The organism is Halorubrum rutilum (genome assembly GCF_024494565.1).
Map to the genome: position 1 here is coordinate 1 of NZ_JANHDN010000003.1, position 111,119 is coordinate 111,119.

117 protein-coding genes, 1 other RNA gene and 4 pseudogenes (1 of these 122 running past the window's edge) are annotated in these 111,119 nt (G+C 65.9%); 66 read left to right on the forward strand and 56 right to left on the reverse strand.

The window, feature by feature from the left end; all coding sequences use genetic code 11:
• The 3 genes and pseudogenes from NO900_RS06585 to NO900_RS06595 all read left to right on the forward strand — a co-directional run.
• Positions 1-95: pseudogene (locus NO900_RS06585) on the forward strand (IS5/IS1182 family transposase); the annotation flags it as partial.
• A gap of 127 nt (positions 96-222) precedes the next feature.
• Positions 223-1,062, forward strand: a complete 840-nt coding sequence (locus NO900_RS06590; RefSeq protein WP_256408426.1) for a class I SAM-dependent methyltransferase — start codon at positions 223-225, stop codon at positions 1,060-1,062.
• 75 nt (positions 1,063-1,137) lie between these two features.
• The gene (locus NO900_RS06595; protein ID WP_256408427.1) at positions 1,138-2,583 is read left to right on the forward strand and encodes an oligosaccharide flippase family protein; all 1,446 of its coding nucleotides are present in this window, start codon (positions 1,138-1,140) and stop codon (positions 2,581-2,583) included.
• Positions 2,584-2,588: 5 nt separating this feature from the next.
• Here NO900_RS06595 and NO900_RS06600 read toward each other — a convergent pair whose 3' ends face one another.
• Genes NO900_RS06600 through NO900_RS06610 form a run of 3 tightly spaced genes read right to left on the reverse strand, consistent with a single transcriptional unit; the run spans position 2,589 to position 6,600 of the window.
• Positions 2,589-4,049: a sulfatase gene (locus NO900_RS06600; RefSeq protein WP_256408428.1), complete on the reverse strand. Its 1,461-nt coding sequence runs from the start codon at positions 4,047-4,049 to the stop codon at positions 2,589-2,591.
• A complete protein-coding gene (locus NO900_RS06605; RefSeq protein ID WP_256408429.1) occupies positions 3,952-5,541 on the reverse strand; it encodes an alkaline phosphatase family protein in 1,590 nt (529 codons plus the stop codon). The genes NO900_RS06600 and NO900_RS06605 overlap by 98 nt, the downstream gene beginning before the upstream one ends.
• 24 nt (positions 5,542-5,565) lie before the next feature.
• Positions 5,566-6,600, reverse strand: coding sequence for a glycosyltransferase family 4 protein (locus NO900_RS06610; RefSeq protein ID WP_256408430.1), 1,035 nt, complete (start codon positions 6,598-6,600; stop codon positions 5,566-5,568).
• 305 nt (positions 6,601-6,905) lie between these two features.
• On the opposite strand from NO900_RS06610, the gene NO900_RS06615 reads away from it, so the two are divergent.
• The 3 genes from NO900_RS06615 to NO900_RS06625 all read left to right on the forward strand — a co-directional run bounded on the left by NO900_RS06615 (position 6,906) and on the right by NO900_RS06625 (position 11,859).
• Complete coding sequence (locus NO900_RS06615; RefSeq protein ID WP_256408431.1) at positions 6,906-8,507, forward strand: alkaline phosphatase family protein; 1,602 nt, start codon at positions 6,906-6,908, stop codon at positions 8,505-8,507.
• A 104-nt stretch (positions 8,508-8,611) separates the two neighbouring features.
• Positions 8,612-10,144: an alkaline phosphatase family protein gene (locus NO900_RS06620; RefSeq protein ID WP_256408432.1), complete on the forward strand. Its 1,533-nt coding sequence runs from the start codon at positions 8,612-8,614 to the stop codon at positions 10,142-10,144.
• Positions 10,145-10,299: 155 nt separating this feature from the next.
• The gene (locus tag NO900_RS06625) at positions 10,300-11,859 is read left to right on the forward strand and encodes an alkaline phosphatase family protein (protein WP_256408433.1); all 1,560 of its coding nucleotides are present in this window, start codon (positions 10,300-10,302) and stop codon (positions 11,857-11,859) included.
• Between the two features lie 1,089 nt (positions 11,860-12,948).
• Here NO900_RS06625 and NO900_RS06635 read toward each other — a convergent pair.
• From NO900_RS06635 to NO900_RS06660, 6 genes are read right to left on the reverse strand one after another with little or no spacing between them, the layout of a single operon-like run.
• The gene (locus NO900_RS06635; RefSeq protein WP_256408434.1) at positions 12,949-14,976 is read right to left on the reverse strand and encodes a VirB4 family type IV secretion system protein; all 2,028 of its coding nucleotides are present in this window, start codon (positions 14,974-14,976) and stop codon (positions 12,949-12,951) included.
• Positions 14,969-16,060, reverse strand: a complete 1,092-nt coding sequence (locus NO900_RS06640) for a TraC-like domain-containing protein (RefSeq protein ID WP_256408435.1) — start codon at positions 16,058-16,060, stop codon at positions 14,969-14,971. Before NO900_RS06640 ends, NO900_RS06635 begins: the two co-directional genes overlap by 8 nt.
• A complete protein-coding gene (locus NO900_RS06645) occupies positions 16,057-17,181 on the reverse strand; it encodes a TrbL/VirB6 family protein (RefSeq protein ID WP_256408436.1) in 1,125 nt (374 codons plus the stop codon). Before NO900_RS06645 ends, NO900_RS06640 begins: the two co-directional genes overlap by 4 nt.
• Positions 17,178-17,954 (reverse strand): hypothetical protein, encoded by a 777-nt coding sequence (locus NO900_RS06650; protein ID WP_256408437.1) that lies wholly within the window; start codon positions 17,952-17,954, stop codon positions 17,178-17,180. Before NO900_RS06650 ends, NO900_RS06645 begins: the two co-directional genes overlap by 4 nt.
• 32 nt (positions 17,955-17,986) lie before the next feature.
• Positions 17,987-19,666 (reverse strand): DUF8186 domain-containing protein, encoded by a 1,680-nt coding sequence (locus NO900_RS06655; protein ID WP_256408438.1) that lies wholly within the window; start codon positions 19,664-19,666, stop codon positions 17,987-17,989.
• Positions 19,660-20,025, reverse strand: a complete 366-nt coding sequence (locus NO900_RS06660) for a DUF7985 family protein (RefSeq protein ID WP_379791705.1) — start codon at positions 20,023-20,025, stop codon at positions 19,660-19,662. The genes NO900_RS06655 and NO900_RS06660 overlap by 7 nt, the downstream gene beginning before the upstream one ends.
• A gap of 1,469 nt (positions 20,026-21,494) precedes the next feature.
• Between NO900_RS06660 and NO900_RS06665 the strand changes: the two genes are divergently transcribed.
• A complete protein-coding gene (locus tag NO900_RS06665) occupies positions 21,495-22,811 on the forward strand; it encodes a phage NrS-1 polymerase family protein (RefSeq protein WP_256408440.1) in 1,317 nt (438 codons plus the stop codon).
• Between the two features lie 101 nt (positions 22,812-22,912).
• Here NO900_RS06665 and NO900_RS06670 read toward each other — a convergent pair whose 3' ends face one another.
• Positions 22,913-23,257, reverse strand: coding sequence for a DUF7718 family protein (locus tag NO900_RS06670; RefSeq protein WP_256408441.1), 345 nt, complete (start codon positions 23,255-23,257; stop codon positions 22,913-22,915).
• A 26-nt stretch (positions 23,258-23,283) separates the two neighbouring features.
• Complete coding sequence (locus NO900_RS06675) at positions 23,284-26,958, reverse strand: type IV secretory system conjugative DNA transfer family protein (protein ID WP_256408442.1); 3,675 nt, start codon at positions 26,956-26,958, stop codon at positions 23,284-23,286.
• Positions 26,959-27,144: 186 nt separating this feature from the next.
• Between NO900_RS06675 and NO900_RS06680 the strand changes: the two genes are divergently transcribed.
• From NO900_RS06680 to NO900_RS06690, 3 genes are all read left to right on the forward strand, one after another.
• Complete coding sequence (locus NO900_RS06680; protein ID WP_256408443.1) at positions 27,145-28,080, forward strand: ArdC-like ssDNA-binding domain-containing protein; 936 nt, start codon at positions 27,145-27,147, stop codon at positions 28,078-28,080.
• A gap of 587 nt (positions 28,081-28,667) precedes the next feature.
• Positions 28,668-29,270: a hypothetical protein gene (locus tag NO900_RS06685; protein WP_256408444.1), complete on the forward strand. Its 603-nt coding sequence runs from the start codon at positions 28,668-28,670 to the stop codon at positions 29,268-29,270.
• Complete coding sequence (locus tag NO900_RS06690; RefSeq protein ID WP_256408445.1) at positions 29,248-29,526, forward strand: DUF8150 family protein; 279 nt, start codon at positions 29,248-29,250, stop codon at positions 29,524-29,526. The genes NO900_RS06685 and NO900_RS06690 overlap by 23 nt, the downstream gene beginning before the upstream one ends.
• On the opposite strand, the gene NO900_RS06695 is transcribed toward NO900_RS06690, so the two are convergent.
• Both NO900_RS06695 and NO900_RS06700 read right to left on the reverse strand, forming a co-directional pair.
• Positions 29,523-29,918 (reverse strand): PIN domain-containing protein, encoded by a 396-nt coding sequence (locus NO900_RS06695; protein WP_256408446.1) that lies wholly within the window; start codon positions 29,916-29,918, stop codon positions 29,523-29,525. The two genes, NO900_RS06690 and NO900_RS06695, sit on opposite strands and share 4 nt — an antisense overlap.
• A complete protein-coding gene (locus NO900_RS06700; protein ID WP_256408447.1) occupies positions 29,915-30,163 on the reverse strand; it encodes a hypothetical protein in 249 nt (82 codons plus the stop codon). Before NO900_RS06700 ends, NO900_RS06695 begins: the two co-directional genes overlap by 4 nt.
• Before the next feature lie 251 nt (positions 30,164-30,414).
• On the opposite strand from NO900_RS06700, the gene NO900_RS06705 reads away from it, so the two are divergent.
• The 3 genes from NO900_RS06705 (at position 30,415) to NO900_RS06715 (ending at position 33,230) form a co-directional block, all read left to right on the forward strand.
• Complete coding sequence (locus NO900_RS06705; protein WP_379791715.1) at positions 30,415-32,019, forward strand: ATP-binding protein; 1,605 nt, start codon at positions 30,415-30,417, stop codon at positions 32,017-32,019.
• A gap of 395 nt (positions 32,020-32,414) precedes the next feature.
• On the forward strand, positions 32,415-32,717 hold the full coding sequence (locus NO900_RS06710) for a hypothetical protein (RefSeq protein ID WP_256408449.1): 303 nt from the start codon (positions 32,415-32,417) through the stop codon (positions 32,715-32,717).
• On the forward strand, positions 32,718-33,230 hold the full coding sequence (locus tag NO900_RS06715) for a PIN domain-containing protein (protein WP_256408450.1): 513 nt from the start codon (positions 32,718-32,720) through the stop codon (positions 33,228-33,230).
• 75 nt (positions 33,231-33,305) lie between these two features.
• Here the strand turns inward: NO900_RS06715 and NO900_RS06720 are convergent, their stop codons facing one another.
• Together NO900_RS06720 and NO900_RS06725 are read right to left on the reverse strand one after the other, a co-directional pair.
• Positions 33,306-34,535 (reverse strand): RNA-guided endonuclease InsQ/TnpB family protein, encoded by a 1,230-nt coding sequence (locus NO900_RS06720; protein ID WP_256408451.1) that lies wholly within the window; start codon positions 34,533-34,535, stop codon positions 33,306-33,308.
• 3 nt (positions 34,536-34,538) lie between these two features.
• The gene (locus NO900_RS06725) at positions 34,539-34,685 is read right to left on the reverse strand and encodes a DUF2080 family transposase-associated protein (protein ID WP_379791700.1); all 147 of its coding nucleotides are present in this window, start codon (positions 34,683-34,685) and stop codon (positions 34,539-34,541) included.
• 281 nt (positions 34,686-34,966) lie between these two features.
• Between NO900_RS06725 and NO900_RS06730 the strand changes: the two genes are divergently transcribed.
• Together NO900_RS06730 and NO900_RS06735 are read left to right on the forward strand one after the other, a co-directional pair.
• A complete protein-coding gene (locus NO900_RS06730) occupies positions 34,967-35,539 on the forward strand; it encodes a hypothetical protein (protein WP_256408453.1) in 573 nt (190 codons plus the stop codon).
• A gap of 186 nt (positions 35,540-35,725) precedes the next feature.
• Positions 35,726-35,899, forward strand: coding sequence for an AbrB/MazE/SpoVT family DNA-binding domain-containing protein (locus NO900_RS06735; RefSeq protein ID WP_256408454.1), 174 nt, complete (start codon positions 35,726-35,728; stop codon positions 35,897-35,899).
• Between the two features lie 90 nt (positions 35,900-35,989).
• On the opposite strand, the gene NO900_RS06740 is transcribed toward NO900_RS06735, so the two are convergent.
• Positions 35,990-36,223: a winged helix-turn-helix transcriptional regulator gene (locus tag NO900_RS06740; protein WP_256408455.1), complete on the reverse strand. Its 234-nt coding sequence runs from the start codon at positions 36,221-36,223 to the stop codon at positions 35,990-35,992.
• A gap of 91 nt (positions 36,224-36,314) precedes the next feature.
• On the opposite strand from NO900_RS06740, the gene NO900_RS06745 reads away from it, so the two are divergent.
• The 3 genes from NO900_RS06745 to NO900_RS06755 all read left to right on the forward strand — a co-directional run bounded on the left by NO900_RS06745 (position 36,315) and on the right by NO900_RS06755 (position 39,832).
• The gene (locus NO900_RS06745) at positions 36,315-37,736 is read left to right on the forward strand and encodes a transposase (protein ID WP_256408456.1); all 1,422 of its coding nucleotides are present in this window, start codon (positions 36,315-36,317) and stop codon (positions 37,734-37,736) included.
• Between the two features lie 54 nt (positions 37,737-37,790).
• The gene (locus NO900_RS06750) at positions 37,791-38,084 is read left to right on the forward strand and encodes a type II toxin-antitoxin system VapC family toxin (protein WP_256408901.1); all 294 of its coding nucleotides are present in this window, start codon (positions 37,791-37,793) and stop codon (positions 38,082-38,084) included.
• An 869-nt stretch (positions 38,085-38,953) separates the two neighbouring features.
• On the forward strand, positions 38,954-39,832 hold the full coding sequence (locus NO900_RS06755) for a DNA-binding protein (RefSeq protein WP_256408457.1): 879 nt from the start codon (positions 38,954-38,956) through the stop codon (positions 39,830-39,832).
• A gap of 409 nt (positions 39,833-40,241) precedes the next feature.
• Here NO900_RS06755 and NO900_RS06760 read toward each other — a convergent pair whose 3' ends face one another.
• Genes NO900_RS06760 through NO900_RS06770 form a run of 3 tightly spaced genes read right to left on the reverse strand, consistent with a single transcriptional unit; the run spans position 40,242 to position 41,715 of the window.
• Positions 40,242-40,703 carry a GDP-mannose mannosyl hydrolase gene (locus NO900_RS06760; protein ID WP_256408458.1) on the reverse strand — a complete coding sequence of 154 codons (462 nt, stop codon included), beginning with the start codon at positions 40,701-40,703 and terminating at the stop codon, positions 40,242-40,244.
• 50 nt (positions 40,704-40,753) lie between these two features.
• Positions 40,754-41,179: a toxin-antitoxin system TumE family protein gene (locus NO900_RS06765; protein WP_256408459.1), complete on the reverse strand. Its 426-nt coding sequence runs from the start codon at positions 41,177-41,179 to the stop codon at positions 40,754-40,756.
• 2 nt (positions 41,180-41,181) lie between these two features.
• A complete protein-coding gene (locus NO900_RS06770) occupies positions 41,182-41,715 on the reverse strand; it encodes a DUF7342 family protein (RefSeq protein ID WP_256408460.1) in 534 nt (177 codons plus the stop codon).
• A gap of 204 nt (positions 41,716-41,919) precedes the next feature.
• Between NO900_RS06770 and NO900_RS06775 the strand changes: the two genes are divergently transcribed.
• Entirely contained in the window at positions 41,920-42,510 is a 591-nt protein-coding gene (locus NO900_RS06775) for a hypothetical protein (RefSeq protein ID WP_256408461.1), read from the forward strand.
• Positions 42,511-42,591: 81 nt separating this feature from the next.
• The gene (locus NO900_RS06780; protein WP_256408462.1) at positions 42,592-42,888 is read left to right on the forward strand and encodes a hypothetical protein; all 297 of its coding nucleotides are present in this window, start codon (positions 42,592-42,594) and stop codon (positions 42,886-42,888) included.
• Between the two features lie 27 nt (positions 42,889-42,915).
• Here the strand turns inward: NO900_RS06780 and NO900_RS06785 are convergent, their stop codons facing one another.
• Both NO900_RS06785 and NO900_RS06790 read right to left on the reverse strand, forming a co-directional pair.
• The gene (locus NO900_RS06785) at positions 42,916-43,362 is read right to left on the reverse strand and encodes a type II toxin-antitoxin system VapC family toxin (protein ID WP_256408463.1); all 447 of its coding nucleotides are present in this window, start codon (positions 43,360-43,362) and stop codon (positions 42,916-42,918) included.
• Entirely contained in the window at positions 43,363-43,635 is a 273-nt protein-coding gene (locus tag NO900_RS06790) for an AbrB/MazE/SpoVT family DNA-binding domain-containing protein (protein WP_256408464.1), read from the reverse strand. It abuts the gene before it with no gap.
• A 160-nt stretch (positions 43,636-43,795) separates the two neighbouring features.
• Between NO900_RS06790 and NO900_RS06795 the strand changes: the two genes are divergently transcribed.
• Entirely contained in the window at positions 43,796-44,707 is a 912-nt protein-coding gene (locus NO900_RS06795) for an NAD-dependent epimerase/dehydratase family protein (RefSeq protein ID WP_256408465.1), read from the forward strand.
• 1 nt (position 44,708) lies between these two features.
• Here NO900_RS06795 and NO900_RS06800 read toward each other — a convergent pair whose 3' ends face one another.
• The 7 genes from NO900_RS06800 to NO900_RS06830 all read right to left on the reverse strand — a co-directional run bounded on the left by NO900_RS06800 (position 44,709) and on the right by NO900_RS06830 (position 48,387).
• Entirely contained in the window at positions 44,709-45,035 is a 327-nt protein-coding gene (locus NO900_RS06800; protein WP_256408466.1) for a DUF5615 family PIN-like protein, read from the reverse strand.
• Positions 45,035-45,310, reverse strand: coding sequence for a DUF433 domain-containing protein (locus NO900_RS06805; protein ID WP_256408467.1), 276 nt, complete (start codon positions 45,308-45,310; stop codon positions 45,035-45,037). The genes NO900_RS06800 and NO900_RS06805 overlap by 1 nt, the downstream gene beginning before the upstream one ends.
• Before the next feature lie 244 nt (positions 45,311-45,554).
• The gene (locus tag NO900_RS06810) at positions 45,555-46,790 is read right to left on the reverse strand and encodes an RNA-guided endonuclease InsQ/TnpB family protein (protein WP_256408468.1); all 1,236 of its coding nucleotides are present in this window, start codon (positions 46,788-46,790) and stop codon (positions 45,555-45,557) included.
• A 320-nt stretch (positions 46,791-47,110) separates the two neighbouring features.
• Positions 47,111-47,479 carry a plasmid pRiA4b ORF-3 family protein gene (locus tag NO900_RS06815; RefSeq protein ID WP_256408469.1) on the reverse strand — a complete coding sequence of 123 codons (369 nt, stop codon included), beginning with the start codon at positions 47,477-47,479 and terminating at the stop codon, positions 47,111-47,113.
• A gap of 51 nt (positions 47,480-47,530) precedes the next feature.
• Positions 47,531-47,740, reverse strand: coding sequence for a hypothetical protein (locus NO900_RS06820; protein ID WP_256408470.1), 210 nt, complete (start codon positions 47,738-47,740; stop codon positions 47,531-47,533).
• Positions 47,733-47,996: a hypothetical protein gene (locus NO900_RS06825; protein WP_256408471.1), complete on the reverse strand. Its 264-nt coding sequence runs from the start codon at positions 47,994-47,996 to the stop codon at positions 47,733-47,735. Before NO900_RS06825 ends, NO900_RS06820 begins: the two co-directional genes overlap by 8 nt.
• Before the next feature lie 91 nt (positions 47,997-48,087).
• Positions 48,088-48,387, reverse strand: coding sequence for an amphi-Trp domain-containing protein (locus NO900_RS06830; protein WP_256408472.1), 300 nt, complete (start codon positions 48,385-48,387; stop codon positions 48,088-48,090).
• A 298-nt stretch (positions 48,388-48,685) separates the two neighbouring features.
• Between NO900_RS06830 and tnpA the strand changes: the two genes are divergently transcribed.
• Positions 48,686-49,075: an IS200/IS605 family transposase gene (gene tnpA / locus NO900_RS06835; RefSeq protein WP_256408473.1), complete on the forward strand. Its 390-nt coding sequence runs from the start codon at positions 48,686-48,688 to the stop codon at positions 49,073-49,075.
• 2 nt (positions 49,076-49,077) lie between these two features.
• The gene (locus NO900_RS06840; protein WP_256408474.1) at positions 49,078-50,247 is read left to right on the forward strand and encodes a transposase; all 1,170 of its coding nucleotides are present in this window, start codon (positions 49,078-49,080) and stop codon (positions 50,245-50,247) included.
• Between the two features lie 12 nt (positions 50,248-50,259).
• Here NO900_RS06840 and NO900_RS06845 read toward each other — a convergent pair whose 3' ends face one another.
• Positions 50,260-51,231, reverse strand: a complete 972-nt coding sequence (locus NO900_RS06845; RefSeq protein ID WP_256408475.1) for a phosphoadenosine phosphosulfate reductase family protein — start codon at positions 51,229-51,231, stop codon at positions 50,260-50,262.
• Positions 51,232-51,356: 125 nt separating this feature from the next.
• Here NO900_RS06845 and NO900_RS06850 point away from each other — a divergent pair, with 125 nt between their 5' ends.
• Positions 51,357-52,703 (forward strand): alkaline phosphatase family protein, encoded by a 1,347-nt coding sequence (locus NO900_RS06850; protein ID WP_256408476.1) that lies wholly within the window; start codon positions 51,357-51,359, stop codon positions 52,701-52,703.
• A gap of 15 nt (positions 52,704-52,718) precedes the next feature.
• Here NO900_RS06850 and NO900_RS06855 read toward each other — a convergent pair whose 3' ends face one another.
• Entirely contained in the window at positions 52,719-53,486 is a 768-nt protein-coding gene (locus NO900_RS06855; protein WP_256408477.1) for a hypothetical protein, read from the reverse strand.
• Between the two features lie 129 nt (positions 53,487-53,615).
• On the opposite strand from NO900_RS06855, the gene NO900_RS06860 reads away from it, so the two are divergent.
• Both NO900_RS06860 and NO900_RS06865 read left to right on the forward strand, forming a co-directional pair.
• Positions 53,616-54,185 (forward strand): TIGR04206 family protein, encoded by a 570-nt coding sequence (locus tag NO900_RS06860; RefSeq protein WP_256408478.1) that lies wholly within the window; start codon positions 53,616-53,618, stop codon positions 54,183-54,185.
• 96 nt (positions 54,186-54,281) lie between these two features.
• Complete coding sequence (locus NO900_RS06865; RefSeq protein WP_256408479.1) at positions 54,282-55,205, forward strand: ZIP family metal transporter; 924 nt, start codon at positions 54,282-54,284, stop codon at positions 55,203-55,205.
• Between the two features lie 203 nt (positions 55,206-55,408).
• On the opposite strand, the pseudogene NO900_RS06870 reads toward NO900_RS06865, so the two are convergent.
• A pseudogene (locus NO900_RS06870) lies at positions 55,409-55,990 on the reverse strand (zinc ribbon domain-containing protein); the annotation flags it as partial.
• Here NO900_RS06870 and NO900_RS06875 point away from each other — a divergent pair.
• The gene (locus NO900_RS06875; protein ID WP_256408480.1) at positions 55,985-56,206 is read left to right on the forward strand and encodes a hypothetical protein; all 222 of its coding nucleotides are present in this window, start codon (positions 55,985-55,987) and stop codon (positions 56,204-56,206) included. The pseudogene NO900_RS06870 and the gene NO900_RS06875 overlap by 6 nt on opposite strands.
• Here NO900_RS06875 and NO900_RS06880 read toward each other — a convergent pair.
• Both NO900_RS06880 and NO900_RS06885 read right to left on the reverse strand, forming a co-directional pair.
• Positions 56,185-57,465, reverse strand: coding sequence for an RNA-guided endonuclease InsQ/TnpB family protein (locus NO900_RS06880; protein WP_256408481.1), 1,281 nt, complete (start codon positions 57,463-57,465; stop codon positions 56,185-56,187). The two genes, NO900_RS06875 and NO900_RS06880, sit on opposite strands and share 22 nt — an antisense overlap.
• 434 nt (positions 57,466-57,899) lie before the next feature.
• Positions 57,900-58,046 carry a hypothetical protein gene (locus tag NO900_RS06885; RefSeq protein ID WP_256408482.1) on the reverse strand — a complete coding sequence of 49 codons (147 nt, stop codon included), beginning with the start codon at positions 58,044-58,046 and terminating at the stop codon, positions 57,900-57,902.
• A 405-nt stretch (positions 58,047-58,451) separates the two neighbouring features.
• Between NO900_RS06885 and NO900_RS06890 the strand changes: the two genes are divergently transcribed.
• From NO900_RS06890 to NO900_RS06900, 3 genes are all read left to right on the forward strand, one after another.
• Entirely contained in the window at positions 58,452-58,967 is a 516-nt protein-coding gene (locus NO900_RS06890) for a transposase (protein ID WP_256408483.1), read from the forward strand.
• A 387-nt stretch (positions 58,968-59,354) separates the two neighbouring features.
• Complete coding sequence (locus NO900_RS06895) at positions 59,355-59,606, forward strand: hypothetical protein (protein WP_256408484.1); 252 nt, start codon at positions 59,355-59,357, stop codon at positions 59,604-59,606.
• A complete protein-coding gene (locus tag NO900_RS06900) occupies positions 59,603-59,833 on the forward strand; it encodes a PIN domain-containing protein (RefSeq protein WP_256408485.1) in 231 nt (76 codons plus the stop codon). Before NO900_RS06895 ends, NO900_RS06900 begins: the two co-directional genes overlap by 4 nt.
• Before the next feature lie 44 nt (positions 59,834-59,877).
• Here NO900_RS06900 and NO900_RS06905 read toward each other — a convergent pair whose 3' ends face one another.
• Positions 59,878-61,122, reverse strand: coding sequence for an RNA-guided endonuclease InsQ/TnpB family protein (locus NO900_RS06905; protein WP_256408486.1), 1,245 nt, complete (start codon positions 61,120-61,122; stop codon positions 59,878-59,880).
• A 295-nt stretch (positions 61,123-61,417) separates the two neighbouring features.
• Here NO900_RS06905 and NO900_RS17685 point away from each other — a divergent pair.
• Positions 61,418-61,618 (forward strand): annotated as a pseudogene (locus tag NO900_RS17685) (nucleic acid-binding protein); the annotation flags it as partial.
• A gap of 47 nt (positions 61,619-61,665) precedes the next feature.
• Here the strand turns inward: NO900_RS17685 and aroC are convergent.
• Together aroC and NO900_RS06915 are read right to left on the reverse strand one after the other, a co-directional pair.
• Positions 61,666-62,853 (reverse strand): chorismate synthase, encoded by a 1,188-nt coding sequence (aroC, locus tag NO900_RS06910; RefSeq protein ID WP_256408487.1) that lies wholly within the window; start codon positions 62,851-62,853, stop codon positions 61,666-61,668.
• A 105-nt stretch (positions 62,854-62,958) separates the two neighbouring features.
• On the reverse strand, positions 62,959-64,092 hold the full coding sequence (locus NO900_RS06915) for a S1C family serine protease (protein ID WP_256408488.1): 1,134 nt from the start codon (positions 64,090-64,092) through the stop codon (positions 62,959-62,961).
• A gap of 81 nt (positions 64,093-64,173) precedes the next feature.
• Here NO900_RS06915 and NO900_RS06920 point away from each other — a divergent pair, with 81 nt between their 5' ends.
• The 5 genes from NO900_RS06920 (at position 64,174) to NO900_RS17690 (ending at position 68,300) form a co-directional block, all read left to right on the forward strand.
• Complete coding sequence (locus tag NO900_RS06920) at positions 64,174-64,395, forward strand: hypothetical protein (protein ID WP_256408489.1); 222 nt, start codon at positions 64,174-64,176, stop codon at positions 64,393-64,395.
• A gap of 77 nt (positions 64,396-64,472) precedes the next feature.
• The gene (locus tag NO900_RS06925) at positions 64,473-65,249 is read left to right on the forward strand and encodes an enoyl-CoA hydratase/isomerase family protein (protein WP_256408490.1); all 777 of its coding nucleotides are present in this window, start codon (positions 64,473-64,475) and stop codon (positions 65,247-65,249) included.
• A 508-nt stretch (positions 65,250-65,757) separates the two neighbouring features.
• Positions 65,758-66,327 (forward strand): hypoxanthine/guanine phosphoribosyltransferase, encoded by a 570-nt coding sequence (hpt, locus tag NO900_RS06930; protein ID WP_256408491.1) that lies wholly within the window; start codon positions 65,758-65,760, stop codon positions 66,325-66,327.
• Positions 66,328-66,738: 411 nt separating this feature from the next.
• Positions 66,739-67,416: a type 1 glutamine amidotransferase domain-containing protein gene (locus NO900_RS06935; RefSeq protein ID WP_256408492.1), complete on the forward strand. Its 678-nt coding sequence runs from the start codon at positions 66,739-66,741 to the stop codon at positions 67,414-67,416.
• Between the two features lie 50 nt (positions 67,417-67,466).
• A complete protein-coding gene (locus tag NO900_RS17690; RefSeq protein ID WP_379791690.1) occupies positions 67,467-68,300 on the forward strand; it encodes an SRA domain-containing endonuclease in 834 nt (277 codons plus the stop codon).
• Positions 68,301-68,305: 5 nt separating this feature from the next.
• Here NO900_RS17690 and NO900_RS06945 read toward each other — a convergent pair whose 3' ends face one another.
• The 4 genes and pseudogenes from NO900_RS06945 to NO900_RS06960 all read right to left on the reverse strand — a co-directional run bounded on the left by NO900_RS06945 (position 68,306) and on the right by NO900_RS06960 (position 70,413).
• A complete protein-coding gene (locus tag NO900_RS06945; RefSeq protein WP_256408493.1) occupies positions 68,306-68,605 on the reverse strand; it encodes a transcriptional regulator in 300 nt (99 codons plus the stop codon).
• A gap of 57 nt (positions 68,606-68,662) precedes the next feature.
• Positions 68,663-68,971 (reverse strand): annotated as a pseudogene (locus NO900_RS06950) (cupin domain-containing protein); the annotation flags it as partial.
• 117 nt (positions 68,972-69,088) lie between these two features.
• Positions 69,089-69,976 carry a VOC family protein gene (locus tag NO900_RS06955; RefSeq protein ID WP_256408495.1) on the reverse strand — a complete coding sequence of 296 codons (888 nt, stop codon included), beginning with the start codon at positions 69,974-69,976 and terminating at the stop codon, positions 69,089-69,091.
• Positions 69,977-70,050: 74 nt separating this feature from the next.
• Positions 70,051-70,413: a DUF5658 family protein gene (locus tag NO900_RS06960; protein WP_256408496.1), complete on the reverse strand. Its 363-nt coding sequence runs from the start codon at positions 70,411-70,413 to the stop codon at positions 70,051-70,053.
• 101 nt (positions 70,414-70,514) lie between these two features.
• On the opposite strand from NO900_RS06960, the gene nth reads away from it, so the two are divergent.
• The 6 genes from nth (at position 70,515) to NO900_RS06990 (ending at position 75,438) form a co-directional block, all read left to right on the forward strand.
• A complete protein-coding gene (gene nth, locus NO900_RS06965) occupies positions 70,515-71,198 on the forward strand; it encodes an endonuclease III (protein WP_256408497.1) in 684 nt (227 codons plus the stop codon).
• 171 nt (positions 71,199-71,369) lie between these two features.
• Positions 71,370-71,921: a DoxX family protein gene (locus NO900_RS06970; RefSeq protein WP_256408498.1), complete on the forward strand. Its 552-nt coding sequence runs from the start codon at positions 71,370-71,372 to the stop codon at positions 71,919-71,921.
• Positions 71,922-72,461: 540 nt separating this feature from the next.
• Positions 72,462-73,541: a glutamate--cysteine ligase gene (locus NO900_RS06975; protein ID WP_256408499.1), complete on the forward strand. Its 1,080-nt coding sequence runs from the start codon at positions 72,462-72,464 to the stop codon at positions 73,539-73,541.
• 106 nt (positions 73,542-73,647) lie between these two features.
• The gene (locus NO900_RS06980) at positions 73,648-74,301 is read left to right on the forward strand and encodes a winged helix-turn-helix domain-containing protein (RefSeq protein ID WP_256408500.1); all 654 of its coding nucleotides are present in this window, start codon (positions 73,648-73,650) and stop codon (positions 74,299-74,301) included.
• A gap of 94 nt (positions 74,302-74,395) precedes the next feature.
• Positions 74,396-74,890 carry a phosphopantetheine adenylyltransferase gene (locus NO900_RS06985; RefSeq protein WP_256408501.1) on the forward strand — a complete coding sequence of 165 codons (495 nt, stop codon included), beginning with the start codon at positions 74,396-74,398 and terminating at the stop codon, positions 74,888-74,890.
• Positions 74,887-75,438, forward strand: a complete 552-nt coding sequence (locus NO900_RS06990) for a hypothetical protein (protein ID WP_256408502.1) — start codon at positions 74,887-74,889, stop codon at positions 75,436-75,438. Before NO900_RS06985 ends, NO900_RS06990 begins: the two co-directional genes overlap by 4 nt.
• A gap of 9 nt (positions 75,439-75,447) precedes the next feature.
• Here NO900_RS06990 and NO900_RS06995 read toward each other — a convergent pair whose 3' ends face one another.
• The 5 genes from NO900_RS06995 to NO900_RS07015 form a co-directional block, all read right to left on the reverse strand.
• Positions 75,448-76,899, reverse strand: coding sequence for an FAD-dependent oxidoreductase (locus tag NO900_RS06995; protein ID WP_256408503.1), 1,452 nt, complete (start codon positions 76,897-76,899; stop codon positions 75,448-75,450).
• A 76-nt stretch (positions 76,900-76,975) separates the two neighbouring features.
• Positions 76,976-77,422: an RNA-binding protein gene (locus NO900_RS07000; RefSeq protein ID WP_256408504.1), complete on the reverse strand. Its 447-nt coding sequence runs from the start codon at positions 77,420-77,422 to the stop codon at positions 76,976-76,978.
• A gap of 22 nt (positions 77,423-77,444) precedes the next feature.
• Complete coding sequence (locus tag NO900_RS07005) at positions 77,445-77,633, reverse strand: DUF1918 domain-containing protein (protein WP_256408505.1); 189 nt, start codon at positions 77,631-77,633, stop codon at positions 77,445-77,447.
• An 86-nt stretch (positions 77,634-77,719) separates the two neighbouring features.
• On the reverse strand, positions 77,720-78,301 hold the full coding sequence (locus tag NO900_RS07010) for a DUF7524 family protein (RefSeq protein WP_256408506.1): 582 nt from the start codon (positions 78,299-78,301) through the stop codon (positions 77,720-77,722).
• A gap of 48 nt (positions 78,302-78,349) precedes the next feature.
• Positions 78,350-78,544 (reverse strand): methytransferase partner Trm112, encoded by a 195-nt coding sequence (locus tag NO900_RS07015; RefSeq protein ID WP_256408507.1) that lies wholly within the window; start codon positions 78,542-78,544, stop codon positions 78,350-78,352.
• A 151-nt stretch (positions 78,545-78,695) separates the two neighbouring features.
• Between NO900_RS07015 and NO900_RS07020 the strand changes: the two genes are divergently transcribed.
• Both NO900_RS07020 and NO900_RS07025 read left to right on the forward strand, forming a co-directional pair.
• The gene (locus tag NO900_RS07020; RefSeq protein WP_256408508.1) at positions 78,696-78,974 is read left to right on the forward strand and encodes a ribonuclease P protein component 4; all 279 of its coding nucleotides are present in this window, start codon (positions 78,696-78,698) and stop codon (positions 78,972-78,974) included.
• 95 nt (positions 78,975-79,069) lie between these two features.
• Complete coding sequence (locus NO900_RS07025; protein ID WP_256408509.1) at positions 79,070-80,095, forward strand: aldo/keto reductase; 1,026 nt, start codon at positions 79,070-79,072, stop codon at positions 80,093-80,095.
• Between the two features lie 24 nt (positions 80,096-80,119).
• Here NO900_RS07025 and NO900_RS07030 read toward each other — a convergent pair whose 3' ends face one another.
• Complete coding sequence (locus tag NO900_RS07030; RefSeq protein WP_256408510.1) at positions 80,120-80,578, reverse strand: DUF7992 family protein; 459 nt, start codon at positions 80,576-80,578, stop codon at positions 80,120-80,122.
• 170 nt (positions 80,579-80,748) lie between these two features.
• Between NO900_RS07030 and NO900_RS07035 the strand changes: the two genes are divergently transcribed.
• Complete coding sequence (locus tag NO900_RS07035; RefSeq protein WP_256408511.1) at positions 80,749-81,162, forward strand: DUF7548 family protein; 414 nt, start codon at positions 80,749-80,751, stop codon at positions 81,160-81,162.
• Positions 81,163-81,211: 49 nt separating this feature from the next.
• Positions 81,212-81,523: signal recognition particle sRNA (ffs, locus tag NO900_RS07040), an RNA gene on the forward strand.
• A 400-nt stretch (positions 81,524-81,923) separates the two neighbouring features.
• Here ffs and NO900_RS07045 read toward each other — a convergent pair.
• Positions 81,924-83,492 (reverse strand): glutamate-cysteine ligase family protein, encoded by a 1,569-nt coding sequence (locus NO900_RS07045; protein ID WP_256408512.1) that lies wholly within the window; start codon positions 83,490-83,492, stop codon positions 81,924-81,926.
• A gap of 155 nt (positions 83,493-83,647) precedes the next feature.
• Here NO900_RS07045 and NO900_RS07050 point away from each other — a divergent pair, with 155 nt between their 5' ends.
• The 3 genes from NO900_RS07050 (at position 83,648) to NO900_RS07060 (ending at position 87,306) form a co-directional block, all read left to right on the forward strand.
• Entirely contained in the window at positions 83,648-85,564 is a 1,917-nt protein-coding gene (locus NO900_RS07050) for an ATP-dependent DNA ligase (RefSeq protein WP_256408513.1), read from the forward strand.
• A gap of 81 nt (positions 85,565-85,645) precedes the next feature.
• Positions 85,646-86,536, forward strand: coding sequence for a hypothetical protein (locus NO900_RS07055; protein ID WP_256408514.1), 891 nt, complete (start codon positions 85,646-85,648; stop codon positions 86,534-86,536).
• Positions 86,537-86,571: 35 nt separating this feature from the next.
• Positions 86,572-87,306 carry an MBL fold metallo-hydrolase gene (locus NO900_RS07060; protein ID WP_256408515.1) on the forward strand — a complete coding sequence of 245 codons (735 nt, stop codon included), beginning with the start codon at positions 86,572-86,574 and terminating at the stop codon, positions 87,304-87,306.
• Positions 87,307-87,328: 22 nt separating this feature from the next.
• Here the strand turns inward: NO900_RS07060 and NO900_RS07065 are convergent, their stop codons facing one another.
• On the reverse strand, positions 87,329-88,501 hold the full coding sequence (locus tag NO900_RS07065) for a PGF-CTERM-anchored ABC transporter substrate-binding protein (RefSeq protein WP_256408516.1): 1,173 nt from the start codon (positions 88,499-88,501) through the stop codon (positions 87,329-87,331).
• A 62-nt stretch (positions 88,502-88,563) separates the two neighbouring features.
• Here NO900_RS07065 and btuC point away from each other — a divergent pair, with 62 nt between their 5' ends.
• From btuC to NO900_RS07135, 14 genes are all read left to right on the forward strand, one after another.
• On the forward strand, positions 88,564-89,706 hold the full coding sequence (btuC, locus tag NO900_RS07070) for a vitamin B12 ABC transporter permease BtuC (RefSeq protein ID WP_256408518.1): 1,143 nt from the start codon (positions 88,564-88,566) through the stop codon (positions 89,704-89,706).
• Positions 89,703-91,010, forward strand: a complete 1,308-nt coding sequence (locus NO900_RS07075) for an ATP-binding cassette domain-containing protein (protein WP_256408520.1) — start codon at positions 89,703-89,705, stop codon at positions 91,008-91,010. Before btuC ends, NO900_RS07075 begins: the two co-directional genes overlap by 4 nt.
• Before the next feature lie 222 nt (positions 91,011-91,232).
• Positions 91,233-92,228: a substrate-binding domain-containing protein gene (locus NO900_RS07080; RefSeq protein ID WP_256408521.1), complete on the forward strand. Its 996-nt coding sequence runs from the start codon at positions 91,233-91,235 to the stop codon at positions 92,226-92,228.
• A gap of 1 nt (position 92,229) precedes the next feature.
• Positions 92,230-93,036: an ABC transporter permease gene (locus NO900_RS07085; RefSeq protein WP_256408522.1), complete on the forward strand. Its 807-nt coding sequence runs from the start codon at positions 92,230-92,232 to the stop codon at positions 93,034-93,036.
• 55 nt (positions 93,037-93,091) lie between these two features.
• On the forward strand, positions 93,092-93,871 hold the full coding sequence (locus NO900_RS07090) for an ABC transporter ATP-binding protein (protein WP_256408903.1): 780 nt from the start codon (positions 93,092-93,094) through the stop codon (positions 93,869-93,871).
• A gap of 317 nt (positions 93,872-94,188) precedes the next feature.
• Positions 94,189-95,370 carry a LeuA family protein gene (locus tag NO900_RS07095; RefSeq protein ID WP_425492666.1) on the forward strand — a complete coding sequence of 394 codons (1,182 nt, stop codon included), beginning with the start codon at positions 94,189-94,191 and terminating at the stop codon, positions 95,368-95,370.
• A 391-nt stretch (positions 95,371-95,761) separates the two neighbouring features.
• A complete protein-coding gene (gene ilvB / locus NO900_RS07100) occupies positions 95,762-97,576 on the forward strand; it encodes a biosynthetic-type acetolactate synthase large subunit (protein WP_256408523.1) in 1,815 nt (604 codons plus the stop codon).
• On the forward strand, positions 97,573-98,292 hold the full coding sequence (gene ilvN / locus NO900_RS07105; protein WP_256408524.1) for an acetolactate synthase small subunit: 720 nt from the start codon (positions 97,573-97,575) through the stop codon (positions 98,290-98,292). The genes ilvB and ilvN overlap by 4 nt, the downstream gene beginning before the upstream one ends.
• Before the next feature lie 22 nt (positions 98,293-98,314).
• Positions 98,315-99,367, forward strand: a complete 1,053-nt coding sequence (gene ilvC, locus NO900_RS07110; protein ID WP_256408525.1) for a ketol-acid reductoisomerase — start codon at positions 98,315-98,317, stop codon at positions 99,365-99,367.
• The gene (gene leuC, locus NO900_RS07115) at positions 99,367-100,827 is read left to right on the forward strand and encodes a 3-isopropylmalate dehydratase large subunit (RefSeq protein ID WP_256408526.1); all 1,461 of its coding nucleotides are present in this window, start codon (positions 99,367-99,369) and stop codon (positions 100,825-100,827) included. Before ilvC ends, leuC begins: the two co-directional genes overlap by 1 nt.
• The gene (gene leuD, locus NO900_RS07120; RefSeq protein ID WP_256408527.1) at positions 100,827-101,453 is read left to right on the forward strand and encodes a 3-isopropylmalate dehydratase small subunit; all 627 of its coding nucleotides are present in this window, start codon (positions 100,827-100,829) and stop codon (positions 101,451-101,453) included. Before leuC ends, leuD begins: the two co-directional genes overlap by 1 nt.
• Entirely contained in the window at positions 101,454-102,452 is a 999-nt protein-coding gene (locus NO900_RS07125) for an isocitrate/isopropylmalate family dehydrogenase (protein ID WP_256408528.1), read from the forward strand.
• Positions 102,453-102,549: 97 nt separating this feature from the next.
• Positions 102,550-102,924 carry a DUF555 domain-containing protein gene (locus tag NO900_RS07130; protein ID WP_256408529.1) on the forward strand — a complete coding sequence of 125 codons (375 nt, stop codon included), beginning with the start codon at positions 102,550-102,552 and terminating at the stop codon, positions 102,922-102,924.
• A gap of 115 nt (positions 102,925-103,039) precedes the next feature.
• The gene (locus tag NO900_RS07135) at positions 103,040-103,579 is read left to right on the forward strand and encodes a CBS domain-containing protein (protein ID WP_094525959.1); all 540 of its coding nucleotides are present in this window, start codon (positions 103,040-103,042) and stop codon (positions 103,577-103,579) included.
• Between the two features lie 4 nt (positions 103,580-103,583).
• Here NO900_RS07135 and NO900_RS07140 read toward each other — a convergent pair whose 3' ends face one another.
• The 4 genes from NO900_RS07140 to NO900_RS07155 form a co-directional block, all read right to left on the reverse strand.
• Positions 103,584-103,775 (reverse strand): hypothetical protein, encoded by a 192-nt coding sequence (locus NO900_RS07140; RefSeq protein WP_256408530.1) that lies wholly within the window; start codon positions 103,773-103,775, stop codon positions 103,584-103,586.
• Between the two features lie 103 nt (positions 103,776-103,878).
• The gene (purM, locus tag NO900_RS07145) at positions 103,879-104,949 is read right to left on the reverse strand and encodes a phosphoribosylformylglycinamidine cyclo-ligase (protein ID WP_256408531.1); all 1,071 of its coding nucleotides are present in this window, start codon (positions 104,947-104,949) and stop codon (positions 103,879-103,881) included.
• An 83-nt stretch (positions 104,950-105,032) separates the two neighbouring features.
• Entirely contained in the window at positions 105,033-105,701 is a 669-nt protein-coding gene (locus NO900_RS07150) for a zinc metalloprotease (RefSeq protein ID WP_256408532.1), read from the reverse strand.
• Between the two features lie 25 nt (positions 105,702-105,726).
• A complete protein-coding gene (locus tag NO900_RS07155) occupies positions 105,727-107,529 on the reverse strand; it encodes a TraB/GumN family protein (protein ID WP_256408533.1) in 1,803 nt (600 codons plus the stop codon).
• 109 nt (positions 107,530-107,638) lie between these two features.
• Between NO900_RS07155 and NO900_RS07160 the strand changes: the two genes are divergently transcribed.
• The 3 genes from NO900_RS07160 to NO900_RS07170 all read left to right on the forward strand — a co-directional run bounded on the left by NO900_RS07160 (position 107,639) and on the right by NO900_RS07170 (position 109,515).
• Positions 107,639-108,334, forward strand: coding sequence for an ArsR/SmtB family transcription factor (locus NO900_RS07160; RefSeq protein WP_256408534.1), 696 nt, complete (start codon positions 107,639-107,641; stop codon positions 108,332-108,334).
• Positions 108,335-108,474: 140 nt separating this feature from the next.
• Positions 108,475-108,927 carry a bifunctional nuclease family protein gene (locus NO900_RS07165; protein ID WP_256408535.1) on the forward strand — a complete coding sequence of 151 codons (453 nt, stop codon included), beginning with the start codon at positions 108,475-108,477 and terminating at the stop codon, positions 108,925-108,927.
• Positions 108,928-109,032: 105 nt separating this feature from the next.
• Positions 109,033-109,515 (forward strand): acyl-CoA thioesterase, encoded by a 483-nt coding sequence (locus NO900_RS07170; RefSeq protein ID WP_256408536.1) that lies wholly within the window; start codon positions 109,033-109,035, stop codon positions 109,513-109,515.
• A gap of 19 nt (positions 109,516-109,534) precedes the next feature.
• Here NO900_RS07170 and NO900_RS07175 read toward each other — a convergent pair whose 3' ends face one another.
• From NO900_RS07175 to NO900_RS07190, 4 genes are all read right to left on the reverse strand, one after another.
• Complete coding sequence (locus NO900_RS07175; RefSeq protein WP_256408537.1) at positions 109,535-110,101, reverse strand: GIY-YIG nuclease family protein; 567 nt, start codon at positions 110,099-110,101, stop codon at positions 109,535-109,537.
• Complete coding sequence (locus NO900_RS07180; protein WP_092562467.1) at positions 110,098-110,532, reverse strand: thiol-disulfide oxidoreductase DCC family protein; 435 nt, start codon at positions 110,530-110,532, stop codon at positions 110,098-110,100. The genes NO900_RS07175 and NO900_RS07180 overlap by 4 nt, the downstream gene beginning before the upstream one ends.
• A gap of 76 nt (positions 110,533-110,608) precedes the next feature.
• Entirely contained in the window at positions 110,609-110,893 is a 285-nt protein-coding gene (locus NO900_RS07185) for a DUF7545 family protein (protein WP_256408538.1), read from the reverse strand.
• A 99-nt stretch (positions 110,894-110,992) separates the two neighbouring features.
• Positions 110,993-111,119 carry the 3' end of a metal ABC transporter permease gene (locus NO900_RS07190; protein ID WP_256408539.1) on the reverse strand. The gene runs 950 nt beyond the window's last position, so the window shows 127 of its 1,077 coding nt (coding positions 951-1,077); the start codon falls outside the window, past its right edge — the gene reads right to left on this strand; the stop codon is at positions 110,993-110,995.

Genomic DNA, 111,119 nt, shown 5'->3' on the forward strand with positions numbered 1-111,119 from the left:
GCTTCGCCGTGCGAGCGCGGTCATGGTTCCGTGAGTTCCGCGAAATCGCGCTGATGTGTGTCGTCTATAACATCAAACGCCTCGTCAAACAGTGAATTCCAACGCCTTACAGCGATTCAACACGGCCAATAAACCCGAATAGACAGCAGATACTAATTAACACAATGTTATCAACGACAGACTACAATACTCAAGTAGGGGGAGTTTATATATCCCCGTTAAATGAGGACCGAACCAGCGATACACGATCATATCCCTGACAGCATATATAAAGGTATAAGATCGGTTTATCATCGAATTGCTGCCTTTTTTAACACGGGATATAAAATCGCACATCCAAAAAGGAGAACAAATAAGCAATTACATAACGGATTTGTAGAGACAACATTTGATTCTCAGTCGGAGTATCAAAAGTATGTAAGGGAGTTTGAGGAAGGCCCAGTTGCCAAAATTCGAGATGAGGCGTTGGACAAGTACCAGCTGCTTACTGGAGGTGATTCTAGTATGGGAGGAATCAGTTTAGATACTGCTCGGGATTACTATTGTATAACAAGAAAAATACAGCCAGAGACTGTGATTGAAACAGGTGTTTGTAACGGTCTATCGACTCTTTCTGTATTATTAGCCATCAACAAAAACGAATACGGACAATTACATTCAATTGATTACCCGTACAGGGCCGATGAGTCGTTAGAAGAATTCAGAGACGACACTTTTGAGAGCTATGGAGGAGCAGCGATACCAAGTGATAAAGAACCTAGTTGGATTATTCCCGGGGAACTGAGAGATCATTGGGAACTAATCATCGGGAAGAGTCAGAAAGAGCTTCCTAAATTGGTAACTAGAGTTGATAATTTTGACGTTTTCATACATGATTCCGAACATTCACACCCGTGTATGATGTTCGAATATGAATTAGCTTGTGAATGGTTGAATCAAGAAGGCATAGTACTCTCGGATGATATTACTTGGAATGAAGCCTTTGACATATTCACTCACGTCAGAAATGTTGATCGTGGGAAATTATCAGAAAACGTTGGTTACATGCGGAAGATCGATTAATCACTATTCTGTATAAGAGTTGTATTCTCTGACGGAAAAGCCAAGAACCAAGCGTATCATCAATTAGACTGTGTTATGGGTGATGAGGCCGCGAACATCAACCTCGGGTGGGAGTCGTTCAAGGGGTCGATCGGAAAGTTTCTCCAAGCGGTGGTTGGCTTCCTCGGCACGGTCGTCTTCGCCCGGGTACTCGGACCGACATCGTTCGGCGGCTTCTACTTTTTGTTGTCCATTTTGTACCTAGTTGATCGACCGCTTCACGGGGTCAGCGACGCGCTCAACAAGCGGTTTTCTGAGTCCGACGCGCCCCGTGGCGAACTGTTCGGTGCGACGCTGCTGGTCAACGCAGCCGCCGTCGTACTGATCGCGGCAGTCATGACACTGCTGAGGGGATGGTTCGAGTCGTTCACGAACGTGCCGAACGCCGCTTTCGTGTTCTTCGTGTTGTTCGCGTCGTCGGCCCTGTTCGTCCCGAATCAGCGCCTGATTGCCGCCATCGGCATGCCCTCCAGACAGACGTGGAACGACACGCTGCGGTCGCTCCTGACGTTTCCCCTTCAGATCGGGTTCGTGCTGGCCGGCTTCGGCGCCGCCGGTATGGGATACGGACTCGCCGCCGCGACCCTCCTGACCGGGGCCACCGCGTGGCTGTTCGTCGGCGTGGTTCCGGCTTTCCCGTCAACAAAGACACTACGGTCGCTGTGGCAGTTCGCGAAGTACAGTATCCCGTCGGGCTTCTTCGGAAAGGCGTATAACGAGTTCGACAGTCTGCTCCTCGGTGCCGTACTTACTACTGCCGTCGTCGGCGAATATCAGGCGGCATTCAAGCTGACGGTACCTGCGTTGTTCATCGGTACCGTGGTTGTCTCGGGGCTGCTTCCGAAGGTCTCGAACCTCTCCTCGCGGGGAGAGGAGGTGTCAGAAGACGTCCAGAACGTCATCGCCTACAGCAGTCTTCTGGCGATTCCCATCTTCTTTGGCTCGTTGGCGATCCCCGAACAGTTGATCGTCACCGCATTCGGTGGGGAGTATCGAGACGGCGGGATCCTGCTGGTTGGGATCGCTCTCTATCGTCTCTTCGAGACGCAGCGGCTCATCTTCAGCGGGACGCTCAAGGGTATCGATCGCCCGAGCGTCGTAATGAAGATAGACGCGTTCGCGCTTGTATTTAACGTCGTCCTCGGGTTTGCGCTCGTGTACGAAATCGGACCGATCGGCGTGGTGCTCGCGACGGTATTGGCGGAGGTGAGTCGCTACGTCCTCTTGGCGTATCTCGTTAACAAACAGTTTGGGGACGTGAGGCTCGTTCCTCGACCCCTGATGGAACAGTTCGCGGCCGGGGCGGTAATGTTCCTCGTCGTCGAATCGAGTTCTCGGTTCGTGACGGGGGCATCCTGGTTCAACACAGCACTGCTCGTCGGGGTCGGCGGCGCCGTCTACATGGGCATACTGTTCGCTATCAGTGCAAACTTCAGGGTCACGATCTGGTCGCTGTATCGCGACTCAGGTCTCGGCTCGTAACGAATCTACTCCAGATACCCCAGTTCTTCCAACCGGTCGCGGGTGTCTCCATCGAGGTCCATCTGACCCGCTCCTTCGACCCCCGTTCCGAAGGACGCGAGCACGTCCTCTAGATCACGGGGAACGGCGTTGAGTGGTTCTTCCTCCAGGTACGTATCAAGTTTGAACGCCAGCGTGTCATCGGTCTCCGGTACGGTGATCGCTTTCTGGCCATCTAGCCACGCCGCTCGCTGGTTGTATCCGTAAGCGATCTCCTCGCACAGGAGCGTCCGACCGTTCGACGGTTCAGACAAGGGACGTCCGGCGATAGCTTCGGGAGGGTCTATCCCAAGCGCTGAGAACACCGTTGGTGCGACATCAACCAACGAAACGGGAAGATCAGACGCTGTACGATCAACGTTGGGAGCGCGTATCCAAAGAGGAACTCGCGCGAGTTCTTCGAATACGCTGTGACCGTGGTCGGTCGCGTAGTAGCCGCGGGGGTCGTCGTTCAATCGCCGTTCGAGCTGCGGATGGTCCCAGAAGGCCTCGCCGTGATCGCCACAGATTGCGACCACGGTGTCGTCGTCAAGGGTGGCGAGCAGTTCGCGCAAGGCGTCGTCGGTGCCCCTGACAGCGGCGTCGTACGCGCGGAGCTTGGCGTCGCGGTACGCGTCGAACCCCTCACCGTCGGTCGTCTCTCTGAACCGCCAGTCGTCGATACCGTCTATCTCCGGCACGTCGAACGTCGTGCGGTGTTCGTCCGGGATGTCCAAGGGAACGTGCGGGTCCCCGAGGTGAAGATAGCAGAACCACCGGTCCCTGTCCGCAATCCATTCACGGGCGGCCGCGACCCGCTCGGTTGCGGGGGTGTACCGAACTGACACGTCTTCGAACCGGTCGCCGACGGCCTTTTCGGCCATCGGAATCGCCGTCAGCATGCCGGTGTCGTAGCCGACAGCCCCCAACAGGTCCGGTACTGTAGCGACATCGCGACGCATGCGTTGCGGGAACTCTTCCGCAGAGAGGTTTCGTGGATCCGAATCGAACCGCGCACCGTGCTGGTGCGGGTATCGTCCCGAGAGCAGCGACGACACCGAGGGGAACGTCCACGTGCTCGCCGCCTTCGCGTTCGAGAACGCGCCGGCGTCGAAACCGTCGAGGGTCGGTGTGGTCGCTCGATCGTGGCCGAATCCGCTCACGTGATCGGCGCGCAGGCAGTCCACGACGACCACGAGCACGTTTCGAGGGTCTGTCGCGGTCGCCTCGAATTCGACCGCCCGATCGCGGCGCCGAAGCCGGTGTCCGACTCGGTGTTTGAGGTCCACCCAGGCGTTGTTTACGCGAGGGAAACGCTTCAGCGGATTCATCGCAGTAACCCCCACGATATTACTCCATGTACCCCAGTTCCCGCAGCGTCTCCTCCACTTCGCGACCGGCACCGCGTCCGCCCGTTCCCACGGCCGTCGGCGCTCCTCTTTCGACATCTCGTTGAGCGGGCTCGCCGACGAGCACGTCGAATCGCACGTCGCCGTCGACATCTTCGGGAACCGGCGCGCCCAAGTAATGTAACAGCGTCGGCGCGAGGTCGTAGAGGTCGAGGTCCGCGTCCCCGTCCGCGATACCTCGGCCGACGGCCGCGAACACGCCCGTTCGACGGTGGGTCGCGAGCCACTCGGTCGTCTCGCCGAGCACGGTGCCACCGATTGACTCAGGAGCGTCGACGCCAGGTGCGTACTCGACGAGCAGGTCGGGAGCATGCTGACGCTCGCCCGTGTAAAATTTGGCGGGGTCGTGGACCGCTGTGACGACAGGGTCTCCGACAGGCGTCTCCGCGGTTCGCAGGTCGTCGGCCAACTCCGCGGCGTAGCGGTCCCCCACCTCATCGTCTCCGAAGGCCTCGTAATTGATGTATATCGGGCCCCTACCGAGCGAGACGGCCTTCGTTCGCGTCCAGTCAATCTCGGCGTTCTGAACAGCTACCCGCCCGCTCTCACTCGGAAATGCTCGCTGAATCGATTCCGGCACGATCGACTGCGCGAGGTTCGCGAGTCCGAGCGTATCGACGAGCCGTTTGAGTCGCTCCTCCGTGAGCCCGACAGACGCCAGTAGGTCTCGCGTCTCTGACGCTTCGATCGCGAGGTCACCCCGTTCGATCAGCCACTGATTGACGAGAAACACCTCGTCGATCTCACGGAATCCGTGATCGCTCATCAGGATGACGGCTTCGGTGTTCTCGCGGTCGAGCAACTCCCCGAGCAGTTCGTCGATCCGCTCGTAAGCCGACAGCAACGCCTCCGGTTGGTCCCAGAGACGATGCTGGAGCGTGTCCGTCGCAAACAGAGTCGTGTGTACGAGATCGCAGTCCTTCTCCTCGGCGAGCCAAGTCGCGGCGTCGAAGCGTTGTTCGAACAGCGTCGTCGCCTCCGCTACCAGTTCGTCAGCTGTCGCTTCGTCCAACACTAGGTCTGGTTTGACTCGATACCCCGGGACGGCGCTCAGGAGATCGCTCTTGAGCGACTCTGGACTCGTGAAACGTTTCCGCTCGTTTGCCGGACTCCCCGCGACGACGAACACCTCGCCGTCGTCGCTCGAATTCCGTGTGTTTTCGATCTCGTCACCCCCGGCGCGGGCATCGGCCGGGTGTGTCGTGGGCATGTTGATCACCCCGACGCGGTCTCCGCGGTCAGCCAGCACGTCCCAGTACTCCCGTGAACGGAAGTCACTGGCATCGTTAGCCGAGATTTCGTTCGTCTGCCGATCGTACGCGTACCACTCGTAGACCCCAAGTTTTCCCGGCGTCTTTCCGGTCGAGTAGCATTTCCAAGCGGGAAACGTAACGGGGGGAAGAGTACTTTCGAGGTCCCCCGCGATGCCTTCGTCGAGTACGCGAGCGAACGCGGGGAGATTTCCCCCTTCGATCCACGGCCGCAGGAGAGACCAGTCGGCCCCGTCGAGGCCGACAACGTAAACTGTCATGGATAGCCTATCGATACCCCTCGGCTAAAGTGCTTTGAGTATCTCGCGAAACGCCTCCCGAAAGGCCGCCGTTCGGGTGTCGGGATCGAATTTGGCACCTCGTTTGCGCGCTCTCCCCGCGAGTTGCTCGCGTTCGGTTATGTCCCGGGCCAAGTACGTCTGAACCCCGTGAGCTAGCCCCTGTGGACTCGGGTTCACGACGAGCGTCTCGTCGATGGCACCGGCCTCCGATCGGGTTCCAGCCCTGTCCGTGACCAGTGGTGGGACACCGGCGCGCATTGCTTCGAGCGTGCTCACGGGGAACGCGTCGACCCGAGAGGGTTGAACGAACAGCGACGCGGGTGCGAACGCGTCGGCGAGATCCTCGATGTATCCCTCGACGCGGACTCCCGGCGTGTCTTCGTACGCATCGGGGTGTCCCCTCCCGACGACACGCAACTCCGCCTCGGGATACTCAGACCTGACGGCCGGCCACGCATCGACCAGCATATCGACGCCCTTGTACTCCCACGGACGAGCGATGGTGACGACGACATCCGACCCGATATCCGGATCCACCGCTCCTAACGACTCGTACGTGTCGGGTTGGACGAACGGATGGGCGATCCGGATCGGCGTTCCCGGACCGACGAACGGACGGGTGAAGTCCGCGACGAACTCCGAGACGGCGATCACGCCGTCGATTCCTCGCCGACCGACCGTTCTGACGGCCGGGCGGCCGAATCGGCCGATAAGCGACTTGGTTCCCGATCCTCCCTCGAAGTCTTGGCTGCCGAGTTCGTATAGCCCGTGGTCAGCTGCTAGGTAAATCACTTTTCCGCCGCGTGTAAATCGCCGCGCGAGGGCGGCGTACAGCGGCCGGGATCCCTCGACGAGGTACACGTCGTAATCTGGATAGGACAGGCCGTTAAGCGCGTCCTCGGCGATGGTTCCACCGAGCGGACCGACGTTCAGGCGGTGGTAATCAACAAGTTCTGCGCCGACCGCCTCTGCGAACCCCCGGTGGGCGGGATGGGGGTCTTGGTGGAGCATCGCCACGCGAGCGGCGTCGGGATCCATACGCGAACTGCCGACGGCCGGATGGTTAAATGAGATGGAATGTCATCTCCGTGCCGGAAACGTAAGGCCGGTCCCACAAGACAAACCGGCCGGCGACGATTGCTGATCGCGTCGGCTTCCGACTCGATGACGGCTTCTTGCCGTCTCGTCAGGGCCTCGGACACGTGATAACGTAGCGGCTTCAATTCTCAAATTCGATCCGGCGAATCGAGCGACGGCCGGTCCGCATTCGCGACATCGCCGCGCGTCGGGCGGACGAATCGACGAAAATCAACTTTAAGAGACGTGGTCCGCTCGGTAGACGCATGCAGACTCTCTTGCTTGGACTCGATGCGGCCTGCTTCCCCGTCCTTCGACCGATGTTCGAGGAGGATGAGCTCCCGAATCTCCGATCGGTGTTTGAGGACGGGACGGCGGGGCCGCTGGAGTCTCAGATTCCGCCTTGGACGGCGAGTGCGTGGCCGTCACTGTACACGGGTGTCAACCCCGGTAAACACGGCGTCTTCGATTTCCTGCGATTCGACGGGTACGATTGGGACATCGTAAACGCGACCGACGTCCGACAGCGGACGCTCTGGGAGTACGTCGATGAGGCGGGCCTCACGAGTGTCGTAGTGAACGCTCCGGTGACGGGTCCGCCCTCGGATATCGACGGTGCAATTGTTCCGGGGTACCTATCCTCGGAAGATCCGGAATGTCATCCTGAGGGCGTTCTCGACGACGTTCGGGACGTGGTCGGGGATTATCGCGTATACGCACGCAGGGAAACCGACGAGCACGGAGGAGAGGAGCGGTTCGAAGACTACCTCGAACTCACGCGGATGCGCGGAGAGGCGTTCCGATACCTGTCGGACCGGTTCGATCCGGAGTTCGGTTTCGTACAGTTCCAGAAGACCGATGCGGTGTTCCACGACTACCCCGGAGATCAAGAGAAAGTCCGACAGATATACCGCGCGGTCGACGAGCAAGTCGGCGAGATTCTCGGGCGCTGTGACCCCCGAACGGTCGTCGTCGCGAGCGATCACGGGATGGGTGAGTACGACGGCTATGAGGTTCGCGTGAATCAGTTCCTTCACGAACACGGTGCGGTCGAGACGACGACTGACGGTCAGGGGGTTCCGTCGTGGTTCCAGATCAAAGATGAACGGCTGACTCGGGACGAGACGGAAACGACCGGACGTCCGTCATTGGAGCGACTCGCTGCGCTCGCCGCCGAGTTCGGACTGACGTATCAACGGGGAAAAGCGGTCCTCGAACGGCTCGGGCTCGCGGATTTCATCGGCAGACACGTCCCAGTCGGTGCCGTGTTCGCGGCGAGCGATTCGGTCGATTTCCCGTCGTCGCACGCGTACGTCCGGTCTCCATCGGAGCTCGGTGTCCGGTTGAACGTCAAGGGACGTGACCCCGAAGGGGTCGTACCGCCAGACGAATACGACGCCGTTCGCGACGAACTCATCGAATTGCTGTCTGGCGTGACGACACCGGAGGGCGATCCGGTGTTTGAGGAGGTCGTCCCTCGTGAAAAGCACATTCATGGCCCTCATGCGGACGAAGCCGTCGACGTGGTGGTCGTTCCTTCCGACTTCCAGCACGAACTGTCCGCACTCGTCGGGAAGCGGTTCGATGAACCCGAACCTTGGAATCACAAACGCTACGGTATCGTGGCGCTCGCGGGTGACAATATCGATCCCGAAGCGGATCTAAACGCCGCCCACCTGTTTGACGTAGCGCCTACGGTCCTTGCGACGCTCAACGTCGCACCTGCGACGCTGATGGACGGAGAGGCACTCCCACCGGTGAACGCTCCCGAAGTCCAAACCTATCCCAAATACAAGTCGGAACCGCACACAGCCACCGAAGACGAGGATGTGGCCGATCGTCTGGCGGATTTGGGGTATCTCGAGTAATCCGACCCGAACCGGGAGCACTTAGGAGGCGGAGATCACCAGTCCACCGATCAGGTAACTACAGTATCGACAAATTGATTGTGTATATTCGACGACTACCGATAATGGAACTCCTGGTTATCGGTCTCGACGGTCTCTCGACGAACATGTTGGATCGGTTCGATATTGAGCCGGAGTATATTAACCGTGTACTTGAAAACGGCGCCTCAGGAGATCTTATGAGTGTCGACACCCCGACAACGCTCCCTGCGTGGACCTCTTTTGCTACCGGAAAAGACCCCGGATCACACGGGCTTACGAATATGATACAGCAGGCGTCGGACTACGAAACGAGTCCGCTACGAACGAACACGACCGATGCCGCCGCGTACGATCTGATAGACGACGCGCTGTTCGTTAACCTCCCAGCGTCTGCCGGTCGAGTTCCTGCGGCGGAAGACACACACCTCGTTTCCGCGATGCTCGCCGAAGACGAGGAGGACGCAGTCCCGAGTCACCTTCAGCAGCTGGACGCATTCGAGGACTATATCCTCGATCATGACAAGTCTCTAAAAAAGAATCCGCAGACGTACTTCGACCACGTCTGTGATATCACTCGTGCGCGTCGGGACTTTGCGGCAGAGGCGTTTGATGAATACGACCCGCGTCTCGGATTCGTGCTGTTCTCAACACCGGACTGGGCGGGCCACCTCTTATCGAATTTCTCCGACGATGAGACCAGGGGCCGGTACTACCGACAACTGTTATCGGTCGTCGATACTTGTGCGCAAGACCTCGCGGAGCGGGCCGATAACGTGGTACTCATGAGCGATCACGGGTTCGAACGAAAGCACACGAACATACACATTAACGACTTCCTGCATCAACGGGGGTATCTCCGAGAGAGCGAAAGCTCTGTGTCGGCCGCAAACATCGCGGTTCAGACCGCGAAGGCCATCGGGAAGCGGTCGTCCGTACTGTACGAAAAAATCCGTCAGCTGTACAACTATATCATCGCAACCGACGTTGGACAGACGCTTCAGGAAGCGGCGGAACCGAACATCGATTACCGCAATTCGAAAGCGTGGCAACTCCGATACGGTTGCGTGTTCATCAACGACAAGCGGTTCGACCATCCGGCCGTAGACGACCCGGACGCCCTCCGTCGCCAGTTACAAACGGAACTAGCCGATCTCACGGATGACGACGGAAGCCCGCTCTTCCGAGATGTCCTTCTCGCGGAGGAAGCGTACAGCGATCCAGATAAACGGGCACCAGACGTCATCGCACGCCCCGCCCCGGGATGTTATCCAACGCTGTTGAAGTCCCCAACGGGAGGATACGCCAGTCACACCAATAACTTCAACCATCGATATAACGGTCTTTTCGCCGCGATGGGGCCGCTATTCGCCGAGAAAACGACTGTCGAAACGCCATCGATCGTCGACGTGTTGCCTACGATAATGGCTGTCTTGGGGATGCCACTTTCTCCTGAGTTCGACGGAAAGGTAATCGAAGCGGCAACTGCCGACGAATACTCTGTGGAATATCGCGACTCGGATACGATCCCACATCCCCAAATCCGGACCGATTCCGATCAAGGGGCGCGGGACGAGGCCGTTCAGGAACGGCTTGAGGACCTAGGATATCTCGAATAGACAGACCCTGTTCCGGTAAACGCGATCCGGAAAGCGGGTCATTAACGAAATCGCTACGACTCAGAGCGTGCGGTCACAGTTCCGCGTCGAAATCGTCTGATTCCCGCTGTTGTGGGATCAAATAGCTTTTGTCCGGTCTTCGCGTGAGTTGAGCTATGATTGTCCTCGGACTCGACGGAGCGACATTTTCGCTCATAAGACCGTGGGCGGAAGCTGGGCACCTTCCCAACTTCACGCGTCTCTTCGACGACAGCACGAACGATGAACTGGAGAGTACCGTACCCGAGGTCACGGTCCCAGCATGGCCGACCTTCGCCACGGGTCGAGACCCACCCGACTTGGATATGTACGGATTTACGCATTTCAACCGGGACACACGCAAAAACGACCTGAGTCACGACGAGTTCGTTCCCGGGAAGATGTGGGATATTGTCGACGATCAGGGAGGGAGATCAGTGGTGTTCAACATTCCCGGGTCGTATCCGTGGCGAGAGATTGACGGGTCGATCATCGCCGCAGCCCCCGAGTACAAGGACGAATACGCACACCCTCCGGAGCGCTGGGAAGAACTCCAAGACCTCGTCGGCGATTACAAACTTCGAAACGATGAGGAGCCCGGATCTCGCGAGTATGTGGAACTTAGTCTCGATCTGATAAACAAGCGCTTCGACGCGTTCGAGCACCTGATCGAGCGGGAAAATCCAGACCTTGCGGTCGGACTGATCCGCGCGACCGACAGGGTCGCTCACCACTACTGGGGTCCCGATAGCCTCCCCTCCAAAGACAGTGAGATATTCGAGGTATACGAGGAAGTCGACCACCGTCTTGGGGAATTCCTCGACGCCCACGACGGTGAGAACATTCTGGTGATGAGCGACCATGGCTTCGAAAAAGTAAGGACGAAATTCGCACCGAATTACGTGCTTGAACGCGAGGGGCTGGTCTCGTTAATGGACTCCGGAAACACGACGAAGGCAACGATAGGGTCGGTGCGCGACTCTGCGAGCGACGCACTCACAAGAATCGGGTTTCTAACGTTGGCTCGGAGAGTCGTTCCCGAGAGATTACTGACAAATATCCCTACCGGAGACAGTCTTGGGTTGGACAACGCAATTAGTCTCGAACGGATCGACTGGGACCAGACATCTGCGATTGCCGATGTGGGACAAAAAACGACGATGATCTATGTTCTCTCAAACGACCCATCCGATATCAGACAGATAGTGGACCGGGTCGAGAAGACTCTGCAGACTGCTGTCGATAACTCCGGCTTGACAGTCCGATTCGAGCGGTTGGAACGCGGTGGGCCTCACACGCCAGATTTAACCATGGTTATTGAAACACCCGAAGTTCACGCTTCATCGCGTTTCGACGTGAGCAAACCACTGTTCGATGTAGATACGAGCGGTCACGCACGGGAGGGAATATTATTCGCAAGAGGGCCAGTATTCCAGAAGACTGGAGTCAAGGTTGAAGCGAACATTGTCGATATCGCTCCCACGGTGCTTCATGCTCTCGGGTACAGATTACCAGAATCGATGAGCGGAAGTGTACTCGACCTATTCCAAAGTGGGACAGATCCGGCGGAGCGTGACCCAGAAACATACAACTTCGTCCAGAGAGGCGAAACGCCAAATGCCAGTAGTGTTACAGATAACGGCGAGCAGGAGGACGAGGTAAAGGACCGACTTCGGGAATTGGGCTATCTTGAATAACGGGAATCCTGAGCATAAACGATAACAGGCGAGACAGCACTTGACAGTGGGTACCGGGCAGAACCCACAGTCTGTTTTCTTTGAAAATAGTTGAGGTTTATCGGACGTAATTAAACCAACTACTGAATCTCCGTCTACTGACAAACAAGCAATAATGTCTATAAATAAGCTCTGTGGCCACTGTCCTAGAAAGTTCCGTGACTATCTATTTGGTATACAATACCTGATGATTGATCAACAGCCTGTATAAATACCGGATCTGTCAAAGGCACGTCTGTGATTGGCTCATTGATGTCGAGCGTTCCGCCCGTTTGCCACTCGCTCTACATATGATCAGGCTATCAACTTGTTAGTTCTATGGCCTAGATTAAACATATTGTTCAGATGAGTTAGCTTCATGCGAAGGCGAACAATTTCAATCATTCATTAGCGGTTTCTGCTTTGGCGTTGCTGAGACAGTTTGAGTAATCAGTCATTCTGCGTTTTACCTCACGAAAGACACCTTTGGTGCTGTTCCGGTGTCCGTGTCACTCGTATCTGAGATCGAGATTATGTTTTCCACAAGCTCGGTGAAATGGAATTGTAGTATCAATAAGAACAATCGCGTTGCCCACATCGTGTTTTCTGCGAACCTCCGCGAAAACTGCTCCGTGATCACGTTCGTTCTTTTCGATTCAAGCTTTGTATGGTGTGGATCGCTTGAGCCAAGGCCGAAGATAGCGTACGTTTAATATTGTCATTCTATCAATTGAATCTTAATTTTGTAAACCGCAACATGATCCAAGTTTCAGCCGGTCTCCAGCTGTAGACGGATTTGTAGATTAGTTATGAACGGTAGATCAAACTCGATCACCGCCGATAATTTAAAGAACAAAACAGTATTCGGAATCAATAACCAGACAAAATAAATCTGAATACCGAGCTCAATTTACGGCCGTGGTATCCTTCTCGCTCAACAGGCTCTAATTTGGTCTTGTCATAGCAGCGATTGAGACAATTATTTTCAGATATATGTCACTCTAAAAACTCACTGTCTTATTTTTAATCCATATTTGAGCACTGGCAACTAGGGACAATGACTCTTCTTTGTTAGATATTGTCTTTCTGATTATTTCCTTCTATCACTCTAGTTTCGGCTTCCAACGCCCGCACCTCGATCCCGCGCCACTCCCCATCCACTCCCACGAGTGCTTCCGAATACCCAAGTTCCTCGTTGCCCGGCACTGCCTCTTGGACGAACCGCTTTTCAGCGTGATTCAATCCGAACTCTTCGGCCCACTCATCGTCCATCCCGTCCAATCGATGAAACTGCTTAATCGCACACTGATCGAGGATCATCTCGGCTTCCGGCCGCTCGAAGAACTCGTCGATTGTCTGGGTGACCAGCTGAATCGACAGATCGTGGTGGCGGTGGTGCCGGAAGATTGTCTCCAGGAAGGCGAGGTTCTCAGCATCACGCAACACGTATCGCGCCTCGTCGATCACAAACACGACCTCCTTGGCGGTTTGTTTCGCGCGCTCGTACACCAGCGAGATGAGCAGCTGCATCACCAGGCTGGTTCGGCCACCCACGCGCCCCTCCTGTTGCGCGAGGTCGAGATAGATGAGATCCGTCTCCTGAAAGTCGACCTCACTTGCGCGTCCCAAATGTGCGAACTGTCCATCTGGGCCGAATGGTCGGAGCTGATCGATGAGCCACGTGGCGTCGGCCTGCAGTTTCTCGGCTTCCGCCTCAGTCCGTAGCGTATACCCCTCAGGCTCGTCAGCGATCGCCTCTAACACATCGATTACATCACGGAGCGTTGGACTTGCCCGGTCGTGGGTCGTGATATCCTCCGTAATTCCGGCATTCTGGTACGCCGTCTCGACGGCGACCTCTAAGGTGGTTCGTCGGTCACCGAGCGTGATCCCGCGGTGCGCAAAGAAGTTCGCGAGAAAGCTCAACACCCGCTCTTTCTTTTCGGTGAACGGGCTCGCGTCGGCGCCCAGCTGCTCGCGGACGTGGGCAGGCATCGGCGTGATCTCTAAGGGATTGATTCCGAGAGTGCCACCAACCGTGATCCGCTGGGCATCCAGCGCCTTGGCCACGCCAGCCCAATCGTTGAGCGGTTCCAAGATGACGCCGATCCGGTCGTCGTGGTGCGCCACCGACCGGATGAACCGCTGTTTGGCGCTGAAACTCTTCCCCGACCCCGGATCCCCAACCGTGAACGTGGCGTACCCGTTTTCACGAGCGAAAGGGTCGACCACGACTGGGGTATCAGTATGCCTGTGGACCCCCAGCTCGACGCCATCCGGCTCCAACAGGGTGGGCCGGTGTGGCGACGCCAGCAACGCGCCTACGGCGCCGCTGATGCAGGTCGTCGTGCGGTCGAGGGCCGTCCCACCAAGCGGTGCGGCCTCACGCAGCGCTCGATCCTGGGCACAGATTGCGGATTTCGGCGCGAGTTCGGCCGGCTGCTCGCGAAGCGTCTGCTTCACGCGGCGCACGTCTGAGTCTAGCGTGTCACGATCGTCGGCCCGGACGGTCACGAGCAGCGCCTGTGAGAACACACGGGCGCCCGCCTCGACGGCGCGATACATCGCAGCCGCCTCGTTCGCACGGTCCTGAAGATACGTGCTTCGAACGCTCGACTCAAGATCGGCATCCACCTTCAGGTCGTCGGCGGCCGCCTGCAGCTGGTCGAGCGCCCGCTCCTGATCGCGGGGTCTGAGGTGGGCGGTGACGTGAAACCGGACATCGGTCAGCGTGAACAGCTCGCTGAGATAGCCGTCACTCGGATAATCCGGCCAGTCAGCGATATAGAGGGTACACACCCACTCGTCATCGATCCGGGCACATCGGTTCTTCCACGTGACCGCGGCCGGGGCGACCGCGTCTTGCTGGCGCTCGCGCGGTGTGGCCACTTCCGGCTGCGACTGCGGTGCCGACTCCGGGGGCTCGACGTACGCAGACAGGTCCACCTCTGGATCGCGGTCGGGCTGCTGGGACTGCAACCAGATGCCGAGCAGCAGCCCGATCACGAGGATCCCACTACCCGCCATGAGCCCCATAACGAGCTTCGCCGGCGTCACCGACTCAAGGCCCCCACCTAACGAGAGCAGCGCGTCACTCATCCGTCTCACCTCGTGCTTGCCGATCGACGCCCGCCCGGTCGGCTACGGGCGGCTCCTGGACGTCGGTCCCGGTCCAAAACTGCGTCGCCAGGCCCACGATTTCGGCCGTCGAGAGCCGGCGGGCCGTCCAGTCACTGTTTTTGCCGACGAACTCCGTCTCGACGGTCCGGAGCCGCTCGCGGAGCTTCGTGAGTTGTGCGCCGCGCAGCTCCGCGTCGGTGAGCCGATCCCGGCGCGTTACGAACGGCGTCGCCAACACCCCGACGACCGGCAGCGTCGTGAGCCGCTCAGCCGGCGTCCGCTCCTCGGGGTGGCGCTCATACACCTCAAATGGGGCCACCGCGACACGCAAAAAGTAGCGCACCTGTTGGGTTTCGTCGAGCTCAGCCGGTCGCTGGTCGCGGTAGGCAGCGATGAGCGCACGCAGCGACTCAGTAGTGGTCACCTGCGGATCGGCGAGCCGTTCATCGAGTTGGTCAACGAGCGTTGCGGCCGGATACGGGTCGGTCGTCGTATACAGCGTCAGTCGAAAGGTGAGCTCTTGATCGGCGAACGCCTCGCCCACCGCCTGGTGTGTGGCCCAGTCGTCAGCCATCGCGAAATCCATGTTGCCCGGGGTGACCTCAACGAACGCCTCCATCGTTCCGTCCGTCCGCTCGATTGCGCCATGCCCGGGCCACGCTCGTTTGAGCGCGGTCAGCTCCTGGGTGTGCTCATCAACGACAAACGGCCGCGGCACCGTGGTGTCAGCTTCCGGATCAGGCGTTGACGCCGCCGCCACCGCGTCGTGGAGGGTCACCCGCGGGCGGCGTAAGTAGAACCGGCCGAGATCACGCAGCCACGTGCTCGCCGGGAGCTGGCGCGGTGCCGCGTACACGACGGCCACCCCGACTGCCAGCCCGACACACACCAGCGGGAACACGAGCGGCTCTACGCCGACTGCCGCCCCGCCTACCAGTCCCGCAATGGGAAAGCTCAGCAGTACGTATAGGTCGCGTTCGTACACTCCGATGATCGGGAGTCGGCGATCGGCGTCAAGCGACTGCATCACACGCCGGGTCGCGGGGTTCTCGGGGTCACTCATGGGCGGGGTTCGTTTTCGGTGCGGCGGTACGACGGCATCCCGCCCTCGTGGCTACGCACCGTGGGGGTGGGTGTCGTGTCCGTTGGAGTTGATTCGGGACTCGACTCAGTATTGGCGTCATCCCGACCGAGTCGATGCGCGACCGTCTGGCCGATAGCTGCTGTCGGACCCCACCGGGCGGCCGTCGCGCCAGCCCAGGGCCCGGCAACCGCCGCGGCGCCAGCCACGGCGCCCGCTGTCACTGTGAGACCGGTCGCTCTCCGGACGGTCCGGACCAGTCGCGGCGTCGTATACGCGAACAGCTTCCAGATGATCCAGACGCTGAGCACCGGCAGCGAGACAGCGACGAGATACCCGAAGAAGGCGTTGTTCGTCGTGACTGGTATTGACCCGCCGCCGAAAAGCAGATCATAGCCACGGAACAGCAGCGCCACGGGAAGCGGCATTACCGCGAGCGGGATGAATTTGACCGCAATTCGCATCGCAGCCCCAGAAATGACGGGGAGTCCACCGTATCCAACAGCGAGTGCGATTGGCATCGCGTACACGAAGACGTACAACAGCAACTCTCGCAGGAACAAGAGAGCTTGTAGCGTCCACATCGCTAGGGCGCCGACAAACGTGAGCAATAACCCAAGCAGGGGGTTCGAGAGTGTGGTATCAAGGAAATCGATCATTGGCTCAACCACAACACCGATATCCGGCACTAGAGCGATTGCGAAGCCGTCCACGAGGTACAGCGTGGTTACGGCGATCCAGTACCAAGTCGCAATCAAAATCCCGCCAGTCCATGCAGACCGACGCACCTGTCTTGCACGGATCGGATCGCTAAGATTGAAAATTTGCAGTGTGTTTCGTGCTTGTATACATAAGACGAGAATCAAAAATGCGACAAGCGTTACCTCTCCTGCGACGAGTGCCTCGTGGAGACGCGTCCATGGTACATTTTGCGGAGCTCCTAATGGGAGACTATTGGTGGATTCTGGGACTGGTGTACCAAACAGTGCCTCGGTTAGATCACGGTACCCGTTTGTGGTGCCCTCAATGAACCATTCAGTGATCTGTTCAGTAATCTCAATGAACCACTGATAGCCGACATCTGTGAGCGAAATACCGCTCATGTCCCTACCCTCTCCACCGTAATTTGGCAGTTGGAGAGGTTTTCTCCTCGATATGACGCAGTGTACTCTTGTTCGACCACCTCTTCAGCTATATCACCACTGAGTGCGACGGTAAATTGTCCACTGGTTCCTTCCGGAGTACATTCCACTGTATCACTATTTGGTGAAAACGGGAAACTTCTCGAATAGAGTGTACGTACTTCTCTGGGACCAATAACAGGATTTGCATACCTAACAGGACGATTTATTGCCATAATCCCACTACCAGCCATCTCCTCTGGGGTCGGGCGAGGTACCTCCCCCTCGAATCGGAGTTTGGTGAGCTCCTCAGGGCCGGTCCCAAGATTCTCGACTGTGACAATTACTTCAGTCGCGATTGTGAAATTCCCAGCCCCGTCGAACATCTCCTCTGGATGGTTCCGTGCCAGCTGCAACTCTCGAATCACAATCTCCGGGCGCAGCTCCTGTTCGACGGTAGCCGTGACGCGGTCGTCATCAACAAGCTGGACGGTGTACGTGCCCGGAGAGTACGCAGTTCCGATCGGGACGGTCTCGCGGCTGGCGCCCGGAGTAAGTGCGCGTTCGGCAAACGGCTCACCCGACGGCCCAATCACCGCGAGCTGGGTGGCGTCCGTACCGGGCTCATACTCAACGACTAGCTCGGTTCCTTCAACGGTGACCGTCGAGAGCGCGCCCGATCTGGGCTCATCCGTTCGACTGTTAGCACAGCCGGCGGTCGTGAGGACGCTGCCGGTTGCGATCGCTGTCAGCACAGTGCGTCGAGTCGATGGTGGAGGGGTGTGGCTCATGTACGTGACTCACCGGAAATGAGGTGTGCAATCTGCCGGCCAGCGATCCAGGCGACAGCGATCGGAACGCCGACCCAGAACGCCGTCTCAAGCAGCTGGACCCAGCCAGCGAGGGTACCGAGCGGGTGCCAGCGAACGGTATCGCTGGCGGCGGTGTATGCAGGCGATGTCGTACGCCATGATGCCGGCTCGAAGCGGACCGTGTACAGCCCCGGCTCGGAAACGGTTCGTGTAGCGGTGCCGTCCGGACCGAGCGTGACGGGCTCGCCGTTGATCGACAGAGTTCCGTCCGGCCCGTCGGCGACGATCGGCTTGGGTGCCGCTGATTCGGTCACACGGAGGGGTGCGCCCGTCTGCGAATCCCGGACGGTAATACGAAGTGTCGCCGCCGAACCCGAGGAGTCGATCAGACGGACCGACAGATTCGGTTCCCGGATCGGACGTGCAGTTCGGGTGACCTCACTGAGCGGCGCCGAGACACCGCGAACGATACCATGCACCTGAACGTGCTCAGGATCGAGCGTCTCGTTTCGTACGGCCAGCCCGTACGACCGGGTGTACTCGTCGGTGACCACCCCGACAGAGACGTTCGGTGGGAGCCGGGTCGCCGGCGACCGGGTGGTGACGCCCCACACGGCAGTGACGGTGGGACCGTCACGGACGGGCACGGCGCGCGGGCCAATCTGAGCGGGGAACGCCGCCACCCGTAACGGCCGTACTGCCGACGGTCGCGTCGTAGTCGTGGTGGCCCGGCTAAATATTAGGTGGTCCCATCGCGGATCGCGAGCCGTGTAATAGCGCCAGACGCCACGGACGCGATCGGTGGCGTCGCCCGACAGCGTGAGGCTATGCCATGGGTTTCCCTGATAGACGGCGAGGCCACCCTGGCCATCAGGGTACTGGACGGTGTACGCCTCCGGGGTGAGTCGATACACCCACACGGACCGTGTGTCGCTGACGGTGACCGTCTGTGTGAACGTGGTTGTACGGGAGCCGGTCACGGTGATCGACACCGCGATCTCGGCGGTGACGGTGAGCGGCTGTTCGCCAGTCTGGGTCGTGTTGTACGACAGCGTCGGCGTCTGTGTCCCGGTCGTTGACGCCACCTGCTCGGTGCCGATATCGAGCGTGACAGTTCGCACCCTGTGGCTGCGCACCGACCGGTTCGGACCGAGATTGTCTCGGACGCGGTAATCGACGAGCGCCCGCACCGTCCCGGTGGGCGCAATATACTGCCGGGTGGTCGTTGGGTCGAGATGCACCCGCGTCGCGGGATAGACCGCAAACACAGTGGCGTGTGCGTCGGCAATCGCGCCCGCAGACACAGGGTCGGCGTGCGGTGGATAGACGCTAGTATCGGCGCTACCGGGCTCTAACGCCGGAAACGCCGCAGTCGTCATGCGGGCAGCATGGGCGGGCGGCGCGGCGTACGTCAGGTCGGTACACGTCGCGAGCTGTTGGGTCGGAGTCGGGGACTGGCCGTACGTGGCGTTGTACGCGGCCGGCGTCAGACACGGATCCGTGTCGCGGGCGTCAACCGTCCGGGTTGCGTTGGCCGGTGGTGGATCTGCGGCTGTCGATCCCGCGGTGACCGCCAGCACTGCCGTCAGCGCCACCACCCCGATCGCAAGCCGGTGGCCCCGGTTGACTGTAACCCGCATCGTCTGGGCTACCACGGGATTAGGTCAACACACTCCGCGAGCGGGAGGTTCATTACGCTGCCGGCGACGGTGTACAGCGGCCCCAATATGACCAAAATCACGGTTGAGCGCAAGGCCGTCCGCTTGTGGCGCTTGAGCCCCTCACGCTGTTCGGGTCGGAGCGTAAACAGCTCGATCAACGAGTCGGCCTGCCAGACGACGACGAGGCCCAACAGACCGATCGCGGTCGTAAGCTGAAAGAATCCGGAGATCATGCCGGGAAGCCGGTCAACCTCACAGACAGCACTCTCTTGAGCAGCCGCTGGCTCAACCGCGACGAGGGTGATGAACAGACAGCCTACTGCAACGCGGCGACAGGCCGCGCGGACCGGCACACGAACAGGAAGTCCTGAAGAGGTACCAGCAAGCATTGGCGGGGAGCGTGTGTGATGCTTGGTATCACTGCACATGGTAACAATTCAGACACACAGTAATAAATTTTGTCCAGCGTCAGCTGGTGAATAGCCGTCTTAACCAACAACAGTGTGAATTCCACGGGTTTTGTTGGTTAATATAGGGCGGCTAGAGATGTCGTCGTCCAACAGAGCACCGCGGAGAGGATATTAAGAGCCGGCACAGGAGTTAACTCGTCGATTTGACCTCCTCCCACGGCTTCTGCCGTGGGATTCCACACGCGGTGGGCATCCCGGTGATGCCGTACCCGGTGGCAAATTTTCCCTCGTGGGTACTCCGGTTTGCGGGACTCTGGTTTGGCCCCATACGGGGTCTGACGTGTTCGCCCTCACAGGCCGTATCGACTCCCAGCGACCGTAGTCTCTCGGTTCGCCCGAGACCGCGGGCCAGGCCATCGACCCGACGCACCGCCACGCGGCGTGGCGGAGCGTCCCCAGTCGGCGCAGGGTTGCTTTTTGACTGCCCTTGCGGGCCACGGAGACGCCCTCGCGGGAACGGTGTGGTAGCCTTTCGTCCGGCGGGCAGACCCCAACCCAACTGCCAGTTTTTCGCCGTCTTGTCTCTTCTTCGTACGGTTCCTGGTAGATTAAGCGTTGGGGATGCAGACAGCCATCGGCAGTGGACTGGCGGGCCGTGCTGTCGCTCGGACCCACCCGTGAACGGGTGGGCTTCCGCTCGCTACGTGTCACTTCGGACGAGGTTGCTGTCGAGTTTCACGGATGCTCCCCGCCGCAGTAGAATGCCGATTAGACGCGTGAAAGCGAGTGTACCGGGCGGTCGACAGACCCGCGAATCAGATCGCCGTCGGTAACGCATCACACGCACAGGCGGCGTGGATACGCGAACGAAGGCCGACACCGCCCGATGAGCCTATCACCCACTTGGGCTCTCTGTGTTGGCCCCACCTGTACACAGTATGTTTGGACGTTGATACCCGATCGTCGTACTGCCGGATCACCCCGGACACCATGGGGGTGGTACCGAGGATCTCATATATCGACATCAAAAGATGTCCGACGCGAAGGCGGATGTGGTCGCTCACCACGGGCGCGCCAGCAGCCCAGTTGACCCGTTGCCGTCCGGCGATTTGGCGAGCCGCCGAGCGGGTGAACGCGACAGCACCCGTCGGCATCTCCACGCTGCAGGGAGTTGATGCATTCCGTGGACGTGTTTCACCCGTTTTCACGGGGGATAGTGCGGCGGGGGCGCCTGTCTGTCGATCGGCCGATTTCCCCAATTTCTGGCGATCTCGCGGGGGAAATTCTTGACGGCTACGCTGTGGGTTGTGCTGCTACTCAAAACGGGCGGGAACGGTCCGTGCGACCCGACTGGTCGCCCGAGCAGCACAGACTATTTGGATGTTGCGTGTGATCAGTACACATGATCTGCGATGGGAGTTCCACCCACGGCCGACACGCTCCCCGACGCGCTCGTTGACCGTGACCAGTGGGTCTGCTGGCGCTCACATGAGCGCGATGGCAAACCAACCAAGGCACCGATCATCCCCGGGACGACACAGTTTGCGTCGACGACCGATTCTGACTCCTGGCGGAGCTTCGCGACGGCGCGAGAGGCTGTGACCACCACCAGTGTGGCGGGGCTCGGCTTCGTGTTCACCGCTGACGATCCGCTCATCGGGATCGATCTCGACGACTGCCGGGATCCAGCGACAGGTGAGCCCACGGCGTGGGCCAACCGAATCATTGGTGCGCTCGACTCGTATACCGAAGTGAGTCCTTCCGAGACGGGGTATCACATTCTCGTATCTGGGACGCTCCCTGCGGGGCGGAACCGTGCCGGCGATCTCGAGTTGTACGACCGGTCGCGGTTTTTTACCGTCACTGGCGATCACGTCAGCGGGACACCCACAACAATTACACAGCGCACAGCTGCCGTCGAGACGCTCCACACCACAGAAATAGCAGACACGGCTGAGGATGCAGCAACCACCTCAGAGGAGAGACGTACAGAGCAGACAGCTGCGAACGCATCATCGGATGCAGATGCTGCTGCGACCGGAGTGGCTGCGCTTTCAGATGAGGAACTGCTGTCACGTGCCACCAGCGCCGCCAACGGCGAGAAGTTCACGCGGCTCTGGAACGGCACTACAAGCGGCTACGAGAGCCACTCGGAGGCCGACATGGCGCTGTGTCGGCTGCTCGCCTTCTGGACCGGCTGTGATGCGGCCCGGATCGACCGGCTGTTTCGCCGGTCGGGTCTCTCCCGCGAGAAGTGGGATGAGGTCCATTACGCCGACGGCAGCACCTACGGCGAGAAAACGATCGACCGCGCAATCAGCCACACTGACGACGTCTATACGCCACCCGAAACGAAGGCAGCCGAGCCGTCGACCACTACTACGGCAGCGTCCACCGGAGCCACCGAACAGCCACCGTCACCGTCCGAGCCGGTCGACGACGATACTCACTCGCCGACGGCGACAGAATCCGGATCGACTGCAGTAACAGATCCGAACACGGGAGCAGCCGAATCACCTGTGGACGAGCCGCTTCCGGCCGGCCACCCACAGCGGATGCAAGCACGGCGTGAACGGATCGAAGAACTCACCGACCGCGTGGAGACGCTGTTGGCGGAGAACGAACGCCTCCGGGCAGAGCTGCAGACAGAACGGGAGCGGCGTCAGGAACTCGAAACAGCCATCGAAGAGTCGAGTGCGGATAGCTGGTGGCAGCTGTGGCGGCGTTAACTCTCGCTCTATAATTTGTAGTCGCAGTCAACGTGTTCGTTTTGGGCCCCATCCAGTCACCAAAAACCAGTCTTAGGCGTCGGAGTCGTCCGTTTCCTGTTCTACCAGGTCGCGTACGCGGTCGAAGTGGCTGTTGATGTGCTCAGGCATTGACTCGAACTCTTCGTCGCCCACAGGTCGCGCCCGTCTTTCACTCCGTGCCATTGTTCGAGCCTCTTGACGAATTTTTCGACGTTCTCACGTAAATCCTCTTCGGCGGCATCGAAACCTTCGTTCGCCGGGAGCGACGGCGAGACATCCTCCGACCGGATTTTCTCGCCATCGCGGTAGACGTCTCGATGCAGGCCTTCCTCGGTGATGTCGTGGCCACCGGCTGCGGCGCGGTCATGATCGTAGCGGACGACCTCACGCCAGTCGCCCTCCAGCCAGTATTCCAGTTGGATCATGAAGCGCGTAACCCCGTTCAGTCAAGCTAGTCGTCACTCAGATGTGTATCCCGCATTGATTGGAACGTGTATACGTCGGTGAGGCCCGGCTGATCAACTGTGAATGCTGCGGGCCGAGTCTGTTTGCCGTAGGTTTTTGTCACCCGGGGGTCCCCATCAGGCGGCGTGTTGAGCGCTTCAATAACATCGTGGGCCGCCTCTCGATTTTTGACAATCCAGATGGCAGCCTCCGGGTCTTGGGCAGCGAGTTTGTCGTAATCCTCGGGGATGGCCCGGCTGGCGTCGTTGTTGATCCGCTCGGCTTCGAGGGCGGCGACCACCCCACCCGTCTCATCGACGGCGGCCGCATCGAGTCGCCCCTCGGCGACCTCGAAGTACTGCTCGACATCGACGGCCGGTGAGTCCGGATTCTCGACGTACTCGGCGGTGAGAAACTGCGTCCCGACCTCAACCATTGCGACGTGAAGACTCGACTCACTGAGGTCGCCAGCCCCGGCGCCGTGAGCGACCCCTTCGCGGTGGCGCACGCCGATCGCGTCACGCCCATCGGGAGTCACCGTGTACAGCGTATGAGGATACCGACAGTCACGGCTAATGAGACCTGCTTCGCGGAGCTCATCGAGTTCGTCGGCGGCGATGCCGACGTACTCACGGAGCCGGCGCATGCTGTCGCGGGTGATGTCGTATTCGAGGTCGGGATCGTACCGGCCCTGGTGAGCGGAGTACACCGCTTGGAGAAAACGGAGTCCGGCATCGCTGACTGGGCTCTGTTGGCGTTCCGCGTAGGTGAGCTTGAGCGGTAGATCACAGATGGGACAGTCGTCGCGATCAACCGAGTCAGGATCGTGACAGCAGCCGATCGCTGCCCGGAGTCCGTCCGGTGAGGGATCGTACCGCGTCTCACAGGCGACACAGACGAGCGCGTGCCGCTGGTCGTCGTAGGTGACCGGATCGGGGAGCCGCTCCGTGTACGGCAGCGCGGAGTCGATCCGCGGTGACGCCGCAGTGGTGGGTTCTGGCTCTGTCTCGGCCTCGGTATCGGGCACATTGTCACCAGTTCCTGTCGTCGCTGTCGTCGTCGTCAGATCGAGGCCATGCGTCTGGCGCGTCCGATCCCGACACGTCTCGATCCGGGCAGTGACTGCGGTTTCACGCGCCGGCCGGAACCCGTCCCCCTCCGGATGCCCCGGCGGCAGCGGCGCACTCGCGATTAGAAACGGATAGGGCGGCGCTGTGTTGAACGGCGCCGGAAGTCGCACCAGCCACTCGCCGCGGCTGAGCGCGCGCAACCGATTCCCGATCGCCGTTGGATCGTGTTCGGCCGTCGCGAGCCGCTTCGTGAGTGCGTCATCGACCGGTACGCTCCCCGTGACAATCGTGGAGACGTTGTTGAGCAGCTCGACGTACGCCGTCTCATTCCGAACGCGCAGCTGGCCAGGGAACTGTGTGGCGAGGGTGACACTACAGCCGAACGACCGCCCCTGGGCGAGTAGCTCATCGACGATGCCGGAGGTGACGAGTTGCGCCGCCTCCTCAAGATACAGGTTGACCAGCGGTCGATCGTCCGAGCCCGTGGTCTGAGCACGGCGCTGGAGCGCGGTCCACAGCTTCGAGAGCACCGTCCGTGTGAGCGCCTGCTGGCTGGCATCCCGCAGGCTCCCCGTGTCGATAATAACGACCGCGTTTTCGTCGATCACGTCTCGGAGATCAAAATACGGATCGTCGGCGTCCGGAACGTGGTTGAACAGCTGGCTGAGCCGATCATCAAGCGGGATCTTCTCGATGCGGTTGTGAACACCCTGAAGCAGCTCGTCGAACGTCTGCTGGCTGTTGGCGGCGACATTGTATAGCATTGACTGGAGCTCGTCGTCCACCACTGGCGGCGGCTCGCCTGTTTCGTGGAACCGGGCGGCGGCCTGCTGGAGCTCCCGATGGGCGAACGCGTCGCTCCCATGCACTGGGTCGAACAGCGCCTTCACGAGCAGGCGGATAATGTCGGGCGAGCGGACCGCCTGGTGGAACCGCTCGGGCCCCATGATCCCTTCGAGAATCTCGATGTAGTGATCCGTGAGATCCTCAACGGCCGTTGTCCGGTCGATCCCGGCCGTGAGCTGATCACGAATATCGAACACCGAGAGGGCGGGCAGCGTCTCCCCACAGTCGAAGTAGTAGACGTTCTCAAGGGTGTTGTACTCGGCGTAGTGGGCGCGGCAGTAGGCCGTCGCCATGTCGTCGCCTTTCGGCGTGACAAGAATGTCGGCGCCGTCCGTGGCCGCGTGGTTCGCGAGCAGTCCTGTAAGCAGGCTGGTCGATTTCCCCGAGCCAGTCTTGCCGAACCACGCCACGTGAAACGGTTGGAGGGCGGGTGGAACAGCAATCGGCTCACTGGTGGGCTCACCATCTTGATCGAGCGGCTGGCCGAGCGTGAGTCCGGGTGTCTGATAGCGGTCGAGTTGGCTGGCGGGCGGCGGCGGGAGTGCTGTCCGGTCGGCAGCGGCCGGGTCCATGGCGCGGTCCCCACCCGTGGTGAGTGCGGGGCCGTCCAACAGACAGGCGGCTGGCGCGGTCGCAGCATCCATCACCAGCCCACGGCTGCGGTTCGCCGTCCACGGGAGTGTCGTTCGCGCCGTCTCGTAGGTCGGCTCGTGAACCGTTCGTTCGCGGATGGCGTCGGTGACCGGCGCGACCGCCTCCCCTGTCCGTATCCGGCCGTCGATGGTGTAGTAGTCGCCGCTGAGTGTTTCGAGGGCGGTCGCCAGCCGGCGGGCGAGCGACCGTGCGTCGGGGCCGGCGATCACACACCGGGCGTTCACGCAAAACGCGTGTTGGGGGTCAGCTGCGGCGATTGACTCCTGCCGGCCGGCCGTGGCTGGATCGGGCCGGTTGGGGGTGGCTGTGGCCGCCCGCTCTCGGGCGTTTGTAGCTAGCACGTCACCGACCAGATCATCAACAAGCCGGCTCCCCATGGTGTCACGGCCTTCATCGAGTTGGCGCTGTCGGTCGCGAGCGTCGCCACGCCAGTCGCGATAGCGCCGGCAGACGACCTGGTAGATGACGGCAGCGGTCGTGTCGGCGAGCGTCTCTGCAATCACCGCTAGCGGCGGCCGCGTGTCATCCGCATCTTGAAACGCAGTCAGAGGGGTGAGCCGCGTCTGCCAGTCGTCACGCCGCTCGGCGTCACCCACCCACTCGACGGCAGCCAATTCGGCGCTCGGGTCTGCGTCGTCGTCGGCTGAGGCTGTCTCCTCCGAGGGTGAGTCACCGACATCTGGGTCTGTGGTCTCATCAGTGGGAGCGGAATCATCGCCGATGATGGTCTCATCGGCGTCTGGATCTGTGGCTTCAGCGGGCGACTCCGTCAGCGAGTCCACCGGGTCGGGCGTGGCCGGCGTGAGTTCGTACTCGTTCGGGCAGGCGGTGCGTAACCCTTCTCGGAGTGGTTCGACGGGTGCGTCCTCGATCCCGGCGTACAGCATGAGATCGGCGTCGGTGCCTGGGGGACGCTGGAGGCGAAACTCGATGGTTGGTGGGGCCGGCCCACTGAGCCGACTCAGCCAACTACCGGTGCCGGTGTCCGCGTCGATGCTGTGGAGACGACAGAACCCCTGTTCGACGGCGTCAGGCGACAGCTGCGTGTCGGTCGGTCGGAGGCGGAGGTGCGTGGCGTCCTGCGGCGGGGTGGGGTCTTGGTGATCCCCCATGCGGTGTAAAATGTGATTTCAAAGTTGTTAATCTTATGCCAATATTGGTAGTATCGGCGTTGCTGTCACCCTCAGAGAGCCAGTATGGCGTATCCTGGGGAGGTGTCGCCTCCACGTGTGTCGTCTCGGCTGGCTGGCGAGTGGAATTGTCGGTGTTTGTGGCGCTCCCGAGGGGCGGGAGCGCACATGGCCGAATCCCACCCCGCGAGCGGGCCCGTCACGTTCGGTGACGCCGACGCCCGCGCCGACCAGATGCATCAGGCGATCGATCAGTGGCTCCACGAACTCGTCAATAGCGTTGACGAGGCGCGTGCGAGTGAGGCGTTCCAGCGGTGGCTCGACGTCCAGAGTCAGTTCCACGACTACTCGCACCGAAACACGCTGCTCATCACCCTGCAGTGTCCGGAGGCAACGAAGGTTGCCGGCTATCGAACCTGGCAGGAGGAGTTTAACCGGCAGGTGAAAGAAGGCGAATCCGCAATCTGGATTTGGGCGCCGCTGATCTCACGTCAGTGTCCCGACTGTGGGAACAGTCCTTCTTATCACGCGGACAGCGACTGCGCGTACGATGAGACACCACCCGATGAGTGGGATGAGGGCGTGGTCGGGTTCAAACCCGTTCCCGTCTTCGATATTTCACAGACCCAGGGGGAACCCCTGCCCGAGCTGGAGACGGCGGCTCAAGGCGAGGCCGATGAGCTGCTAGCTGGACTGCTCGCGGCAGCCGACGCACTCGGTGTGACGGTCGATGTGGTGAGTGCTGGTGCGTGGCCGCACGGCGACGCCGACGGCGTCTGTCGGCATGTCGACGACACACCCCACATTCAGGTGCAGGAGGCAGATCCTGCAGCCGTCGCGGGGACGCTCCTCCATGAGTACGCCCACGCGCTGTTGCATGACCCATCGGATACGGCCGATCACGAGGCACGCGAACTGGAAGCCGAGGCGGTCGCGTACGTCGTCGGGCGCCATTTCGGGCTGGAGATGGACGGATCGGCGCTGTATCTTGCCGCGTGGAGCGATGATGACGCAGATCGGCTCCTCGAGCGGTGTGAACGGATTCGAGCGACAAGCACGACAGTGATCGAGGCGATTGCCGAACAGCGCGATCACACTCACTAACAAGCGCCTGCGCGACAGCCAGCATTGGTGGCGGCCAGACGATTTGTAGAGACTAGAAGGCGAATACACCCGCGTTTAGGCGGGTGATGAAGCCGACATGGTGGGCAGCAATTCACCAGCCGAACGTCTGTCCCGAGTTTCACATACCGAGGTGTAATTGAGAAGCCACTCTATGCGGAGGTAGGAGTCGGTCGGAACGGAGCGGATTCCGAACCGTCCTTTGGAGGCGGCCTGTCCGCCCACGTAACGAGGCAGTATCCGAAAGGGCAGTCGGTGAACGCCACATCCTTGAAGGGTGTGTCGCTGCCGACTGCTCAAAGCGCGCGACACGATACCCCCAACTCCGTTGATTCCTGCCAGCGTCCCCGTGGCACAAACAACACTGGGACGCCGTACACGGTCGAGGATAGGGGCAACGGCCATTTGGCATGGCCAGCAGTCCACCAGTCCGATACTGTGGGACCAACCGTGCCCGAAAGGACTGGGAGTCTGGTGATTGGACTGCGAACCTGAAACTCCCACCGCTCGGGATCCCTCCGCGTTAGCGCGGAGGAGGATGTCAATCGGTCTCCGGAGAACACATACCCATGAGTGGAATCGAGCTTCGAGATAACACACTCGTTGTCAGACGCGAGCCGAACCAACTTGACGAGCTCGCAATTGCGTTCTCAGAGCTCCTCGATCAGATCGGCATCACACACGTGTACATCACTGGGTACGTGTCGATTCTCGCAGGGCGTGCACGCTCAACCGAGGCTGTCGACGTGCTCATCGAGCCGATCGATGAGTCAACGGCGGAAGAGCTTGCGACAATGCTCGAAACGGAAGGATACTGGGGACCAGTGATGCCGCTCACGTCGATGTACGAGATGCTTGCGAACGGCGATCCGATCTGGGTCGCCCCAACGGGTCAGGTGACTCCGCATCTTGAACTGAAGATCGTCGGCGATGAGTTCGACCGCGCATCGCTCTCTCACGCGATTACCGCGCAGATTGATGGCAAATCGATCCCGATCGGCCCGCTTGAGCTCCAGATCGCGTACAAATTGTCGCTTGGCGCCCAGAAGGATATCGAAGACGCAGTCCACCTGTACACCCTCTTTGAGGAAACGCTTAGTGGGTCGCGGCTTGAAACGTGGGTACACCGACTCGATGTCGACGCCGAATATGACCGACTCAGAGACGCCTGATCAGCTCGATGCGAAACACGACCGCAATCGTGAGCAACGCATCGCGGCGATCAAACGCTGGGTGTCGTACATTCAATCGGAGCCGCCCGAGGTGTGGGGGCCACAGCAGAACGCGGTGGTCAACGGTCAACTGACTGCCGCTCAACACGCGGCGACCTCAGCAGCGCATCAGCAACACGTGGCCGATGTTGCCCAAGATATTCTTGCGATCCAAGACGAGGACAGCGACACGACAGACTTGAGGACAGATCGTTAGTACGTTTCAACCGGGACACCGAGTCGGTTGAAGTCCTCGACGTTGGCTGTGAGGACTGCGTCATTGAGGACATCAGCCATCGCGGCGATGTAGCCGTCGTTCGCCCCGACACCCGCGTTTTCACCGGCGCGGTCGTCTGCCGCCGCGAGGAGTTCACCAGCTCGCCGCGCGATCTCGTCGTCAACCTCGATACGCGGATATCCGAGCAGCCGATTGCGCAGCGCCTGTTCGGTGGTGGTGCTGCGGGCTGTCGCGACCCCATAGTAGGCCTCCGCGACGACTGGCGTCGGTAACCACTGCATCTCGCCGGTTTCGACGAGTTCTGCCCCCTTCGAGAACGCATTCGGATCTTCCGCCATGAGGTCGAAGAGGTACGACGAGTCGATGATCATTCGGTGGTTTCGCTGGCGTCAAAGGCGGCCTGGGCAGCATTCAATCGGTCGCGGTCACGTCTGCGCAGATCCGTCACCGCTTCTTTGGCTGTGTCGGCCTCGTCCTCAGTTAGGAGTCCGGCGACATCGCCCGGGTGCGGACCACGCGTCATGCGACGAAGCGTTTCTTCCATCGTTTCGTCACCCTCCTTGTGTGCAGTCAGCCACTCGTGGTATTCCTCCGATACTCGAATGGTTTTGACCATGAAATATATAGGGATATATGTGTTTAAGAAGGTTGTGACGTAGATTGCATTAATTTTATTTCAGAATTTATATGTATACTTTCCACCGATCCCACCGCCTTAACACAGGGAGTAGTGCTCTCGGAGTCTGCTGGCTGGTTCGGCGTCCAGTAGGGTTTGTATGGTGCTCCGAGGGGGTGGACACCATGTCCAACCAGTCATCGTCCCCAGAGCGATCTGGGACCGAGACGCGGGGTACCGAGACGGTTGAGATGACCACGGCCGATGAGGTCGCCCAGTATCTGATCGAAGACCAGATGGCGGATCTCACGGATGCGGTTCGTGAGGCCGTCCAGAACGGGGTTGACAGTCCCGGGTCGTCGCGGGTGCTCGTGAGCGTCACGCCCGAGCGCACGGTTGTGTGTGATGACGGGACGGGCGTCGATCTGGGGAGCGAGAAGGGGACGCGGGACCTCTCCGTGCTTGGCGCGGGGACGAAAGAGCGAGCAGACGACACCACCCTCGGCGAGTGGGGGATCGGGACAGGTGCGATCATCGCGAAAGGCGCCGTGCGCATCTGGAGCGGGCGACACGCGCTGTGTTTCGACTATCAGGGTCAGCGGACGACAGAGCCGTTCGCAGCGGTGGCTGGCCGTGAGGGTGTCGTTGTTGAGACGGAGCACGCGTTCGACGGTGTCTGCGTGACCATCGATCACTACACGGGTGAGGTGCCCAATCCGGAGAGCTACCGATGGCGCCGGATCGTCGAGCGCCTCCGTGAGCGGTTCGCGTATCTCACCTTCCGGACCGACGTTACGGTCGTTGTCAACGGTGAGCCCGTCGATCGCGGGCATCCGTTTGCGGCCGTCGCTGACAGTCGGGTGTCCGTAACGCGTGAGACCGACGACGCGTATCTGGCGATCGAACATGCGCCTGAGGACGGATTGGACGTGTACAGCAACGGCCTCTTGGTGACCACCGATCACGACGTCGGCGTGGGTGGTGTCGTCGTCTCAAAGGGGAACCTGACGCTCAACTTCGGCCGCACAGCGGTTCAGTCGGGGTGTGAGCGGTGGGACCGGATCCAGGATGCGATCGCCGACGCCCGGATCGTGCTGTACGACCAGGTGGGCGATGACGCGCTCGACGGTCAGACGCGCGATACAATGGCCGAACTGCTCGTAAGTGATGCGACACTCCGCGAGCGCTGGCAGGATCGGGATCTCTTCCAGCTGGTGACCGACACCCCGGTGAGTCTCACCCGGATTCAGGCGGCTCCTCAGATTGCGTTTCAGGAGGGCGCCAGCCACGGCGGGGATGCACTCGTCGAGCGGGGTGCCATTATCCTCGATACGACCGATCCGGCCACCAAGCGGTTAGCGGCGGCGGCCACAGAGAGCGACGCCGAGATTGCGCTGCCGTCGCGGTTCGACGTCGCGACACGTGCTGAGGAGGCGGGCGTCTGGCAGGGGTACAGTCGGCTGGCGGACACTGAGCTCGCAACACGGCAGGCGCGATACCTCTTGTTCGCGCGGGCGCTGGCCGACACAATCGGGATCGATCGGACGATTTACTGGGGTGAGGCGACCGCCGATGCGTGGACAGACGGGCACACCCGGATCGTGCTGACAGATTCGGCAGTGACGAGCTCGAAACGCGCCGTGTGGACTCACGATCTCTTCCTCACCCTGTGCCACGAGGCGGCCCATGACCGATCGGACAAGCGCCGAACAGCCCACGGGCGACGGTTCGAGAGTCGGTTTCGCGAGCTCGTCGAGGATCCCGCGGTGCGGACGGCGTACACCGAACTGGTGACGGCAGTCCACGAGCGAGGGTTCCAGCCGGTGTTCCGCGAGCGGGGCGTCTCGCTCGGATAACGGTGCGGTTTGTGTGGCTCCCAACGGGTGGGAGCCATGTTCACCCACATAGTATCGATCGGTATCGGTCGCATCGCTCGCTTACTCGATCAGCCGCCGTGGGGATCGTGTTCACAGCCACCGAGAACACGAGCACAGTTCCCACACCACGGAGACGACTCGTCGTCTGTGAGCGCTGTAGACGGATTCAACCGGGGAGTTGGTGATGGCGACCTATGAAGCGTGTCCACGCTGTGGGGCGCCGGTCGCGATCGTCGTTGTGCGTGGTCCACAGACCGCAATCTGTCGTCCGTGTGGGCATCGGGTGTTGCCGCCTCGGGGTGAGTAGCACCGATGCAACGCTCACATTGTACACACAAAAAGAACTATGCATACTGGCTCACAACGTACACATAATGAGTAGCGATAAGAAGCGCGTCCAGTTTCGGGCGCCCCACCGCCTGATTGATCGCACTGACGCGCTCGCAGCTGTCCTTGGCGAGGATCGCACAGACATCCTCGTGACCGCCCTCCGCGAGTATCTTCAGGAAGCAACCCATGATGACGCACTCATCCAGGAGATCGCAGCCGCCTACTACGATGAGCAGATCTCGTTTGAAGAACTCAAAGCACTGGTTGGCGCCGAAGAAGCGGCGAACCTCCGCGTGTTGAAACAGCAGCTGGATGAGGACTTCATCGACGAGATCGCCGACGCCTAGATGTCCCGGCTTGTCGCCGACGCCTCCGCGCTCGTCTCTCTCGGGATCGTCGCTGATACCGATCCTGACCCACTCGCGCTCGCTCTCTCCCAATACGAGGTTATTGTGCCAACCGCGGTCATCGCGGAGCTCGAAGAGGTTGCCTCGTACGAGGATGTCCATGGCGGTGCTGCAACCGCTGTCCTCGACCGCACTGCGCAGTTTGAACGACAGTCTGTGGTACTCGACGCTGGCTTCCCACTCGATGATGGGGAGAACGCTGCTGTCTCCCTTGCAAACGACCTCGACGCCGCGCTGTTGCTCTGTGATGAATTCACCCAGATCGGGCTCATCCATGCGTCGCTCGCTGATACCCGGCTTGTCACGACACCGACATTGTTGTCGATTCTCGTTCGCACCGGTCAGCTGTCAGCCGCCGATGCACGCACGCTTCTCGACAACATGAGCGACGCCCGCAGCTGGGACGCGAACAGCTATGTCCAACGGGCCCGCTCATTGCTCGAAGAGTCGTGATTAGCGTCGTTTTTTGTCTCTACTACGATGCAACATCCGGCTGAACAGCCGCCTTACTCTGTGAACTACCCCACCCTACTCGCTCACGGCTGACGCGGTTCGCTCCTTGAGGGTGGGGCTTCCTGTTTCCACGACGCGCTTTGCAGACACAACGGTGTCCACAGGGAGCGCAGTCTCCACAGGCGTTGATTCGGAGTGAACCACTCCTATTTCTTCGAGGCCGCGAGAAAGAATATTACACGCCGCGTTCGCATCTCTGTCCGCTTCAAATCCACAGGCGGGACACGAGTGTTCGCGCACCCACAGCGGTTTATCTGTCTTGACACCACAGGACGCGCACTCTTTGGTCGTATCTTTCGGATCAACCGAGACCAAGTGCGTTCCCTCACGCTCGCATTTGTATTCGAGCATCCGAAGGAACGCCCCCCACGCCGCGCCTGCTCGATTCCGTGAGTTGCCGGGGAGTTCGATCAACCCTTTCACATCCAAGTCCTCGACGGCCACAAGGTCGTATTCTCTCGCGTAGTGGTTCGATAACTTGTGAAGGAAGTCGCGTCGCTTTCGCTTGAGATCGGCGTGTCGCTCGGCCACAACTCGGCGCTGTTTCTCCCAATTCGCAGAGCCGTGTTCCTTCCGTGAGAGTTCGCGTTGGGCGCGTTCGAGTCGTTCGCGTTCGTTGCTGAAGTCGGGGCTGTCAATGGCGTACCCATCGGTATCGTGGGCGTACTTGAGAATCCCCACGTCGATGCCAACGACCTTCTCGGGCATCTCTGGTTTTTCAGGCGTGACTTCCCCCACATCGATGCCGAAGGTTGCGAACCACTCTCCCGTGGGTTCTCGTTTGACCGTGACCTGTTTGATAGTCGCGTTCCCGGGCATGTCGCGGTGGAGGTGAATAGGAATCTCACCGATTTTGCTCAACCACAGCGTAGGCCGACCACTCGTATTCTTGAGTTCGAAGCCGGACTGGTTATAGGTGAGCGAACGGTACTCTCGGGGCGGTTTCCACTTGAGCATCCCCACAGCGCGTCCGTTCTCTTTCTGCGCTTTGAGTGTGGAGAGGTTGTCGTAGACGCGCTTGACGACCATCTGTAGGACTTTCGAGTGAACGTCCCCGAGGCCGTCCCACCGCGATTTGAGGTCGGGGAGCTGCCCCTGTACCTCGTAGCGGGCCGGAATGTCATCTTCCTCGTTGAGCAGGTAGAGGACGTGGTTGTAGAGTTGCCTACAAGTATCGACGTGGGACAGAAGCGTCTCGGTGAGGGCTTCCGGCGGGTCAAGTCGATACTTGTAATTATATTGCATGGTTTATTCGCCTGGGTCGGGTTCGGAGACGCGGACGACTTTCACGTCGGCCCCCCGCCAGCGTTTCGGGACGATGACATGGGCACTATTCCCCGACGGTTTTGCCGTTCCATCGAGGATTTCCTCGCCTTCGATTTCAAATCTATCCATCATCTGTGTATAGACTTTGGATAGACATAAACGGAATGGTGGGCCTGTGGGCCGCGAGTGTCGCGGGTGTATGAGAACCGTGCGGCGCTGTATCCCCTCCCTACTGCGCTACTCGGTCGCTTCGCTCCCTGCGTTGCTCCTTGAGGGAGGGGACTTAGCGCCTAATTCCAGTTAATTCTCACAGCTCCCCACGTGGGGACACCTACTAACAGCTCGCGTCGCTCGTGGTGTTTGTGTCTCGCCGCGATGGGTGCCGGCGAGACAACCGCCGGCGTGATTCGATGTCGACCCGCTGTCAACTCCGGTTCGTTCGGACCCTCGACGATGGCCGGACAACCGATCCGACCGCGCCAGTTGCACAGGTGTACACTCATTCTGACGGGTATCCAGCAGGCATCCTCGGACAACTCCACCAACTCAAACAGTTGTTGGAGGCGACGACCAGCGTGCGGGGGCCGGGGTACGCGGCCGCCCAGTACGTGTTCCTCGACATGCTCACGACGCTGCCGCTGTATCTCGATCCAACGCGAGATGCTGATCGACGTGTTGACGCGCAGTCGCCCGTCGACGTCTGTGATCCGGCTCGGATGCAACATCTCTCCCAGCCACTGTTTCTGCTCGGCCACGGGATTGAGGATCCCCAAGCGGGCATCCATGGGGATGAGGAGTATCTGTACATCGTCGCGATCCCGCCCTACGAGCTGGCACAGGTGGAGCCGCCCGCGTGGCAGGTGGCCGTGAGCGAGCCGTGCGGTTTCCCGCGGTGGGACGATCAGACGAGCGACGCGTTCACCGAGGCCACGTGGCAGTTCGAGGGATCGCTCACGGACGCGATCAACTCCTTCTGTGATTAACCTACACTGGTAGCGATCTGCGGGGTCTGTTGGATAACAATCCGCGGCTGTGACCAGTTGCTGATCGAGACTTCACCGGTTCTCTTTCCCCACCACATGTGGCGCAACATGTATTTTATGCGAGCGTATACCGCTGCGTATGGCAACTGACGACCCCCCGAGGAAACCACGGTCAGCGACCGGGGGATGGTAACAATCCCGGCAGCCATCCGTCGGCGTCTTGACATTGAGCCTGGCGACAAGCTTCGGTGGACGACTGACGACGAGGGGACCCTCTTTGTGGAGGTCGTCAAGCAGCGCTACGGCGCGTTCGATGACTTCGAGCCAGTCCCGATGGGGGGTGGTGGATCTGACACGTAGCGAGCGGAAGCCCACCCCTTTCAGGGATGGGTGCAAGCGATAGGCACAGAGAACCAGTCCACAGCCGACACTCTTGCCGTGATTCCCGCGTCATGATTGTTCGGTGGGCCACCAGACGACAGCGCGACTGCCAACTTTCCATCGCTCTACTTGACCTTTCTCTTCCAACTCTCGAAGCCGCCGAAGAACGGTCCGTTTCGGCGCATTCACCACGTCTGCTAACAATCCGGCAGTTGCCACTGGCTTGTCTATCTGGTTGAATCCATCTAACACTGTTTTGCCTGTCAGCGTTCGTGGCCGACCACCGCTCGATTCCTCACTCATGTACTAGCGTTGTACGGCATCAGTCAAAAACACTGGACATACTCGAAATCGTAGCCTTTACACTATTGTCGTACGTGAGACAAAATAGACGATGGCGGCCACAACCGGTGAAAAGCGAACGCGAACTAACATCTTCACTCTCGCTCCCCGCGAGGAGTGGAAGAAGGTGTGCCTCATCGAGTTGCTAGACTCGGCAACCGCCCTTGTCAACATTGTCACCTACCACCGCTGCCAAGCTCACTTCGACGACAATCAGACGCGAAGCGACGTGTGGAATGCCATCACGAAAACCGAGATACGAAACCGCTTCCGTCCAGTCCTCGGTCGGGCGATCACTGATAAGATGCTCGACAAATGTGATGAACAGTGGAATGCATTTTTCGAGCAACTCGACAACTACTACGACGGTGAACGCGACGACAAACCCGGCGTCCCCGGCTACTGGAAAGACGACGACAAGCGCGTACTGAAAGCGTGCATCCGTAACGACGCCTACACTGTCGAGTGGGGCGAACACAGCCGGATCGAACTCGCACTCGGCAGCGAGTTAAAAGAGAAGTACGGCATTCCACTCAACAAACGCATTCGCGTTCCGATAAAGGGCAATCCACAGTACGACGGTCACGGTGGGCGCTTGGAGTTGGTGTACGACCGATCCGCCGAATCATTCACGGCAAAGCAGCCAGTCACATTTCTGCATGACACAACACGGGCCACGGATTCCAGCGACAAGGGATGCGTGGCCGCCGTGGATGTCGGTGCGAACAACTTCGTCGCCGTCACCACCACCAACGGCCACCAGCGCGTCTTTCACGCCCGTCCACTATTCGACCGCTTCCACCACTACACCGAACGAATCGGTGAGTTACAGTCTCAGCTTCCTGCACAGACGGATAGCAGTCGGTTGGTAGAGAAACTGTATGCGAAGCGCACGAGACACCGCAATCACGCTCAAGATGCGCTCGTTCGCCACCTCACACGTCTCTTCTCAGAGTGGGGTGTTGAGAAAGTATTTGTCGGGAAGTTAGATGATGTCCGTGAGAAACACTGGTCAGCGACAGTCAATGAGAAGACGGATCTGTTCTGGGCGCACGGTCGCTTCCGTCGCAGAATGCAGACCGTCCTAGAGGGGCAGTGTGGCATCAGTGTCGAAGAAAAGTCAGGGGCAGGTACATCCAGTCACTGCCCACGCTGCGATGAAGAGGCGCACGTCTCGCGCAACGGCGACGTGTTCCAATGTGGCGGATGTGGTTTTGAAGGCCACAGTGATGTGGTGGGAAGCGAGAATTTCCTGCAAAGCATGGTGGATGGCGATGTTGATTTCACCGGAAGAAGGCCGATGGCACGGCCTGTGGACTCAGGTCGGAACGGGCCTGAGAGGGGACACCAGACAGTGCCCCGCCTCGAGTGGGACGATCACTGCTGGCGACAGCGTGGTCACGCGACCAAAAAGGAGCCCACAAACCAGAGTACCCGCAAGGGGAATCTTGCCTCAGAGTTAGGACCGGCCTGAATCACCCACCGAGGAATCCCACGGCTTCAGCCGTGGGAGGATGTCAAGAACTACATCGCCCTCGAAACGCTCAACTGGATACACAATCGGAAGCGACACGAGACGGCCGTCGAGACATATGAGCGGCTAAATCAGTCTGCTGGGTTTGAACTGCTCCACGCGGCCCAGAAGGATTTCACCACCGCTGTAACTCTCTTCCAGACCGATGAGGGCCTATCTTTCGGCGACGCGACCATTGCTGCATATATGGAGCGAGAAGAGATTGAGTACCTCTATTCGTTTGATGGCGACTTCGACACAATCCAGGGTATCACCCGGCTAGAGACGCCAGACAATCCCTTCCAGTGAAGGATGGTGTCGGATTCAGTCTGATCCCGCATGTCAAGTATTTCCTTGTCTCTCTGTGTTATCACATCGTTTGGGAATACACGGCAGCCATCGCAGACCGACTACAGATTTCGTAATGATGGGTGCCGACGAGTGTAGGTAAATTAACCAACACTGGCAGTGATCTGTTGGTTAAGCAGAGGCCCCCCGCAGCGGCCTCTGTTCACCGCCGAAACGAGAGATTATACCTTCCGCTTTTCTGGATCATACATTCTCTGTTAAGTGTCATCTGAACTGAGTTTCAATGTGGGTGCAGTGTTGCCGGCCGGGATCGCGGGGACATCAACAATGACAGTACTCGGTGTGGCTATCGCCTTCATTCCCAGATTAACAATCACGTGTGTTATTCGGCCCGCCATCTAACGATCAAGGTGGCCTCACTCGTTCTGCATCTACTTGGGCAGTGGCTGGACCCAGTGTCGCGGTCGGCTGGACAGGTGTGTCCGTACCGGCCCGCCCCGCTCGCCGCTGCCGCCCTCCGCGTCGCTCGCGACCGACCATTCCGGGCGGGCTTCCGCTCCGGTAGGTGCGGTTCCTGCCGGGCTAAAGTGCATGTGCCCTCGACGCCAGCGGGAAAGAGCGGGGGGCTGCGCGGCGTGGCTGCTCACCCCCCACGCTTTCTCCGCTGGCCGCTCGCTCCGGGCGGGTCGGCGCGCGGTGCTGGGTGGGGCCACCTCATGCAGGCGCGCTCTCGCTCGCGCCTTCGCGAGCGCCCTACCGGGCGCGAGCGAGAGCGCGCAGATGGTTCTGTCGGTCGTTGTCGTCGGAAAACCGCGATGTTGGAGCATCGCGGAGTCGGCGCGCGAGCGCCTTCGGATCGGTGAGATCCAATGTCTAGTAACAACTCGAGTCGCAAGGTCGTTACGGTGGATGAACAGGCATTCGAACGACCCGAAGACGCCGGCGTCGACGAGGACGGCTTCGAGGTCGTCGACGACAAGCCAGCGTTCCGGGCGACGGTCCAGCAGGAAACGCAGGCGACGGTGGATGCAAACCACCCTGACGCGGGGGTTGACAGACTCTCGCTCGCAGCCGAGGAGCGAGCAATGGCGCGCGAGGCCGAGAAAGCACGCACCCGCGCACGGTGGGATCGTCGACAGACAGCTGACAGAGAAGCCCGGACGCGGCAGGTCGCAGCTGAGGGATGTCGCCAGCGGCGCGAGACGTTCGCCGAGCGGCGTGCCGCCGTGGACCCGTGGGCAGATCCGGCGCGGGCGGATCCTCGCGAGTCGCTCACCCAAGAAAAGCTTGCGCAAGTGAACAAGACCGCCAGACGGATCGCTACCAATCGGACAGGGTGGACGGCTGCGGCGGTGAGCAGGCGGCTCGCCACACAGGTCGCTGACGGACAGGATCTACCGACGGCAACCGTGCGGGTCGCTGAGCAGGTGCGGACGGCGCCCGGGACCGTCATTCCGATCGACGCGGTCGGCGACGTTAATCGCTCTACGGTGAGCATCACCGGCGAGTGGGTCGAAGACTGGGAACCGACAAGTCCGGCCATTAGCCAAGTCGGGTTGCTTGCGGATGACACCGGTCAGATCAAGGTAACCGTCTGGACAAAGTCAGATCAACCACGCATCGACGAGGGCGAGCGTATCCGGATCTTCAATGCCAAGACGAGCTGGTACGAGGGCCGGGTGTCGGTGGCGCTGACGCGGCGCTCACAGCTTGGCTTCCCCGAGCGCGACCGGTGGTGGGAAAGGTAGGCCAACGTCTCCCCTTTTTGCCGGAGGATCGGCATGGTGAAGCATCAATTGTCACGCCGGCGGGCCCGCTGATCGGTGTGGACGCACCAGCCAGCCACACCCCACCACCCCGCCCACCGCTCCGTGCTCGCTCCCTGTGGTCGCTGCGCGCGCAGCCACAACCTCGCTACAGTTGGGAGGCTCAAACGGATATTGTTGGACGAACAAGAACGAATCAAGTGCCGACTCAGGGGTGCGATCGGGGCATCGCGCCGACCGGCTACACCGCAGACAGCGGCTTCACCTCAATTCCGATCCGCGAAGTAGTGATTGGGATACGACTATAACCATCCACTCTGTCGAGGTCGTCGACGATCACACACGTACGACAGGGGAGTTGATACCAACTCTCTGACTATCGGATCGGTACTCAAAACCAGCCGTTCACCGTTTCGGCCGCCTCGACATAGGCTCGGACGTACTCGTGACACGGGTCAGGCGGCGATCGGAACACCCGAAACGCGTCGTGCTGGTCGTCCGGTTCTGGCTCACCGTCGATGACATCGACCACGTACCCGTTCGCCAGGTAGTGTTTCGACTCGACGCCCGGCACGTCCGACGTGTCGTACAGGTGTTCGAACGCCCCGAGCGACTCGACGATCTCGACTTCGATCCCGAGTTCCTCGGCGGCGACCCGGCCAACTGCCTCGCGTCGCGTCTCGCCTTTCAGCACGCGCCCGCCGGGGATGAACCAGTACCCCTTCGCCGGCTCGTTCGTCCGGCATCCGAGCACCACACCGCCGTCGCGCCTGATCACCAGATCGACGGAGACGATCGGCGCGTTGGCGACGATCGTCCGCCAGTCGTCGGCGGGGATCCAGTCGTCGTCCATACGTGACGGAACGCGCGTAGAGCCAAGAGTGTGTTTTCTCGGAGCACCGATCAGCGCCAGAGCGTTCCGAGTCGGTTCTGAACCCACGGGAGGACCGTCGTTTCCAGAACACGCGTGAGGTCTGTCGGATAGGTCCGGTCGACTGCCGCGTCCGTCCGGGCATCGGGAAGGGGATGGAAGTGATCGCGTGCGTTATATGGCTGGTCGTGTCTGTCCCAGCGACACCGACGCCGGTCGCCCGCGAACGCCTCGAGATACGAGACATGGAACTCGCCGTTCGTGTAGGCACGGATTTCGAGGGATATCTCGTCGATGTCAGCCGGGTACCCCTCCGTGTCGAGCCGAACGACCAGCGTCTCGGGTTGGGTGGCCGGAAACAGCGATGTCGCGTCGACGGCGTCTTGACGCCCGAGTAGTCGGCCGATGTATCGGAGCGTCGCCTCGTCGACGGTGCGAGACCCGTCCGTATCGCTCACGGTTACGCCGGTTCCTCTTCGAACGACGAGTCGCCGGCACGCTCCTGTCGAACCGCTTCCAGTCGTTCGATCCGTCTCCGAACCGTTCGCCACTCGCTCAACGCGAGCCAGACATCTTCGACATCGTCGTAGTCGGCGTGATCGAGCGCGTCGACCGCACTCGGGTCATCCACGCCGAACTGCTCTCGGAACGCCCGCTCTTCGGCGGTGAGCTCACCGAGCGTTTCACGCAGGTCGCTCATCGACCGCTCCCCGAGGCGATCGCGGAGACGCCACTCGAAGTACGATTCGTTCCGCACGTACGTGGCCGGTGTGTTGGAGACGAGGTCGACGACGCCGATATCGGCGAGTCGGCTGAGGTGTCGGCGGGCGGTGTCCGGTGCACAGGACGCGCGCTCCGCGATCTCCGGGACGCCAGCGGGATCGTACAGTTGGAGCGCGACGCGGTACACCCGCTCGTCGGCCGGGGCGGCTGTGAGCTCCTCGCTGAACCCCGACGCAAGTTTGAGGTTCGCGGGTGGATCGCCGGCGGTCATGGCTGTATACTCGCGATCAAACGAAATAAATCTGCTGTAGACTATTCAATTAGCGTCGAATACAAATCACGGTCCTCTCTGCGCGTGCTGAACGTGCTCGCTTTCGGATGGAAGCTTCGGGAACGGGAGTCGTCTCTCAGAGATGTCGAGACGCGATTGCGACTGGTCGGCAGTTCCAACAACACGGACCACCACCGACCGACTATGACGCTCGATCCGGACGCGGTTGCAGACGACTTCGCCACGGGCGACACCGCCGAGACGAATCGGATCATCGACGCGATCGACGACCTCGAAACGAGCGAGCGCTACCGGCTGTACGACGACCTGCTTGACGCGTGCCAGCCCGTGTTCGCGGACGCGGAGGACGGCTACGTCCGCCAGTCGGTCGTCCGCGCGCTCCGCGAGGCGTATCCGGGCGTCGAGCGGACCCCCGGCGGCGTCGACGAGCTCAATGTCGAAGACGCGTCCCGGACCGATGTCGCCGCTCAGCGCGGCCGGCACGTGACGTTCCTCCTCGACGCACTCGACGATCCCGACGGCCGCGTCCGAGTCACGGCCGCCGACGCGTTCGACCTGCTCGCCGTCGGGCTCGGCATGGCGGGTCTGGCCGACGAGCGTGATCGGATCGCGGCGGATCTTAAGTCGCTCGCGGCGAACCAGCCCGAAGAGAAACGGAAACACACCGAACAGGCGCGCGAGGCGCTGGAGCAGCTCGGCGTCGCTGGGATGCTCGCCGACGCGCTGTCAGAAGGAAACGACGAGGGGGTGGACGACGCGAGCGTCGACGGCTAACCCCACGGGCCACCTCGGACTGCGTGACCACCACGATAATCGGTATGAAGATTGAGTACGTTGCGGACACAACTAACTCGCATGTCAACGGCGGTGCAAGTGGACGAAGACGCGAAATCCAAACTCGAGGAACTCCAAGCGGAGATCAAATTGAAAACTGGAAAGAAGGTCACACAGCAGGAGATCCTCACACAGTTGATCGAGTCGGCTGTGGAGTCCGAGACGGAGTTTGTCGACTCGTTTCGCGACGGAGCCCGGAGTTTGAGTGAGAAGGAAATCGAAGCGCTCAATCAAGGACGATTCGCGTCCGGTGTGGAGACGGACGAGGAGGATATCGACGACATACTCTACGGGCAGGGATCACGTACGAGAGATTGACGGAGGAACTTCCTTGTCACCCGTGGGTCAGACCGCGTGGAACTCTTCGAGCACCGATTCCGGAACGGGATTGGTGTACGAGAACGGCTCGTCAGTACACAGTGCCTCGAAGTCACGATCGGTCGTCACCAACCGATCGGCGTCGGCTTCGCGTGCGAGCGCGATGTAGAAGCAGTCGTACACGTCGTGGTTTTTCTCCACGCTGATGTCGTACGCGTTGAGAACGGTGTCTGGTGAGACGTCGATTGATTCTGTCGGATGCTGAAGGAGCGACCGAACGGCATTTCGAGCATCGACCGTGGACAGCCCAAGGTCTCCGAGCACCCATTGGACGCGGAGCGGGGGATAGCCGAACAACAGGAGCGTGTCGGTTCCCTCCAGCGCGGGAACGAGATGATCGGCGATGTAGGGATGTCCGGGGTGATCATCGATCAGCTGAATCGCGAGGGCGTTAATATCCGGAAGGATCCGCATTTACTCCTCCCCGAACGTTGCGCGTCCGACGTCGCGGAACGCGTCGTCGCCCCACTCGTCTCGCGAGCGACCCGTCGACACCGTCTGAAGTTCGGGGAGCTGGCGGACGAGCCGAATCGTATTTCCTCCACGGACGACAGTGAACGCCGTTCCGCCCTCGATCCCGAGGTCGTCCCTGAGCGGCTTGGGGATCGTCAGCCGCCCTCGATCGTTTATCTCGGCTTCGCCGTACTCCTCGCCGCCGTTAGTGTCGGCGTCGTCTGGTGTGCTCATCGAATCATCTCGTCGGATCTACGTGATTCGATCAACATAACATGTGATGATTTATTTAATCGGATCGTACCTGTTACACAGACGCTGTCTGATACTTCAAAACGAACGGCAAGCAGAGAGAACCGAAGCGCTAAACCGACATCTCCGAGGAGACGTACGTATGAACGACAAACGCGTCCTCGTCACGGGCGGCGCGGGCTTCATCGGCTCGAACCTCGCGAACCGCCTCGCCGCCGACAACGACGTGATCGCCGTCGACGACACGTACCTCGGCACGCCCGAGAACCTCGACCCCGAGGTCGAGTTCGTCGAGGCCTCCGTGCTCGACAGCGACTACCCCGCCGACGTCGACGTCCTCTTCCACCTCGCCGCGCTCTCCTCGCGGAACATGCACGAGGAGGACCCCCGGCGCGGCTGCCGTGTCAACGTCGAGGGATTCGTCAACGCGGTCGAACGCGCCCGAAAAGAAGGTTGCGAAACGGTCGTCTACGCCTCCACCTCCTCGATCTACGGCAGCCGCACCGAGCCCTCGCCCGTCGACATGGACGTGGAGGCCCACACCGCCTACGAGGCCTCCAAGCTCGCCCGCGAGCGCTATGGGGAGTACTACGCCAACCACCACGAGATGAACGTCGCCGGGCTTCGGTTCTTCTCCGTCTACCAGGGCTTCGGCGGCAACGAGAAGCACAAGGGCGAGTACGCGAACACGGTCGCGCAGTTCGCGGACGCCATCGCGAACGGTGAGGCCCCCGAGCTGTTCGGCGACGGCAGCCAGACCCGCGACTTCACCCACGTCTCGGACGTGGCTCGCGCCTGCGAACTCGCCGCGGATCACGAGCTGACGGGCGTCTACAACGTCGGCACCGAGGAGGCGTACACGTTCAACGAGATGGTCGCGATGATCAACGACGCGCTCGGCACCGATATCGACCCCGAGTATATCGAGTGCCCCTTCGACGGCTACGTCCACGACACGATGGCCGACTACTCGCAGTTCCACGCGGCGACCGGCTGGGAGCCACAGATCAGCTTCGAGGAGGGCGTCGAGCTGGTGTGTGAGCCGTACAAGTAGGTTAGATCCACCCGTTCGGAACGACCTCAACGATCTCAGTTCGGTCGGAATACGCCTCGCCGATCCGTCGGATCGCAGTCAGAACGTCGCCCACGGGCGGCTGGTCGAGCTGGTGGAAGTACAGGCACCCGCATCGCTCTGAGAGTTCAAAGAAGTCATCGTCCGCGGTCAACACGACGTACCCGTTCTCGCGGGCGTACGCCGCGATGTCGGGATCGGTCGCACGCGGATCGAGCGCGTCGCGAACGGTGACTGCTTGAAGATCGGGCACTTCGATACAGGCATCGACATAACGGCGTGCGACGTTCTGGTCGCAAAGTAGCCGCATTACTGCGGTGCGCGACTCAGGTCCTCTAATCGCTCACGCATCTCCGTCTCCTCTTCGGCGATCGCCTCCATCTCGTCGGGATTCGACTCGTAGTACTCGAGGGCGGCATCGATCTCGTCGGCCGTCAGATCGAACTCCTCGGCGACGGCCGCCGTCGACCAATCGTGCCCGCGAACGAGAGATCCTACCTGATACACGCCGACGCGTGTCCCCTCTATCCGCGGTTTCCCGCCGAGCACGTTCGGCGTCGAGACCACGGGGATGGTCACGCTCATATCCGTAGTTTCTCCGGGAAGCGTCATAACGTTTTGGCGGAACTCTCGTTCGGTCTGCACCGTCGCTCTGTCGCTACAGTTCTGCACCGACATCCCCATGCGTCTCCGGATCGGGCACGTGTTGTTCTGTTACGTCTGCTGGCTGGTGCCCTGACCAAGCCCCCCGCCCCGCCGCGCTCGCTGGCGACGTGTGAATGCTCGTCCGCCGGTCCACTGTCGTCGATTTCCTTCAGGATCGCGTGAACTACCCCACCCTACCGCTCGGGCTGACGCCCTCGCGCTTGAGGGTGGGGCTTCCTGTTTCCACGACGCGCTTTGCATCCACAACCGAGGACACAGGGAGCGCAGTCTCCACAGGCGTTGATTCGGAGCGTCCCGCTCCTAACCGCTTCTTCACACCGCGAGAAAGAATGTTCCGCGCCGCGTTCTCGTCTCTGTCCGCCTCGAACCCACACGCCGGGCAGGAGTGTTCGCGCATCCACAACGGTTTCTCGGTCGAAACGCCGCAGGATGCACACTCTTTCGTCGTTCCGCGCGGATTCACAGCAACGAAGTGCGTTCCTTCGCGTTCGCACTTGTATTTGAGCATCCGCAGGAACGTCCTCCACGCCGCACCTGCCCGGTTCCGCGAGTTGCCCGGTAGTTCGACCAACCCCTTCGCGTCCAAATCCTCGACGGCCACGAAGTCGTACTCCCGAGCGTAGTAGTTCGAGAGCTTGTGTAAGAAGTCGCGGCGCTTGTTCTTCAACTCGGCGTGGCGTTCTGCCACGATCCGACGCTGTTTCTCCCAATTGTCCGACCCGTGCTGTTTCCGCGAGAGGTCGCGCTGTGCGCGTTCCAAACGCTCGCGTTCGTCGGACAGGTCGAGGGATTCGACGGCGGTTCCGTCGGTGTCGTGGGCGTACTTGAGAATCCCCACGTCGATACCGACGTAGTTCTCGGGATTCTCCGGCTTCTCCGGCGGGTCGTCGGCTGTCTCGATGCTGAGAATGGCGTACCACTTCCCGGTAGGTTCTTGCTTGACCGTGACGGTCTTAATGTCGGCGTCGTCGGGGAGGTCGCGGTGGAAAGTGAGCGGGATTTCTCCGAGTTTTGAGAGCCACAGTCGCGTCCGACCGCCCGTGTTCTTGAGCTTGAAGCCGGATTGACTGTAGGTGAAGCTGCGGTACTCGCCCGGTGCCTTCCACTTGAGCGTCCCGACGCGGTAGCCGTTCTCTTTGCGCTCTCGTAGTGTCGAGAGGTTGTCGTACAGCCGTTGTACGACCTTCTGTAGTACCTTCGAATGAACGCCTTTCAGGTCGCTCCACCACTTCTTGAGACTCGGCAGGAGCTTCTGCTCGGAGTATGCCGAGGTGTCGTCGGTGCGGTTGAGTCGGTGGAGAAAGTGGTTGTAGACCTGTCTACAGGTATCGACAGTCCACGCTAACTGTTCTTCGAGAGCGTCGGACGGTCGGAGTCGATACCTGTAGTTGTAGTTCACGAGCGTTCTTCGATGAGTTCGTCAAGTTGTCCGCGAACGAACGACGAGAGGTTAAGATGGTTCTCCTCGACCCACTCGGCTTGGTCTTCGCGGATGGTGATGTTCTTCCGCCTCACTATATACGCATTATGCGTATCTATGCGCATAGTTGTTTCGATTGCGTGGGCCTGTGGGCCGAGCGTCGAACGTGTTTGAGAACCGTGCGGCGTTGACGAGACGCTTCGCGTCTCGTCCGCGCACGAGGGCTTTCTCTCGTGAACGCTGTATCCCCTCCCTACTCACTCGCTTCGCTCGTTCGTTGAGGAAGCGCCCTTAGCGCCTCAATTCAGGTAAAACCGCCACTCGTCGCCGTAGTCGTACAGGTAGCAGACGCGGTCGCGCTCGTCGAGATCCAGTCGATCGACCATCTCGTCGACGGTCGTCTCGCCGGCGTCGTACGCCGTCTCGTCGACGCCGAATGCGGTCGGCTCGCCTGACTCGTCGAACTCCCGTGGCGACTGAAATTTGATCTCGCTGTTCCAGTACGCCTCGCCCGCGCCGATGAACCAGAGGTGCCCGCGGTCGAGCCCCATCGCGTCGTTAACCGTCCGTTGAAACTCGGTGAGCGCGCGGTTCCCCCTGACGACAACGTCTCGCCAGAGGCCGGTCGAGTCCGGATCGTGCTTCACGCGGAATCGGTAGGTGGTCACGGTCGGCTCGATAGCTTAGTACGCGGTGATAAAACGACGCGTTCGGAACGCTCAGTGCCCCTCGACCGCGCTGCCGGCCGCGATGAGGAACCCGGTGATCGCGGTGATCAGCGCGACCGTCCCGATCGCGACGGCGCCGATCCGGAACGTGTCGCCCGACAGCCGGTCCGCGATCAGGAACAGGAAGACGGTGGTCACGAAGCCGATGAGGACGAGCGTCCGCCCGAACCGGGCGGCGTCGATGCCGGGTTCGCTAGACACGGTTGAGGAGCTCCTTGAGGACGCCCTGGTACTCATCTTCCGTCGCGGCGTTGCCGAGCGAGTGGATCGACTGGCAGATCCACAGCCCGGCGGTGAAGTTGATGAACGCCGCCATCGAGACGATACCCAGCTGGCCCTCGACGAACAGGCCCGAGACGACCGCCCCGACGAACCCCAGCGCCATGAGGGCGTGCGTGACGAGCGAGCGGGTGCCGAAGTCGGCCAGCTGTAACGACAGACGAGTGCCAACGGCCATACCGATCGGTTGTGGCTCGGGGTGTAAAGAGGTAGCGAGTCGCGGGGTCGTACCGGCGGTCGCCGCGAACGACGCGGACGCGGCCGGTCGGTCACTCGACGTCGGGCGCCGTCTCGTCGCTCCGACCGGGGAGCTCCAGCTCGATCTCGAGCTCCGGCTCGCCGACCCCCTCGAAGTCGATCTCGAGTCCGACCGGCTCCCCGAACGCGAACGGGAGCTCCCACTCGTCGGCGACGATCGTCAGCTCGTCGTCGTCGCGGAGCTGCTCGCCGAGCCCGATCAGGAACTCGCCCGCCTCGCTCGCGTCGAGCCGGTACTCCTGCTCGAAGTCGCGGCCGGTTCGAATGACTGTGCGCTCTGTCTCGTCGGCGGTGGGTTCGGTGTCTGTCATCGCGGTGGTGGTACTCGGCGGTCACGGCGTGTCCGGTCCGCCCGCTCGGGCCCCCTCGATTTGGTGGGCCGCGGGAGACGCTCGAAACGCGGGCGAACCGCGTGACCTTCGGCGGTGGCTACGCGCGTTCGAATCAAAAGGGACGCGGTCCCTCGCGGGCGCTACATGAGAGAGGGGAACGCCCACAACTTCAGTTGTGGGATGAATCCGGTTATATATGACACAATCCATCCTCAATAGCCGACTAAGAGTTGATAAAGCCATAACATCTAATATGAAATGGTATTTATCTGGTGGTATGCCACGGGGGTATAGTCGAGAACGAACGTCGGTTCACGGTCTCCACTATCACTTCGTGTGGTGTCCGAAGTACCGCAAGCCGGTACTAACGGACGAGGTTGTCGACCGTCTCAAACAACTCATCGAAGAGAAGGCCGACGAACTCGACCTCGACATCCTTCGATTGGCAATCCAGCCCGATTACGTACATCTGTTCATCACGGGCAACCCGAAACTCACTCCGAACAAAATCATCCAGCAGATCAAAGGCTACACTTCACGAAACCTCCGTGAGGAGTTCGACTTCGGACTCCCCTCGCTGCGGACACGCTCGTACTTCGTCTCCTCAGCGGCCGAAGTGTCAATTCAAACCATCGAGGAGTATATTGAAGCACAGACTGGACAATAACGATGCGCCGAGAGGTCACTACTACAGTACGGGTCAAGCTCCATTCGCTGACCGAGCGGAAAGCCCGACTCGTCGAACGTGAATACGGTGCGTTTCAAGATGCCGTTCACGGTGACGACGTGAATCTCTACTCCGCCACCAAGCAACAGGCGGGCAAAGTCCGGTCGAATAAGAACCCACGAAACGACACCGAGCAACCAATTGTCCTTCGGAACGACTGCATCACCATCGAACACGATGAGGATACGGTTCTCTCGTCGTGGTGGTTCAAACTCCCTGTCTATAACCCCGAGAAAGAACGCGGGGATAGCATCTGGGTGCCCGTTCACGTCCCAGAGAAAGACACGCACCTCCTCGAAGACAAGTGCATCTGCGACTCGGAGCTTGTCTATCGGGACGATGAATGGTACGTTCACCTCGTCTGCAACCGGTCTGTGGCCGTCGCAGACGAGTATGACGACGTACTTGCCGTCGATATGGGAGCGAAGTGGATAGCCGTTAGCACATTCCTCTCCGACCGCGATACACAGTTCCACGGCGCGGAAGTGCGTCGTGTCCGCGAGCACTACAAACAACTTCGCAAGAGCATCGGGAAGGCGAAGGTCCGCTCAGGGGCACGGGTCATCAAGCGCCTTGGAGACAAGGAATCCCGGACAGTCGAACATGAACTGCATCAAGTAGCGAACGAACTCATTACCCGCGCGCGTGAACGTAACGCAATCATTGTGTTCGGTGATATGACCGGGTTGCACTTCGACATCGACGAGGGACGGTATGTGAACGACAAGATCCACAAGATGCCGTACGCGAAGATGGCGAACATTCTCACGTACAAAGCCCATCTTGACGGGCGTGAGTGCGTTCCAATCAAAGAGTACGATACGTCTGTGACGTGCTGGCGGTGCGGGTCGCAGCACACGAGTCGGGAGGTACAGGGTCGTGTCGAGTGTCACGACTGTGGATTGGACGACAACGCCGACAAGAATGGTGCGACGAATATCGGTAAACGAGCCGTCGGTAAGAACATTCAGAGTCCGCTATCGACGGCAGGGGCTGTTGTGGCTCAGCCCGAAACGCAGGTCGTACTCAAGGGAACCAACGATGAGATGGAACCTGCGAACTCCCCAGACGACGTGGAGCTAACCCTCAGTGAGGGAAATCCACGACGTTAGTCGCGGGAGAAGTCACATGTAGCCGAGGTCGCGCAGCCGCTCCATCAGGTCCTCCTTGTCCTGCGCGCGGCCGGCGCGCTCGGTCGTCCCCTCCAGGTCCTGGAGCCAGGCGGGTTCCTCGGTCGTCTTGTCGGTCGAGACCTCGCTGCCGAGCGAGCGGAACCCGGCGAAGTACTTCGGCGAGATCGGCACGTCGGCCTGCGTGACGCCCTCGGGGAGGTCCTCGGCCGACTCCGGGACGTACCCCTCGTCCGGGAAGGCGTCGACCGTGTCGGGGACGACGTAGTCCCAGAACGCCTCCCACACGTCGGCCTCGGCGAACTGCAGGATGGGCTGGATCCGGTCGTGCGGCGGGAACAGGTCGGGGTCGTGGCGCGGCGAGAAGAACGTCTCGTCCGCGCGGGCCTCCTGCTCGTCCCACCGGACCCCCGAGATCACGCCGTCGATGTCGTGCTCTTCGAGGGCGTCGTTGAGCGCGACCGTCTTCAGCAGGTGGTTCCCGACGTAGGTGTCCAGCAGGAACGGGAACGTCTCCTCCTCGTACTCCAGGATCTCGCGGACGTGATGTTGGTTGTGCTCCGAGAGCGCGTCGACGGGGATGTCGTCGCCCGGCTCCAGCCCGTGTTCCTCAACGTACGCGCCGACGTCGTCGTTGCGGGCGTACACGAGGTCGATCTCCCACTCGTCGGCCCAGCGCTCGACGAAGTCGGTGATCGAGTCGAAGTGCTGGAAGTGGTCGATGAAGACCGCGGTCGGCTTCTCGTAGCCGTACTCCTCGGCCACCTGGTTGATGAAGTACAGCGTCAGCGTGGAGTCCTTCCCGCCGGTCCACATCACCGCGGGGTTGTCGTACTGTTCGAGCCCCTGCCGGGTGACCTCGATCGCCTTCTCGATCTTGTGCTGGATCGACGGGTAGTCCGCTGGGTTCTCGCCCTCGCCGTCGGCGTAGTCGACGTCGACGCTCGCCGGGAAATCATCGCTCATACGGGCGAAGTGTCCATGCGGATCAAAATAGGCCTTCTGAAATCCCCGGCGACCACCAGTCGCCCCATGTTCCGACTGAACGCCGGAACACAAGGGATATGTCGGCGGACGCGAACGCTCAAATAATGGGCCTGTTCGACCGGCTGCGCGGCGGCGACGACGAGCGCGTCGTCTTCCTCGGCATCGACGGCGTACCGTACGACCTCGTCCAAGACCACCCCGACGTCTTCGAGACCCTCACCGACATCGCCAAGACCGGGTCGGCCGGGCGCTTGGAGAGCATCGTCCCGCCCGAGTCGAGCGCGTGCTGGCCGAGCCTCACCACCGGCGTCAACCCCGGCGAGACCGGCGTCTACGGCTTCCAGGACCGCGAGGTCGACTCCTACGAGACGTACGTCCCGATGGGACGCCACGTGAAGGCGACGCGGCTGTGGGACCGCGTCACCGACGCGGGCCGGGACGCGACCGTGCTCAACGTCCCCGTCACGTTCCCGCCGTCGACGCGGATCCAGCGCCAGGTCTCCGGCTTCCTCTCGCCCGGGCTCGACGCGGCCGCGAGCGACGACGCGGTCCGACAGGTGCTCGAAGACCGCGACTACCGGATCGACGTGAACGCGAAGCTCGGCCACGACGACGACAAGCGCGAGTTCGTCGAGAACGCCCATGCTACCCTCGACGCCCGCCGAGACGTGTTCGCCCACTACCTCGACCAGGACGACTGGGACCTCTTCTTCGGCGTCTTCATGAGCACCGACCGCGTCAACCACTTCCTGTTCGGCGACTACGCGACCGACGGCGAGTACGAGGAAGAGTTCCTCGACTTCTACCGCAAACTCGACGGCTACGTCGGGGAGATCCGCGACTCGCTCGACGACGACACCACGCTGATCGTCGCCTCCGACCACGGGTTCACCCGACTGGAGTGGGAGGCCAACTGCAACCAGTTCCTCGCCGACGAGGGGTGGCTCTCCTACGAGGCCGACGACCACGACTCGCTGGCGGACATCGACGACGACACCAGGGCCTACTCGCTCATCCCCGGCCGCTTCTATCTCAACCTGGAGGGCCGAGAGCCCGAGGGCGTCGTCCCCGAGTCGGAGTACGAGGCGGTCCGCGACGAGCTCCGCGCCGACCTCGAATCGCTCACCGGCCCCGACGGGCGACGGGTGTGCAAGCGGATCGTGGACGGGGAAGACGCCTTCGACGGCGCGCACGACGAGATCGCGCCCGACCTCGTCGTCATCCCGGCCGACGGCTTCGACCTGAAGTCCGGCTTCGGCGGGAAGGAGGCCGTCTTCACCGAAGGGCCCCGGAACGGGATGCACAAGTTCGAGAACTCGCTTTTGTACACGACCGACCCCGACGTCGACGTCGCGGGGGCGAACCTCTTCGACGTGGCCCCGACGATCCTCGACCTGATGGACGTCGACGTCGACGCCGACTTCGACGGCGAGAGCCTGCTCGGGGACTGAGGGGAGACCGGCTCTTCAAATCCGTTCGGTCGGCGTCGAACACCGCATACAGAGCACGCCGGTGCCGGCCCAGTTGACGTCGTTCGACCCGCAGTTCGGACAGCGGTGCGTCTCGTTGCCGTACTCCGTCGTCCCTCGCGGCGCCGCGAGGTGGCCGTCCGCGACCGCCGTCTCGACGAGCCCCGCGAACCGCTGCTTCTTGAAGCGAGCGCGGTGCGCGAGGAAGTCGCCCGCCCGCGATGGGTCCGGACCGTGCAGGTCCGCCCACTCGATCGCGATCTCGCCGTTCGCCTGCCCGCGGGCGACCTGCTTGATCGTCGCGGCCGCGGCGCCGAACAGCGGGGTCGTCGCGAGCGCCTGCGGCGAGTCGATCGCGTCGGCGGCGGCCGCGTACCGCTCCGCGGCGTCGTCGTAGGCCGCGTCGGCGCCGTCGAGCCCGCCGACGACCCGGAAGTCGGCGACGAACTCCGCGAGACAGGCGCCCTGTCCGGGCGCGTCGAGGACCCGTTCGAAGTCACGCGTCGCGGCGATCCCCTCGACCGCGCGCTGGGTCGCGCGGGCGTCGACGCCCGCCACGCGGTAGGCGACCGTCGCCGCGCACAGCTGTTGGAGCCCCTGCCCGATCCACCCCTTCTCGTCGGGGGCGAACGGGTCGAGCCCCTCGCGCGGGTCGGCGAGGACCCGTCGTCCGCCCCGCGTGTATCGGTTCCCGGCCGTCTCGTACTCGCGGGCCGCGAGCGCGTCGACCGCCGCGTCGTGGTGGCCGCCGTCCTGCGTGTTCACACCGGTCCTGCGGGCGCCATCGGATTATCGGTGACGGTCATCGAGGCGCGGCGACCGGGTGACTGCCGCGCGGCTTCCGGACTCGCCGCGTCCGGACGTTTCTTCCCGACGCGCCCCCGAGACGCCGCCATGTCCGGGGAGCCGTCGAGGGAGTCCGCCGTCGACCGAGCCGACGCCGACCGGTCTGTCGACGACTCCGAGTCGGGGGCGCACGGTCCCGTCTCGCGGGCGGGGTGGGCGCTCGTCCTCGCGCTGCTCGCGGTGCCGATGGCCGTCATCCCGGCCGCCGGCGACCTCACGGTCGTGAGCCTCTGGGGGTTCCTCAACGCGGCCGCCCCCGGGTCGGGGGCGGCGGTCGGCGGCTACCCGGTCTGGGACTACTTCCTCGACCAGTCGCGGTCGTTCGCGGCCCTCCCGGCGTCGATCCGCGCGTGGCCGCTCGCGATCGGCTTCCACGTCCTGGCGGCGTCTAGCGCGGCGAGCGGCGTCGTGGTCGGACGGGAGGACCGCCGGGTCACCGGCGGACTCCTCGTGCTGGCGGCGACCGCGAGCCTGTGGGTCTCCGTGGGGCTCGCGACGCGGTTCGGGGTCGGGATCACGGCCGGCCCGCTCGCCGTGCTCCCGGTGGGCGCGGTCGCGACGCTCGCGGTGGCCGTCGTCGCGTACGGCGGCGACCTCCGCGCGATCGTCACGCGGTAGGTCTCCGTCACCGGTCCGACCGGCGGCGGCGACGTCGCGACGCCGCGCTCGGGCGCACCGCACGCCTTTATCAACGCAGCCCCGAAACCGGGGGGCATGACGACGCTGACGAACCTCGTCGCCGTCTCCGGGATCGCGGGGGTCGTGACCGGGCTCGGCGCGCTCCCCGTGTTCTTCCGGGCGCGGGTGACGCACCGCGTCTACGACGCCGCGCTCGGTCTCGCCGCGGGACTGATGGTCGCCGCCAGCGTCTTCGGGCTGATCCTCCCCGGCACGGAGGAGGGGACCCTCGCCGCGGTGATGGCGGGCGTGCTCCTCGGTGGGGCCGTACTCCTCGGCGGGAACTACGCGATTCCGCACCTCCACGCGCAGTACCGCGAGTGGCTCCCCGAGGGCGGCGCGACCGGCGACGACGTCGCGGCGATGCCGACGAGCGACGGCGCGCTGGCGATGACCGCGGACGACCCGCCCGGGGCGTCCCCGGTCGCGCCCGGTGCGACCGACCCCGCGTCGGCGCCATCGGAGAACGCGGGAACGGACGCGGCGGCGGACGAGGCCGCCCGCGAGGTGACCCTCCGGAAGGCGCTGCTGATCGGCGGGGCGATCACCCTTCACAACGCGCCGGAGGGGCTGGCGATCGGCGTCGCCTTCGCGTCCGGGTTGGAGGAGGTCGCGCTGCTGCTCGCGGTCGTGATCGGCCTCCAGAACGTCCCCGACGGGTTCGCGTTCGCGGTGCCGATGGCGGACACCGGGATGTCGAACCTGCGGGTGCTCTGGTACACCACCCTCTCCGGGCTCGTCCCGCAGGTCGTCGCCTCAGTGTTCGGCTTCCTGCTCGTCGGGCTCGCGGCCGGCCTCTTCCCGGTCGCCGCCGGCTTCGCCGCGGGCGCGATGCTCGCGGTCGTCTTCCGGGAGCTGATCCCCTCCTCGCACGGGCACGGCCACGCCGACGCCGCGACCGGGGCGTTCATCGTCGGGTTCGTGCTGCTCGTCGCCGTCGACGCCGTCGTCGTGGTCTGAACCCTCGCCGACAGACATTAGCGGGTCGCCGCTTTCGGAGCGCTAACTTCACCTCATCCTGTTTCCGGCCAAATCGGCCGCGGCGGCGGGCGATAATGGCGACGGAGGCGATCCCGGCGTCGGCGTGTACGCTCACGCGGAGGCGTCGAACTTGACATCCTCCCACGGCTGAAACCGTGGGATTCCTCCGGTGGGGATGTTGGCTATGCCGTCCCCACGAAGGCAAGTTTCCCGTCGCCGGTACTTCGGTTTGTGCGCTCCTCGCTGGGACTTGCCCTCTCGGGAGAGTGTAGTATCTCCGACCAGTTATGGTCGTCCCATGTGAGGCGCACGGGCCGTGCCATCGACCCGACATTGTTGCCAGCCTGTCGTTCGAGGAACGTCCGCGACGCGTGGAGGTCAGCGTGACCTTCGTATCCACACGAACACCGGAACACGTCGCCCTCCCGTTCTGTATCATCACGTTCGCCACACTGCGGGCACGCCGCCGTCGTGTATGCTTCTGACCCGACTTCGACCGTGATTCCATACTCTTCAGCGGTCGTGGCGAGACGGGCGATGAACAAGCGATACACCCAGAACTGGTGCGTTTTCTCGTTCAGCTCTGCCGACCAGTGTTCCGACAAGACATCGGTGAGGTCGCCCGCGTATACGGTTGCCACGTCCTCGTCGTACAGCCGTTCCAGCAGGTCGCGGACGAGCGCGTCCTGTGCGTGGTCGCGTCGTCGCGTCCGCGGGACCGCGAAACGCTTTCGACGGTCCGACGCGTGGTTGCGGCCATGTCGACCACGACCGTCACCGCGCCCGACGCCGACGAGACGTGCGCGTACTGCGGCTCGCGCATCTTCGAGCACGACCCGATCTGCGTCCGCGACTGCGAGGCGGACTGCGGCTCGCCCGCCTACTTCTTTGACATCCTCCCCGCGCTGAAGCGCGAGGATTCCCACGGAACCGCACCGCTGAGTTGGGATATTGTGGTTTACGACGTAACCCGTTCTTGAGGTGCAAACCCACCAGTCTCCTTGTCAAACAGGAACGTCGATGGCTGTGCCAACCAGCCGTTACTCCTATCACCGCCATCCGTGGCGGGACTCGGAGATACTTTCTGTCGGATATTCTCGGCCCCGTTCACATCAGCATTCGCTACCGTCTCACAGTCGTCACACACGTACAACCCACGTTCAACACGGTTCGCGTCACGCTTGCGACCACAGCACGAGCACGACTTCGACGTGCCCACCTCAGGGACTTCTTCGACGACAATACTCTCTATCTCCGCCTTGTATTCGAGGAGGTCCGTGAACCGGTCAAACGCCCACGAGTGCAAGTCGAGGTTCCCGTGTTTCCCCCAGTTTTTCGACTCGTCAGAGTCATCCTCTTCGCGGATTCCCGAGGGATCTCCCACTACAATCGTTCCAACGCCTTCCTCAACACACCGTTCAACAATGTGTTTCGAAAGCGTATGGAAATAGTGAGTGCGACGAGCCGACTTCTTGTGGTTCAGCCGGGTAGCCTGCTCGGAGTTCGAGTCATCACACCGGGCAATCCGCTTGCTGAAGTAGTAGTCGTCCTGCTTCAGAGAGTTCAGCGGATACAGCTCGCTGTGGCCGTCTTCATAGGCGAGCGCGGCGAAGTTGTTGATCCCGAGATCAACACCTACCGTCCTCTCACCGGGGGCTTCAGACATCTCTACTTCAACCTTACAGACGAAGTGTAGTTCCCATTCCTCACCCGTCCAAACTGTTCGAACCTGTTGGACGTTCTCGACGGTCGAAAGATCAACGTCGGGGCGAGTCTGGAACTCACAGAGGATGAAGTCCGACCAATACTCCTTGAGATTCGACCCCTTTGAGAGTCGAACGCGGTTGTACTGAGTGTCGAGTTTGAAGCCAGCGGCTTTGAACGTCACCGTCGAGCGCGGGTGCTCGTCACCGTGTTTGCGGTAGCCGGGCGGGTTCGCTCTCGTATCTCCGTTGCGTCGTTTACCGTACCAACCGTTGAACGCTTCAGCGAGTTCTTGAAGGACTCGCTGACTTGACTGCGAGTGCAGGTCATCATAGCGTTCGTGCGTTTTGAGGTACGTGGTGAGCTCGTTGTGGTTCGGGATATGATCGATTTCAGCCCAGATCCGACTGCACGTCCACCGTCCGACGTTCCAGAGCTTCGAGGCAGCGAACCCGAGCGAATCAAGGTCGTCTTGCACCCGAGACTGGTTCTGTATGGACGCAGTGTGGGTGCGGGTGACGACCTGTTTCGCCATACATAACCTATGTAGACAAGCTAATTTGAGGATTTGGATTGGAGTAGCGTGGAATATCCAGCCGTGCCATCGAACGGTGGACTGTGAAGAGTAGTGTCGGATTCATCCCCGCGCTAAACAGTAGTTGCCGAACCTGACTGAGACTCTTCACGCTGGGCTGTGTTGGTCAATAGATGGTCCAGACAGCTGAGGCGAAACAGGTCTGCCGTGCTGCGTCAACGGTGCTGTTCCCAGAGCTCGAATTCGGCGTGAAACCGTGTGGAAAGTACACGAGAGAGGATTTCCAAGAAATCCTCTCTCGGATTGCTTTTGATCAGGAGTTCGCAAATACGGGTGGGAAAACGCTCCAGCTTGATCGTGACGAGCACGTCGATATCACCGCTACGGCTCGAAATTCACTCGCTAAATCGCTGCTGTATCACTTGCGCAATCTCTCAGCAGACGCCATCATCGACCAGTTCGATGGCGTCCGGGATCGACTGTTCGAAGTCCTCCGGTCTCAGCGCCGACTTCCCGCGTTCGTCGATGTTGCCATCGATCTCCACGAGTGGCGCTTCTACGGGTCTGACGACACTGACCACGTCCTAACCACGTATCCAGATCTCGGAACGAACAAAGCATTCTGCTTCGCAACACTGTGTATCGTCGCTCCTCGCACGCGATTTACGCTTGCGGTAGTCCCGATAGACGCGAACGGCTTTCGCGCTTGGCGCGAAAGCCGTTCGTTCCTTGCTCGAAACAGCCAAACAGTACGTCTCCATTCGACACGTCTACCTCGACCGTGGATTCTACCAAGTCCACGTCGTCGCAGAGTTAGAACAGCATCGAGTTTATTCTGCGTGCGCGTCCGAGTAGTGGAATGAAAGACCGTCTCAGCGCCGGCGCTGAGACGGTTGCTGACGAGTATGCTCTGTTGAATCCACAGGAGGCGGTGGGATCGGATTACTCTATAGCCGTCTCAGGAACTCTGTCGAGGGAATTCTAAAATGGAGTCTCGGCAGGGATGTAGAGGATCAAGATCACTGGGTAGATCGATTCACCTCTTTGACGACAAAGAGCGAGATAATCACATCTTCAGAGATCGTGATCCCCGTGCAGTCATCGGATTCAACAGAGCAGACGAGTACACGATGCAGCGAAAGCGCAAACCAACAGCGTCGGTAGATGTCACAGTCTTCGCGGTTCCGCACCGCACAAGCGAAGATGAGCACGTCCGGTTCGTGACGAATTTAGATGTGGACTCATCGACAGCAAGAGCATACGCGGCGGCATTCCGCCGCCGCTGGGGGATCGAAACGTCATATCGACAGCTCGGCGATTTCCTCCCGAGAACGTCATCGCCGACGTTCTCGGTAAGACTGTTCTACTTTCTGTTCGCGGTGACGTTGTACAATCTGTGGGTGTTAGCCAACGTGTTAGCTTCAGCTGAAACAGTTCCAGAGACACCGCAGATATCAACACGGATCTTCCGTAGGTTCGTTCTCTCAACAGACTACGGCTGAGTTCACACTCGACTCTGACCGGGATGATCGGTGAGTACGCCTCATTGCGGAGAAGCATCGCCCGGAAACGCCGCTAAGCGGCGTTCCCTCGCTCTCTCACTGAGTCTGTCACAGCAAAAAATCCGCTACGATCGTGAAATGTGCGAACCCAACAGCTCGGTTAGTACGGAACGAGATTTGATTCGGCAACTACTGTAAAGCGCGAGGCTTTCTCCTCGATTCTCCGTAACTACGCCTGCCTCGCGGCGCACGTCGACGAAGAGGATCTCACCGCGGGGAACGCCTGCGAGTGGTCGCCGGGAGGGTAGATCGGGCGGACTCGAGAGGGATCGCGTGCTCTCCTCGCGCGAACATGCATTTAAGAACGTTGCCGAGCAACTCTCGATCATGGCCGCAGAGATATCCGATCGGGTCCGAGAGATCGCGGAGGCGAACGATCTTCCGGAGTCCGAAGTGTTCGAACGGGCACTCGAACGCGGTCTCGAGACCCTGTGGGAGGATATCGTTCTGAAACAGTACCTCGGCGAAGAGATCGATCGCGAGGAAGCAATCGAACAGGTCGGGCGAGCGAAAGTCGAACGCGCGGAACGGGAACAGCGGGTCGTGGAAGAGGACATCGACTGGGGCCTGAACGCGTGACGCTCGCGGCCGTCTCCGACTCCGGACCACTCATTCGCCTCGCTGAGATCGACTCACTCGGGCTCCTTTTCGTGTTTGACGAGTTCTTCGTGCCGGAGACAGTCTACGCCGAGATCGAGGCGGGCGGCGTTCCGACCGGACTGGACGACTTGTCGTACGAACTCGTCGAGGCCGACGTGGACACAAAGGAAACGAGCGATCTGGATGCAGGTAAAGCGCGGCGATAACGGTCGCAAGAGAACGTGAAATAACTCTGGTGAACTACCCTACCCTACTCGCTCATGGCTGACGCCGTTCGCTCCTTGAGGGTAGGGCTTCCTGCTTCCACGACGCGCTTTGCAGACACAACCGCAGTGTCCGCAGGGAGCGCAGTCTCCACAGGCGTTGATTCGGAGTGTCCCACTCCTACTTCATCGAGACCGCGAGAAAGGATGTTCCACGCCGCGTTCGCGTCCCTGTCCGCCTCAAAACCGCAGGCGGGACAGGAGTGTTCACGGACCCACAACGGCTTGTCCGTCGAGACGCCACAGGACGCGCACTCCTTGGTCGTCCCTCTCGGGTTGACCGCGACGAAGTGCGTCCCCTCTCGTTCGCACTTGTATTCGAGCATCCGGAGGAACGTCCGCCACGCGGCAGACGCCGTGTTGCGGCTGTTCGACGGACTTTCCATCATCCCCTTCACGTTCAGGTCTTCGACCGCCACGAGGTCGTACTCCCGAGCGTAGTACGCCGAGAGTTTGTGCAGGAAGTCGCGGCGCTTCCGTCGGAGATCGGCGTGACACTCCGCGACGCGCCGCCGTTGCTTCTCGTAGTTGTTCGACCCGTGTTCTTTCCGTGAGAGCTTCCGTTGTTCGCGTTCCAAGCGGTTGCGCTCGCCGGAGAGGTCGAGCGACCCGACTGCCGTACCGTCGGTGTCGTGGGCGTACTTGAGTATCCCCACGTCGATGCCGACGCATTTCTCGGGATTCTCAGGCGGTTCGGGCGGTTCACGGTCCATTTTGACGCCGAAGGTGGCGAACCACTCGCCCGTCGGTTCCTTCTTGACCGTGACCTGTTTGAGCTTCGCGTCGTCGGGGATGGCGCGGTGGAGCCGAATCGGTATGTCCGCGAGTTTCGAGAGTGACAGGACAGTCTGACCGCCCTTCTTGTCGAGCTTGAAGCCAGACTGACTGTACGTGAAACTGCGGAACTCCCGTGGCGGCTTCCACTTGAGTTGACCGACGCCGTAGCCGTTCTCCTTGAGTTTGGAGAGTCCTTTGAGGTTGTCGAACAGCCGTTCTACGACGGTTTGGAGAACTTTCGAGTACACATCGGAGAGGTCGTCCCACCACGTTTTGAGGTCGGGTAGTTCCGACCGTAGGGTGGTCATGGACGGCAGTTCGCCGTGTTCGTCTTGGTACTCGTTGAGCCGATAGAGCGTGTGGTTGTACAGTTGCCGACAAATATCTCGGTGGCGGTCCAACTCCTCGCGGTGGGTGTCGGACGGTTTGAGACGGTATTTGTAGGCGTAGTACATCCGTTACTCTCGTTCCTCAATTAGCTCGTCCAACTGCTCTCGGACGAACGACGAGAGGTTGAGGTGTTGGTCCTCAATCCACTCGTCTTGGTCCTCTCGGATGGTGATTGTCTTCCGTTTCACCGTAATGCACACTATGCACATTATACTATAATAGTTTTGATGGAACGTTGGCCTGTGGGCCGAGCGTCGAACGTGTTTGAGGACTGTGCGGCGCTGTATCCCCTCCCTGCTCGCTCCTGTTGGTCGCTCGCTGAGGAAGGGGGATTAGCGCCTCAATCAGCTAACGGACGATCTTGCAGCCCGTAGGTCGGCGTCTGACGACAGAATCGATGTACACGGGTCGGTCGGTGTCATCGCTCTTGCACACGGTCAGGGCCGACTCGATGCCGACGAGGCCGCTAGGCGTATGCGAGCGCTTCAGCGAGACACGAGTCTGTTTATCACTGATGCAGTGATCGAGAGCGGTATCGAACTGTTGGACGAAACGGGATAACCCGACGAGAAAGCGATCGGGTCCTGCGCTCTACGATCCGGCCGTCGCTACTCGTTTCGCGGACTGCTCGGGTGGTAATCGGTGTCGTACTGCCCCGGGTTGCCGTCCACGCGGTCGGGGTTGATCCGGCCGGCAAGCAGCATGAAGTCGAGGACGGTGCAGTACAGCATCGCCTCGACGACGGGGACGGCGCGCGGCGGGAGCACGGGGTCGTGGCGGCCGACGACCTGGACCTCCTTCTCCTCGCCGGTCTCCCAGTCGGCGGAGCGCTGCTTCTTCGGGATGGAGGTTGGGGCGTGCCACGTCGCTTCGCCGTAGATCGGCTCGCCGGTCGTGATCCCACCCTGGAGGCCGCCGTGGTCGTTGCCGACCGGGACGGGGTCGCCCGCCTCGCTCTCGACGTGGTCGAACGACTCGCCGTCGTCGAACGTCCAGTCCTCGTTGCGGTCGCTGCCGGCGACGCGCACGGCGTCCTTCCCGAGTCCGTACTCGACGCCGGTCGTCGCGGGGATCGAGAACATCGCCTGCCCGAGTCGCGCGGGGAAGCTGTCGAATCGGGGCGCGCCGAGCCCGCGGGGAACGCCGCGGCACTCGAAGTAGATCGAGCCGCCGATGGAGTCGCCGCGCTCCTGGTACTCCTCGATCAGCTCCTGCATCTCGGCGGCCGCCTCGGGGTCGGCGCAGCGCACGTCGTTCTCCTCGCTGCGGTCGAGGAGCTGTTCGAAGCTCACCGGGTCCGCCTCCACGTCGCCGATGCGGTTGACGTGGGCCTTGATCTCGACGTCGTACTCGGAGGCGTCGAGCACCTGCTCGGCGACCGCGCCCGCGGCGACCCAGTTCACCGTCTCGCGCGCGGAGGAGCGCCCGCCCCCGCCCCAGTTGCGCGTGCCGAACTTCGCCGAGTAGGTGTAGTCGCCGTGCGAGGGGCGCGGCGCCGTGACGTACGGCTCGTACTTGCCGGAGCGCGCGTCCTTGTTCTGGATCACCATCCCGATCGGCGTCCCGGTGGTGTAGCCGTCCTGCACGCCGGAGTTGACGACGACCTCGTCGGGCTCGCCGCGCGAGGTCGTGATCATCGACTGGCCCGGCTTGCGTCGGTCGAGCTGCGCCTGGATCGCCTCCTCGTCGAGCTCGACCCCCGCGGGGACGCCCGAGACCGTCACGCCCATCGCGTCGCCGTGGCTCTCGCCGTACGTCGTCACCTGGAAGAGCCGCCCGAACCGGTTCCCGTTCATACCCGACCGTACGGCCGAGGGCATATAGGGGTTGCAATCCGCGCAACCGGTCCCCCGGTCCTCGGCGGGCCGAGCGCCGCGGTCGACGCGGCCCGTCGACCCCGTTCAGGGCTCGGGCCGCGAGCCGAGCGTCACGTCGACGGTCTCCTCGGCTCCGTCGCGCACGACCGTGACCGCGACCGCGTCGCCGGGGCGCGTCTCCAAGGCGAGGTACTGCGCGAGGTCGGCGCGCTCGGCGATCGGCGCGCCGTCGAGCGCGACGACCGTGTCGCCGCCGGTCGGCACCGTCGCGCCCTCGACCGTCGTCTCGCCGTCGGCGCCGCGGAGCGCGCCGTCGGCCGGGCCGCCGTCCGCGACGTCGACGACGTAGACGCCGCGCGCCTCGGCGAGGCCGTTGCCCGCCGCCAGCAGCGGGTCGACCGGGAGCACGCTCACGCCGAGGTAGGAGTGCTCGTAGCTCCCGGTCTCGATCAGCCGGGGGACCACTCGATTCACGAGCCGGGCGGAGACGCCGAACCCGAGGTTCACCCCTCGCGTCGCGGTCGCGACCCCGATCACGGTGCCGTCGAGGGTGACGATCGGGCCGCCGCTGTTGCCCGGGTTCAGCGCGGCGTCGGTCTGGATCGCGTCGGCGATCGAGAAGCGGCCCCGCGCCGTCGACGAGGCGGGGATCGTCCGGTTCCGACCGCTGACGATCCCCTGCGTCGCGGAGCCCTCCAAGCCGAGCGGCGCGCCGACGACGAGCACCTCGGTGCCGATGGGCGGGAGGTCGGTCGCCACCGGGAGCGGGTCGCCGGGGAGCTCGCCGTCCAGCTCGACGACCGCGAGGTCGCTGTACGGGTCCCGACCGACGACCGTCGCGTCGAGCCACGTCTCGTCGGCCGCCTGCACGCGGATCGTGTCCGGGTCACCGATGACGTGGTCGTTCGTGATCAGGTGGTCGGCGTCGTACAGGAAGCCCGAGCCCTGGCCGGCCGGGCCGCCCTCCGTCGGGCCGAAGACGGTGTCGCGGCGCTCCACGTACGTGCGGACCCGCGCCACGGAGGGCGCGACCGCGTCGTACACCTCGTCGTAGCCGGCCGCGTCGGCGTCGTCGAGCGGCGGCTCGACCTGCGGCCGCGCCGCGGAGACCGCGTCGCCGGGCGGCGACGCGTCGTCGGTCGCTCCGAGACAGCCGGCCGTCGCACCGAAGAGGGTCACTGCGCCCCCGCAGAGGACCTCGCGTCGGGTACGGTTCATGACCGGAGCTACGATCCGAACCGGATTAAGCGGCCTGCCGCGTCCGACGGGCGTTTATAACCCGACGCCGTTGGTGGGAGCGTGCGCGATCGTCTCACTTCCGATCTGGGCGTGTACGCCCTCTCGGGCCTGTTCTCGCTGGTCGTCTTCGCCGTGGCGCTGGGGATCCTCTCGCGGACGCTTCCCGACGGGCTCGGCTCCCGCCAGCTCGTCGGGCTCGTGGTCGGCTACCTGCTGTTCATCGGCGCGTACACCACGGCGTGGTTCATCTACTCCGAGATCGATAGCCGCGAGGAGATCTGAGCGCGGCGGAGCGCCCCGTGGGCGGGGCGCGGTTCCGCCTGCCGAACGGTTTTCACCCCGCCGCGCGAGGGGGCGGTATGACGTGGGACACGATCGCGCTCAACGTCGACGCCGACGGCGTCGCGACGCTCACCGTCGACCGCCCGGCACAGCTCAACGCGCTCACCGTCGACACGCTCGAAGCGATCGAGGCGGCGCTCGACGAGGCCGAGGCGGCCGACGCCCGCGCGCTGGTACTGGCCGGCGCGGGCGACGAGGCGTTCGTCGCGGGCGCGGACATCTCCTACATGGTCGAGCTGTCGACGCCCGAGGCGCAGGCGTACGCGGAGCTCGGCCACCGGGTCGCCGACGCGATCGAGACGTTCCCGGCGCCGACGGTCGCGGCGGTCGACGGCTACGCGTTCGGCGGGGGCTGCGAGCTGGCGCTGGCCTGTGACCTCCGGGTCGCCGCCGAGAGCGCGATCCTCGGCCAGACCGAGATCGACCTCGGGATCATCCCGGGCTGGGGCGGCACGCAGCGCCTCTCGCGGCTCGTGGGCGACGAGACCGCGAAGCGGCTGGTCTTCCTCGGCGAGCGGATCGACGCGGGCGAGGCGGCCGAACTCGGCCTCGTCGGAGAAGTGGTCGCCGACGACGCGTTCGGTGACCGGATCGACGAACTGGCCGGCGAGTTGGCCGCCAAGCCCGCCTTCGCCACCCGCGCCGCGAAGGAGGCGCTCAACGCGGTCCACGACGGGACGCAGCGCGGCGGGCTCGCGCTGGAGCGTCGGGCGTGGTCCGGGCTGTTCGGTACCCATGACCAGCGCGAGGGCATGCGGGCGTTCTTAGAGAAGCGCGAGCCGGAGTTCGAGTAGAGACGGGCGGTGACCGGACCGATAGGGTAGTGTGGCGGCGCGTGCCGATGAGCGGCCGACAGGCCGCGAATCGCACGCGCGAGGGAGCCCGCGGCCGCCGCGGGCGGCCGCGGCGAGGTTGGGGAGGGGTGAGGTGCTGTGCGGTGCGGTCGGGTGGGACTCAAAGGGGCGGCCGCGAGGCGGGCACAGGCGACGTAAGCACCGCAGGGAGCGAGTACCGCGAGCGACCGAGGAGCGCAGCGAGCGTGCGCCCGCCTCGCGGCTGGGGCTTTGGAGGTGTTCACTGCGGGTCTGTCAGTACGCGCTTATAACCGAGCGGCTGGGGCGTTGGAGCCGGTCACCACAGTAGCAGCTATTCATAAGCGATCGGCCGGAGTTTCTGCGACAGTCACGGTCTGCGTCGGTTCCGAAACGGAATCAGCGACCATCGCGGAGTCGTCCTGTGCCATCGGCCCGCATCGGGCGACGTAACCGCCACGCTTTATTAATCCGCCCGAGTACCGGCGACATGGACCAGTTGCGGCAGTCGCTCCTCGACGCGCCGATCATCGAGAAAGGCGAGTACCAGTACTTCGTCCACCCGATCAGCGACGGTGTCCCCATGCTCGAACCGGAGCTGCTCCGGGAGATCGTCATCCGGATCATCCGGAAGGCGGAGCTGGAGAACGTCGACAAGATCGTCACCCCCGCGGCGATGGGGATCCACATCTCCACCGCGCTCTCCCTGATGACCGACATTCCCCTCGTGGTCATCCGCAAGCGTCAGTACGGGCTCGACGGCGAGGTCCCGCTGTTCCAGGAGACGGGCTACTCCGAGTCGGAGATGTACATCAACGACGTGGAGGCGGGCGACCGCGTGCTCGTGCTCGACGACGTGCTCTCGACAGGGGGTACAATGAAGGCCATCCTCGACGCGCTGACGAACGAGGTCGGCGCCGAGGTCGTCGACGTCGTCGCCGTGATCAAGAAGGCCGGCGACAACGAGCTCGACGGCACCGACTACAACGTGAAGACGCTGATCAACGTCACCGTCGAGGACGGCGAGGTCGTGATCGTGGACGCGCAGGGCGACGACTAGATCCGATTCGGGATTTTCGAACAGCCAGTCGCTCGCCTATAAATAGTTGGTAGTGGACCGACGGTGAGCACATCCAAAGCCCCAGTCGCGAGGCGGGCGCACGCTCGCTGCGGTCCTCAGTCGCTCGCGTTGCTCGCTCCTTGCGGTCCATACGTCGCCTACGCCCGCCTCGCGACTGCCCCTTCGAGTCCCGCCCGTCCGCACCGCACAGCACCTCACACCTCCCCAGCCTCGCGGTTCGCGCTCTCCGAGCGCTCACCGCGTCCCTCGCGCGTGCTGCTCGGCCGCGAGGCGGCCTCGCAGGCACGCGCCGACCGCACCTGCCGCACCCTTTTATAAAACTCGCGTCCCCCCGCGACGCTGCCGGGCGCGGGCGCCTTTTATGCAAGGGTCGTGAATGACGGGGTACACATGAGCAGCGCGCTGTTCGTCGTGAGTGAGGAGGGGTACTGGGCCGAGGAGTGCATCGAGCCGCTGACGACGCTCGAATCCGAGGGCGTCGACGTGACGATCGCGACGCCGTCCGGGTCGCCGCCGGTCGTCGACGAGCGGTCGCTCGACCCCGAGGCGGCGGGCGGCGAGGAGCGCGTCGCGGAGTTCCGCGAGGTCGACGAGGAGCACCCTGGGCTCAACGATCCGGAACCGATCGCGACGGTCGAGGCCGACGGCTACGACGCGGTCGTCTTCCCCGGCGGCCACGGCACCGTCTGGGACGTGAACCAGGACCGGCACGCCCGGCAGCTCCTGCTCGACGCGGTCGCGGGCGACGAGGGCGTCGCCCTGGTCGTCTGCCACGCGGTCGGCATCCTCGCGTTCACCCGCGAGGCCGACGGGACGCCCCTCGTCGAGGGGCGCTCCGTCACCGGCTTCCCGAACGACTGGGAGGACGGCATCGTCGACGACGAGGACGTGATGCCGGACGGCCGCAAGCTCCCGTACTGGGTGGAAGACGAGGTCGTCCTCGCGGGCGCCGACTGGGACGCCGAGCTCGACGCCGACACCAGCGTCGCGGTCGACGGCGACCTGATAACCGCGCGCGGTCCGGGCTCGTCGGCCGAGGCGGCGGCGACGCTGTTAGAGGAGCTGTAATCCTGTCACGTACACATCAGCTATTTTTATTTCGGCCGTGAGTCCATGGCGTGAGACTCTCAGATATCGATCTGGAGGTCGGTGAGACCTACAGCTCTGACGGGCTCCAGTCAGTTTTTGATCGTGGTTTGACCGGGAGAGGGATCGAGATTTGCTACGACTCGGAGGATCGAAGATATCTTCGGCTGTTCGCACGCGGCGATGGACCGTATGCCGATATCCTCGGCGGAAACGAATTTACATACATCGGGGAGGGTCAGAGTGGGGATCAAGAATTAACGGCAGGCAATCGGTATCTCGCAGAGGCGGAGACAGCACCCCTTCCGATATTCTTCTTTTATAAGTCGGCTGATGCTGACGGTTGGGAATACCGCGGGCAAGTCGAGGTACTGGATTACGAACGAGTTCGGCGAAATGGTCGACGCGTGTTTGAATTTACTCTGACATACCAGACCAGGGATAGGGTGGATCAGTCCTCACACGCTTCGGACATTTCGCCCCCAAGACGAATTGAAACGCGTCGATCACGAGTTGTCCGCGACACACAGCTATCGGCGCAATTAAAGGAAGAATACGACTGTGAGTGTCAGATATGCGGAGACGTTCGGCAGCGATCACCCGGAGAGAGATACGCCGAAGCTCACCACATTCGACCGCTTGGCTCCCCGCACGACGGTCCAGATATTCGGTCGAATCTCATTGTATTATGTCCCAACCATCACGCTGATTTTGACTACGGAGTGCTCTCGGTCGATCCTGATACCGGCCGAGTCGCGCATGCGTATGACCAGACCGTCGATGGGACTACACTCATGACCCGACAGGATCACGAAATCGATCCGGAGTATCTACGTTACCATAACCGTGAGATCGCCGATTTCTAGGACAGTTATCGGATCACGAACGCCGGCTCCTCGATCCGCTCGCTCTTGCACTCGGGACACCGCGACGGCTCGTTGACCGGGTCGTCGAAACCGTCGAACCCGCACTCGCGGCAGGTCGGCGGCGCGACGAGGAACTCCTCGTCCGCGTCGCTGCCGCCGGCGTTCCCCTCTCGGACCGACCGCGAGACGTGGTGGAGGTGGTCGTACACGACCGGCGTCGGCAGCGACAGCGACTCGCCGAGGTCGCTCGCGGTCGCCGGCCCCTCGCGGAGCGTCTCGGCGATCCGCTGGCGCGTCGTCTCCATGGCGATGGGTTCGCGGGCGGTGGATAAAACGGCGACGGGAAGGTGCTCGCCCGCCCCTCACTCGTCGGAGCGCGGCGCCAACACCACGAGCGCGACGGCGTCCTCGACCGCGGTCGGCTCGACCGTCGACTCGCCCTCGAACCGGAGGAGCTCCCCGGCCTCGACGCGGTGGGGGTCGCCGTCGAGGGCGACGTCGATCGCGCCTTCCAACGCGTGGAACAGCACGGTCCGGTCGGGGTGCTCGTGTTCGGGCACGCGCTCGCCCGCCTCCAGCGACAGCCGGATCGTCTTCGGCTCCCGCCCGGGGAAGGCATCCGCGTGCGGTTCGCCGTCGAGGTCGGCGATTCGGACCCGATCGGCCGCGGCGGCGTCGAGGTCGGACATGGACGGCGGATCCGCCGCGAGCGCCATGTGCGGTGTCGCGAACGCGTTCGGTCCCGGGCCACCGGCCCGCCCTCCCCCCGCGGCGTCCGGGCGTCGGGTTCACCCGGGCGTCGACTCCGGGCCGTCGCCGTCGACGAGCGCCGCGATCCGGTCGCCGATCCGCGCCATCGTCGCGTCGGAGAGCCCGTGGCCGTCCCCCTCGTCGATCCGGAGGTCGACGGCGGCGCCGCCGCGCTCGAACGCGTCGGCGGTCGCGCGCACGCGCTCGACCGGGACGTACGGATCGCCCGCGCTGCTGTCGAGCGCGACGGGCGTGCCGGCGAGCGGCCCCGACGCCGCCCCCTCGTCGTCGGTGTCTGGGTCGACGACCTCGGACCCCGCGAGGTCCGCGCCCGGCAGCGCCGCCGAGACGACGAACGCGCCGCCGTAGCGCCGCGGGCGCCGCCGGAGGAACTCGCCGGCCACGCTCCCGCCCTGCGAGACCCCGACGAGGACGACCCGCTCCGGGCCGATACCGACGTCGCCGGCGACCCGACAGGCGGCGGCGACGCAGTCGACGGCCGAGGTGAGCGCCGGCTCGTTGGCCGCGACCGGCGCGTCGTGACGGGCGGGGAACCAGTTCGACCGGACCGCGCCCGGCGCGAGGAAGGTCACGCCCGGGCGGTAGAACTCGTCGGCGAGCCGGACGAGCCCTTCGGGAGTCCCGCCGCGGCCGTGGACGAGCACGACCGCGACCTCGGCCGCGGCGGCCGGCGCGCCCCCGGTGACCAGCGTGGCGTCGGCGTGCGGGTCCGGGAAGACGGTGAAGACGGACCCGGGCGTCCCGGTCGCGTCGCCGAAGTAGAGGTGGTACTGGAGGACGTCCTCGTAGTTCACCGTCCGGCGCAGCAGCCGGAGCCCGAGGAGGTCCCCGTAGAACCCGGCGGCCGCCTCCGCGTCGCCGACGATCCCCGTGACGTGGTGGAGCCCGGGCGTGTCGGGCAGCATGTGCTCACGGACGGGGGCGCGGCGCAAACCGGTGTCGGTCGGGGAAGCGGCGACGGCGACGTCCCCGCGACGGCTCAGGCCAGCCACAGCAGCCGGACGTTGCTCGCGGTGAGGGAGGCGCCGACGAGCGTCAGGAGCACGGGCGGGAAGTAGTAGAGGAACGCGTCGCCGTCGCGGGCGCCCGAGACGCTGATCCACAGCATGACGAGGTAGACGGCGATCTTCAGCGCCACGAGCCCGCCGAGGCCGAAGGCGTCGAGCGCGATCGCGACGACCGGGTTCGCCTCGTCGACCGTCGGGACGTACTCTAGGAAGGCGATCGTCGAGACGACGTCCCCGACGCCGTACGTCGCGGTCGCGGCGATCCACAGCCAGTAGAACTCCCGCGGTCGGCGGCTGTACGCCGGACGTCGCCGCCGATCAGAGGACCGAGACACGGCGTCACCTACGGGGCGCGCGTGGTGAATCTACCGGTCCGCGACGCTCGGACCGCCGCCGCTTCCGGATCGTTCAATGTCGACCGGCCGGAGGGATCCCCATGGGCACGCCACTGGAACCACGGGCGGCGCAGGTCGAGGAGGTCCTCGACCGGCTGTACGAGGAGTACCCGGACTCGACGATCTCGCTGAACTACTCGAACCGGCTGGAGTTGCTCATCGCCGTGATCCTCTCCGCGCAGTGCACAGACGAGCGCGTGAACGCGGTGTGTGCCGACCTCTTCGAGACGTACGAGACGCCCGAGGGGTACGCGAACGCGCCCCAGGAGGAGATGGCCGAGGCGATCGATTCGATCACCTACTACAACAACAAGGCGAAGTACATCCGCTCGGCGTGCGCGGACATCGCCGAGAAGCACGACGGCGAGGTGCCGGACACGATGTCGGAGCTGACGGACCTGGCGGGCGTCGGCCGCAAGACCGCCAACGTCGTGCTCCAGCACGGCCACGACGTCGTCGAGGGGATCGTCGTCGACACCCACGTCCAGCGGCTCACCCGGCGACTGGGGATCACCGAGGAGGAGCGTCCGGAGGCGATAGAGCGGGACCTGCTGGACATCGTTCCCGAGAGCGACTGGCAGCAGTTCACGCATCTCATGATCGACCACGGCCGCGCCACCTGCACCGCGATCAACCCGGACTGCGACGACTGCGCGCTCGCCGACGTCTGCCCCTCGGAGAAGGGAGACGCTGAGGTCGACCTCGCGAGCGGCGAGGCGTGGTGAGCGCGGCGAGAGGTGAGCGCGGCGAGAAGCGGTCGATGCCGATAGCGTTCGGGACGTGGTATTTAAACTCCCCTCCGATGAGGGGAACTACCCGGATCCGTCCCGCCGAGGGGGAACCCGCTCTCCGGTTTATCCGTGTCACCGGCGTATCCGGAAGTGAGGAGAGACACAATGTCCACCAGAACGAACGAGTTCGGCGGGGAGTTCGGCGGTATCACGCTGCTGGGGAAGGCGCACTCGCTGTCGGCGCTGTTCATCGTCGCGCTCCGGGCGGTCATCGGCGGGATGATCCTGTTCGCGGGGCTCGGGAAGGTCTCGGAGTGGCCGTTCGACGCCGCGGGCTACCTCGCGAACGTCGACCCCGCGAGCCCGGTCAGCGGGCTGTACGCCCTGATGGCGTCAAGCCCGGCGCTGATGGAGGTCGTGAACGTGGTCGTTCCGATCACGCAACTGCTCATCGGCGCGGCGCTCATCGCCGGGGCGTTCGTCCGGCTGGCCGCGCTCGGCGGCGCGATGCAGATGGCGCTGTTCTACCTCGGCGGGTGGAGCGGCGACGTCCTCGCGCTGTTCGACTCGACGCTGGTGTACGCGGTCGTGTTCCTCACGGTCGCGGCGTTCGGCGCGGGCCGCGTCCTCGGGCTGGACGCGTACATCGAGACCGTCGAGGTCGGCGGCGAGGCGCTGGTCGAGAAGTTCCCGACGCTCCGGTACGTCCTCGGCTGAACGGGGACGGTATCGGGTGCGAGGAGTCGGGGTGACCGGATCGGGCGCGTGAAGACGCGCCGCCGACTCGTTTTCGGTGAATTCGGCTTCGGATTCGGTTTTTACCGGTCGTACCGTCGCGGAGCGACGACAGGACGATCATCGATCGTGCGTCGGGGTCGAATCGGAGACTCGTCTGTGATGAACACTTCCAAAGCCCCAGCCGGTGAGGCGGGCGCAGGCGACGGAAGCACCACAGGGAGCGAGCGACGCGAGCGACCGAGGAGCGCAGCGAGCCTGCGCCCGTCTCACCGGCTGCCCCTTTGAGTCCCACCCCGCACCGCACAGCACCCGCACCTCACGCCTCCCCAGCCTCGCCGCTCGCTCGGGGCTCCCTGCGGTCGCCCTCGCTCACGGCGTCCCTCGCGCGTGCGGTTCGCGGCCTGTCGGCCACTCACCGGCACGCGCCACCGCGACGGTTTTCGAACGCAGAGCGTCGACACCGGCGCTCCGTTTCGGGTTCCATTCGATATAAGACCGCGGGGGCGAAACGACGGGGTAATGGATCTCGGTTCGCGGGACGCGTTCGCCCGGATGGGAACGCTCGGCATCGAGGAGGAGTTCTACATCGTGGATGCCGACGGTCGCCCGACCTCCGGAACCGACGACCTCGTCTACGGCCGCGACCCCCCGGCCGCGGTCCCGGAGGGGTTCGACCACGAGCTGTTCAAGTGCACTATCGAAGCGCAGACGGAGCGCATCGAGGACCCGGCGAACGCCGCGGACGCGCTGTCGACGGTGCGGGAGGCGCTCGTCGACCACGCCGCCGCCGACGGCTACCGGATCGCCGCCGCGGGGCTCCACCCGGCGGCGAAGTGGCGCGAACTCGACCACGTCGAGAAGCCGCGGTACACGGCGCAGCTCGACCGGATTCAGTACCCGCAACACCGCAACACCACGGCCGGGCTCCACGTCCACGTCGGCGTCGACGACGCGGACAAGGCGGTGTGGATCGCCAACCGGCTCCGGTGGCACTCCCCCGTGCTGCTCGCGCTGTCGGCGAACTCCCCGTTCTGGAACGGCTTCGACACCGGGCTCGCGTCGGCCCGCGCGAAGATCTTCGAGAACCTCCCGAACACCGGGATCCCGTCGGCGTTCGACGACTTCGAGGCGTTCCGGCGCTACGAGCGCCGGATGGTCGAGACGGGCTCGATCGCCGACCGCGGCGAGCTCTGGTTCGACGTGCGCCCCCACACCGGCCACGGCACGGTCGAGGTGCGCGCCCCGGACGCCCAGCGCGACCCCGCGGTCACCCTCGCGCTGGTCGAGTACGTCCACGCCCTGGTCGTCGACTACGCCGAGCGCTACGCGGACGGCGAGTCCGCGCCGGCGCTTCGCCGCGAGCTCCTCGACGAGAACAAGTGGCGGGCGATCCGCCACGGCCACGACGCCTCGTTCGTCGCCCGGAGCGGCGAGGAGACGGTCACGCTCGACGAGGTCGTCGACCGCGAGTGCGACCGGCTCGGGATCTCCGGGATCCGCGACGTGTACGACGCCGAGAGCGGGGTCGAGCGCCAGCGGCGGCTCCGCGAGGAGTCCGGACTGGACGCCCTCTGTGAGGACCTGGTCCTGTCGCCGTAGCCGGCGAGCGGGGACCGCGGCGGCGCGGGGCCGTTCGGACGCCCGCGTTCCGTCGGAACGAAAGCGACGAGAAACGCTTTTGGGCGCGCGGACCCCACTCTGCGGTATGACGAGCGACGAGTTCGACGATGACGACGACCCCGCTGCGGACGCCGACGGCGGCGTGGCCCTCGACCCGGAGGGCGAGGGAGACGAGTCGCCGACCGAGCGGACGCGAGAGGAACTCCGCAAGACGAGAGAGCGGCTCGGCGAGGGCGCGGACAAGGCCGTCAAGGGGTTCGACGACAACGTCGTCGACCTGCTGGCGTGGCTGCTCGACACCGAGACCCGCGCCCGGATCTACGTCTACCTGCGCGACAACCCGAACAGCACGAGCGACGAGGTCGCCGACGGCACCGGGCTCTACCCGAGCACGGTCCGCGAGGCGCTCGCGGAGCTCCACGACGAGGGGACGGTCGAGCGCGACAAGCGCGAGGCGAGCGGCGCCGGCAACAACCCCTACGAGTACGAGGCCATCGCGCCGAGCGAGCTGGTCCGCGGGGTCGTCGGCGACGTCCAGCGCGAGCTGAACGCCGTCTTCAACCTCGACCGTCGCCTCGGCGGCGAGTCGCCCGACGGCGACGCGGAGCCGGTCCAGATCTCCGTCGGCGACGACGGTGACGGGGACGAGCCGGACGGAGCCGACGAGGGCGACGCGGCCGCGGGGAGCGACGACGACGGGACGGCCGCGGGGAGCGACGAGCGCGACGACGACCGATAGCGGTGGCGCGGCGCGCGCCGGACTCGACGGACGCCGCCTCCGCGTCGGTCCAGAGTTCGGGACAATTTAAGTTCCGGCCGCGCAACCGACGGGCATGAACGTCGCGCTCGGTGGTACGTTCGATCCCGTTCACGACGGCCACCGGAAGCTGTTCGAACGGGCGTTCGAGCTGGGGGACGTCACCGTCGGGCTCACGTCCGACGAGCTCGCGCCGGAGACCCGCCACGTCGAGCGCTACGTCCGCCCGTACGACCGCCGCAAGCGCGACCTGGAGGCCGAGCTGGAGCCCCGGGCCGAGGCGCACGACCGCGAGTTCGCGGTCCGCGAGCTCACCGAGCCGACCGGGATCGCCGTCGAGCCGCAGTTCGACGCGCTGATCGTCTCGCCCGAGACGAGGGCGGGCGGCGAGCGGATCAACGAGATCCGCCGCGAGCGCGGCCACGACCCCCTCGAACTGGTCGTCGTCGACCACGTCCCGGCCGAGGACGGCGAGCGCATCTCCTCGACGCGGATCGTCGCCGGCGAGATCGACGAGCACGGGAACCTCACGCCCGACCGCGAGGGGCGCGGCGCGACCCGCCCGGAATGACGGCCGACGACGACGGCCCCGGGACCTTCGCCCGCGTCGCGCTCGGGGAGACCGGGTTCGAGCGCGCGGCCGTCTGGAGCGCGGTCGGCTTCGCCGTCTCGTACGCCGCCTTCGACGCGGTCGCGCTCGCCGGCGGACTCGTCGGGGTCGTCTCCGCCTCGGGCGCCGCCGTCCCGGTGACGTCGGGCGCCGGCGTCGTGGCACCGGTCGCCGCGGTCCTCGCGGCGCTGACCGCCGTCGGGACGGTCGCGTACGCCGCGGTCGGCGCGGGCGCGCTCCCCGCGGTCCTGCTGGCGTACGGCCCGCTCGCGGCGGTCCTCCTGCGAACGGTCGGGCCGGCGCCGTACGCGGTCCCCCTCGCCGACCCCCTCCCGTTCGCGGTCGCGGTCGCCGAACCGCTGGGCGTCGCCCTCGCGGCCGCGGTCGCGGTCGGCCTCGCGGGCTACGCGGTCGGGCGGGTCGTCGCCGGCGTCGGCGGCGATCGCGAGGCGGGAGCGGAGACCGACGGCGGGGCGACCGCCGGCGGCGACGCCGACGCGATCGACTGACCCCTTCCCCTACGCTTCCCCAAGCGTCCCGTTGAGCACCTTCGCCGCGACGAGGACCGGGTCCCACACCGGCGAGAACGGCGGCGCGTACGCGAGGTCCAGCCGCTCGACCTCCGGCACGGTCATGTCCGCCTCCAGCGCGGTCGCGAGCGTGTCGATCCGGATCGCGGCGCGGTCGGGCCCGACGATGCTCCCGCCGATCAGGCGGCCGGAGTCGCGGTCGGCGACGAGCGTCACGTCGGTCTCGGCCGCGCCCGGGTAGTAGCCCGACCGAGAGCCGGCGGTGACGGTCTCGCGGACGGGATCGAAGCCGGCGTCGCGGGCGGCGTCGTCCCCGACGAGGCCGACGCGGCCGGCCTCCATGTCGAAGGCCTTCACGACCGCGGTGCCCGCGATGTCGCCGACGGGCGTGGGGTCGCCCGCGACGGTGGCGCCGATCGCCCGCCCGGCCCGGTTCGCGGTGAGCCCGAGGGGCATCCACGCCGGCTCGCCGGTGACGGCGTGGAAGGCGGTCGCGCAGTCGCCGGCGGCGTACACGTCGGACAGGCTCGTCCGGCCGTGCCCGTCGGTCAGTATCGCGCCGCCCTCGCCGAGCTCGACGCCGGTCCCGTCGAGCAGCTCCGTGTTCGGGCGGATCCCGACGCCGACGACCGCGAGGTCGACGGGGAGCGTCTCGGCGCCCTCGCCGTCGGCATCCCCGCCGAACGTCACGGCCTCGATCCGGTCGTCGCCGACGAGCGCCTCGACGGGGGCGTTCGTGTGGACCGTGACGCCCTTCGCCCCCAGCTCCTCTGCGACGCGCTCGCCGACGGCCTCGCCGAAGTCAGAGAGGAGGTGCCCGGAGCGGTGGAAGACGTGCACGTCGAGTCCGCGACCGGCGAGCGCCTCGGCCATTTCGACGCCGACGTAGCCGCCGCCGACGATCGCGGCCGTCTCGGGGGCCGGCATCGCGGCGTTGCGCTCGACGCGCTCGCGGTCGACCGCGCTCACGTCGGCGCGGGCGGGGTCGTAGGCGTCCGGCTCGGCGACGTACGCGTCGATCGCGGCGGCGGCGTCCATGTCGTGGAGGGTGAACGCGCCGTCGACCCCGCGCGCGTCGAAGGGGCCGGTCGTCGCGCGCGCCCCGGTCGCGACGAGGAGGTCGTCGTACGGCTGCTCGAACGAGTCGCCATCGGCGGTCTCGACGGCGACGGTCTTCGCCTCGGGATCCACCGTGACCACCTCGTGGCCGCGCCGGAGGTCGATCCCCCGCTCGTCGACCTCGCTGGGCGACAGCGAGAGGAGGTCCGACATCCGCTCGACGCGGCCCTCGACGAAGTACGGCATCCCGCAGAAGGCGTACGAGATCCACCGGCCTTTCTCGAAGACGACGACCTCGCGGTCGGGCGCCTCGCGACGGAACTTGCTGGCCGCGCTCAGCCCGGCCGCGTCGGCGCCGACCACGACGAAGGGGTCGCTCATGGGCGCGACGACGGCGGGACCGCACAAAAAGCCACGCCGGGGGTGCGGGCCGGACGCCCGGCCCGGGGCCCGCCTGTCACTCGTCGCCTTTGCCGTCGACCAGCCGCGACAGCGTCTCGCGGGCGTTCTCGACGGCGGCCGCCTTCTTCGCCGGGTACGCCTCCACCTTCGCGCGGACGGTGATCCCGGGGCCGAGCCGGACCTCGCCGCGGAACGCGGCCTGCTTGTCGACGCGGAGGAACAGCGCGCAGTTGTCGTCGACGCGCTGGTCGAGCTCGTCGATCACGCGGTCGACGTCGTCGAGGTCGGCCAGCGCGTCGAGCACGTGGCGCATCCCGTCGGCGTTCTCGATCCGCGCGGAGAGCACGGCGATCCGGTCGCCGTGGTGACCGACGTTCTCGACGCGGTCGAGCTCTGCGTCCTCGGGGAGGAACCGGCGGAGGGCGTCCTCGACCCGCTTCTCGTCCTCGGTGGCGTACGCGAACGCCCGGAGGTCGACGTAGTGGAAGGGGACTTTGGCCATGCGGGTCGGAAAAGGGGGTCGGTTACTCCTCGCTCTCGACGGCGTCGAGCGCGTCCTCGGGGACGCCCGTCTCCTGGCCGTCCTCGAAGCTGACCGTGTACGTCGCGTCGCCGAACATCGTCTCCATCACCTGCGTGACCGTGCCCGTCTCGCCGTCGTACTCGCTGTGTTTGTCGTGGAGCACGACCTCGTCTTCTTTCTCGAAGCTCATGGCGTTCCGTTCCGGTGGGACGGTTAAAAGCGCGCGGATCCGGAGCGGCGGGACGGTCGCGCGGCGGGGCGAGGGGCCGACGGCGGTCACGCGACCGCGAGCAACACGGCCGCCAGCGACACCGTCAGGACGACGCCGACCGCGACGGAGACGATCACGCTGTCGACGGCGAGCGCGAGCGCGACGCCGGCGGCGACCGCGAGGAGACCGAGGACCGCCCCGGGCACGCCCCCGCGTTCCACGAGGCCGGCGATCGCGTTCGCGGCGCGCTGCCGCGGCGGGGGGTCGGGGGTGCGCTCCGGGGGTTTCGTGAACGTCTCGTCGACGGTGACCTCGTCGGGCCCGGTCTCCCGCGGGGGGTCGAGCCTGACGTCCACGTACCGGGTGTTCGAGCCGTACCCGGTGACGACCTTCAGCTTCCCGGCGATCGGCTCCTCGATCTCGGCGGCGGCGACGTGGACCCGTCTGGTCGACTCGTCGTCGACGTAGTGGTTGGCCTCGCCGATCGAGAGGGCCCGGTCGAGCTCGTCGTCGAAGTGGAGGTGGACGTGGGTCGACCGGCCGCGGTTCTCGAGGGCGATCGAGAAGGGACCGGTCGCCTCGAACCGGTCCGGCGCCCGGATCGAGTGGACGGTGTCCCCGTTCAGTTCGACGGAGAGTGTCTGCACATGCGGGTCGACGAACTCACACTAAAAAAAGATGCAGTACGATTCGAGCTACGCCGCCGCCTCTTCCCGCATGTCCGGCGGGAGCAGGTTCGGGATCCCGTCCTCGATGGGGTACGCCTCCCCGCACTCGGTGCAGGTGAGCGTCCCGGCGAGGACCTCCTCCTCGTCCCGGTCCTCGACGTCGAGTTCGAGGTCGGCCTTGTCGAGCGGGCAGCAGACGACGTCCATCAGGGACTCCTTCATACCACGTCGTTCGCGTGGACCGATAAAAAAGCGTGCGGGTCGGCCGCGCTCGGATCGACCGCCGAGAGACCGATCGTCTCGACCGCCGAGAAACCGATCGTCTCGACCGCCGATGGCAACGACTTTGCCGGTCCGTCACGCCCGGCGAGACATGGGGATCCCGTCGGAACGGATCGAGCGCCTGTTGACGCTCGCCCGCGAGGCGGTCGTCGACGGCGAGTACGACCGCTCCCGGGAGTACGTCGCGCTCGCGCGCCGGATCGCGGAGCGGAACCGCTGCGGCCTCCCGGCCGACTTCTCCCGGCGGACCTGCGACGACTGCGACGTGTACCTCCGGCCCGGGAAGACGGGCCGCGTCCGGCTCCGGCCCGGCCGCGTCGTCGTGCGCTGCCGCGAGTGCGGGTCGACGGCGCGGTACCCGTTCGAGTGAGTGCGGCGGGGACTCGTCATCCGGCGAGGTCGACCGCCACCCGCCGAACCGCCGCTGTCGCAACGCTTTATAAACCGCCGACGGGTGGTGGAGGTATGGACTACCGACGGCTCGGGAACACCGGACTGAGCGTCTCGGAGCTCTGCTTCGGGACGTGGCGCTTCGGGCGCGAGACCAACGGCGTCGTCGAGACGGGGCGCGAGGAGGCCCACGAGCTGCTCGACGCGGCCGAGGACCACGGGATCAACTTCATCGACACCGCCAACGTCTACGGGAACCCGAACGGGACGAGCGAGGAGTACGTCGGCGAGTGGCTCGCGGAGCGCGACCGCGAGGACTACGTGATCGCCTCGAAGGTGTACTTCCCGTTCGACGGGCGCGGCGAGCCCGGCCCGAACGACTCCGGGCTCGGGCGCAAGCACGTCCGGGCGCAGGTCGAGGGGACGCTCGACCGGCTCGACACCGACTACCTCGACGTCTACTACATCCACCGCTGGGACGAGGAGACGCCGATCGAGGAGACGATGCGCGTCCTCGACGAGCTGGTCTCGGAGGGGACGGTCCACTACCTCGGCGCGTCGACGATGGCGGCGTGGCAGCTGACGAAGGCGCTGTGGACCGCCGACGTCAACGACTACGCCCGGTTCGACGTGGTCCAGCCGCTCCATCACGCCGGCTACTACGAGGACGTGAAGGAGTACCTCGACGTCTGTATCGACCAGGAGATCGCGGTCTGTCCGTACTCCCCGCTCGCGGGCGGGTTCCTCACCGGGAAGTACGAGCGCGCCGACCCGGACGATCCCGAGCAGGTGATCGCGCCGGACGGCTCGCGCGCGAGCTTCGACGACCGGTTCGAGCGGTTCTACCTCTCCGAGCGCGGCTGGAAGGTGCTCGACGCGGTGCGCGAGGTCGCCGACGAGCTCGACGCGACGCCCGCGCAGGTCGCGCTCGCGTGGCTGACGGAGTGGGACGAGTTCACCTGCGTCCCCATCGTCGGCGCGCGGACGACCGACCAGCTCGCCGAGAACGTCGCCGCGACCGACCTCGACCTCTCGGACGCGCAGTGGGACCGGATCATGGACGCGCGGTACGCCCCGGACGGGACGCTCTGGGGGCATTGAACGGACGGACCGAGGAGGCCGGCCCTACTCGTCGAAGTCGGGGAGGTCGTCCGGGGCCTCGAAGTCGGCCTCCCAGTCGATGTACTCCTCCTTGAGCGTCTCGCAGACGATCTGGCCGAGCTCCGTGAGCCCCGCGTTGATCGCGGAGACGGTGCCCCACGAGTCGAGGTCGGGGTGGAGGTCGCGCTCCTTCCAGTCCTCCGGCAGCCCGGGGGCGTGGTAGCCGACGCGATCGGCGAAGTCGTCCCAGAAGAAGTCGAACCGGGAGACGAGCCTGAGGTCGACGGCGATCCGCCAGTCCGACTCGTCCATGTCGCTGCCGGCGGCCCACTCCGCGAAGGCGTCCTCCCACGCCCCCTCGCGCAGGAGGGCCTCGATGTCGTCGCGGCGGTACTCGCCGCCGGCGACCTCCGCGTCCTCGTACTCGTTCGGGTCCACGGCGGCGAGCTCTGGCGGCTCCGGCGGGTCGACGTCGAGACTCATGGCTCCCCCTCCGCACCGGCGACGCAAAACGGTACGGGGGTCGGCGGCGCGGGGAGGGGGCGGTGCGAGGGTCGACGGCGCGGGGAGGGGCGGTTCGGAAGGGCCGCCGCGGTCGCCGCGGTCGCCGGCGATCCGGTCCTTTTACCGCGGTCCCGGACCGACCGGCGCGTATGGACCTCCGCGACGCCTCGCGCCGGGTCGGGATCGCAGCCGCCGTCGCCACCGTCGTCGCGCTCGGCGCCCCGTACGCGGTCATCACGGGGCCGGAGTACGCGACGCAGCTCGCCGACTACTACGCGTCCGGGGCCGTCGGCGCCGCCGGGATCGCGCTGTTCGCGCTGCTGAGCGCGGTCGTCGTCGCCTCGGTCGAACGGGGGAACCTCGACCCCGGGACGCTCGCCGGCGTCGCGGTCGTGCTCGGGGCCGCAACGACGCTGAGCGCGGCGACGTGGGCGCTGGCGATCGAGCCGAGCCCGATGTTCCGCGACAACCTCTGGCTGGTGTGGCACGCGCGCGTCGTCGTCGCGCTGTCCGTCCCCGTACCGCTCTCCGCCGCGGCGTACGCCCGGGCGCTGCTGGCGTAGCTCGGGAGCCGCCGAACGAAAGGCCCTTATGCCGCACCCGAGTATCGCCGGACGGACTAGGTCGGGCGGTTAGGCCCCGCTCGTCACCCGTGAGGTAGTCTTCAGCGGGGACCGAACAGCGGGCGCGTCCGGTCAGACCGGCGCGGGCCCCGAGAGCCAACGTGGAAGCCTCGTCCGCCGGGGACAGCGGTCCGCGGCGCCCGCTCGCAGGAGCGGTCCGTCGCGGTTCGTCGGCGACACCGGGTCAGGCGCGGAAGCGAGCAGCCCATCGCCGAACGCCCGTCGCTCGTCGGGTCGCGGGGTGGAGAAGGCAACCGGGATACCCCGCACCGGAACGCCGGGCCACCCCGCCAGTCCGCCATTCATACGCGTTTTATTCCGGTGAGCGTGAGCGATACTCGAACGGCAATACAGACGATTGTTTATAAATGTTTGACAGCGGATCGCCGGTGAAAACTTCCAAAGCCCCAGTCGCGACGACTCGCGCGGCTTGTTGCGCTCCTCGCTCAGTCGCTTTCGCTCCTTCGCTGCGGTGCTTACTGCGCCGGGCTTCGTCCTCGCGACTGCCCCTTTGAGCCCCACCCCGCACAGCACCGAACCGCACCTCACACCTCCCCAGCCTCGCGGTTCGCTCGGGGCTCCCTATGGTCGCCCGCATCGCTCACCGCGTCCCTCGCACCGTCGGTTCGCGGCCCTCCGGGCCGCTCACCGGGGCGCGCCGGACCGGTTGGTGTGGTCTCGGCTGTCGGCTTTTATAAGCGCTACCCCGTCTCGCCGCTGTCCTTCCACGCGGAGAAGCCGCCCTCGACGAGCGTCTCGGACTGGCGGTCGATGTACTCGCGCTGGGTGTCGTGGACCGCGGTCTCGAAGTCGTCGCCGGCGTCGAGGCGGGCGCGGACCCGCTCGCGCTTCCAGCTCGCGGGAGTCGTCCGGTTCGCGACGCGCCACCGCAGCGGCGCGAGCCACGAGGCCGCCTCCTCCTCCGGGCAGCCGGCGGTGCGGAGCCCGGCCTCGGCGTGGTCGAGGAGGTCCTCGTACACGGCGTCGGTGTCGACCGTGCAGTCGCCGTCGCCGCGGACCCACTCGATGTCGGCGTCGAGCCCGTCGGCGACGGCGGCGTAGAAGTTGTCGCGGGCGGTCTCCCAGTCGAGGCCGGCCACGGGGTGTTCGCGCTGCGGGAGCGACTCCATCAGCCCGGCGAACGCCGCCTGGAAGGCGATCGAGTCGCGGACGGTGGGCTGGGCCGCGATCGGGCGGAACTCGATCCGGGCGTTCGCGCTCGACCGGCTCGCCCCCTCGAAGACGGGGCGGACCCACCGCCAGTAGCTGGCGTGTTTCGTCCGGAACGTCGCGAACGCGTCGTCGAACCGGTCGGTCCCCTCGGGCTCCGGCATCGGGATGAGCGTCTCGTCGCCGGCGATCCGGTCGATCGCGGTCTCGACGTCGTGCACGTCGCGCGGGAACCGGACCTTGTCCTCGTCGGTCCGCTGGTTGAGCACCGACTCGAACACGTGGATCCGGTTCTCCGCGGCGCCCTCGTCGAGGACGCGCTCCCCGTCCCAGCCGTCGTCGTACAGGTCCGGCGGGAAGAAGGGGGAGTTGACGCCGAGCGCCAGGAGGGGCCCCGCGACCCGCAGCGCGTACCGGAAGTGACGCGGGAGCGTCTCGGCGTGCGCGACCTGGTAGTGCGGCTGGATCGAAGTGATGAGACTCTCCGGCATCACGGTGTCCGCCGCGAGCGACACCCCCGGCGCCTCCAGGGTCGTCGCGCGCTCGTCGCCGTCGCTCGCGTTCGCCATCGCGTGGTACCGGACCGCGTCGCTCATGTTGACCGCGACGGTGACGCCGTCGACGTCGACGCTGTCCGTGAGGTACCCGTGGGCCGTCTCGCCGGTCGGCGGGATGGTCCAGAGCCCGTCGGAGACGAGCCGCATCCCCTCGACGCCCGCGGTGTTCTCGGCCGCCTCCAGCCGCGCGCGCACCTCCGCGAGCTGCGCCCGGAGCCCGTGGTCGGAGAGCGGCTGCGGGCTCGTCGACATCTCGGCGTTGTGGAGCCCGAGCTCCTTCTCGAACCCCATCAGCTCCAGTAGGCGGCGCGGAACGCGCATCAGGGCGTACTCGCCCGCCCGCGACTCCTCGCTCCACCGCCCGTCGGCGACCGCGTAGAACTCGTACTCGAAGCCGACGATCGACTGGTGGTTGTCGAAGGCCCCGTCTCGGAGCTCCTGTTTGACGATCTCCGCCTCCTCCTCGGCGCGCGCGGCGAACTCGTCGGGGTCGACGGCGAGCGCCTCGCGGACGCCGTCTGCGAGGGCGGACTCCGTGCTCATGCGACGGTCGACGTGCCCGGCTGATAAAAAGGGCTACGGCCGATCGGCGGCGTGGGGATCCTCGCCACGATCGGCGGACGCGACGCCGGGCGGTCGACGCGGAGGCCGGCGCGGGGGACCGGGGCGCTTTTGCCCGCCGGTTTCCGACCTCGCCCATGGAGTTCGCCACGTTCGCCGCCCGGGCGGAGCGGATCGCGGCCGAGCCGAGCGACATCGGGACGACGCTCGCGGTCGCCGACCTGCTGGCCGAGACCGGCGGCGAGGACGGGGCGGGCGGGAGTGAGGACGCCGGCGGCGGAGCCGACGACGACCTCGCGACGGTCACCCGCCTCCTGCTCGGGCGCGTCTTCCCGGCGCACGACGCGCGGACGCTCGATGTCGGGCCGACCCTGTGTCGGGAGGCGATCGCCCGCGCCGCGGGCCCGAACGTGACCGCCGCCGACGTCGAGGACCGGCTCGCGTCGGCGGGCGACATCGGCGCGGTCGCCGCCGACGTCGACCTCGGCGGGCAGCGCGGGCTCGCCGCCTTCGGCGACGGCCGTGACGCGCTCACCGTCGCCGAACTGGACGCGGCGCTGCGGGAGCTGGCGGCCGCGTCGGGCGACGGCAGCGAGTCCCGCAAGCTCGACGCGTTGTTCGGCCTCTTCAACCGCTGCGAGCCCGCCGAGGCGAAGTTCCTCGCACGCCTCGTGCTCGGCGAGATGCGGATCGGCGTCGGCGAGGGGACCGTCCGGGACGCGGTCGCCGAGGCGTTCCTGACCGACTCGGAGTTCGAGTCCCCCGAGAGCGACGACGCGGAGCCGACGCTGTACGCCGGCGACGAGGCGGTCGCGGCCGTCGAGCGCGCGCTCCAAGTGACGAACGACTACGGCCGGGTCGCGGTCCTCGCGCGTGACGACGGGCTCGCGGGCCTCCGGGCGGAGGGCCTCGTCGTCGGGCGCCCCGTGCAGGCGATGCTCGCGCAGGCGGGCACCGCGACGGACGCGGTCGAGTCGTTCGGCGAGGTCGCCGTCGAGACGAAGTTCGACGGGGCGCGCGTGCAGGTCCACTACGCACCGGGAGGCGAGGACGGAAACGTGCCCGGGAGCGGGGACGGGGAGGCCGCCGAGAGCCAGGACGGGGAGACCGCCGAGAGCGAGGGTGGCGGCGCCCCCGAGGGCGACGGGCTCGGCCCGCGGCTCTACTCCCGGAACATGGACGACGTGACCGACGCGCTCCCGGAGATCGCCGAGCGCGTCGCGGCCCGCGTCGACGGCCCGGTCATCCTCGACGGCGAGGTCGTCGCGGTCGACGACGGCGGCGACCCCCTTCCGTTCCAAGAGGTGTTACGGCGCTTCCGTCGGAAACACGACGTCGACCGGATGCGCGAGGAGGTGTCGCTCCGGCTCCACGCCTTCGACTGCCTCCACGCCGACGGCGACGACCTCCTCGACGAGCCGCTCCGCGTCCGCCACGAGCGCCTCGTCGACGCGGTCCCGGACGCGGCCGCGACCCTCGACCTCGCGAGCGACGTGGAGTCGATCGAGGCCGCGGAGGCGGCCGCGCTCGACGCGGGCCACGAGGGGGTGATGCTGAAGGACCCCGACGCGCCCTACACCCCGGGCGACCGCGGGCAGGAGTGGCTGAAGCGCAAGCCGGACGTGGAGACGCTCGACGCGGTCGTCGTCGGCGCCGAGTGGGGCGAGGGGCGCCGCGCGGACCTGTTCGGGACGTTCCTGCTCGGGGTGCGGGCGGGAGGAGACGGCGGCGGGGGCGAGACGGACGGCGGAGGAGGCGAGACGGACGGCGAGTTCGCGACGATCGGCAAGGTCGCGACCGGGCTCACCGACGAGGCGCTCGCCGACCTCACCGAGCGGCTGGAGCCCCACGTCGTGAGCGAGGACGGGACCGAGCTCTCGATCCGGCCCGCGGTCGTCTTGGAGGTCGGCTACGAGGAGATCCAGGCGTCGCCGACGTACTCGTCGGGGTACGCGCTGCGGTTCCCCCGGTTCGTCGGCGTCCGGGAGGACAAGTCGGTCGCGGACGCCGACTCGCTGGAGCGAGTCGCGCGGCTCGCGGGCGACTCGGCGTGATCGGCCGAGCCACACGCCGCCGGACCGAGCGCGGCTGGGTCCACGCGAAACTCCTTGGGCCTCGGGCCCGTACTCCCGTCCATGCCAGGCCCCCTCGGGGACGCGACGCGACGGCGGCTGACGGACGCGGCCGCGGCGCGGCTCGCGGACGACGGGTACGCGGTCGCGCACCCGGAGACGCGGGCCGAGCCGCCGGCGGTGGCGACCCGCCGGGACGACGAGGCGCCCGTCGCGGTCGAGCCGCTCACGGCGGACGACGCGACGCCGACGGTGGTCGCCTCGCGGCTCGCACACGCGCTCGACCGCGACCGCCGCGCCTGCTTCGTCGTCGCCGACGACGCGACGGCCGAGCGGGTGCGGTCGCTGCTCGCCGACCCCCCGCTGCTCGCCGACGAGCGAGACGGCCGACGGACGTTCCACGCGGGTCCGGACCGGATCCCCGTCGCGGGCGGCGGGTACGCCTGCGTCCGCTTCGAGGGGCTCGGCGAGCCGACGTTCGCGTGGCGCGAGACCGACACGCCGGTCGGCCCGGTCCCGGCGGGTCCGGAGGTCGACGCCGCCGCGGTCGACGAGGCGGGTCGCCCCGCCGTCCCGCGGCTGGTCTGCGAGGTCGACGGGCGCGTCGTCGCGGTCCTCGCGGGCGTCGAGAGCCTCCGGGAGCCGCCGGCAGAGGCGTTCCCGTACGCGTACAGCCGCCACCCCGACGACAAGCGGTTCCGGGTGCGTCGCGGCGCCGACGGCGCGGTCGTCGAGAGCGCGAGCGGCTTCGCGCCGATGCGCGCCGCGGGCTACGTCCCGATCCCGATGCCGATCGTCCCCGAACACGTGCTCGGCCCGGCGTTCGCGCCCGAGCGGGGCGAGACCGCCGGGAGCGGCGACGCCCTCGATGGCGAACCCGACCTCGACGACGCGTGGGACCTGATCCGCGTCGACGACGGGGGCGAGACGCCCGGCGGCGTCGATCCCGCATAGCCACCCTCAAGGCGCCCGCGCCCGGAGCGTGAGCCATGACGGTCCGCTACGACGGCTTCGCGGTCGAGTGGCTCGGCTACGCGACGGCGCGGCTCGCGCCCGAGGACGGCCCGGTCGCCTACACCGATCCCGGGCGATACGGCGTGCTCGACGACTACTGGGCGCGCGACGGCGACCTCGTCGTCGTCACCCACGACCACCACTACGACCCCGACGGGATCCGGTCGGTCGCGAGCGACGACGCGACGCTCGTGATATACGAGGCGGTCGACCCCGCGGGGATCGACCGCGACGTGGAGCCGATCGGCTCGCTCGCAGACGAGTACGACGTGGTCCGCGTCGACGACGAGGCGCGCGTCGACGTCGACACCCCCGCCGGCGAGGCGACCGTGTGGTCCGTCGCGGCCCACAACGACCCCGAGGGGCCGAACGCCGGCCCGGACGGCTCGGTGACGCACCCGCCCGGGTTCGGCTGCGGGTTCCTGCTCGGCCTCGGCGACCGCACCGTCTTCTGGCCGGGCGACTCGGACGCGCTCGACGCGTTCGCGGAGCTCGACGTCTCGATCTTCCTCGCGAACATCGGCGGGGGCGGCATCGTCTCCGACCGGCGCGCGAGCGCCGAGCTGGCCGAGGCGATGGACCCGGACCTGGTCGTTCCGATCCACTACGACACCTTCGCGCAGTTGGAGGCCGACGGCGAGGCGTTCGCGGGCGACGTGGCCGCCCGGTCGATCCCCGTCGCGCTGGACGCCCCCTCGGCGAATCAGTAGGGGTCGACGCCCGGGAACCGCCTCACGGCCGCCGCGCGATCAGCGCCGCCGCGACCGCGGCGACCAGCGCGGCGACGACGCCGAATCCGGGCGCCTCGTCACCGGTGGTCGCGTCGCCGCCGTCCTCGGTCGCCCCGTCGTCCGTGCCGTCGTCGGCCGTGCCGCCGTCGCTGCCGTCGGTCTCGCCGTCGCTTCCGTCCTCTCCGTCGCTCCCGTCAGTCGCACCGTCCTCCGTCTGGAGCTCCTCGACCGCGGTCGAGAGCGTCGTCGTCGACTCGATCACGCTGCGCGGCGCCGGCTGGTTGAGGTAGTTCACCTCCATCACGACGTAGTTGCCCTCCGCGCCGGCGGTGGTGCTGGCGTACGGCTCCTCCTCCAAGATCGCCGCGTCGGGGGTAGTGACGAGGATCAGCTCGGGGTCGGTCCGGAGGATGACCTCGTCGGAGAGCTGCGGATAGCCGTCGCCCTCCGCGGCCGCGACGTTGTCCACGCCGCCGGCCTCCATGATCGAATTGATGAACGTGTTGTTCGCGGCCACGAATCCGCCGCCGAGCGGGTACAGCGCGTCCGGGCGGTCGAGGCCGGCGGTCCGGTTCTCCGCGGCCGCGACGGCCGCGTTCATCTCCGCGTTCACGTCGGCGGCGGCCTCGCAGTTGCCGACGAGGCGGCCGACGGTCCCGGTCTTCTCCGCGATGGCCTCGATGGAGGTCGCCTCGGGGAAGTGGTACACCGTGAGCCCCTGGTCGCGGAGCGCCTCGACCTGTCCCGCCGACGCGTTCGGGGCGAGCACGAGGTCGGGCTCGGTGGCCACGACGCGCTCGACGCTCACGCCGAGCCCCTCGGCGGAGACGTTCTCCCGCTCGCTCGCCCCGTCGAGGTAGGCGGCGTACTGGGTGACGCCGACGACGCGGTCCCGCTCGCCGAGCTCCCAGAGCGTCTGGGCGGCCGACGGGTTCGTCGTCGTGATCCGCTCCGGCGCCGCGTCGAGCGTCACCGTCGTCCCCGTCGCGTCCGTGACCTCCAGCGGGAACCCGCACGTCTCGCCCGCCTGGTGAACGACCGGCCCGTCGGTCGTGGTCTCGGTCGTCGGCGACGGCGCCGTCGCCGGCTGTGCGCCCGCGGCCGGGCCCGCGACGCCGCCGACGAGGGCGGTCGTCACGAGCAGGGCCGCCGCGATGACGTGTCCGGTTCGCATTGGGTCCACGACGCGCCCCGTCCAATAAGTACTTACCTACTACAACTCCTCTTGCAGAACGAATGAACGCGTGGACGCGGGCGTCCGTCTGGTCGGCGGGGTTAGCGGTCGCGCTCGTCGCCGCGATCGTGGCGAGCGCCGCGATCGGTCCCGTCCGGATACCGCCCGCGGCGGTCGCGAAGGCGGTGTTGAACGCGGTGTCGGTGCCGACCGGGATCGAGACGAGCCCGGCCGGGGCGGGAGCGCTGATGCTGCCGGAGATCGGTCTCGCGTACGCCTCGCCGTTCGCGTATCCGGTCGACGGCGTCCACGCGCAGATCGTCGTCGGCGTCCGGCTCCCCCGGATCCTGATGGCCGCGCTGGTCGGCGCCGCGCTCGCGTCGGCCGGCACGGTGATGCAGGGGTTCTTCCGGAACCCGATGGCGGACCCCTCGATCATCGGCGTCTCCTCCGGCGCGGCGGTCGGCGCCGTCGCCTTCATCGTCTTCCCCGCGGCGCTGTCGGCGACCGTGACGCTCCCCCTGGTCGGCGCGGTCGACCTGGGGCTCTCGCACGGCGCGGGCGTCAGCCTCTCCGCGTTCGCCGGCGCGCTCGCGGCCGCCTTCGGCGTCTACGCGATCGCCACGCGACACGGCCGGACGCCGGTGGCGACCCTGCTGCTCGCGGGCGTCGCGGTCCAGACGTTCCTCGGCGCGGTCATCTCGTACCTCCAGCTGCAGGCCGGCGAGTCGCTCCGACGGGTCGTCGCGTGGCTGATGGGACACCTCTCGGGCGCCTCGTGGAGCGAGGTCGCGGCGACCGCGGTCGTGGTGCCGCCGCTGTTCCTCCTCCTGCTCGCGTACGCGCGAGACCTCAACGTCCTCCTGCTCGGCGAGGAGGAGGCGCGCGGGCTCGGGATCGCGGTCGAGCGCACCAAGCGGATCCTCCTCGCCGCCTCCGCGCTGATCACGGCCGCGGGCGTCGCCTTCGCGGGCGTCATCGGCTTCGTCGGGCTGATCGTCCCGCACATCCTCCGGCTGGTCGTGGGGCCCGACCACCGGGTCCTGTTACCGACCGCGACGCTCGCGGGCGGGTCGTTCCTCGTCGCCGCCGACACGGTCGCCCGCGCCGGGAGCACGGAGCTGCCGGTCGGCATCGTCACCGCCGCGGTCGGCGCGCCCTTCTTCGTCTACCTGCTGATGAACCGGGAGGTGCACGAGCTGTGAGCGCGGGACCGACCGCGGAGGGCGACGGGAGCGGTGGTGAGGGGATCGGCGGCGACGAGCCCCTCGTCGAGGTCGCCGGTCTGACGGTCTCGTTCGGCGACGTGCCGGTCGTCGCCGGCGTCGACCTCCGGGTCGAGCGCGGCGAGCTGGTCGGGCTCGTCGGGCCGAACGGCGCGGGGAAGACGACCGTGCTCCGGGCGATCAAGGGGACCCTGGCGCCCGACTCGGGGAGGGTTCGGATCGACGGGGACCGCGCCGGCGACCTCTCCCCGCGCGAGGCCGGCCGCCGCGTCGCCAGCGTTCCGCAAGAGACGAGCCTCGCGTTCGACTTCCGGGTGCGCCACGTGGTCGAGATGGGGCGGACGCCGCACCTCGGCCGGTTCGACGGCCACGGCGCCGACGACGACCGGGCGGTCGCGAAGGCGATGGACGCCGCGGGCGTCGCGCGCTTCGCCGACCGCTCGATCACCGAGGTCTCGGGCGGGGAGCGCCAGCGCGTCCTGCTCGCGCGGGCGCTGGCGCAGGGGACGCCGGCGCTCCTGTTGGACGAGCCGACCGCGAGCCTCGACGCGAACCACGCGGTGCGCACCCTCGAACTCGTCCGCGACCTCGTCGACGACGGGCGGGGCGCGCTGGCGGCGATCCACGACCTGGACATGGCGGCCCGGTACTGCGACCGGATCGTCGTCCTCGCGAACGGCGGGGTCCACGCGGCCGGCCCGCCCGACGAGGTGCTGACCGCGGACGCGCTCCGGGCCGCGTTCGACGCCGAGGCGTTCGTCGGGCGGAACCCCGCGACAGGGACGCCCGCGGTCACCGCCTTCGACGCGGTCGAGGGGACGGGCGAGGGCGACGCGGACGCCGACGACGCCGACCGGCGACGCCTCCACGTCGTCGGTCGGGGGCGGGCGGCCTCGAGGGTCGTCGCCCGCCTCGCGGCCGCGGGCCACGAGCTCTCGGTCGGGGTGGTCCCCGAGGGCGACGCGGCCGCCGAGACCGCCCGCGACGCCGACGCCGCGCTCGTCACCGCGCCCGCGTTCGAGCCCGTCGACGCGGAGGCCCGCGAGGCGGCAGTGGCGCTCGCGCGCGAGGCCGACGCGACGGTCGCCGTCGGCGGCGGCGCGAACGACGGCGTCGCGACCGGCGGCGTTCCCCCGACCGAGAGCGACCGGGCCGACCCGAACGCGGCGGTCCTCGCGGCGGCCGACCGGCTCGTCGAGGTCGACGCCGACGGCGACGCGGGCGCCCTGCTCGACGCGGTCCGCGACCCCGACGGCGACGCGGGACGCTCGCGTGACGCGTGACGGCAATCGGTTCCGGTATCGGACACGGCCGGTTTCGGAGGGCTCACGGGCCGCGAGGCGAGCGCCTCGCGCGAACCGTCGTCTGCGTCTCCGAGGCGGCGGATCGATCCCTGTGGTCGTCTCGCACGCTCCGTAATTAATTATCATCAAGCATCATAGCTGCAGATAAGTATTCTCCATAGGCATACGTCCTTATCAGTGGGTCCGGTACGAGGTGGTACGATGGAACGAAGACGGTTCCTGCGCGGCACCGGCGCGGCGATCGGCGGCTCGCTGCTCGCCGGCTGCGCCGGGAGCGACGGACGGACTGTGACGGTCGACTACGCCTACTACAACCCGGTCAGCCTCGTGTTGCGCGAGAAGGGGTGGCTGTCGGCGGCGTTCGCGGAGACGGACGTCGACGTCGAGTGGGTGCTGAGCCTCGGCAGCAACCAGGCCAACGAGTACTCGCAGAGCGGACAGGCTGAGGTCGCCTCCACGGCCGGGATCGCGGCGCTGATGGCGCGGTCGAATGGCGTCCCGATCACGACGCCGTACGTCTACTCGGAGCCGGAGTGGACCGCGCTCGTCACGTTCGCGGAGACGGGCGTCGAGTCGGTCGCCGACCTGGAGGGGAAGCGCGTCGCCGCGACGCGCGGCACCGACCCGTACTTCTTCCTGTTGCAGGCGCTCGACGACGCCGGGCTGAGCGAGGAGGACGTCGAGGTCGTCCACCTCCAACACCCCGAGGGGCAGTCGGCGCTGGTGGGGGGCGACGTGGACGCGTGGGCCGGGCTCGACCCCCACATGGCCGAGCTGGAGCTGGAGCACGACGGCGCGGAGCTGTTCTTCCGCGAGCCCGCGTACAACACCTACGGCTTCCTCAACTTCCTCGACGGCTTCCTCGCGGACCATCCCGAGGACGCCCGACGGGTGCTCGAAACCTACGAGCGCGGCCGCGAGTGGGCGATCGACAACCCGACCGAGACCGCGGGGATCCTCGCGAGCGAGTCGGAGATGTCGCAGGCGGTGGCCGAGCGCGTGTTCACGCGCCGCACCGACCTCTCCGAGCCGCTTCCCGGGGAGTCCCACGGCGAACTGCTCTCCGACCTCGCGCCGATCCTGGAGCGCGAGGGGCTCGTCACCGACGACGCCGACCCCGCGGGGAGCGTCGACGACCTGCTCGACCCGGAGTTCGCGGCCGAAGTCGTCGGCGACGCCGGGAACGGGGGCGAGTGAGATGGCGACGACGCGCGAGGCGGAGCGCACGGGGATCGAGACCGCCGCCGGCGTCCTCCCCGACGCCGACCGGTTCCGGTGGCTGCTCGGCTTCGTCGTGCCCGCGGCGATCGTCGTCGCCTGGCACCTGCTGGTCGCGACGGGCGTCTTCGCCGCCCACCAGCTCCCGACGCCGCTGCGGGTGGTCGAGACCCTCTACGGGCTCGGCGCCTCCGGCGAGCTCTGGGGACACGTCGCGATCACGGTCCGGCGCGTGTTCCTCGGCGCCCTCCTCGGGACGGGCGTCGGAATCGCCCTCGGCACGCTCACCGGGTTGTACGGCCTCGCCGACGACCTGCTCGACCCCCTGCTCCAGAGCCTGAAGAACATCCCCTCGCTGGCGTGGGTGCCCCTGTTCCTGCTGTGGTTCGGGATCGGCGAGGGCGCGAAGGTGCTGCTGATCGCCGTCGGCGCCTTTTTCCCCGTCTACCTCAACCTCTCGGCGGGGATCGGGAACGTGAGCGAGGACCTGCTGGAGGTCGCCGAGGTGTACGACCTCGGTCGGGTCGAGTCGCTCCGGCGGGTGGTGTTCCCCGCGGCGGTGCCGAGCCTGCTCGTCGGGATCCGCGGCGGCGTCGGGCTGGCGTGGATGTTCGTCGTGGCCGCGGAGCTGATCGCGGCCAGCGAGGGGATCGGGTTCCTGCTGAGCGACGGCCGCGTGCTCGCGCGCCCTGACGTCATCGTCGGCTCGATCCTGCTGTTCGCGTTCTTCGGGAACCTCTCGGACCTGGCGGTCAAGGAGGTGAAAGACCGTGTCGTCGTTCGGTAAGGGCGTGCTCGCGGACGAGGACGTCGACACGGACGGCGGTGACGCCGCGGCGACCGTGGACGCGGCCGAGACGGGACGAGGCCCCGACTCGACGGCGGACCCGACCCTCGCCGTCCGCGGCCTCACCGTGCGCTACGGCGAGACGGTCGCGCTCGACGGCGTCGACCTCGCGGTCGGCGACGGGGAGTTCGTCGCGGTGGTCGGCCCGTCCGGCTGCGGGAAGTCGACGCTGCTGCGCGTGCTCTCCGGGCTGGAGGGGCGGTTCGAGGGCGACGCGACGGTCGACGGGACCGACGTGCGCGAGGGCGGCAGCGACGACGTCGGGATGGTGTTCCAGGAGCCGCGGCTGCTCGCGTGGGGCGACGTGCGGGAGAACGTCGCGATCGGGCTCCCGGCCGACGTCGACCGCGACGACCCCGCCGCACGCGACCGCGTCGACGACCTGATCGAGACGGTCGGGCTCGACGGCTTCGAGGAGAGCCGCCCGGACGAGCTCTCCGGCGGGATGGCCCAGCGCGTCTCGCTGGCGCGCGGGCTCGCCTACGACCCGGCGGTGCTGCTCCTCGACGAGCCGTTCTCCGCGCTCGACCGGCTGACGAAACACGAGCAGCAGGACCACCTGCTCGACGTGTGGGCGGACCGGGGGACGACGGTCGCGCTGGTGACGCACGACGTCGAGGAGGCCGCGTACCTCGCGGACCGCGTCGTCGTCCTCGGCGGGCGGCCCGGGACGGTCGAGACGGTGGTCGACGTCGACGCCGACCGCCCCCGCGACCGGACCGACGAGGCGCTGCTGGCGGCGCGCCGCGAGATCACCGACGCGCTCGGGCTCTGAGCCGGGCGAAACGCGACGCCGTCCGTCCGGACCGAGGCTTCGCGACGGTGCGCCCGGACGCGGCCGAAACGAAACGAACGTCGATCGAGCGTATGACCCGGGTTCCGAAACCGCATCTCCGATCGTGTACCGTCAGGGGATAAGGAGGGTACGGAACCGGTACGTCGCTTGCGTCGGGCGGTTTCTCGACGGCGCCGATCCGCGCGTCGCCGTCGGCGGAGCGCCGTTCTTGCGAGCGGCACAAGCGTTAAGTTCTCGACCGTCCTGTCGTCAGTCGATGACAGACATCACGGAGGCTTCGTCGGACACCCCGGCGGATCGAGTTCTTCCAGGGCACGATAGCTTCTAACATCGAAATCGGTCCTGTACGGATCTTCGACACGACGTTACGAGACGGAGAACAGTCACCACGTACTTCGTTCAGCTACGACGAGAAACGCCGCATAGCGGCGACGCTGGACGACATGAACACCCACGTCATCGAGGCGGGGTTCCCGGTCAACTCGGACGCGGAGTTCGAGGCCGTGAGCGACATCGCCGCCGCGACGGACACCACCGTCTGCGGGCTGGCGCGGGTCGTCGAGGGCGACATCGACGCCGCCATCGACTCCGGCGTCGAGATGGTCCACGTGTTCGTCTCCACCAGCGACGTGCAGCTGGAGGACTCGATGCACGCGACCCGCGCGGAGGCGAAGGAGCGCGCGATCGACGCCGTCGAGCAGGTGAAAGACGCCGGCGTCGAGTGCATGTTCTCGCCGATGGACGCCACCCGGACCGACCCCGACTACCTGACGGAGATCGTCGAGGCGGTCTCGGACGCCGGCACGGACTGGATCAACATCCCGGACACGTGCGGCGTGGCGATGCCGACGAGCTTCGGGAAGACGGTGAAGGCCGTCGTCGAGGCGACCGACGCCCGCGTCGACGTGCACACCCACGACGACTTCGGGATGGCCGCGGCCAACGCCGTCACCGGCTTCGAGAACGGCGCGGAGCAGGCGCAGGTGTCGGTCAACGGGATCGGCGAGCGCGCCGGCAACGCCGCCTACGAGGAGGTCGTGATGGCCGTCGAGTCGGTGTACGGCGTCGACACCGGGATCGACACGACCCAGATCACCAAGCTGGCCCGGATCGTCGAGGAGGCCTCGGACATCCCCGTGCCCGCGAACAAGCCCGTCACCGGGCGGAACGCGTTCGCGCACGAGTCGGGCATCCACGCCGCCGGCGTCATCGAGAACGCCGACACGTTCGAGACCGGCGTGATGACCCCGGAGATGGTGGGCGCCGAGCGCGAGTTCGTGCTCGGGAAACACACCGGGACCCACAGCGTGCGCAAGCACCTCGTGGAGGCCGGTTTCGACCCGACCGACGGCGAGGTCCGGCGCATCACCAAGCGCGTCAAGGAGTACGGCGCCGGCAAGCGGCAGGTGACCGCCGGGGACGTCGAGCGCTTCGCCGAGGAGGCGGGCGTCGACCGCGAGGAGGAGGTCCGGGTCTGATGGCCGCCCCCCCGACCGGGGAGCCCGCCGAGCGACCGCCGGGCGCGTCGGCGGGGGCTCCCGCGAGTCCGCCCGCGGCGGCGCGGACCGGAGCCGCGGACCGGTTCGAGGTCGCGAGCCGACCGGCCGGGGCGGCGCCCCGACAGGGATTTATACCTCGGCTCCGTTGGTCAGGGCGAGATGCGACGGCACGCCGCGACCCCGACGACAGCCGACGTCGCCGGAGCCGTCGCGCCGATCATCGTAGGGGTCTGATCCCCTACAACACCCTTTCCTCACCGACTCGACGCACCGACGAACGCCCGCGGGCGAACCGCCGTCCGCCCGCGCGCCCGGCGTTCGGACCGAAATCCCACGCGCGAGAGACCCACCACCGAACACCACCACGACAATGAGCGACACAGCAGCACACCCACGAGAGGACGACCCCGAGGGCTCCGAGGAGCCGCCGGCGGGAGCCGACGAGACGCCCGACGCCGAGCCCGACGACGCCGCCGCCAGGGGGGCGGTCTCGACCGGCGCGGAGTCGGTCGTCGCCGCCCTCGAAGCGGCCGGCGCGGAGACCGCTTTCGGCGTTCAGGGCGGCGCGATCATGCCCGTCTACGACGCGCTGTACAGTTCGTCGATCGACCACGTCACGATGGCCCACGAGCAGGGCGCCGCCCACGCGGCCGACGCGTACGGCGTCGTCTCCGGGGAGCCGGGGCTCTGCCTGGCGACCTCGGGCCCCGGCGCGACGAACCTCGTCACCGGGATCGCCGACGCCGACATGGACTCGGACTCGATGCTCGCGCTGACCGGCCAAGTGCCGACCGAGTTCGTCGGCAACGACGCGTTCCAGGAGACCGACACCATCGGGGTCACCCGCCCGATCACGAAGCACAACTACTTCGCGAGCGGCGCGGACACCGTCGGCGACACGGTCGGCGAGGCGTTCGAGCTGTCGCGGGCGGGCCGCCCGGGGCCGACGCTCGTCGACCTCCCGAAGGACGTCACGCAGGACGAGACCGACGAGACGCCGGGGCCGGCGGCGCCGCCGGCCGGGACCGACCCCGACCCGAGCGCCGACGCCGACGCGGTCGAGGCGGCCGCCCGGACCATCGAGGCGGCCGATCGCCCGCTCTGCCTGTTCGGCGGCGGCGTGATCAAGGCCGAAGCGAGCGACGCCGCGCGGACGTTCGCGCGGACGTACGGGATCCCCGTGACGACAACGATGCCGGGGATCGGCTCGTTCCCCGAGGACGACGAGCTCAGCCTCTCGTGGGCCGGGATGCACGGCACCGGCTACGCGAACATGGCGATCACCCACACCGACTGCCTGATCGCGGTCGGAACCCGGTTCGACGACCGGCTCACGGGCGGGATCGACACGTTCGCGCCGGAGGCCGAGGTCGTCCACGTCGACATCGACCCGGCCGAGATCAGCAAGAACGTCCACGCCGACCACCCCCTGATCGGGGACGCGGGACGGGTCCTCGACCAGCTCACCGCGGCGGTCCGCGAGGCGCCCGACGCCGAGGCGTGGCGCGAGCGCTGCGCCGACTGGAAGGAGACGTACCCGCTCACGTACGCGACGCCCGAGGACGAGCCGCTGAAGCCGCAGTTCGTCGTCGAGGCGTTCGACGAGGCGACCGACGACGACACCATCGTGACGACGGGCGTCGGGCAACACCAGATGTGGGCCTCCCAGTTCTGGACGTACACGGAGCCCCGGACGTGGGTCTCCTCGCACGGGCTGGGGACGATGGGGTACGGCGTCCCGGCCGCGGTCGGCGCGCGCGTCGCCGCGAACAACATGGGCGAGGCGGACCGCGACGTGGTCTGTTTCGACGGCGACGGCTCCTTTTTGATGACGATGCAGGAGCTCTCCGTGGCGGTCCGCGAGGACCTCGACGTCACGATCGCCGTGCTCAACAACGAGTACATCGGCATGGTGCGCCAGTGGCAGGACGCCTTCTACGAGGGGCGCCACATGGCCTCCGACTACACGTGGATGCCCGAGTTCGACAAGCTCGCGGAGGCGTTCGGCGCCCTCGGCCTCCGCGTCGACGACTACGACGAGGTCGCGCCCGCGGTCGAGGAGGCGCTCGACTACGACGGGCCCGCGGTCGTCGACTTCCACGTCGACCCCGAGGAGAACGTCCTGCCGATGGTGCCGAGCGGCGGCGCGAACGGGAAGTTCGCGGCCGCGGAGGACCAGCTATGAGCGGCGACGCGCCCGACTCCCGACCGGCGACCGACGGCGGCTCCGCCTCGGACTCCGGCGTGCCGGAGCCCGACTCGCGGCCCGCGCCGGGCGAGCAGCCCGGCCCCGAGGAGCGGGACCACCCGGAGGGCCGCCGGAACCTCGAAGGGATCCGGATCGACCCCGTCGTCGAGGCGGAACACGAGCCGCGGCGCGCCGTCATCTCGGCGCTCGTGGAGGACGAACCGGGCGTGCTCGCGCGCGTCTCCGGGCTCGTCTCGCGCCGCCAGTTCAACATCGAGAGCCTCACCGTCGGGCCGACGACCGTGGAGGGCCACTCGCGGATCACGATGGTCGTCGAGGAGACGGACCCCGGTATCGACCAGATCGAGAAGCAGATGGCGAAGCTGAAGCCGGTGATCTCGGTCGGCGAGGTGTCCGGGAATGCGGTGACCGCCGAACTCGTCCTGCTGAAGGTCGAGGCCGACGACCCCGCGGCGGTCCACGCCGTGGCCGAGATGTACGACGGCCGGACGCTCGACGCCGGGCCGCGGACGATCACCGTCCAGCTCACCGGCGACGAGGCGCGGATCGACGACGCGCTCGACGCGTTCGGCCAGTTCGGGATCATCGAGATCGCCCGGACGGGCCAGACGGCGCTCGCGCGCGGCGACACGCCGACGGCGCCCGGAGAGAAACCCGGAACGGCCGGCGAACCGACCACCCACGACGACTGACACGCGGACCCACACGATACACATGACCGAAGACACGCAGACGTTCGACTCGACAGTATACTACGACGAAGACGCCGACGAGGAGGCGATCGCCCACGAGACCGTGGCCGTGCTCGGCTACGGCTCGCAGGGCCACGCCCACGCGCAGAACCTCGCGGACAGCGGGGTCGACGTGGTCGTCGGCCTCCGGGAGGGCAGCGCCTCGCGGGCCGCCGCCGAGGGCGACGGGCTCCGCGTCGCGACCCCCGCGGAGGCGGCCGCCGAGGCCGACATCGTGAGCGTGCTCGTCCCAGACACGGTCCAGCCGGACGTGTACGAGAACGCGGTCGAACCGAACCTGGAGGCGGGCGACACGCTGCAGTTCGCCCACGGGTTCAACATCCACTACAACCAGATCCAGCCGCCGGCGGACGTCGACGTGACGATGGTCGCGCCGAAGTCGCCGGGGCACCTCGTGCGCCGGAACTACGAGAACGACGAGGGGACGCCCGGCCTGCTCGCGGTGTATCAGGACGCCACCGGCGACGCTCACGCCCAGGGGCTCGCGTACGCGGCCGCCATCGGCTGCACCCGCGCCGGCGTCGTGGAGACGTCGTTCCGCGAGGAGACCGAGACCGACCTGTTCGGCGAGCAGGCCGTCCTCTGCGGCGGCGTCACGTCGCTCGTGAAGCAGGGGTACGAGACGCTCGTCGACGCCGGCTACTCCCCGGAGATGGCGTACTTCGAGTGTCTCAACGAGCTGAAGCTCATCGTCGACCTGATGTACGAGGGCGGGCTCGGCGAGATGTGGGACTCCGTGTCCGACACCGCCGAGTACGGCGGGCTCACGAAGGGCGACGTCGTCGTCGACGAGCACGCCCGCGAGAACATGGAGGAGGTGCTCGAAAAGGTCCAGAACGGGCAGTTCGCCCGCGAGTGGATCGCCGAGAACCAGGCCGGGCGACCCTCCTACACGCAGCTCCGCACCGCGGAGAAGAACCACGAGATCGAGGCCGTCGGCGAGGAGCTCCGCGGCCTCTTCGCGTGGCAGGAGGCCGACGACGAGGAGGAGGAGTCGGCCGAGGTGACGGCCTGATGAGCGAGGGGACGCTGTACGACAAGGTGTGGGAGCGGCACAAGGTCACCGAGCTCCCGAACGGCCAGGACCAGCTGTTCGTCGGGCTCCACCTCGTCCACGAGGTGACGAGCCCGCAGGCGTTCGGCATGCTGCGCGAGCGCGAGCTCGACGTCGCCTACCCCGACCGGACGTTCGCGACGACGGACCACATCGCGCCCACGGAGGCCGACAAGCGCGAGCGCCCGCTGGCGGACGACCAGGCCGAGGAGATGCTCTCCGCGCTCGAACGCAACGTGAGCGAGAGCGGGATCACGTTCTTCGGCTTCGAGTCGGGCAAGCAGGGGATCACCCACGTCGTCGCCCCCGAGCTCGGGCTCTCTCAGCCGGGGATGACCGTCGCCTGCGGCGACAGCCACACGGCGACCCACGGCGCGTTCGGCTCCGTCGGCGTCGGCATCGGGACGAGCCAGATCCGCGACGTGCTCGCGACGGGCTGTATCGCGGCGGACAAACAGAAGGTCCGCCGAGTCAACGTCGAGGGCGAGCTCGGCGAGGGCGTCTACGCGAAGGACGTCATCCTGAAGGTGATCCAGGAGCTCGGCGTCGACGGCGGCGTCGGTCACGTCTACGAGTACGGCGGCCCCGCGATCGAGGCGCTCGACATGGAGGGCCGGCTCGCGGTGTGTAACATGTCCATCGAGGGCGGCGCCCGCGCCGGCTACATCAACCCGGACGAGACGACCTACGAGTACCTGAAGGGCCGCGAGTACGTGCCCGAGGGCGAGGCGTTCGAGGAGCGGAAGGCGTACTGGGAGTCGGTCGCGTCCGACGACGACGCCGAGTACGACGACGTCGTCACGGTCGACGCGGACGGGATCGACCCGCTCGTCACCTGGGGGATCAACCCCGGACAGGTGATCGAGATCTCCGAGCCGGTCCCGGCGCCCGACGACTTCGCGGCCCGGACCGACCGGGAGGCCGCGGAGCAGGCGCTCGACCACATGGGCATCGAGCCCGGCCGGTCGATGCTCGGCTACGACGTCGACGTGGCCTTCCTCGGCACCTGTACGAACGGCCGCCTCTCCGACTTCGCGGAGGCCGCGAAGATCCTGGAGGGCGAGACGGTCGACGAGGGCGTCCGCGCGCTGGCCGTCCCCGGCTCCGAGACCGTGCGCCAGCAGTGCGAGGAGCGCGGCATCGACCAGACGTTCATCGAGGCCGGCTTCCAGTGGCGCCGCGCCGGCTGCTCGATGTGCCTCGCGATGAACGACGACGCCCTGGAGGGCGACGAGGTCTGCGCGTCCTCGTCGAACCGCAACTTCGTCGGGCGGCAGGGGTCGAAGGACGGCCGCACCGTCCTGATGAGCCCCGCGATGGTCGCGGCCGCGGCCGTCGAGGGCGAGGTCGCCGACGCGCGCGACTACCTCGACGACGGGCCGACCGGCGGCGCCGGCGGCGTCGAGGAGGTGGCGGACTGATGGCCCCCGACGCGAGCGGCGGCGACGGGGAACAACACATCACCGAGGTCGCCGGCACCGGCGTGCCGATCCCCGGCGACGACGTCGACACCGACCAGATCCTGCCGGCGAAGTTCATGAAGGAGGTCACGTTCGACAACATGGCGGACTACCTCTTCTACGACGCCCGGCGGGACGACGACGGCGAGTTCAACGACCACCCCCTCAACCGCTTCGAGGGCGCGTCGATCGCGGTCGTCAACTCCAACTTCGGCTGCGGCTCCTCGCGGGAGCACGCGCCGCAGGCGATGATGCGGTGGGGGATCGACGGGATCGTCGGCGAGTCCTACGCCGAGATCTTCCGCGACAACTGCAAGTCGCTCGGGATCCCGGCGGTCACCGCCGACCACGAGACGGTCACCGAGCTCCAGGAGTGGATCGAGGCGAACCCGGACGGCGAGATCGACATCGACGTCGAGGCGAAGACGGTCACCTACGGCGACACCGTCATCGACGTCGAGATCGACGGCGCGATGCGGGAGGCGCTGGTCGACGGCATCTGGGACACGACCGCGCTGATGTACTCGAACCGGAGCAAGGTCGACGCGACCGTCGACGGGCTCCCCTACGTCGAGGGGGACGACTGAATGGGCGAGGAGATCGCCGTCATCGAGGGCGACGGGATCGGCCGCGAGGTCGTCCCCGCCGCCGTCGAGGTGTTGGAGGCGTTCGACGTCGACTTCGAGTTCGTCCGGGGAGACGCCGGCGACGCGACGAGGGAGCGGACCGGCGAGGCGCTCCCGGCCGAGACGTACGAGCTCGTCGCGGACGCGGACGCGACGCTGTTCGGCGCGGCCGGCGAGACGGCCGCCGACGTCATCCTCCCGCTGCGCGAGGCGGTCGACTCGTTCGTCAACGTGCGCCCGGCGAAGGCGTATCCCGGCGTCGACGCGGTCCGGCCGGAGACGGACGTCGTCTTCCTGCGCGAGAACACCGAGGGCGTCTACGCGGGCCACGAGGACCGCCTCTCCGAGGACCTCTCGACGCTCACGCGCGTCGTCACCTCGTCGGCCTCCCGGGAGCTGGCGGAGTACGCCTGCGAGTTCGTCGCGGACGGCCGCGGGCCCATGGGCGACCCCGACGAGGGGTTCACCGTCGCGCACAAGGCGAACGTGATGCGCGAGACGGACGGCCGGTTCCGCGAGGAGGTGCTGTCGGTCGCCGAGGAGCGCGGCGTCGACGCCGACGAGGAGCTGATGGACGCGTTCGCGACGAAGCTCCCGCTCGACCCGACGGGGTACGGCGTGGTCGTCTGTCCGAACCTCGCGGGCGACGTGCTCTCGGACCTCGCGGCCGGGCTCGTCGGCGGGCTCGGCCTCCTCCCGTCGGCGAACGTCGGGCACGACAACGCGCTGTTCGAGCCGGTCCACGGCACCGCGCCCGACATCGCCGGGGAGGGGGTCGCGAACCCGACCGCGGCGATACTGTCGGCCGCCATGCTGCTGGAGTACCTCGGCCACGTCGAGGAGGGGCAGCGGACGCGCGACGCGGTCGAGGCGGTCCTCGCCGACGGCCCGCGCACCGGCGACCTCGGCGGCGACGCGACGACCGACGAGGTCACCGCGGCGATCGTCGACCGGCTGTAGCGGCGGACTCGCCCGGGTTCGATCCCCGAGACGCCGTTTCACGCGGTGACCGCGGGCGAACCACAAGAAAGGAAACCCTGCGGCCCGTCGGTCGGGTATGAGCAACTACGAAGTCGCGATGGAAGCCGCCTGGTTGGTCCGCGACGTCGAGGAGACCGACGACGCCATCGGCGTCGCGGTCAGCGAGGCCGGCAAGCGACTCAACGAGACGGACAAGCAGTACGTCGAGGTCGAGCCCGGCGTCACCGGCTGTCCGGCCTGCGGCGAGCCGTTCGACGCCGCGTTCCTCGCGGCGAACACGGCTCTGGTCGGGCTCCTCTTGGAGATCGACATCTTCAACGCCGACAGCGAGGAGCACGCGGAGCGGATCGCGAAGAGCGAGGTCGGCGGCGCGCTGCGGGACGTCCCCCTCGAAGTCATCGAGATCGTCGAGACGGAGGGCGACGAGGACGACGACCGCGACGACGAGTGAGCGAGGATCGGGCGAGACGGCCGGTCGGTCCTCACGGCCGGTCGAAACGCGCGCTCGCCGCCGCGATATCGGTCGCCGCCGAAACCTTTTCTAATAACCCGGAGTTATTCACCGTATGGAACTCCCGACGCCACAGGACCTCCGCGAGCGGCGGACGACGCTGGAGCTGACCCAGAGCGAGCTGGCGGACGCGGCGGACGTCTCACAGCCCCTGATCGCGCGGATCGAGGGCGGCGACGTCGACCCGCGGCTCTCGACGCTCCGCCGGATCGTCAACGCGCTCCAGGAGGCGGAGGGCGAGGTCGTCCGCGCCAGCGACCTGATGAACGAGACGGTGATCAGCGTCGCGCCCGACGACGCGGTGCGCGAGGCGGTCGACCTGATGGAGGAGGAGGCGTACTCGCAGCTCCCGGTGCTCCAGAACGGGGTCCCGGTCGGTTCGATCAGCCAGGGCGACGTGGTTCACGCGGGCGAGAACGTGGGCGATCACCCCGTCAGCGAGGTGATGAGCGAGTCGTTCCCCACGGTCGCGCCCGGCGCGACCGTCGACGAGGTCCGGAACCTGCTGGACCACTACAAGGCCGTGATGGTCACCGACGGCGGCGAGACGGTCGGGATCATCACCGAGGCCGACATCGCCGCGCACCTGTCGTAGCGGGCTACTCCTCGCGCTCCGCCGCCCGTCGCTCCGTCTCTCGGCGCTCCGAGAGGTGTTCCCAGACCTCCGTGCAGCCGGCGCCGTCCTCGATCTCGTCGAGGTACTCCAAGCCGTCTTCCTCGGGCTCGTCGCCGTCGTCCGCGTCGTCGTTCGCGGCGACCGCCGGCTCCGACGACTCGGATCGGTCCGTCATTGACTGAGGGTACGTGTCTCGCCGTGATAAGGCGGCGCTCGTTGGTAAATCGAGCCGCGGCTCGTTGATACCGGCAACAATAGCTTATTGTTTCCCGGCGCGCTCACAGCACCAGTCCGCGGATCGCGACGCTCCCCTCGTCGTCCTCTCCGTCCCCTTCCTCCACGCGCCCGATCACGCGCCCCCCGCTTTCGTCGGCCAGCGACTCGGCGTCGTCGGGGTCGAGCGCGGCGACGAAGCCCGTCCCCATGTTGAACGTGCGGTGCATCTCCTCGTCGGAGACGCTCCCCTCGCGCTGCACGAACTCGAAGACGGGCTGGGGGTCGAACGCGTCGTCGACGACGTACCGGTGGTCACCGAGCCGCGTCAGGTTCGTCCAGCCGCCGCCGGTGACGTGGGCCGCCGCGCGCACGCCGTGTCCGCGCATCGGGTCGAGCAGGTCCGCGTAGATCCGGGTCGGCTCTAGCAGCGCCTCGCCGACCGTCTCGTACCCCTCGAACGGGCAGGGATCGGTGTACGCGTGCTCGCGGGTGGCGGCCTCCCGGGCGAGCGTGAGCCCGTTCGAGTGGATCCCCGAGGAGCGCCAGCCGACCAGGGCGTCGCCCGGCCGCGCGGCGCCGTCGAAGACGGCCTCCTTCGCCGCGAGCCCGGCGCAGGTGCCCGCCAGGTCGAGCCCCGAGATCACGTCCGGCATCACCGCGGTCTCGCCGCCGACGAGCTCCATGTCGGCGAGCTCCGCGCCGCGGGCGAGCCCGTCGCCGACCTGCTCGGCGAACCGCTCGTCCGGCTCGTCGACGGCGAGGTAGTCGACGAAGGCGACGGGGCGGACGCCGGCGGCGACGAGGTCGTTGACGTTCATCGCGACGCAGTCGATCCCGACCGTCGAGTAGTCGCCGAGCGCCTCGGCGACGAGGAGCTTCGTCCCGACGCCGTCGGTCGCGAGCGCGAGGTACCGGTCGCCGATGTCGAGGAGGCCGGCGTAGTCGCCCTCGGCCTCGCCGACCGCGCCGATGAGCGCCGCCGTCGCCGCCTCGCTCGCGTCGATGTCGACGCCCGCGTCGGCGTAGGTGAGCTCGTCGCCGCCGTCGCTCCTCGATCTCTCGTCGCCGTCGCTCGTCTTTCCCTCGCCGTTCCCGGTCGCGCCTCCGTCGTCTCCGCCCTCGCCCTCGGTCATGTGTGTCGAGGGACGGCCGCGGAGCAAAAGCGCACCGTTCCCGCCGGGCGGCCGTCCCGTCGCCCGCCTCAGAACGGCCCCCCTCAGAACGGCCCGCCGAAGCCGAGCCCGCCGACGAAGACGAGCCCGACCGTGAGCGCCACCGAGACGAGGAAGAAGCCGGCCCACGCTCCCTTGCTCCAGTCGAGCACCGTCTTCCCGTCGAGGGGGCCGTACGGGATCAGGTTGAACGCCGCGAGGAAGACGTTGATCGCGATCCCGCGGGAGCCGATCAGGGTGATCACGGGGCTCCCGACGACGGGGCCGAGCAGGAGCGCCGGGAGGAAGACGAGCGTGAGCAGGAGGTTGGCAACCGGGCCCGCGAGCGCGATGTGGCCGTGCTCCCGCGGGGTCAGCCGCCCGCGGTGGTGGACCGCGCCGGGCGCGGCGAAGATGAACCCGAGGAGCGAGCTCATCACGGCCAGGAACAGCATGCCGTTGTCGGCTCGGAACTCGGCCACCTGATCGTAGCGGACCGCGACGACCTTGTGCGCGATCTCGTGGAGGAGGAACGCGACGCCCGCGGTGAGCAGCCCGACGAGCAGCGGCGGGACCACCCCCGCCGCCAGCAGCCGGTCGAGGCCGGCGGTGCCGTCGACGAAGAAGAGCGTGAACGCGACGCCGAGCGCGAGCCACGCCACGAGCAGGTCCCGCAGCTCCGTGCCGCTGAAGTAGAGGCCGGCGATCCGGCGGCCTCGGAGGGTCGAGCTCACGCTCGCCCCCCGCGCGCCAGTCGGGTCACGCGCCACCCCCGCCGCCCGTGAGGACGCCTCTGACCAGCTCCGCGCCGGCGTAGGCGCCGTCGATCAGCAGTCGACCCACCTCGTCGACGCCGCCGACCTCGGCGCCGAACATCGCCGGGATCACGTAGACGGCGAACAGGAAGCTCGCGACGATGCTGCCGACGTTCGTCATCGCGACGACGACGATGAGCCTGAACAGGGGGACGTCGAGCATCGAGGAGACCAGCTCGGAGGGCGACAGCGTCTCGTCCGTGAGCAGGTCGTTGAGCGTCCCGATGTCGCCGACGTTCACGGTGAGGCTCCTGAGCTCGACGTAGCCGGTGAACCAGCCGGGCGCGAGCACCGGGTTGATCGAGGTCATCCACGCGACCGCGCCGCCGACGCCCGCGGAGGTCCACCGCGCGCCGGCGACCTTCGCGAAGGCGAACGCGAAGGCCCCGTTGATCAGGAACCACGCGCCGAACAGCCGGAAGAGGAAGGCGTTCTCGACGCCCGCCAGCGCGAGCAGGACGAAGAAGCCGACGAAGCCGACGGTGATCGCGTAGCCGATCGCCTTCTTCCACGGCAGCCTGCTCCCGCCCCGCTCGCGGCCGACGAGCTCCTCCATCGGCGGGAGGGTCGCGGGGTTCGCGAGGTACCCCTCGATCCCCGCGCGGTGACCCGCGCCGACGACGGCGACGACGTCCTTCCCGGCCTCGCGGAGCGCGACGAGCCGGTGGGCGATGAACGCGTCGCGCTCGTCGATGAGCGCCTCGGCCCCGCCCGGGGAGAACTGCCGGAACTCCTCCATCATCATCGTCACCACGTCGGTGTCGGTGAGCTCCTCGACGTCGAGCTCCTCGATGCCGCCGTGGTCCGGCTCCCCGCCGCGACCGGCCAGCCCGAGCAGCGCCGACACGGCGACGCCGAGGGTCAGCCCGAGCGAGATCCCGAGCCCGAGGCTGCCGATCGCCGTCACGGCGAAGCCGCCGAGGGACGCCGAGACGAACCCGTCCGCGACGCCGGAGACCGCCGCGGCGATCCCGGCGGTCACGCCGAGCCCGCTCGCCGCGTAGAGCCGGCCGTCCGGCGAGAGCGCCAGCTTCCCGACCTGGTCGACGGCGACGCCGACGGCGACGGCGACGAGCACGCCGGCGGTCACGCTCGTCAGCAGCGCGTCCGTGACCCCGAGCGCGCCGCCGAAGAGGCCGATCGCCGGCCCCGCGAGGACCCCGACGAACAGCCCCGCGAGGACCCCGACGACCCGCGAGTCGGTGACGCCGAACGCGAGCCCGCCGACCATCCGGAGCTTCTCCGTGACGGTCATGCGGGCCCAGAAGCGCTGGATCGTCGTCTGGATGTCCCGGTCGACGAGGGCGACGTCGATCCCGAGCCCCTCCGCGACGTCGATGGCCGCCCGCATGTCGGCGCCCGGCTCGATGTCGAAGCGCTCGCCGAGCTGGGTCTGGACGTACGAGAGCATCCAGTACGCGAGGAACTGGAAGACGGTGTTCCCGCGCAGGAGGTCGCCCGCGTCGAGGTCGTCGGGGGTCTCGCCCTGCAGCTGGCGGTACCGCCCCTCGTCGAGCTCGACGGCGACGACGTCGGGGCGCTCGCGCTCGATCGCCGCCTCGACCTCGTCCACCGAGCGCTCGGAGACGTGCGCGGTGCCGACGACCGTCACGGAGCCGGCCGCGTCGCCGTCGGTCCCGCCGTCGCCGGCGGACCCGACGCCCTCGCCGTGGCCGGGCGCGGCCGGGGGGTCGCTCGCCGTCGGGGGCGCGGACGCGCCGTCGGAGCCCCCTGGCGTCTCTGTCATTACGGGGACGTACCCCCTCGCCGCGTTTAGGGTTTGTGAGTCGGTAGCGGACCGCCGGGGTCGTCGCCGATCCAACAAATTTGTATCCTCACGGCGCGGATCGGCGGTCATGTCGCGGCTGTTGCCCTCCCTGCCCGACGCGACTCCCGAGGACCGGGAGCCGCGGGTCGTGGGCGTCGACGACGAGGACGCGGACGACCTCATCGCCGCGCTCGGCTCCGAGACGGCCCGCGAGATCCTCACGCACCTCCACGACGAGCCGGCGACGAAGTCGGAGCTCGCGGCCGAGGTCGACACGTCGCTCCAGAACGTGCAGTACCACCTCTCGAAGCTCGACGGCGCCGACCTCGTCGACGTCGTCGACACGACCTACTCCGAGAAGGGCCGCGAGATGGACGTGTACGCCGCCGCCGACGAGCCCCTCGTGCTGTTCGCCGGCGGCGAGGAGGAGTCGGCCGGCATCAAGAGCGCGCTGACGCGGCTGCTCGGCGGGTACGCGCTCATCGCGCTCGCGGCCGCCGTCGCGCAGCGCCTCCTCGCGGTCGCGGACCCGACGGCGCGCGTGACGACCACGACCGGGAGCGGGGGCGACGACGCGGGCGTCACCACCGAACAGGCCGGCGACGGCGGCGGGGCCGACGCCGCCGCGGACGGGGAGGCGATCGACGGGACGGTCGAGTACGTCGTCGACCCCCTCGCCGAGTACGCCGTCTCCGCGCTCGAACCCGGCGTCGTCTTCTTCCTCGGCGCGGCGCTCGTGTTCACGGTCGCGTGGGCGTACTGGTACCGGACGAGCGGGACGTGAGCGACCGGACCGCCGGGGCGTGAGCGACCGGACCAGCGGAGCGTGAGGGCCCAGGCCGCCGGGGCGTGAGCGGGCGCTCCGCGCGGCGGGCGGGGTCGGCCGTGGGACAGCTATTCATGCCGCCGCCACCACGGTCCGGTATGGAACACGAAGCCGATGTGGTCGGGGTCGGAGCGGGCTCCGCGCCGGGCGGCGACGTGCCGGCGGTCATCCTCTCGGTCCGCGACGAGTACGTCCCGATCTTCGTCAGCGCCGACCAGGCGCAGTCGATCGGGATGGCGTTGGAGGGAGAGCCGTTCGATCGACCGCTGACGCACGACCTGCTCGTCGAGGTCCTCACCGAGTTCGGCGGAGCGATCGACCGCGTCCGGATCGACGACCTCCGCGACGGCACCTTCTACGCGAAGGTCGACGCGGAGCGGTACGAGGACGGCGAACCGGAGCGGTTCGTCTTCGACGCGCGCCCCTCCGACGCGCTCGCGCTCGCCGTGCGGATCGACTGCCCCATCGTCGTCTCCGACGAGGTGGTCGACGAGGCCGGCCGCTCCCCCGACTCCGTCCACTTCGACGACGGTCCGCCGGAGGGGTCCTGACGGCGACCCGAGCCCCTACCGCCGAGGGTGGGGCCCCGAGGGACCGATCCCGGGAGCCGGCCCCGAGAGCCGGAGGTTCAAGTCGCCCGCCCGCCCACCGCCGGTATGGACGAGACGGCGACCGTCGCGGAGTCGTACACCGAGATGACCGAGATGCTGCTGCCGAACGACACGAACAACCTCGGCCGGGCGCTCGGGGGCGCGGTCCTCCACTGGATGGACATCTGCGGCGCGATCGCCGGGATGCGCTTCGCGAACCGACAGGTGGTCACCGCCTCGATGGACCACGTCGACTTCATCGCGCCCATCGAGATGGGGGAGGTCGCCGTCATCGAGGGGTACGTGTTCAACGTCGGGCGCACGAGCCTCGACGTGAAGGTCGACGTGCGCGCGGAGAACCCGAGGACCGACGAGGAGCGCCGGACGACGACCTCCTACTTCACGTTCGTCGCGCTCGACGACGAGGGCGCCCCGGCGGGCGTCCCGGAGCTGACTTGCCCGACGCCGGAGGAGGAGGCGCTCCGCGAGGAGGCGATCGACGGGCGGCGCGAACAGCTCACCGACATCGTCGACCGGTACGACCTGTGAGCGGAGCTCGGTGCGACCGCTACTCGCCGGCGACCACGTCGACGCGCGCGTCGCTCTCGGCGGCGTCGGTCGCGTCCTCGCTCTCGCCGGCCGCGCCGGCGTCGGCCGATTCGACCGCCGCCTCGTGCGCGTCCCGGACCCGCGCGGCGAACGCGTCGAGCGACTCCCCCTCGTCGCCGGCGGCGAGGTGGCTCTTACAGCCGCAGTCCGACGCGCCGAACCCGTCCACCGGGCCCGCCGAGAGGCGGTCGGCGACCGCGCACTCGACGTCGGCGCCGACGCTCCGGACGACGCGGTCGATCCGGGCGTCCGGGTGCCCGAGCAGGTGGTCGACGTGCCAGTGGCGGACGTCGTGCTCCCCGCGTGCGGTTCGGCGGTGGCGGTCGACGCGCGAGAACCCGCCCGCGCCGAGTGCGCTCCCGGTGTACGCGTAGACGCCGGCGTCGATGGCGTGCGCCCCGAGCGCGCCGACCCCGATCTCCGCGGGGGCCGCGAGGTCGATCAGGAGGGTGTAGGTGCCGCCGTCGGGGTCGCCGACCGACGCGTCGCTCTCGGGGTTGCCCGCGTCGGCGCCCTCCCCGCTCACGACAGCGCCTCCGGCGGGTCGCTCGCGGCCGGGCGCAGGTCGTCGACGAGGTCGCGCGCGGCGTCGGTCAGCCGGTACTCCTCGTGGACGTCGTCGGGGTCGCGGTCGCGGCCCGAGAGGGTCCCGACGACGTCGGCGATCCGGTCGTAGTTGTCGCGGACGAGCCCGCCGACGATCCCCGGGGTGCCCGCGCGGTCGGCGAGCTCCTCGGCGGCCGACCGGCCGGCGTACACCCGGCGTTCGCCGGGGTCGACGAGCACCATCGCGAACGGGCGCGAGCCGAACTGCGCGTCGAGGAACGGGCCGACCGGGTCGGCCTCCCACGGCACCGCGACGACGCCGTCCAGCCGGCGGAGCGCGAGCGCCGCGACCGAGCAGTACGGACAGTCGCCGTCGAAGATCAGCACCGGCGCGTCCGAGTCGTGACTCATGAGTGCGCGTACGTGCCGCGGCGGCTTAAGCGACCGGCCGCCGGTGAGAACCGAGGGCCGGAGTCGCCGTCGCGTCTCAGTGCGAGTGGCCGAGCGCGTCCTCCAGCGACTGCCCGAACCGCTCCTCGAACAGCTCCGCGGCCGTCTCGTTCATCGCCGCGATGTCCTCGGGGACGTCGCCCTCGCTGTGGTGGACGATGACGTGCGCCTGCTGGGCCATCGCCTGCACCACGACGTCGCTGACGACGCGGGTGCCCCGCTCGCCCTGCTCGCTGAGCACGTCGACGAGACCGGCGGGCAGTTCGAACGACTCCTCGTCACCGTCGGGACCGGTGATCGTGTAGGTTTCCGTCTCTCCCATACGCCTCACTCGCGGCCGGGACATAAGGGTCTGTGGAAACCGCGCGACACGGGCGCACACGCGCGCCGGTCCCGTGTGGCCCGACCCGCCGTCCGAGGGTTACCCGTGCGCAGAGATCGCGTTCACCGAGGAGCCCGAGAGGGCGACGGTCGCGAGGTACACCGCGATCGCGGTGACGACGATCGAGCCGCCGGAGGGGAGGCCGAGCCCGATCGAGACGGCGAAG

Excerpts from the sequence above, each read along its gene's own strand:
- NO900_RS06635 (WP_256408434.1), bottom strand. The coding sequence starts at position 14,976 with ATGAGTGACGCGCTGCTCTCGTTAGGTGGGGGCCTTGAGTCGGTGACG.
- NO900_RS06690 (WP_256408445.1), top strand. The coding sequence starts at position 29,248 with ATGACCGACTCAGAGACGCCTGATCAGCTCGATGCGAAACACGACCGC.
- NO900_RS07065 (WP_256408516.1), bottom strand. The coding sequence starts at position 88,501 with ATGCGAACCGGACACGTCATCGCGGCGGCCCTGCTCGTGACGACCGCC.
- NO900_RS07005 (WP_256408505.1), bottom strand. The coding sequence starts at position 77,633 with ATGAGCTTCGAGAAAGAAGACGAGGTCGTGCTCCACGACAAACACAGC.
- NO900_RS06880 (WP_256408481.1), bottom strand. The coding sequence starts at position 57,465 with ATGGCGAAACAGGTCGTCACCCGCACCCACACTGCGTCCATACAGAAC.
- NO900_RS06795 (WP_256408465.1), top strand. The coding sequence starts at position 43,796 with ATGAACGACAAACGCGTCCTCGTCACGGGCGGCGCGGGCTTCATCGGC.
- NO900_RS06980 (WP_256408500.1), top strand. The coding sequence starts at position 73,648 with ATGACGAGCGACGAGTTCGACGATGACGACGACCCCGCTGCGGACGCC.
- NO900_RS07140 (WP_256408530.1), bottom strand. The coding sequence starts at position 103,775 with ATGACGGACCGATCCGAGTCGTCGGAGCCGGCGGTCGCCGCGAACGAC.
- NO900_RS06680 (WP_256408443.1), top strand. The coding sequence starts at position 27,145 with ATGGCCGAATCCCACCCCGCGAGCGGGCCCGTCACGTTCGGTGACGCC.
- NO900_RS06775 (WP_256408461.1), top strand. The coding sequence starts at position 41,920 with ATGACGCTCGATCCGGACGCGGTTGCAGACGACTTCGCCACGGGCGAC.
- NO900_RS06705 (WP_379791715.1), top strand. The coding sequence starts at position 30,415 with ATGACCACGGCCGATGAGGTCGCCCAGTATCTGATCGAAGACCAGATG.
- NO900_RS07045 (WP_256408512.1), bottom strand. The coding sequence starts at position 83,492 with ATGAGCACGGAGTCCGCCCTCGCAGACGGCGTCCGCGAGGCGCTCGCC.
- tnpA (WP_256408473.1), top strand. The coding sequence starts at position 48,686 with ATGCCACGGGGGTATAGTCGAGAACGAACGTCGGTTCACGGTCTCCAC.
- NO900_RS06670 (WP_256408441.1), bottom strand. The coding sequence starts at position 23,257 with ATGATCCAACTGGAATACTGGCTGGAGGGCGACTGGCGTGAGGTCGTC.
- NO900_RS06590 (WP_256408426.1), top strand. The coding sequence starts at position 223 with ATGAGGACCGAACCAGCGATACACGATCATATCCCTGACAGCATATAT.
- NO900_RS06640 (WP_256408435.1), bottom strand. The coding sequence starts at position 16,060 with ATGAGTGACCCCGAGAACCCCGCGACCCGGCGTGTGATGCAGTCGCTT.
- NO900_RS07035 (WP_256408511.1), top strand. The coding sequence starts at position 80,749 with ATGGACCTCCGCGACGCCTCGCGCCGGGTCGGGATCGCAGCCGCCGTC.
- NO900_RS06760 (WP_256408458.1), bottom strand. The coding sequence starts at position 40,703 with ATGGACGACGACTGGATCCCCGCCGACGACTGGCGGACGATCGTCGCC.
- NO900_RS07165 (WP_256408535.1), top strand. The coding sequence starts at position 108,475 with ATGGAACACGAAGCCGATGTGGTCGGGGTCGGAGCGGGCTCCGCGCCG.
- nth (WP_256408497.1), top strand. The coding sequence starts at position 70,515 with ATGGGCACGCCACTGGAACCACGGGCGGCGCAGGTCGAGGAGGTCCTC.
- NO900_RS06715 (WP_256408450.1), top strand. The coding sequence starts at position 32,718 with ATGTCCCGGCTTGTCGCCGACGCCTCCGCGCTCGTCTCTCTCGGGATC.
- btuC (WP_256408518.1), top strand. The coding sequence starts at position 88,564 with ATGAACGCGTGGACGCGGGCGTCCGTCTGGTCGGCGGGGTTAGCGGTC.
- NO900_RS06805 (WP_256408467.1), bottom strand. The coding sequence starts at position 45,310 with ATGAGCGTGACCATCCCCGTGGTCTCGACGCCGAACGTGCTCGGCGGG.
- NO900_RS06780 (WP_256408462.1), top strand. The coding sequence starts at position 42,592 with ATGTCAACGGCGGTGCAAGTGGACGAAGACGCGAAATCCAAACTCGAG.
- NO900_RS06645 (WP_256408436.1), bottom strand. The coding sequence starts at position 17,181 with ATGAGCGGTATTTCGCTCACAGATGTCGGCTATCAGTGGTTCATTGAG.
- NO900_RS07000 (WP_256408504.1), bottom strand. The coding sequence starts at position 77,422 with ATGGCCAAAGTCCCCTTCCACTACGTCGACCTCCGGGCGTTCGCGTAC.
- NO900_RS07170 (WP_256408536.1), top strand. The coding sequence starts at position 109,033 with ATGGACGAGACGGCGACCGTCGCGGAGTCGTACACCGAGATGACCGAG.
- NO900_RS07125 (WP_256408528.1), top strand. The coding sequence starts at position 101,454 with ATGGGCGAGGAGATCGCCGTCATCGAGGGCGACGGGATCGGCCGCGAG.
- NO900_RS06685 (WP_256408444.1), top strand. The coding sequence starts at position 28,668 with ATGAGTGGAATCGAGCTTCGAGATAACACACTCGTTGTCAGACGCGAG.
- NO900_RS07155 (WP_256408533.1), bottom strand. The coding sequence starts at position 107,529 with ATGACAGAGACGCCAGGGGGCTCCGACGGCGCGTCCGCGCCCCCGACG.
- leuC (WP_256408526.1), top strand. The coding sequence starts at position 99,367 with ATGAGCGAGGGGACGCTGTACGACAAGGTGTGGGAGCGGCACAAGGTC.
- NO900_RS07085 (WP_256408522.1), top strand. The coding sequence starts at position 92,230 with ATGGCGACGACGCGCGAGGCGGAGCGCACGGGGATCGAGACCGCCGCC.
- ilvB (WP_256408523.1), top strand. The coding sequence starts at position 95,762 with ATGAGCGACACAGCAGCACACCCACGAGAGGACGACCCCGAGGGCTCC.
- ilvC (WP_256408525.1), top strand. The coding sequence starts at position 98,315 with ATGACCGAAGACACGCAGACGTTCGACTCGACAGTATACTACGACGAA.
- NO900_RS06925 (WP_256408490.1), top strand. The coding sequence starts at position 64,473 with ATGACGTGGGACACGATCGCGCTCAACGTCGACGCCGACGGCGTCGCG.
- NO900_RS06770 (WP_256408460.1), bottom strand. The coding sequence starts at position 41,715 with ATGACCGCCGGCGATCCACCCGCGAACCTCAAACTTGCGTCGGGGTTC.
- NO900_RS06915 (WP_256408488.1), bottom strand. The coding sequence starts at position 64,092 with ATGAACCGTACCCGACGCGAGGTCCTCTGCGGGGGCGCAGTGACCCTC.
- NO900_RS06990 (WP_256408502.1), top strand. The coding sequence starts at position 74,887 with ATGACGGCCGACGACGACGGCCCCGGGACCTTCGCCCGCGTCGCGCTC.
- NO900_RS07025 (WP_256408509.1), top strand. The coding sequence starts at position 79,070 with ATGGACTACCGACGGCTCGGGAACACCGGACTGAGCGTCTCGGAGCTC.
- leuD (WP_256408527.1), top strand. The coding sequence starts at position 100,827 with ATGGCCCCCGACGCGAGCGGCGGCGACGGGGAACAACACATCACCGAG.
- NO900_RS06945 (WP_256408493.1), bottom strand. The coding sequence starts at position 68,605 with ATGGAGACGACGCGCCAGCGGATCGCCGAGACGCTCCGCGAGGGGCCG.
- NO900_RS07020 (WP_256408508.1), top strand. The coding sequence starts at position 78,696 with ATGGGGATCCCGTCGGAACGGATCGAGCGCCTGTTGACGCTCGCCCGC.
- ilvN (WP_256408524.1), top strand. The coding sequence starts at position 97,573 with ATGAGCGGCGACGCGCCCGACTCCCGACCGGCGACCGACGGCGGCTCC.
- NO900_RS06700 (WP_256408447.1), bottom strand. The coding sequence starts at position 30,163 with ATGGTCAAAACCATTCGAGTATCGGAGGAATACCACGAGTGGCTGACT.
- NO900_RS06755 (WP_256408457.1), top strand. The coding sequence starts at position 38,954 with ATGTCTAGTAACAACTCGAGTCGCAAGGTCGTTACGGTGGATGAACAG.
- NO900_RS06995 (WP_256408503.1), bottom strand. The coding sequence starts at position 76,899 with ATGAGCGACCCCTTCGTCGTGGTCGGCGCCGACGCGGCCGGGCTGAGC.
- NO900_RS07030 (WP_256408510.1), bottom strand. The coding sequence starts at position 80,578 with ATGAGTCTCGACGTCGACCCGCCGGAGCCGCCAGAGCTCGCCGCCGTG.
- NO900_RS06890 (WP_256408483.1), top strand. The coding sequence starts at position 58,452 with ATGGAGTCTCGGCAGGGATGTAGAGGATCAAGATCACTGGGTAGATCG.
- NO900_RS06865 (WP_256408479.1), top strand. The coding sequence starts at position 54,282 with ATGACGACGCTGACGAACCTCGTCGCCGTCTCCGGGATCGCGGGGGTC.
- NO900_RS06955 (WP_256408495.1), bottom strand. The coding sequence starts at position 69,976 with ATGCTGCCCGACACGCCCGGGCTCCACCACGTCACGGGGATCGTCGGC.
- NO900_RS06720 (WP_256408451.1), bottom strand. The coding sequence starts at position 34,535 with ATGCAATATAATTACAAGTATCGACTTGACCCGCCGGAAGCCCTCACC.
- NO900_RS06905 (WP_256408486.1), bottom strand. The coding sequence starts at position 61,122 with ATGTACTACGCCTACAAATACCGTCTCAAACCGTCCGACACCCACCGC.
- NO900_RS06985 (WP_256408501.1), top strand. The coding sequence starts at position 74,396 with ATGAACGTCGCGCTCGGTGGTACGTTCGATCCCGTTCACGACGGCCAC.
- NO900_RS06710 (WP_256408449.1), top strand. The coding sequence starts at position 32,415 with ATGAGTAGCGATAAGAAGCGCGTCCAGTTTCGGGCGCCCCACCGCCTG.
- NO900_RS06785 (WP_256408463.1), bottom strand. The coding sequence starts at position 43,362 with ATGCGGATCCTTCCGGATATTAACGCCCTCGCGATTCAGCTGATCGAT.
- NO900_RS06830 (WP_256408472.1), bottom strand. The coding sequence starts at position 48,387 with ATGACAGACACCGAACCCACCGCCGACGAGACAGAGCGCACAGTCATT.
- NO900_RS06675 (WP_256408442.1), bottom strand. The coding sequence starts at position 26,958 with ATGGGGGATCACCAAGACCCCACCCCGCCGCAGGACGCCACGCACCTC.
- NO900_RS06745 (WP_256408456.1), top strand. The coding sequence starts at position 36,315 with ATGGCGGCCACAACCGGTGAAAAGCGAACGCGAACTAACATCTTCACT.
- NO900_RS07015 (WP_256408507.1), bottom strand. The coding sequence starts at position 78,544 with ATGAAGGAGTCCCTGATGGACGTCGTCTGCTGCCCGCTCGACAAGGCC.
- NO900_RS06600 (WP_256408428.1), bottom strand. The coding sequence starts at position 4,049 with ATGTCGAAAGAGGAGCGCCGACGGCCGTGGGAACGGGCGGACGCGGTG.
- NO900_RS06850 (WP_256408476.1), top strand. The coding sequence starts at position 51,357 with ATGGGCCTGTTCGACCGGCTGCGCGGCGGCGACGACGAGCGCGTCGTC.
- NO900_RS06970 (WP_256408498.1), top strand. The coding sequence starts at position 71,370 with ATGTCCACCAGAACGAACGAGTTCGGCGGGGAGTTCGGCGGTATCACG.
- NO900_RS06735 (WP_256408454.1), top strand. The coding sequence starts at position 35,726 with ATGGTAACAATCCCGGCAGCCATCCGTCGGCGTCTTGACATTGAGCCT.
- NO900_RS06975 (WP_256408499.1), top strand. The coding sequence starts at position 72,462 with ATGGATCTCGGTTCGCGGGACGCGTTCGCCCGGATGGGAACGCTCGGC.
- NO900_RS06840 (WP_256408474.1), top strand. The coding sequence starts at position 49,078 with ATGCGCCGAGAGGTCACTACTACAGTACGGGTCAAGCTCCATTCGCTG.
- NO900_RS06695 (WP_256408446.1), bottom strand. The coding sequence starts at position 29,918 with ATGATCATCGACTCGTCGTACCTCTTCGACCTCATGGCGGAAGATCCG.
- NO900_RS06725 (WP_379791700.1), bottom strand. The coding sequence starts at position 34,685 with ATGGATAGATTTGAAATCGAAGGCGAGGAAATCCTCGATGGAACGGCA.
- NO900_RS06895 (WP_256408484.1), top strand. The coding sequence starts at position 59,355 with ATGGCCGCAGAGATATCCGATCGGGTCCGAGAGATCGCGGAGGCGAAC.
- NO900_RS06740 (WP_256408455.1), bottom strand. The coding sequence starts at position 36,223 with ATGAGTGAGGAATCGAGCGGTGGTCGGCCACGAACGCTGACAGGCAAA.
- NO900_RS06800 (WP_256408466.1), bottom strand. The coding sequence starts at position 45,035 with ATGCGGCTACTTTGCGACCAGAACGTCGCACGCCGTTATGTCGATGCC.
- NO900_RS07160 (WP_256408534.1), top strand. The coding sequence starts at position 107,639 with ATGTCGCGGCTGTTGCCCTCCCTGCCCGACGCGACTCCCGAGGACCGG.
- NO900_RS06730 (WP_256408453.1), top strand. The coding sequence starts at position 34,967 with ATGTCGACCCGCTGTCAACTCCGGTTCGTTCGGACCCTCGACGATGGC.
- NO900_RS06610 (WP_256408430.1), bottom strand. The coding sequence starts at position 6,600 with ATGGATCCCGACGCCGCTCGCGTGGCGATGCTCCACCAAGACCCCCAT.
- NO900_RS07050 (WP_256408513.1), top strand. The coding sequence starts at position 83,648 with ATGGAGTTCGCCACGTTCGCCGCCCGGGCGGAGCGGATCGCGGCCGAG.
- NO900_RS06605 (WP_256408429.1), bottom strand. The coding sequence starts at position 5,541 with ATGACAGTTTACGTTGTCGGCCTCGACGGGGCCGACTGGTCTCTCCTG.
- NO900_RS06825 (WP_256408471.1), bottom strand. The coding sequence starts at position 47,996 with ATGGCCGTTGGCACTCGTCTGTCGTTACAGCTGGCCGACTTCGGCACC.
- NO900_RS06860 (WP_256408478.1), top strand. The coding sequence starts at position 53,616 with ATGTCCGGGGAGCCGTCGAGGGAGTCCGCCGTCGACCGAGCCGACGCC.
- hpt (WP_256408491.1), top strand. The coding sequence starts at position 65,758 with ATGGACCAGTTGCGGCAGTCGCTCCTCGACGCGCCGATCATCGAGAAA.
- NO900_RS07060 (WP_256408515.1), top strand. The coding sequence starts at position 86,572 with ATGACGGTCCGCTACGACGGCTTCGCGGTCGAGTGGCTCGGCTACGCG.
- NO900_RS07180 (WP_092562467.1), bottom strand. The coding sequence starts at position 110,532 with ATGAGTCACGACTCGGACGCGCCGGTGCTGATCTTCGACGGCGACTGT.
- NO900_RS06845 (WP_256408475.1), bottom strand. The coding sequence starts at position 51,231 with ATGAGCGATGATTTCCCGGCGAGCGTCGACGTCGACTACGCCGACGGC.
- NO900_RS06615 (WP_256408431.1), top strand. The coding sequence starts at position 6,906 with ATGCAGACTCTCTTGCTTGGACTCGATGCGGCCTGCTTCCCCGTCCTT.
- NO900_RS06935 (WP_256408492.1), top strand. The coding sequence starts at position 66,739 with ATGAGCAGCGCGCTGTTCGTCGTGAGTGAGGAGGGGTACTGGGCCGAG.
- NO900_RS07055 (WP_256408514.1), top strand. The coding sequence starts at position 85,646 with ATGCCAGGCCCCCTCGGGGACGCGACGCGACGGCGGCTGACGGACGCG.
- NO900_RS07135 (WP_094525959.1), top strand. The coding sequence starts at position 103,040 with ATGGAACTCCCGACGCCACAGGACCTCCGCGAGCGGCGGACGACGCTG.
- aroC (WP_256408487.1), bottom strand. The coding sequence starts at position 62,853 with ATGAACGGGAACCGGTTCGGGCGGCTCTTCCAGGTGACGACGTACGGC.
- NO900_RS06665 (WP_256408440.1), top strand. The coding sequence starts at position 21,495 with ATGGGAGTTCCACCCACGGCCGACACGCTCCCCGACGCGCTCGTTGAC.
- NO900_RS06625 (WP_256408433.1), top strand. The coding sequence starts at position 10,300 with ATGATTGTCCTCGGACTCGACGGAGCGACATTTTCGCTCATAAGACCG.
- NO900_RS07185 (WP_256408538.1), bottom strand. The coding sequence starts at position 110,893 with ATGGGAGAGACGGAAACCTACACGATCACCGGTCCCGACGGTGACGAG.
- purM (WP_256408531.1), bottom strand. The coding sequence starts at position 104,949 with ATGACCGAGGGCGAGGGCGGAGACGACGGAGGCGCGACCGGGAACGGC.
- NO900_RS06875 (WP_256408480.1), top strand. The coding sequence starts at position 55,985 with ATGTCGACCACGACCGTCACCGCGCCCGACGCCGACGAGACGTGCGCG.
- NO900_RS07130 (WP_256408529.1), top strand. The coding sequence starts at position 102,550 with ATGAGCAACTACGAAGTCGCGATGGAAGCCGCCTGGTTGGTCCGCGAC.
- NO900_RS07080 (WP_256408521.1), top strand. The coding sequence starts at position 91,233 with ATGGAACGAAGACGGTTCCTGCGCGGCACCGGCGCGGCGATCGGCGGC.
- NO900_RS06790 (WP_256408464.1), bottom strand. The coding sequence starts at position 43,635 with ATGAGCACACCAGACGACGCCGACACTAACGGCGGCGAGGAGTACGGC.
- NO900_RS06595 (WP_256408427.1), top strand. The coding sequence starts at position 1,138 with ATGGGTGATGAGGCCGCGAACATCAACCTCGGGTGGGAGTCGTTCAAG.
- NO900_RS06620 (WP_256408432.1), top strand. The coding sequence starts at position 8,612 with ATGGAACTCCTGGTTATCGGTCTCGACGGTCTCTCGACGAACATGTTG.